Source organism: Sphingomonas radiodurans, assembly GCF_020866845.1.
In the GTDB taxonomy this organism is placed as follows: domain Bacteria; phylum Pseudomonadota; class Alphaproteobacteria; order Sphingomonadales; family Sphingomonadaceae; genus Sphingomonas; species Sphingomonas radiodurans.
Genome location: NZ_CP086594.1, coordinates 1,870,693 through 1,986,035 on the forward strand (window position 1 = coordinate 1,870,693; position 115,343 = coordinate 1,986,035).

72 protein-coding genes and 4 pseudogenes (2 of these 76 only partly in view) are annotated in these 115,343 nt (G+C 64.3%); 39 read left to right on the top strand and 37 right to left on the bottom strand.

Going from position 1 to position 115,343, the window contains the following annotated elements:
- The 4 genes from LLW23_RS08935 to LLW23_RS08950 all read left to right on the top strand — a co-directional run.
- A protein-coding gene (locus LLW23_RS08935) for an Ig-like domain-containing protein (protein WP_228944753.1) crosses the window boundary here: on the top strand, positions 1 to 36,523 show its 3' portion. Its footprint begins 1,235 nt before the window's first position; 36,523 of the gene's 37,758 nt are visible here — the last part of the coding sequence; its start codon lies beyond the left edge, outside the window; the stop codon is at positions 36,521 to 36,523.
- Between the two features lie 257 nt (positions 36,524 to 36,780).
- Positions 36,781 to 38,412: an efflux RND transporter periplasmic adaptor subunit gene (locus LLW23_RS08940; RefSeq protein WP_228944755.1), complete on the top strand. Its 1,632-nt coding sequence runs from the start codon at positions 36,781 to 36,783 to the stop codon at positions 38,410 to 38,412.
- A 58-nt stretch (positions 38,413 to 38,470) separates the two neighbouring features.
- Positions 38,471 to 40,600, top strand: coding sequence for a site-2 protease family protein (locus LLW23_RS08945; protein ID WP_228944757.1), 2,130 nt, complete (start codon positions 38,471 to 38,473; stop codon positions 40,598 to 40,600).
- Positions 40,593 to 42,623: a preprotein translocase subunit SecA gene (locus LLW23_RS08950; RefSeq protein WP_228944758.1), complete on the top strand. Its 2,031-nt coding sequence runs from the start codon at positions 40,593 to 40,595 to the stop codon at positions 42,621 to 42,623. Before LLW23_RS08945 ends, LLW23_RS08950 begins: the two co-directional genes overlap by 8 nt.
- A gap of 855 nt (positions 42,624 to 43,478) precedes the next feature.
- Here LLW23_RS08950 and LLW23_RS08955 read toward each other — a convergent pair.
- On the bottom strand, positions 43,479 to 43,688 hold the full coding sequence (locus tag LLW23_RS08955) for a hypothetical protein (RefSeq protein ID WP_228944760.1): 210 nt from the start codon (positions 43,686 to 43,688) through the stop codon (positions 43,479 to 43,481).
- A gap of 366 nt (positions 43,689 to 44,054) precedes the next feature.
- On the opposite strand from LLW23_RS08955, the gene LLW23_RS08960 reads away from it, so the two are divergent.
- The 3 genes from LLW23_RS08960 to LLW23_RS08970 all read left to right on the top strand — a co-directional run bounded on the left by LLW23_RS08960 (position 44,055) and on the right by LLW23_RS08970 (position 46,448).
- Positions 44,055 to 44,909 (top strand): alpha/beta hydrolase, encoded by an 855-nt coding sequence (locus LLW23_RS08960; protein ID WP_228944762.1) that lies wholly within the window; start codon positions 44,055 to 44,057, stop codon positions 44,907 to 44,909.
- Positions 44,910 to 45,393: 484 nt separating this feature from the next.
- Complete coding sequence (locus LLW23_RS08965; RefSeq protein ID WP_228944764.1) at positions 45,394 to 46,071, top strand: hypothetical protein; 678 nt, start codon at positions 45,394 to 45,396, stop codon at positions 46,069 to 46,071.
- The gene (locus LLW23_RS08970; protein WP_228944766.1) at positions 46,068 to 46,448 is read left to right on the top strand and encodes a diguanylate cyclase domain-containing protein; all 381 of its coding nucleotides are present in this window, start codon (positions 46,068 to 46,070) and stop codon (positions 46,446 to 46,448) included. Before LLW23_RS08965 ends, LLW23_RS08970 begins: the two co-directional genes overlap by 4 nt.
- A gap of 345 nt (positions 46,449 to 46,793) precedes the next feature.
- On the opposite strand, the gene LLW23_RS08975 is transcribed toward LLW23_RS08970, so the two are convergent.
- From LLW23_RS08975 to LLW23_RS08985, 3 genes are read right to left on the bottom strand one after another with little or no spacing between them, the layout of a single operon-like run.
- Complete coding sequence (locus LLW23_RS08975) at positions 46,794 to 47,897, bottom strand: acyl-CoA dehydrogenase family protein (protein ID WP_228944768.1); 1,104 nt, start codon at positions 47,895 to 47,897, stop codon at positions 46,794 to 46,796.
- Positions 47,898 to 47,939: 42 nt separating this feature from the next.
- Entirely contained in the window at positions 47,940 to 48,308 is a 369-nt protein-coding gene (locus tag LLW23_RS08980) for an EthD domain-containing protein (protein ID WP_228944770.1), read from the bottom strand.
- A 10-nt stretch (positions 48,309 to 48,318) separates the two neighbouring features.
- On the bottom strand, positions 48,319 to 49,521 hold the full coding sequence (locus tag LLW23_RS08985) for an acyl-CoA dehydrogenase family protein (protein ID WP_228944772.1): 1,203 nt from the start codon (positions 49,519 to 49,521) through the stop codon (positions 48,319 to 48,321).
- Between the two features lie 287 nt (positions 49,522 to 49,808).
- Between LLW23_RS08985 and LLW23_RS17725 the strand changes: the two genes are divergently transcribed.
- Both LLW23_RS17725 and LLW23_RS08995 read left to right on the top strand, forming a co-directional pair.
- Positions 49,809 to 50,189 (top strand): hypothetical protein, encoded by a 381-nt coding sequence (locus LLW23_RS17725; RefSeq protein ID WP_456299975.1) that lies wholly within the window; start codon positions 49,809 to 49,811, stop codon positions 50,187 to 50,189.
- Positions 50,190 to 50,237: 48 nt separating this feature from the next.
- On the top strand, positions 50,238 to 50,660 hold the full coding sequence (locus LLW23_RS08995; RefSeq protein WP_228944777.1) for a hypothetical protein: 423 nt from the start codon (positions 50,238 to 50,240) through the stop codon (positions 50,658 to 50,660).
- A 296-nt stretch (positions 50,661 to 50,956) separates the two neighbouring features.
- Here the strand turns inward: LLW23_RS08995 and LLW23_RS09000 are convergent, their stop codons facing one another.
- Positions 50,957 to 51,478, bottom strand: coding sequence for a Panacea domain-containing protein (locus LLW23_RS09000; protein WP_228944779.1), 522 nt, complete (start codon positions 51,476 to 51,478; stop codon positions 50,957 to 50,959).
- Between the two features lie 89 nt (positions 51,479 to 51,567).
- Positions 51,568 to 52,463 (bottom strand): annotated as a pseudogene (locus tag LLW23_RS09005) (IS1595 family transposase).
- Positions 52,464 to 52,567: 104 nt separating this feature from the next.
- On the opposite strand from LLW23_RS09005, the gene LLW23_RS09010 reads away from it, so the two are divergent.
- Together LLW23_RS09010 and LLW23_RS09015 are read left to right on the top strand one after the other, a co-directional pair.
- Positions 52,568 to 52,798 (top strand): DUF6471 domain-containing protein, encoded by a 231-nt coding sequence (locus tag LLW23_RS09010; protein WP_228944781.1) that lies wholly within the window; start codon positions 52,568 to 52,570, stop codon positions 52,796 to 52,798.
- A gap of 215 nt (positions 52,799 to 53,013) precedes the next feature.
- On the top strand, positions 53,014 to 53,736 hold the full coding sequence (locus LLW23_RS09015; protein WP_228944783.1) for a hypothetical protein: 723 nt from the start codon (positions 53,014 to 53,016) through the stop codon (positions 53,734 to 53,736).
- 100 nt (positions 53,737 to 53,836) lie between these two features.
- On the opposite strand, the gene LLW23_RS17665 is transcribed toward LLW23_RS09015, so the two are convergent.
- Positions 53,837 to 54,073 carry a GAF domain-containing protein gene (locus tag LLW23_RS17665; RefSeq protein ID WP_408641936.1) on the bottom strand — a complete coding sequence of 79 codons (237 nt, stop codon included), beginning with the start codon at positions 54,071 to 54,073 and terminating at the stop codon, positions 53,837 to 53,839.
- A complete protein-coding gene (locus LLW23_RS09020) occupies positions 54,073 to 54,456 on the bottom strand; it encodes a hypothetical protein (protein ID WP_228944785.1) in 384 nt (127 codons plus the stop codon). The genes LLW23_RS17665 and LLW23_RS09020 overlap by 1 nt, the downstream gene beginning before the upstream one ends.
- Before the next feature lie 323 nt (positions 54,457 to 54,779).
- Here LLW23_RS09020 and LLW23_RS09025 point away from each other — a divergent pair, with 323 nt between their 5' ends.
- The 4 genes from LLW23_RS09025 to LLW23_RS09040 all read left to right on the top strand — a co-directional run bounded on the left by LLW23_RS09025 (position 54,780) and on the right by LLW23_RS09040 (position 61,972).
- Positions 54,780 to 57,941, top strand: a complete 3,162-nt coding sequence (locus LLW23_RS09025; RefSeq protein WP_228944789.1) for a beta strand repeat-containing protein — start codon at positions 54,780 to 54,782, stop codon at positions 57,939 to 57,941.
- Between the two features lie 4 nt (positions 57,942 to 57,945).
- Entirely contained in the window at positions 57,946 to 59,589 is a 1,644-nt protein-coding gene (locus LLW23_RS09030) for a ShlB/FhaC/HecB family hemolysin secretion/activation protein (protein WP_228944791.1), read from the top strand.
- 343 nt (positions 59,590 to 59,932) lie between these two features.
- Positions 59,933 to 60,925 (top strand): ferritin-like domain-containing protein, encoded by a 993-nt coding sequence (locus LLW23_RS09035; RefSeq protein WP_228944793.1) that lies wholly within the window; start codon positions 59,933 to 59,935, stop codon positions 60,923 to 60,925.
- 12 nt (positions 60,926 to 60,937) lie between these two features.
- Positions 60,938 to 61,972 (top strand): ferritin-like domain-containing protein, encoded by a 1,035-nt coding sequence (locus LLW23_RS09040; RefSeq protein WP_228944795.1) that lies wholly within the window; start codon positions 60,938 to 60,940, stop codon positions 61,970 to 61,972.
- Positions 61,973 to 62,285: 313 nt separating this feature from the next.
- On the opposite strand, the gene LLW23_RS09045 is transcribed toward LLW23_RS09040, so the two are convergent.
- The 5 genes from LLW23_RS09045 to LLW23_RS09065 all read right to left on the bottom strand — a co-directional run bounded on the left by LLW23_RS09045 (position 62,286) and on the right by LLW23_RS09065 (position 65,194).
- Complete coding sequence (locus tag LLW23_RS09045; protein ID WP_228944797.1) at positions 62,286 to 62,516, bottom strand: hypothetical protein; 231 nt, start codon at positions 62,514 to 62,516, stop codon at positions 62,286 to 62,288.
- Between the two features lie 168 nt (positions 62,517 to 62,684).
- Complete coding sequence (locus tag LLW23_RS09050; RefSeq protein WP_228944799.1) at positions 62,685 to 63,599, bottom strand: hypothetical protein; 915 nt, start codon at positions 63,597 to 63,599, stop codon at positions 62,685 to 62,687.
- Positions 63,600 to 63,626: 27 nt separating this feature from the next.
- Positions 63,627 to 64,223, bottom strand: coding sequence for a TetR/AcrR family transcriptional regulator (locus LLW23_RS09055; protein WP_228944801.1), 597 nt, complete (start codon positions 64,221 to 64,223; stop codon positions 63,627 to 63,629).
- A 63-nt stretch (positions 64,224 to 64,286) separates the two neighbouring features.
- Positions 64,287 to 64,751 carry a DUF5991 domain-containing protein gene (locus tag LLW23_RS09060; RefSeq protein ID WP_228944803.1) on the bottom strand — a complete coding sequence of 155 codons (465 nt, stop codon included), beginning with the start codon at positions 64,749 to 64,751 and terminating at the stop codon, positions 64,287 to 64,289.
- Between the two features lie 47 nt (positions 64,752 to 64,798).
- Positions 64,799 to 65,194 (bottom strand): hypothetical protein, encoded by a 396-nt coding sequence (locus LLW23_RS09065; protein ID WP_228944805.1) that lies wholly within the window; start codon positions 65,192 to 65,194, stop codon positions 64,799 to 64,801.
- A gap of 185 nt (positions 65,195 to 65,379) precedes the next feature.
- Here LLW23_RS09065 and LLW23_RS09070 point away from each other — a divergent pair, with 185 nt between their 5' ends.
- Positions 65,380 to 67,005 (top strand): FAD-binding oxidoreductase, encoded by a 1,626-nt coding sequence (locus LLW23_RS09070; RefSeq protein WP_228944806.1) that lies wholly within the window; start codon positions 65,380 to 65,382, stop codon positions 67,003 to 67,005.
- On the opposite strand, the gene LLW23_RS09075 is transcribed toward LLW23_RS09070, so the two are convergent.
- Genes LLW23_RS09075 through LLW23_RS09085 form a run of 3 tightly spaced genes read right to left on the bottom strand, consistent with a single transcriptional unit; the run spans position 66,933 to position 68,720 of the window.
- Positions 66,933 to 67,253: a hypothetical protein gene (locus LLW23_RS09075; protein ID WP_228944808.1), complete on the bottom strand. Its 321-nt coding sequence runs from the start codon at positions 67,251 to 67,253 to the stop codon at positions 66,933 to 66,935. The genes LLW23_RS09070 and LLW23_RS09075 overlap by 73 nt on opposite strands.
- Entirely contained in the window at positions 67,243 to 68,304 is a 1,062-nt protein-coding gene (locus tag LLW23_RS09080; protein ID WP_228944810.1) for a hypothetical protein, read from the bottom strand. Before LLW23_RS09080 ends, LLW23_RS09075 begins: the two co-directional genes overlap by 11 nt.
- Positions 68,301 to 68,720, bottom strand: coding sequence for a DUF4383 domain-containing protein (locus LLW23_RS09085; RefSeq protein WP_228944816.1), 420 nt, complete (start codon positions 68,718 to 68,720; stop codon positions 68,301 to 68,303). The genes LLW23_RS09080 and LLW23_RS09085 overlap by 4 nt, the downstream gene beginning before the upstream one ends.
- A gap of 122 nt (positions 68,721 to 68,842) precedes the next feature.
- On the opposite strand from LLW23_RS09085, the gene LLW23_RS09090 reads away from it, so the two are divergent.
- From LLW23_RS09090 to LLW23_RS17680, 9 genes and pseudogenes are all read left to right on the top strand, one after another.
- Positions 68,843 to 69,592, top strand: coding sequence for a zinc ribbon domain-containing protein (locus tag LLW23_RS09090; protein ID WP_228944818.1), 750 nt, complete (start codon positions 68,843 to 68,845; stop codon positions 69,590 to 69,592).
- A 95-nt stretch (positions 69,593 to 69,687) separates the two neighbouring features.
- Positions 69,688 to 70,263 carry a hypothetical protein gene (locus LLW23_RS09095; protein WP_228944820.1) on the top strand — a complete coding sequence of 192 codons (576 nt, stop codon included), beginning with the start codon at positions 69,688 to 69,690 and terminating at the stop codon, positions 70,261 to 70,263.
- A 58-nt stretch (positions 70,264 to 70,321) separates the two neighbouring features.
- Positions 70,322 to 70,920 (top strand): annotated as a pseudogene (locus LLW23_RS09100) (IS6 family transposase); the annotation flags it as partial.
- Between the two features lie 202 nt (positions 70,921 to 71,122).
- Positions 71,123 to 72,868 carry a tetratricopeptide repeat-containing sulfotransferase family protein gene (locus LLW23_RS09105; RefSeq protein WP_228944821.1) on the top strand — a complete coding sequence of 582 codons (1,746 nt, stop codon included), beginning with the start codon at positions 71,123 to 71,125 and terminating at the stop codon, positions 72,866 to 72,868.
- 102 nt (positions 72,869 to 72,970) lie between these two features.
- Positions 72,971 to 73,246: pseudogene (locus tag LLW23_RS09110) on the top strand (IS6 family transposase); the annotation flags it as partial.
- Between the two features lie 81 nt (positions 73,247 to 73,327).
- Positions 73,328 to 74,445, top strand: a protein-coding gene (locus LLW23_RS09115; protein ID WP_408641937.1) for an IS3 family transposase whose coding sequence is annotated in 2 segments (ribosomal slippage) — positions 73,328 to 73,583 and positions 73,583 to 74,445 — 1,119 coding nt in all. Because the reading frame shifts where the segments join, the coding sequence is not laid out codon by codon here.
- Between the two features lie 70 nt (positions 74,446 to 74,515).
- A pseudogene (locus tag LLW23_RS17670) lies at positions 74,516 to 74,662 on the top strand (transposase); the annotation flags it as partial.
- A 96-nt stretch (positions 74,663 to 74,758) separates the two neighbouring features.
- Positions 74,759 to 75,067 (top strand): integrase catalytic domain-containing protein, encoded by a 309-nt coding sequence (locus LLW23_RS17675; protein WP_408641938.1) that lies wholly within the window; start codon positions 74,759 to 74,761, stop codon positions 75,065 to 75,067.
- The gene (locus LLW23_RS17680; RefSeq protein WP_408641939.1) at positions 75,039 to 75,302 is read left to right on the top strand and encodes an integrase core domain-containing protein; all 264 of its coding nucleotides are present in this window, start codon (positions 75,039 to 75,041) and stop codon (positions 75,300 to 75,302) included. The genes LLW23_RS17675 and LLW23_RS17680 overlap by 29 nt, the downstream gene beginning before the upstream one ends.
- Positions 75,303 to 75,549: 247 nt before the next feature.
- On the opposite strand, the gene LLW23_RS09125 is transcribed toward LLW23_RS17680, so the two are convergent.
- Complete coding sequence (locus LLW23_RS09125) at positions 75,550 to 76,791, bottom strand: M48 family metalloprotease (protein ID WP_228944828.1); 1,242 nt, start codon at positions 76,789 to 76,791, stop codon at positions 75,550 to 75,552.
- Between the two features lie 304 nt (positions 76,792 to 77,095).
- Here LLW23_RS09125 and LLW23_RS09130 point away from each other — a divergent pair, with 304 nt between their 5' ends.
- On the top strand, positions 77,096 to 79,174 hold the full coding sequence (locus LLW23_RS09130; protein ID WP_228944830.1) for an NHL repeat-containing protein: 2,079 nt from the start codon (positions 77,096 to 77,098) through the stop codon (positions 79,172 to 79,174).
- Positions 79,175 to 79,736: 562 nt separating this feature from the next.
- Here the strand turns inward: LLW23_RS09130 and LLW23_RS09135 are convergent.
- A complete protein-coding gene (locus LLW23_RS09135) occupies positions 79,737 to 80,546 on the bottom strand; it encodes a sulfite exporter TauE/SafE family protein (protein ID WP_228944832.1) in 810 nt (269 codons plus the stop codon).
- 423 nt (positions 80,547 to 80,969) lie between these two features.
- Here LLW23_RS09135 and LLW23_RS09140 point away from each other — a divergent pair, with 423 nt between their 5' ends.
- Positions 80,970 to 82,124 carry a pyridoxal phosphate-dependent aminotransferase gene (locus tag LLW23_RS09140; RefSeq protein ID WP_228944834.1) on the top strand — a complete coding sequence of 385 codons (1,155 nt, stop codon included), beginning with the start codon at positions 80,970 to 80,972 and terminating at the stop codon, positions 82,122 to 82,124.
- A 327-nt stretch (positions 82,125 to 82,451) separates the two neighbouring features.
- Here LLW23_RS09140 and LLW23_RS09145 read toward each other — a convergent pair whose 3' ends face one another.
- The 6 genes from LLW23_RS09145 to LLW23_RS09170 all read right to left on the bottom strand — a co-directional run bounded on the left by LLW23_RS09145 (position 82,452) and on the right by LLW23_RS09170 (position 89,799).
- Positions 82,452 to 83,201: a PP2C family protein-serine/threonine phosphatase gene (locus LLW23_RS09145; RefSeq protein WP_228944836.1), complete on the bottom strand. Its 750-nt coding sequence runs from the start codon at positions 83,199 to 83,201 to the stop codon at positions 82,452 to 82,454.
- On the bottom strand, positions 83,198 to 84,205 hold the full coding sequence (locus tag LLW23_RS09150) for a type VI secretion system-associated FHA domain protein (RefSeq protein WP_228944838.1): 1,008 nt from the start codon (positions 84,203 to 84,205) through the stop codon (positions 83,198 to 83,200). Before LLW23_RS09150 ends, LLW23_RS09145 begins: the two co-directional genes overlap by 4 nt.
- 16 nt (positions 84,206 to 84,221) lie before the next feature.
- The gene (locus LLW23_RS09155) at positions 84,222 to 85,892 is read right to left on the bottom strand and encodes a serine/threonine-protein kinase (RefSeq protein ID WP_228944840.1); all 1,671 of its coding nucleotides are present in this window, start codon (positions 85,890 to 85,892) and stop codon (positions 84,222 to 84,224) included.
- A 74-nt stretch (positions 85,893 to 85,966) separates the two neighbouring features.
- Entirely contained in the window at positions 85,967 to 86,695 is a 729-nt protein-coding gene (locus LLW23_RS09160; RefSeq protein WP_228944842.1) for a LysM peptidoglycan-binding domain-containing protein, read from the bottom strand.
- Positions 86,692 to 88,293, bottom strand: coding sequence for an EAL domain-containing protein (locus tag LLW23_RS09165; RefSeq protein WP_228944845.1), 1,602 nt, complete (start codon positions 88,291 to 88,293; stop codon positions 86,692 to 86,694). Before LLW23_RS09165 ends, LLW23_RS09160 begins: the two co-directional genes overlap by 4 nt.
- 279 nt (positions 88,294 to 88,572) lie before the next feature.
- Entirely contained in the window at positions 88,573 to 89,799 is a 1,227-nt protein-coding gene (locus LLW23_RS09170; protein ID WP_228944847.1) for a Gfo/Idh/MocA family protein, read from the bottom strand.
- Positions 89,800 to 90,027: 228 nt separating this feature from the next.
- Here LLW23_RS09170 and LLW23_RS09175 point away from each other — a divergent pair, with 228 nt between their 5' ends.
- Complete coding sequence (locus LLW23_RS09175) at positions 90,028 to 90,705, top strand: nitroreductase (RefSeq protein ID WP_228944849.1); 678 nt, start codon at positions 90,028 to 90,030, stop codon at positions 90,703 to 90,705.
- 101 nt (positions 90,706 to 90,806) lie between these two features.
- Here LLW23_RS09175 and LLW23_RS09180 read toward each other — a convergent pair whose 3' ends face one another.
- Both LLW23_RS09180 and LLW23_RS09185 read right to left on the bottom strand, forming a co-directional pair.
- The gene (locus tag LLW23_RS09180; RefSeq protein ID WP_228944851.1) at positions 90,807 to 91,808 is read right to left on the bottom strand and encodes an alpha/beta fold hydrolase; all 1,002 of its coding nucleotides are present in this window, start codon (positions 91,806 to 91,808) and stop codon (positions 90,807 to 90,809) included.
- Positions 91,805 to 92,887 (bottom strand): zinc-binding dehydrogenase, encoded by a 1,083-nt coding sequence (locus LLW23_RS09185; protein WP_228944852.1) that lies wholly within the window; start codon positions 92,885 to 92,887, stop codon positions 91,805 to 91,807. Before LLW23_RS09185 ends, LLW23_RS09180 begins: the two co-directional genes overlap by 4 nt.
- A gap of 164 nt (positions 92,888 to 93,051) precedes the next feature.
- On the opposite strand from LLW23_RS09185, the gene LLW23_RS09190 reads away from it, so the two are divergent.
- Together LLW23_RS09190 and LLW23_RS09195 are read left to right on the top strand one after the other, a co-directional pair.
- Positions 93,052 to 94,572, top strand: a complete 1,521-nt coding sequence (locus LLW23_RS09190) for an NAD(P)/FAD-dependent oxidoreductase (protein WP_228944854.1) — start codon at positions 93,052 to 93,054, stop codon at positions 94,570 to 94,572.
- Between the two features lie 47 nt (positions 94,573 to 94,619).
- Entirely contained in the window at positions 94,620 to 95,063 is a 444-nt protein-coding gene (locus LLW23_RS09195) for a hypothetical protein (protein ID WP_228944856.1), read from the top strand.
- On the opposite strand, the gene LLW23_RS09200 is transcribed toward LLW23_RS09195, so the two are convergent.
- Together LLW23_RS09200 and LLW23_RS09205 are read right to left on the bottom strand one after the other, a co-directional pair.
- Complete coding sequence (locus LLW23_RS09200; protein WP_228944858.1) at positions 95,064 to 95,900, bottom strand: SDR family oxidoreductase; 837 nt, start codon at positions 95,898 to 95,900, stop codon at positions 95,064 to 95,066.
- An 8-nt stretch (positions 95,901 to 95,908) separates the two neighbouring features.
- Positions 95,909 to 97,126, bottom strand: coding sequence for an LLM class flavin-dependent oxidoreductase (locus tag LLW23_RS09205; RefSeq protein ID WP_228944860.1), 1,218 nt, complete (start codon positions 97,124 to 97,126; stop codon positions 95,909 to 95,911).
- A gap of 157 nt (positions 97,127 to 97,283) precedes the next feature.
- Between LLW23_RS09205 and LLW23_RS09210 the strand changes: the two genes are divergently transcribed.
- Positions 97,284 to 97,952: a TetR/AcrR family transcriptional regulator gene (locus tag LLW23_RS09210; RefSeq protein WP_228944862.1), complete on the top strand. Its 669-nt coding sequence runs from the start codon at positions 97,284 to 97,286 to the stop codon at positions 97,950 to 97,952.
- 39 nt (positions 97,953 to 97,991) lie between these two features.
- On the opposite strand, the gene LLW23_RS09215 is transcribed toward LLW23_RS09210, so the two are convergent.
- The 5 genes from LLW23_RS09215 to LLW23_RS09235 all read right to left on the bottom strand — a co-directional run bounded on the left by LLW23_RS09215 (position 97,992) and on the right by LLW23_RS09235 (position 104,101).
- Positions 97,992 to 99,704, bottom strand: coding sequence for a class I adenylate-forming enzyme family protein (locus LLW23_RS09215; RefSeq protein WP_228944863.1), 1,713 nt, complete (start codon positions 99,702 to 99,704; stop codon positions 97,992 to 97,994).
- 195 nt (positions 99,705 to 99,899) lie between these two features.
- Entirely contained in the window at positions 99,900 to 101,306 is a 1,407-nt protein-coding gene (locus LLW23_RS09220; RefSeq protein ID WP_228944865.1) for an efflux transporter outer membrane subunit, read from the bottom strand.
- Positions 101,303 to 102,271, bottom strand: a complete 969-nt coding sequence (locus tag LLW23_RS09225) for an efflux RND transporter periplasmic adaptor subunit (RefSeq protein WP_228944867.1) — start codon at positions 102,269 to 102,271, stop codon at positions 101,303 to 101,305. The genes LLW23_RS09220 and LLW23_RS09225 overlap by 4 nt, the downstream gene beginning before the upstream one ends.
- 16 nt (positions 102,272 to 102,287) lie before the next feature.
- Complete coding sequence (locus tag LLW23_RS09230) at positions 102,288 to 102,989, bottom strand: ABC transporter ATP-binding protein (protein WP_228944869.1); 702 nt, start codon at positions 102,987 to 102,989, stop codon at positions 102,288 to 102,290.
- On the bottom strand, positions 102,986 to 104,101 hold the full coding sequence (locus tag LLW23_RS09235) for an ABC transporter permease (protein ID WP_228944871.1): 1,116 nt from the start codon (positions 104,099 to 104,101) through the stop codon (positions 102,986 to 102,988). Before LLW23_RS09235 ends, LLW23_RS09230 begins: the two co-directional genes overlap by 4 nt.
- Before the next feature lie 68 nt (positions 104,102 to 104,169).
- Between LLW23_RS09235 and LLW23_RS09240 the strand changes: the two genes are divergently transcribed.
- Positions 104,170 to 104,853 carry a TetR/AcrR family transcriptional regulator gene (locus tag LLW23_RS09240; RefSeq protein WP_228944873.1) on the top strand — a complete coding sequence of 228 codons (684 nt, stop codon included), beginning with the start codon at positions 104,170 to 104,172 and terminating at the stop codon, positions 104,851 to 104,853.
- Positions 104,854 to 105,033: 180 nt separating this feature from the next.
- Here the strand turns inward: LLW23_RS09240 and rpsU are convergent, their stop codons facing one another.
- From rpsU to bamA, 4 genes are all read right to left on the bottom strand, one after another.
- Positions 105,034 to 105,234, bottom strand: a complete 201-nt coding sequence (gene rpsU, locus LLW23_RS09245; protein ID WP_037535892.1) for a 30S ribosomal protein S21 — start codon at positions 105,232 to 105,234, stop codon at positions 105,034 to 105,036.
- Between the two features lie 96 nt (positions 105,235 to 105,330).
- On the bottom strand, positions 105,331 to 105,669 hold the full coding sequence (locus LLW23_RS09250) for a hypothetical protein (protein ID WP_228944875.1): 339 nt from the start codon (positions 105,667 to 105,669) through the stop codon (positions 105,331 to 105,333).
- A gap of 60 nt (positions 105,670 to 105,729) precedes the next feature.
- Positions 105,730 to 106,233, bottom strand: a complete 504-nt coding sequence (locus tag LLW23_RS09255) for a ferritin-like domain-containing protein (RefSeq protein WP_228944877.1) — start codon at positions 106,231 to 106,233, stop codon at positions 105,730 to 105,732.
- A gap of 211 nt (positions 106,234 to 106,444) precedes the next feature.
- A complete protein-coding gene (bamA, locus tag LLW23_RS09260; RefSeq protein WP_228948522.1) occupies positions 106,445 to 109,030 on the bottom strand; it encodes an outer membrane protein assembly factor BamA in 2,586 nt (861 codons plus the stop codon).
- Positions 109,031 to 109,322: 292 nt separating this feature from the next.
- Here bamA and LLW23_RS09265 point away from each other — a divergent pair, with 292 nt between their 5' ends.
- The 7 genes from LLW23_RS09265 to LLW23_RS09295 form a co-directional block, all read left to right on the top strand.
- Complete coding sequence (locus LLW23_RS09265; protein WP_228944879.1) at positions 109,323 to 112,148, top strand: monovalent cation/H+ antiporter subunit A; 2,826 nt, start codon at positions 109,323 to 109,325, stop codon at positions 112,146 to 112,148.
- Positions 112,145 to 112,513 (top strand): Na+/H+ antiporter subunit C, encoded by a 369-nt coding sequence (locus tag LLW23_RS09270; RefSeq protein ID WP_228944881.1) that lies wholly within the window; start codon positions 112,145 to 112,147, stop codon positions 112,511 to 112,513. The genes LLW23_RS09265 and LLW23_RS09270 overlap by 4 nt, the downstream gene beginning before the upstream one ends.
- On the top strand, positions 112,510 to 114,030 hold the full coding sequence (locus LLW23_RS09275; RefSeq protein WP_228944883.1) for a monovalent cation/H+ antiporter subunit D: 1,521 nt from the start codon (positions 112,510 to 112,512) through the stop codon (positions 114,028 to 114,030). The genes LLW23_RS09270 and LLW23_RS09275 overlap by 4 nt, the downstream gene beginning before the upstream one ends.
- Positions 114,027 to 114,518: a Na+/H+ antiporter subunit E gene (locus LLW23_RS09280; protein WP_228944885.1), complete on the top strand. Its 492-nt coding sequence runs from the start codon at positions 114,027 to 114,029 to the stop codon at positions 114,516 to 114,518. Before LLW23_RS09275 ends, LLW23_RS09280 begins: the two co-directional genes overlap by 4 nt.
- Complete coding sequence (locus tag LLW23_RS09285) at positions 114,515 to 114,784, top strand: K+/H+ antiporter subunit F (RefSeq protein WP_228944887.1); 270 nt, start codon at positions 114,515 to 114,517, stop codon at positions 114,782 to 114,784. Before LLW23_RS09280 ends, LLW23_RS09285 begins: the two co-directional genes overlap by 4 nt.
- A complete protein-coding gene (locus LLW23_RS09290) occupies positions 114,781 to 115,194 on the top strand; it encodes a Na+/H+ antiporter subunit G (protein ID WP_228944889.1) in 414 nt (137 codons plus the stop codon). Before LLW23_RS09285 ends, LLW23_RS09290 begins: the two co-directional genes overlap by 4 nt.
- Before the next feature lie 75 nt (positions 115,195 to 115,269).
- A protein-coding gene (locus LLW23_RS09295; RefSeq protein WP_228944890.1) for a DUF389 domain-containing protein crosses the window boundary here: on the top strand, positions 115,270 to 115,343 show its beginning. It continues 1,498 nt past the right edge of the window; the window shows 74 of its 1,572 coding nt (coding positions 1-74); it begins with the start codon at positions 115,270 to 115,272; its stop codon lies beyond the right edge, outside the window.

Here is a 115,343-nt window from a genome sequence, read left to right on the forward strand (position 1 = left end):
GCAGGCGGATCTGGCGGTCCCGGATTCCGCCGCCCTGCGCTCCGAGCAGATCACCGTGGAAGCATGGGTCAAGGGCGACGGAGAGGATTTCTACGAAGGGCTGGTGGGCAAGACCAGCAGTTCCAGTTGGAGCGATGGTTATGCCATCGTGCGCACGGGCAATACTGTCCGCTTCTTCATCAACCGATGGAATGGGAGCTTTGTCGAGGCGCCGCTCGATGGATCCGATTGGCACCATGTCGCGGGAACCTACGACGGCGCGGCGCTCAAGCTGTACATCGATGGCGCGCTGGTGGCCGAGCAGGCCTCTGCGCTTGCGATCAATCACAGTGCGGCGCCGCTCGCTATCGGCGCCACGCCCAGCGGCGTGTACCAAGCGAGTGGATCGATCGACGAGGTCCGCATCTGGAACGCGGCTCGCACCGCCCAGGAGATTGCCGCCAATTGGCTCGTGCCGCTGACCGGCGCCGAAGCGGGGCTGGTCGGCTATTTTCCCTTCGACGAGGAAAGCGGGCTGACCAGCCTCGATCTCTCTCCCTCGAGCGCGATCGCGACCCAGCGGGCGATCCGGGCGAGCGAGACGCAATTGTTCCGCTTCGATGGCGCGCAGGGCGAACGCATCCTGTTCGACCTGCTCAGCTATACCGGCGACCCGCTCTATGTGCGGGTCTACGATCCCGTTGGTCAGCAGATCGCCGGATCGACCTATCTGGGCGATTTCGAGCTGGCGTCGTTGCCCGCGACTGGCACCTATACGCTGGCGATCGAGGCGCGGGCGAGCAATCGGAACGCTGCGCAATTCAGCGCCGCGCTGCGCCGGGCGAGCGTGACGTCGGCGGCGCTGGAGATTGGCGCCACCGCGTCGGGCAGCATCCTGCCGGCCGAGACCAAAGCTTATAATTTCACCCTCCCCGGTGCGAGCCAGATGGTGTTCGATTCGCTCAGCGCCGCGTCGGGGCTGTCTTGGACCCTGAACGGCCCGCGCGGGGAGGAGGTCAGCGCAAGGTCGTTCTTATCTTCCGACAGCGTAGATGCCTACACGCTCGATGCGCTTGACCTGCCGGCGGGCGATTATGTCCTGCGGGTGGCGGGGCAGGGCAGTTCCGCCGGGGATTTCAGCTTCCGTCTGCTCGACCTCGCCGCTGCCGTGCCGGTGACGCTGGGGGTGGCGGCTAGCGGATCAATCGATCCCGGCAATTCGACAGATGTTTTCACCTTCAATGGCACTGCCGGAGACCGGATCAGCCTGGCTCGGCTCACCACGTCCGCCGAAACCCCGGCCTACGTCCGTGTGCTCGATCCGACCGGGCGGCAGATCTATGCACCCGATTTTTTCAACGGTGACGAACAATTCACGCTGCCGTCGACCGGCGCCTACACGATGCTGATCGAGGCGCGCTACTATACTGCCGCCGCTCAGGACTATACTTTCCAGCTTAATCTGCTGTCCAACACGCCCCCGGCGAGTACGGCGGAGGGATCATCGATCGCCCTCGGTGCGACGGTCAGCGGCACGCTGGAAGCGGCCGACGAGACCGATCTGTTTACCTTCAGCACGACCGGCCCGTCACGGCTCTACATGGACTCGCTGACCTACGATTCGGGCAAGAGCTGGACTCTGGTCGGCCCGCGCGGGGTGGAAGTGGGGCCGTGGACGCTGGCGAACACCGACAGCTACGAGCGCGGCGGCGATCTCTCGATCGATCTGCCGCTGGCGGGCGATTATCAGCTGCGCATCACCGGCACCGCCGGTGCCTACGGCTTCCGCATGCTCGATCTCTCGACCGCAACGCCGATTGCGCCGGCGCCGGCGCCGGCACAGGTGAGCGGGGCGCTGACCCCAGCCAATACCACGGCTGCGTACAGCTTCGCCGGAATCGCGGGCGAGCGGCTGATGCTGGACGTCGTGACTTCGGCCAACGGCTCATTCCGGCTGATTGACCCCTTCGGTCGGCCAGTGTCCGGGACGAGCGGCATCTCCGATCGCAGCTACGACCTGCCGGTGAGCGGCACCTATACGCTGCTGGTCGAAGGGCGCGTGTTCGACACCGCGAGCAGCGATGATTTTGTATTCGTCCTCAATCGCCCGGTCGATCCGGCCCCGGTCGATCTCACGCTCGGCGCCAGGATCGATGGCACGCTGGCGGCGGCGGGGGATCGGCAGCGTTATCGCTTTACCCTGACCGAAGAACGACTCCTGGTGATGGACGCCCTGCTCGAAAGCGCGATCGGCTGGACGCTGACGGGGCCAGAAGGCACGTTGACGAGCGCATTTTCGAACTCGGACAGCTTTGACCGCACCATCCTGCCCCCGGCTGCGCTGGCGCCGGGCGAATACGAGCTGACTGTGGGCGGCAGTGGCTTCGCAAGCGGAGCCTTCGCCTTCCGCCTGCTCGATCTGGCCGCCAGTGCAGTGCCGGTCGCCGGGATGGGCGAACTGTCGGGCGGAACCCCGGATCCGGGCAATGGCACGCGCGTCTATGGCTTCACGGCGGCAGCGGGCGAGACCTTCAGCCTCGATATCGTGACCGCCTCCCCGCGCGCGGCGCTGCGGGTTGTCGATCCATTCGGCCGCGATTTGACCAGGGCATTGGGCTTTTCCGATCGCACCTTCACCGCCGATGCGGCGGGCACTTATTACCTCCTCGTCGAAGGCCGCGTGGGGCACACCGGGACAGAACCCGAGCACAGCTTCCGGCTCGACCGCCCGGTCGATCCCGCGCCGGTGACGCTGGCCCTGAACACGCTGACCACCGCCACCGTCAGCCGCCCGACCGAGCAGACCAGGCTGACCTTCACGCTGACCGAGCCGACCGAGGTCTATCTCGATTCGCTCACCCCCAATACCCAGCTTAACTGGACGATCGCCGGGGTCGGCGGGGCAATCGCCTCGGCGAGCTTCTATTACAGCGATTCCTACGAGAATTACGGCGAGCGGGTGATCCAGCTCGATGCCGGCACCTATACCCTGACCGTGGCGGGCACTGGCTTCAATGTCGGCGCCGCCACCTTCCGCCTGCTCGACATCGGCGCGGCCACCCCGCTGGTCCTGCGCCAGCCGGTCAGCGGCACGATCAACCCGGTGCAGGAAACCGACAGCTATCGCTTCGAGGCGGCAGCGGGCGAGCGGTTCTTCCTCCAGACCTTGCAGAATACCGGCAGTGTCAGCCTGCGGATCATCGGGCCTGACGGGAAGCAGGTGCATGGCCCGGCCGGATTCGACAATTACGAATTCATCGCGAGCAGCGCCGGAACCTACACGATCCTGATCGAAGGCCGGGTGTGGGATACGGTGGCGGAGCGGCCCTATTCCTTCGCACTCTACGATGCCGACAGCCCGGCCAGCGCCCTATCGCTCACCGGCGCCACTGGCGGGCCGGTGCTGACCTCTGGGGTGGTCGGCAATGCGCTGCGAATGGGCGGGCATGAGGAAGTGCGGATCGACAATCCGGCGCTCGATATTCGCGACGACGTCACGGTCGAGATGTGGGTCAATCCCGAATACATGCCCGATGCCTGGGTGCCGCTCGTCTATAAGGGGATCAACGGACAGCGGACCTATTCGGTCTGGCTGAATTCCAACGGTTCGATCTACTTCGGCAGCGCGCGCGGCGGGGCGGAGGATTCACTGCAGACCGCCGGTGGTCTGATCAAGTTCGGCCAGTTCAACCATGTCGCGGCCGTCATGAGCCGCACGACCGGTCTGATGGAAATCTACATCAACGGGGTGCTGGCGACCTCGCGCGCGATCAGCACCGCGATCGGCAGCGGCAGCCCGGACACGCCACTCTATATCGGCGCCTCAGACGAGTATAACGAGAGTTTCCGACGGCTCGAAGGTGTCATCGACGAGGTGCGCATCTGGGATACGGCGCGCAGCGCGGCCGATATCCTGGCCGACATGAATGCGGGTTCGCCGTCGGACGCCAGCGGTCTGGTCGCGCGGCTGTCGTTCGACAATCTGGCGGGCGGCGCCACGACCGAGGCGGTTTCGGGCGCGTCGGTGCCGGTGCTGTGGGATCTGGCGACACTGGCGGGTGCGGTGCAGGGCCGCATCGATGTGCCGGGCGAACAGCGCGTCTACACTTTCACGCTGGCGCAGGCGACCCGGCTGGCGTTCGATTCGCTGCACGACAACAGCAATTTCACCGTGCGGATCGACGGGCCGGAGGGGCTTTCGATCACCCGCAATCTGCGCAATGGCGACAGCACCGAATTCGGCGCGACCAACCCGCTGATCACTACGCCCGCGGGGCAATATACGGTGACCGTCGACGGGACCGGGGCCAGCACCGGCATCTTCGCCTTCCGCCTGCTCGACCTCGCCGGGGCGACGGCGATCGCCACCGACGCGGCCGTATCCAGCACCATCAGTGGCTCGGGCGAGAATAGCGCCTACAAATTCGATGTCAGCGCGGGCGAAGAGCTCTTCATCGACGCGCAGGCCTTCGGCAGCTCGTCCGGCCGCGCGACCTTCCGCCTGTTCGACCCGCTCGGGCGGCAGGTGTTGGGACCGGTCGGCTTCGAGGACCACGCGTTCGGGCAGGTTGCGGTAGGCGGCACCTACACCCTGCTGGTAGAAGGCAAGAGCTGGACGAACTGGCCGATCGATTATCGCTTTGCCGTCTATACCGTGCCGCAGTCCGCCGCGATCCCGGTCTCACTCGACGGGCCGAATCCCGGCCAACCGCTGGTGGTGCCGGGGCAGAGCGGCAATGCGCTGGCGCTCCGCGGGGTGGATCATGTCGAGGTGGCGGACGATCCTGCCATCGCGCCCGCCCGCAACATGACGCTGGAGGGCTGGTTCAAGCTCGACCGCTTCACCAGCACCTGGACCTCGCTGGCGATCAAGGGCAACGATCGCACCGCCAATGCCGCCTATCTGCTGTCGGTCGGCAGCAGTGGCCAGTTGGTGGCGTTGGTGGGCGACAATGCGGGCGACCAGTCGGTCTCGACCGCCGCCGGTTTCTTCGCCACCGGCCAATGGGTCCATGTGGCGATGGTTGCCGACCGCGACGGCGGCACGCTCAAGATCCTCGTCAACGGGATCGAGCAGGCGTCGGGCGCAATCCGCAACTCGAGCAATGTCGATGTCGATGCCCCGCTGCAGATCGGGCGCTACAGCGAGATTGCCACCGATTACGGTTCCTATGAGGGCGCGGTCGATTCGTTCCGCATCTGGGATGTCGCCCGCGGTGCGGCGGATATCCTGGCCGGCATGGCCGACCCTGCGGCGGCGGGGACCGCGGGCCTGACCTATGCACTCGATTTCGAGAGCACGGCGTTGTCCGGCGGGGCGGTGCTGCGCAACCTCAATCCCGACGGGATCAGCGGCCGGATTGCAGTGCCGGGCGAGGTCAAGCGCTACAGCTTCACGCTGGACGAGCGCACGCTGGCGCTATTCGACGGCTTCACCAACAACGACCGGCTTACCTGGAGCTTGACCGGCCCCGAGGGCCAACTGATCCTGAACCGTCGGTTCGACATCTCGGATTCGCGCGATTTCGGTGCCAATCCGGTGATGCGGCTGGAGCCGGGCGATTATGAGCTGACCGTCGACGGTACTGGCGACGCCATCGGCTATTTCAATTTCCTCCTGCGCGATATCGCCGATGCGCAGCCGCTGGCGATGAACACGCTGATCGAGGGCGCCCTGCAACCCTCCAGCGCCAGCGCGCTCTATCGCTTTGCCGGCACTGCGGGCGAGCGCTTCGTGTTCGATGCCATCACCGCCGGCAACGACATAATCTGGCGCTTGATCGATCCGTTTGGCCGCGATGTCTTCTCGGGCAGTCTTGCCGATGTCGATGGGCTGGAACTGCTGCTGACCGGCACCTACACGCTCGCCATCGAGGGCCGCGTCAGCCACGCGTCGAACGCCAATTACGCTTTCCGCGTGTCGCCATTGTCGTTGCAAAGCGCGGCCTACACCGTCGGCCAGCGGTTCGACGCGAGCATTTCGGAGGCGGGCGAGAGCGACCGCTACACGTTCGAGCTGGCCGATCGCACCCGGCTGGTGTTCGACAGCTTCAGCGACGTCAGCCAGGTAAGCTGGACGCTGTCCGGGCCGGATGGCGAAGTGATCACCGCGCGCCAGTTTCACCTTTCCGACGGTATCGATTTCTCGGGCAATCCGGTGCTAGATCTTGCGGCCGGCGAGTGGGTGCTAACGGTCGATGCGACGGGCACATTCACCGGCGATTACGGCTTCCGGCTGCTCGATCTCGCCGATGCCGAGGAGCTGGTGCCGGAAGGAGTCTACAACCGTGTTCTCGGTCAGCTGGGGAAGGAAACCGACCTCTACCGCTTCGACGCGACCGAGGGGATGGTGTTCCGGTTCGATTCAACCACCAGCATTTCGGGCAACAACCGCTGGCGGCTGGTCGATCCCTTCGGGCAGGTGGTGTTCGGCCCCGATGCGGTAACCGACACGCTCTATTACGCCGCGCAACACGCGGGCACCTACACCCTGCTGGTCGAAGGGCGTGATTCCAACGCCGCCGACGTGCCCTACAGCTTCATCTTCGACGTGCCGGTCCAGCCGCTCGCTGCCGGGCAGTCCAGCCAGACCTTCGACAGCGCGGGCCTCCCCTATGTGCTGGTCAATGTCGCGGGCACCGCCGCGCAGGTGCTGGACGACGGGAGCGATGATTTCCTCCGCCTGACCGATACGCTTTCGACGAACAGCCGCAACAATATCTATTTTTCCGCCAATGGCACCGGCCGGCAGGATGCGATCGATTTCGAATTCGATTTTCGCATCCAGAACCGCCCCGGCCAGGCGGTCAATCCCGAAGGGATCACCTTCGGTCTGCTGCCCGTATCGCTGTTCGGCCTTGCCGGCCCCGCCAATGGCGCGGCCGATGCGATCAACACCGCTGGCGCGCTGACCTTCCAGCTCGATACGAATGACGCGGGCACCACCGATCCCGATGCCAACCATCTGCAGATGCACCTCAACGGGCTGAAGCTGCTCGACGGGATCAACCCCGGATTCGATCTGGCCAATGGCGATTGGGGAACGGCCCGGGTGCTGTTGGAACGCACCGGCGGCGGCACGTTCGTCACGGTGCAGATGACCGGCCCCGGCGGCAGCCCGTCGACCGTGATCGATCGGTATTTCCTCGGCGGATACGAGCTGGAAGCGCACCGCGCCTTCCTATCGGCCTTCAACAGCAGCACCGTCACCGGCAATCACGATATCGACAATGTCTCGGTGACGATGACGCCTGCAGCGGAGCCCGCAGCGCCGCTGGTGCCAGGCGAAGTGATCAATGGCACGATTGCGAGCACGGGCGCGATCAACCGCTACGCCTTCACCGTGACCGAGGGTACGCGCATTGCGGTGGATGCGCTGACCAACAACGGCAGCTTCTACTGGCGCCTGACCGGGCCGACGCAGGCCGGGGGGAATGTCGCCTTCACCGCCACCGACAGCTTTGAGGGCCGCAACCGCGATGGCGTGCTCGATCTTGCGTCGGGCACCTACGAATTCCTGGTCGGCGCGACCGGCACGGCGACCGGCAGCTACGCCATCCGCGCGCTCGACCTGGCCGATGCGAGCCCGATCGCGTTGGGGCAGCCGGTCGAGCTGGTGCAGGCACCGGGCAATTCGACCGCCATCTACAGCTTCGCCGGCACTGCCGGGCAGGCGGTCTATTTCAGCCATATCTCCGGCTCGACCACGCCCTATTGGCAATTGGTCGATCCGGCAGGTCGGTCCGTGTTCGGGGCCTCGCAGGTCGGCGACGGCCCGGTCGTTCTGCCGCTCGAGGGCACGTACACGCTGCTCATCGAAGGCCGCATCGACACCAGCTCGCCGCAGACGTTCAGCTTTGCCATTTACGATGTGGTCGAGCAAACCGCCGCGCTCAATCTCGGTCCGGCCATCACAGGTACGCTCGCAAATCCCGGCGAGCGCGACAGCTATGCCTTCACGCTGGAGAACGATGCCCAACTGCTGTTCGATGGGCTGACCAACGACAACCGCTTCGGCTGGACCCTTGCCGGACCCGCCGGAACCATCGCGAGCGGTGATCTCCAGCGGTCGGACGCGTTCAACCGTAGCAGCCTCACATCGATCTTCGCGCTGGCGGGTGACTATGTTCTCACCATCGCGGGCACCGCCGATACGACTGGCGATTACGGTTTCCGCCTGTTCGATCGCGCCGACGCGGAGCAACTGCAACTCGGCGTGCCGACTGCGGGATCGCTCGATCCGGGCAATGGCACGCGTATGTTCGCCTTCGACGTGATGGCGGGCGAGCGGTTCTTCTTCGATGCACAAAGCAGCACTGGAAGCGAAATCTGGCGCCTGCTCGATCCCGATGGGCGGCAGGTGTTCTGGACCAACGGCAACACCGACGAGGGGCCGCTGACGCTTGGCCGGACCGGCCGTTATACGCTTCTGCTTGAAGGTGCGATCGGCGATCTTGTGCCGAACACTTTCCAGTTCCAGGTCACCCGGATCGTCAACCTTTCCGGTAATCTAACGCTCGGCGAGACGTATCAGGGCAGTCTGACGCTGCCTCATCAGGCGACCGAACTGGCCTTCACGCTCGGCGAGGCCGGGTTGGTCTATGTCGATTCCATGACCAACGACAGCACGCTGTCATGGTCGATCATCGGGCCGAACGGTGAAATGGCCTCGCGCGTCTTCCACCAGACCGACGCATCGGCCGTGGAGGACAATCCGGTCGTGCCGTTGGCGGCCGGCAATTATGTGCTGCGGATCGTCAGCAGCAATGTTTCCCCGCGCGACTTCGCGATCCGCGTTAGTGATCTGACGCAGGGGCAGACGATCACCCCCGGCCTCCCGGTGACCGGCACGCTTAGCCCGGCAACCGAGACCGAGATCTATCGCTTTGCAGGCACGGCGGGGGAAAACTTCTTCTTCGACCGGCAGAGCCTGTCGGGTGGATCGATCAACTGGCGGCTGATCGGGCCGGGCGGGGCGCAATTGTTCCGCAATGGTTTCGTTGATGTCGAAGGCTACATCCTACCGGCAGACGGAATCTACACGCTTCTGGTGGAGGGGACGATCGGTTCCGGCACCGGGCAGGCCAATTTCGGCTTCGCGGTGATCGAAAACACCGTCGGCGAGCCGGTCGTGATCGATCCGGGCGCCAGTGACGCGCCCGATCTGGTTCCTGCAGAACTTGCGGTGCTCGCCGAGGACGGAATCTATTCGGGCGGCACCGTCACCTTTTCATGGAAGGTGCGCAACACCGGGACCGAGCCGACCACGGGCAGTTGGCAGGACCGGGTGATCGTGCGCAATCTCGATACCGGGCAGGTCATCGGCACCTTCCTGTTCGACGATGCCGGCACCGTCATCGCGCCCGGCGGGGAGCGCCAGCGGCAGGCCGAGATCACGCTGCCCTCGGGCAATGCCGGCGTCGGCAATCTGTCGTTCGAGCTTGCCCTAGATGTCGGCAACACGCTGGCCGAGGGCAATGCCACTGGTACGGCCGAGACCAACAATGCCGCCTCGATCACCGTCGTGTCGACCCTCGCGCCGTTTGTCGATCTGGTGGTGACCGGTCTTACCCCGATGCCTGCGCAGGGCTGGGCTCCGGGTGACACGATCACGCTCAACTGGACGCTGACCAATCAGGGCAACAGCGCCACTCCCACCGGTTTTGCGGAACGGGTGGAGGTGCGCAACACCACCGCCAATGCCACCTTTCTGCTCTCGACCCGCGAGATCGAGCAATCGCTCGGCGCCGGCGAAAGTCTGGCGCGTTCGGTGCAGGTCGTCGTGCCCGCCGGGATCGATGCCCATGGCAATTTCCGCTTCTCGGTGATCGCCGATGTGCTGGCCGAGATTGCGGAGGCCAACCAGTCCGTCACCGGCGAGACCAACAACACCACGCTGATCGACGTCGTATCCGCGCCCGACCTGACTTTCACGAACCTCGCCATCAGCGAGGCGGCGCCGAAGGCCGGCGACAATGTCACCATTACCTGGACCGAGACCAACGCCGGCAACGCCGCCACGCTGCAGGGCTTCACCAGCCGCATCTATATTCAGAACCTCGATACCGGTCAGCTTCTGTCCGACACCGTATTCACCTCGCCGGGCGTTCTGGGGGCGGGCGAAAGCCGAAACCAGAGCCTGGTCTTCGCTTTGCCGCAGGGCGCCGCCGCGGTGGGCCGCCTCCGGGTGATCATCTATGGTGATCGCGGCGAGCGAGGCGGCGCCGGCACCGTGCGCGAGGTCGCCTCGGGGATCAACGCCGAGGCCAATAACGACGCCTCGCTGATCCGCGACATCGCCGCGAGCATCTATCCCGATCTGCGCGCGTCTGGCGTGACGGTGTCTGATGGTGCGACCGGGGGCGGGGAGCTGACCATCGGCTGGACCGTCACCAATGCCGGATCGGTGGCGGCAGCGGCCGACGGCGGCTGGGTCGACCGGATCGTGCTCAGCGCGGATGAAATACTCGGCAATGGCGATGACATCGTGCTGGGAGACATTCCCCGCGCGACCCCGTTGGCAGCGGGCGCGTCCTATGCCGCCAGCGCCACCGTTGCCTTGCCGGGCAATGTCGGCGGAGCGGACTACCGGGTGTTCGTGATTGCCGACGGCGCGGGCGCTGTGATCGAGCCCGATACGCGGGTCGACAATGCGGCCGTTTCCAGTCCGTTCACCATCACCACCGACGCGCCCAACCTGATCGCGGAGGCAGTGTTCGGCCCGAGCGGCACCGTGTCCGGCGGCGAAACCTTCATCGTCAGTTGGCGGGTGCGCAACGACGGCACGGCCGCCGCGCCCGGCGGTCATGTCGATCGCATCGTGTTGTCAGCCGATGACGTGGTGGACGCCGACGATCTCGTGCTGGCCGAGATCACCCGCGAAGCGCCGCTCGCCGTGGGCGGCACCTATTCGGTTTCGGTGCCGATCAGCGTGCAGGATGGCCGCTCGGGCGCTTTCAAATTGATCCTGATGACGGACGCTGGCGGGGCGGTGTTCGAAAATCTCGCCGAGGCCGACAATACCGGCCTGTCCACCCCCATCACCTTCGCCTCCGCGCCTTCCGCCAATCTGGTGGTGGAAGACATCACGGTGCCCGAAGGCGCGGTGCCGGGTCAGAGCGTGCCGGTCACGTTTGCCATCCGCAACACGGGCACCCAGCCGGCGACGGCTCCGTGGACCGATCGCATCTATATCGACGACGACACGACAGTTTCCGGCGCCACCCTGCTGGCGAGTGTCGTACGGACATTCGATCTCGCACCGGGCGAAAGCTATCAGGTCGTGCAGACCGTCACGCTGCCGACCTCGATCGGCGACGACGGCTATCACATCATGGTTCGCGCCGACGCGCTGGGCCAGGTCTTCGAGGGCGGGGCCGAGGCCGATAACGACGGGGCGAGCCTCGAACTGGTGCTTTCGCATCCCGATCTGGTGCCCTCCATGCTGGCCCATGATGGCGGCGAGAGTGCGGAGTCCAACAGCCAGATCGAGGTGCGCTGGCAGATCGCCAACACGGGCACCGGCACCACGCTGGGCGGCTGGACCGATACGCTGTGGCTGAGCCGTGATGATGTGGTCGGCGCGGGCGATATCCGGCTGGGCGATCTGGTGGCCACCGGTCCACTCGCGCCGGGCGAGACTTATGCGGGTGTGCTCGCGGTCACCCTGCCGATCGATGCCCAGGGTGCCTATCGCCTGATCCTGCGCAGCGACAGCGGCGCGCAAGTGGCCGAGCTGAGCGCAGGCGAGGCCAACAACCAGATCGGCGCCGATCTGCAGGTTGGCCTCGCGCCCTATGCCGATCTGGTGGTTGGCGATGTCACCGCCCCAGCGCTGACGATCCAGGATCCGGCGCGGGTGACGGTCGGCTATACCGTCACCAACACCGGCACCGGGCGCGGCTTCAGCGACGAATGGGTCGACCGCATCATCCTCTCTCGCGACGACATCTTCGGCGATGCCGACGATATCGTGCTTGCCAGCTATACCCGCAGCGGTGGGCTCGATCAGGGCGCCAGCTATACGGCGAGCGAGGATCTGATCCTGCCACCCGGCCTGACCGGGCGCTTCACGCTCTATGTCGTCAGCGATGCCACCGGCACGGTGTTCGAAAACGGCAATGAGGTAAACCGCGGCGTGCTCGCCACGCCGTTCGACATTTCCCCCACCCCCTGGGCCGATCTTGTCGTGCCCGAGGTCACCGTGACCGGCGGCACGCAGTCGGGCGGCGAGGTGACCGTCACTTGGGAGGTCGCCAACCAGGGCAATGGCCTGACGAGCAGCGCCAGCTGGAACGACACCGTGTGGCTGGAGAAGGCCGACGGCACCGGTCGCGTCCGGCTGGGGCTGGTCAACCATCTCGGCTTCCTCGAGCCGGGTGACAGCTACGAACGCACCACCAGTTTCACCCTGCCACAGGGGATTTCCGGTGATTACCGGATCGTGGTCGAGGCACCGGGCAGCGCCACGCCGGGCGCCACGTCGGCGCCCTACGAATTCATCTACAGCAACAACAATGCCACCACGTCAGCCAGCTTCACGGTCGCGCTGGCGCCGTCGCCGGATCTTCGCGTCACCAGCATCACGGTGCCCGAAACCGGCCTCGAAGGCAGCGTGATCGATGTCAATTGGACCGTGATCAACGAGGGCGCCGCGACCGCCAATGGCAGCTGGGTCGACCGGGTCTATCTGCGCAAGGTCGGCGATGCGGGCAACGGCACGTTGATCGGTACCTATTCCTACACCGGGCCGCTGGCGGCCGGGCTCAGCTATTCGCGGCGCGAGGAAATGCGCCTGCCTGCCCAGACCAGCAGCGCGTATGAAGTGATCGTCGTCACCGACGCGTCCAATCAGGTCTATGAACACCAGGCCGACGCCAACAACACGCTCGTCGACGATCGGTCGATCCTCGTCTCGATCCTGCCGCGGCCGGATTTGCGGATCGGCGAGATCATTGCGCCCGAGCGGGTCACGGCTGGGGCCACCGCCTCGATCGAGTTCAGCGTCTTCAATCAGGGGCTGAAGGAAGCCAGCGGCACCTGGACCGACCGGGTCTATCTGTCGCTCGACGACCAGATCAGCAGCGACGACCTTCTCGTCTCCTCGCACCAGAACCAGTCGGCGCTCGGTTCGCTCGAGGATTATCGGACGATCTCGGACGTCTTCACCGTCCCCAAGCGCTTTCGCGGCACCGTCTATGTGTTGGTTCAGGCCGACAGCGGCAATGCCATCGACGAATGGCCCAACGACACCAATGCCAGCAATATTGCCGCGCAGGCGATCTATATCGATCCGATTCCCTTCGCCGATCTGGTGGTCGACAATGTCGTGGTCCCCGAGCAGGCGTTCGAGGGCAATACGATCGATGTCCGCTACACCGTCACCAATCGCGGCGCGGGCGAGACCGACAAGGGCACCTGGGCGGAGCAGATCTGGCTCACGCTGGACAAGAACCGCCCGCATCCGGGGCAGGGTGACCGGCTGTTGGCCACGCTGACCTACAACAACGGTATTCTGGTGGAAGATGCCGGATACGACCGGCTGGTGACGGTGACGCTGCCCACTGGGCTGACGTCCGGAACCTATTACATCACGCCCTGGGTCGATCCTTACGGCACGCTGCTCGAGGATTCGCTCGCCACCAATGTCAATCCGGACGATCCCAACGAGATCAATTCAAGCAATTACCGCTCGGATGCGATCGCCATCGTTGGAACGCCGGTGCAATCGACCACCCGCGCGATCGCGGTCGAGCAAGTCACGGCCGATCCGGTGGCGGTCGGCGGCGGTAATCTGACCGTCAACTGGACGGTGCGCGCGGGCGGCGATGCCACCGCGATCCGCTGGACCGACCGGGTCGTGCTGTCGGACACCCCGCTGCTGGAAAACTCTACGTACCGCTTCGAACTCGGCAGTTTCGCCAACCAGCGCCCGCTCGATCCCGGCCAGAGCTATACCGCCAGCCATACCTTCGCACTAAACCCTGCGGCCGCGGGGATGTATGTCATCGTCACCAGTGCGCTGCCCGGCGATCCCGTGCCGCTCGACAATGCCAATTTCGCCGCCACCAGCGTCACCAATGCGCCCGCCGATCTGCAGGTCACGTCGGTGGTGCCAGCCGCGCCCGGCATGCCCGCTTACTCGGGCGAATTGACCGCCGTCACCTATACGGTCGCCAACCTCGGCGCCGATGTCTGGAAGGGCACGCAATACTGGAAGGACGAGATCTGGATTTCGAAGGATCCGACCTTCATCCAGAGCCGGGCGCAACTGGCCGCCACGGTAATCCAGCCCAATGGTCCGCTGGCCAATGGCGACAGCTACACCAACACCGCCGAGTTCGCCCTGCCGCCGGGGATCGAGGGCGAATATTACATCTATGTCTTCACCAACGTTTATCAGCAGGCCAAGGTGCCCGCCGATATCATTCGTGCGGGTAGCAATGACGCGCTGCGCGACAGCACCTTCGCGAAGGCCGCGTTCGAGCTTCCGCAGGGCAATGTCGGGGTAGCCACCTTCCCGGTCGAATATCGCGAGCCTGATCTGCGGGTTACGGAGCTGATCCTGCCCGTCACTTTGCCCGAGACGATGGCTGCGGGCAGCACGATTGAGATCAGCTTCCGGGTGGAGAACGTGGGCAACCGTGCCACGCGCGAGGACGAGTGGATCGACCGGCTCTACCTCTCGCTCGACGCTTCGCTCGACGAGGGCGACTGGCTGATGAGCCGCGAGAGTTCGCCCGGCGTGATCGTGAAGGCGGAATCGGTGCACCGCGGCGTGCTCAATCCCGGCGATTCCTATCTCGCCACTGCAATCGTCACCCTGCCGTTCGAGCTGGTGGGCGAGTTCCACGTCATCGCCATGGCCGATTCCGGGCCGGGCGAATCCGGCTATCGCACAAGTTCGCTCTCGCCCCGGCTGCGGGGCGTGGCCGGCGATCCCGATGGCACAGTGCGGGAGTATGAGGGCGAGGGCAACAACACCACGTCGCAGCTGGTGAGACTGTCCCCCTATTCGCCGCCTGATCTGCAGGTGACCGAATTGAGGGTTCCCGAGCGGGTCACGCGCGGGCAGCGCTTCACCGTGGAATATACCGTCACCAACAGCGGCGGCGCCACGCCTGCGCTGCAGGCGCGATGGGACGATCTGATCTACCTGTCGCGCGATCCCTTCCTCGATCTCACCTCCGATCGCTTCCTCGGAACGGTGCAGCGCGTGGGCGGGCTGGCAGCCGATGGCAGCTATGACGTGTCTGCCGAATTTACCATGCCGACCAACCTTGGTACGGACGCCTATTACGTATTCGTGGTGACCGATCCGGCGCGCTACGATTCCACCGGCGCCGTGTTCGAGGCGGACGAGCGCAACAACACCGCCGTCAGCGCCGATCCGATCCTGGTCGAGCTGCCGCCACCGTCCGATATCGAAGTGAGCGAGATCGTCGTGCCGTCGGATGGTGAAGCCGGCGATCCGGTCACCATCAGCTGGACCGTGACCAACAACAGCGCAGTGGCCGCAACCGGCAGCTGGACCGATGCGGTCTATCTGTCGCGTAACGCGAGCTGGGATCTGGGTGACCAGTTGCTCGGCTATGGGGATTTCTCGGGCACGCTGAACCAGAACGGCAGCTACACCCGCTCGCTGACGACCACGCTGCCGGGCGCCGAGGGTGGCAATTACCGGGTGATCGTGCGCGCCGACGTGCGCAACCAGCTGTTTGAGGATACTGGCGAGGGCAACAATACCACCGCTTCGGCGGACACGATCGGCATTGCGGTCGATGCGCTGACGCTTGGCATTCCGCTGACGGTCGATCTCGAACCGGGGCAGGAGCGGCTCTACCGGATCGAGGTGCCTGCCGGGCAGACGCTGCGGCTGCGGATCGGCTCGAACGACGAGCGCAGCATCAACGAGGTGTTCGTGCGCCACGATGCGGTGCCGACCTCGGCGGCTTTCGACGCCACCTACACCGGCCCGCTGGCGCAGGAACTGACGGCGATCGTTCCCGATACCGAACCGGGCGTCTATTACGTGCTGGTGCGCGGCTATGCCGGTCCGGCCGCGGGCAGCGAAGTGACCATTACTGCCGATCTGTTGCCGCTGGTGGTTACCGATATCGACACCGATGTCGGCGGCGACGGGAAATATGTCACCACCACCATCAAGGGTGCGCAATTCCATCCCAATGCCATCCTCAAGCTGGCGCGGCCGGGGATTGCCGAATACGAGCCGGTCGCCTGGCGCGTAGTCGACGCGTCGACCATCATCGCCACCTTCGATTTCACCGATGCGCCGCACGGCCTGTACGACCTCAAGGTCATCAATCCCGATGGATCGCAGACGGTCGAACCCTATCGCTTCCTGATCGAGCGTGGGATCGAGCCTGAGGTGACCATCGGCGTTGGTGGCCCGCGGGTGATCCTGGCGGGCGATCAGGCGACCTATTCGGTAGCGCTCGAGAACCTATCCAACCTCGATGCCCCTTATACGTATTTCCAGGTCGGCGTGCCCGAGCTGAACTTCAATAAATATGTCTACGGCCTCAAATTCCTTGAATTCTACACCAATGTCCGGGGCACGCCCGAAGGCACGGCGGGCTCCGACAATGCCGGGGTGCCGTGGCTCAATCTGGAATCGATCATCAACACCAACGGCCAGTTGCTGACCTCGGGCTTCCTCTACGATCAGCCCGCGGCCGGCTTTGCCGGATTCAGTTTCAACCTGCTGACCTATCCCGGCCTGAAAGCGATGGCCGACCGCGCCTTCGAAACCTTCCGCGGCCAGATGCAGATCGTGTTCCCCGAACTCGATGAATTGCTCGCTGCCGGCGAAGGCAATCTCGATGCCTGGTGGGAAGCGGTAAAGGAGAATGTCGAGGAGAAAACGCCGGGGGCTGGCGGAATCCTCGAAGGACTGGATTTCGTCGGCCTCTACAACGCCAATACGGCAGTGCCGAGCGAGGACGAGATCCCGTTCATTCCCTATCGTTTCCATGTGATGGCCACGGCCACCACGATGACCCGCGCGGAATTCGTCGCGTTCCAGGCAAACGAGGCGCGCGCGCTGCGTCTGGCGATCCTCGAATCGGACGATTCCACGCCCGGCCTGCTGGCGCTCGCCGCCGACGAACAGGAATGGGTCGAGCTTTACCTCGCCGCGCTGGAAGAGGCGCAATTGCTGCGCCCCGATGGCGAGGTGCCGCCGGTCCGCACACAGGCGCATGTCGTGTCAAAGATGGCGGTGCTCGCCTCGGGCCTGCTGTTCGGACCGTCCGGCAGCGAAATCCGCTCGAACGGCGATCTGCCCGCGTTCTTCGAGCAATTGCGCACGCTCTATGGCCATCAGGATGGCCAGATGGCGGCGATCGAGTTCATGGATCCACGCCAGAGCCCGCGCTATATCGGTGAAGTGCCGATCGCGGCGCTGCCCGAGTTCGCCGATTACGACCTCGGCCTGTCGAACCCGACCCATTTCGAGGCGTTCCGCATCTTCGTGCCCTGGCTGTCGTTCGACCAGCGCGGCGCGGGGCTGCCAGCCGATTTCCAGATCAATGGCCCCGAACCGGTCGATGGCGATCCCTTCGCCTCGCTCGATTTCAGCAATGTTTTCAACACCGAGGGGCAGGTCGGCCGGCTCGCCTCGATCACTGGTCCGCAGACGCTCGACACATTGGGCTGGCTGCCGGGCGCAGCCGAACTGCCCTATTCGATTGGCTTCGAGAATGCCGAAGGGTCAAGCTCCTTCGTCAATGAAATCCGCATCACCACCCAGCTGGATCCCGATCTCGATCCGCGCAGCTTCACCTTCGGCGATATCAAGCTGGGCGATATCACCATCGACGTGCCCGATGGGCGCACCAGCTTCCAGGCCGAGGTCGATTTCACCGCGACGCGCGGCTTCGTGCTGCGGGTCAGCGCGGTGCTCGACCTGTTCCAGCAACCGGCCGCGGCCAGTTGGCTGATCCAGGCCATCGACCCGCTGACCGGCGAGGTGCTCGAGGATACCACGCGCGGCCTGCTCGCCTCCAACACCGCGCTCGGCAATGGCGCCGGCTTCGTCAATTACACCGTGAAGCCGCGCGATGTGATCGCCACTGGCGACCGCATCACCGCGTCCGCACGCGTGGAGATGACCGGCTTCGCACCCGAGGATACTACCGTCCTCAGCCAGGCGGTCGATGCCGAGGCGCCGGGCAGCACCATCACCGCCACGCGCCTTGCCGGCACGCAGGACTTCCAGATCGACTGGAAAGTGACCGATGACAACAATGGCTCGGGCGTTCGCCATGTCACGCTGTATGTCGCCGAGAACGGCGGCGATTTCCGCATCTGGCAGCGCATGCTGCCGCTCGTCAGCGGATCGCTGATCTTCGAGGGCGAGACCGGCAAGACCTATGAGTTCCTCGCGTTGGCGACCGATGTTGCCGGCAATCGCGAAGTGCCGCGGCCTGGCATCAACGCGGTCGACGATGGTTCCTCGGTCAATCTCGGCGGGCTGCCGCAAGTGCCCGGCACCACGCCGCCCAATTTCGGCCAGCCGCCGGTGCCGTCGCCCGAGCCGTCGACCAATGCGCTGTTCCTCGCCGCGCAGGCCAACGTCCCGGCCGCCGATCCGCTGACCGCGCCGAGCGAATTCGATACCGTGCTCAGCCCGTTCATCGCCCGCGCCTTCGCCACCGGCATCGGCCGCAGCGATGGCGGGATCGGGCCGATGGCGATCGTCGAAACGCCGGAGGGCGATATTCTCGTCTCGGGCGGCCCTAACAGGGGCAGCATCTGGCGGCTTAGCGCCAATGGCGGCGCGGTGGATGCGCCGCTCGCCACGCTCGACGTGCCGGTGTTCAATATGGTCTTCGACGGCGAAGGCCGGTTGTGGGCGACCACCGGCGGCGGCGCGCTGCTGCGGCTCGATCCCGTCACCGGCCAGATCCTCGAACGCCATGGCGACGGCATCACCATTGCGGTGGCCGTGCATCCGGAAACGGACGAAATATTCGTTTCGACCAACAATGGCATCTCGACGTTCAATCCCGATACCGGCCTGTTCGAGCAGTGGAGCCGCGACGAGGGGCTGCGCGTCGGCAGCCTGGCGTTCGACGAGGCAGGCAATCTGTGGGGGGTGACCTGGCCCGACCGGACGCAGGTGGTGCGCTTCACCGATCTGCGCCGGGCAGAGACGATCCTGCGGTTCGATTCGCCGGCGGACTCGATCAGTTTCGGCAAGGCGGGCACCGCGCTGCAGGATCTGCTCTTCGTTTCGCACACGTCGGGCGTCGTGGCGGACAACGGGGTGGCCACGCAGGGCAGCGAGTTGACCATGGTCGACCTGGCGACCCTCAAGCGCATTGCGGTCGCGACCAGCGGATCGCGCGGCGACGTGGTTCATGCGACGAGTGACGGACGGCTGCTTATCAGCCAGTCGAACCAGGTCGATCTCATCGCCCCGGCGACCGCGCCCATGGTCATCGCCACGAATCCGCCCGCCGGGACGCAGGTGGCCTTGCCCCAGCCATTCCTGTCGATCACCTTCGATCAGGACATGTTCGTGGGCTCTGCAACTGCGGCCGGGTCCGTGCTCAACCCGAGCTACTACCGGCTTGCCGGAGAAGCCGTTGGTACGCTCACTCCGCAATCGGTCACCTACGACGCCGCGACCCGCACTGCCTATGTCAGCTTCGGCGCGCTGCTGGCCGACAAATACACCCTGACCGCCGCAGCCGCGCTGACCAGCCAGTATGGCCAGCGGATGGGGGCCAATTACGCCTCGCAATTCGAAGCGTTCGACGATGTCAGCCTGCTGGTCGATGTGATCTTCACCAACACCAGGCTCGACCGCGCGACCGGGACGATCTCCTACGACGTGGTCGTCACCAACCGCACCGACGGGCCGATCGCGCTGCCCGTGCTGCTGACGATCGATCCCTTGGCGGGGTTCAGCAATATTCCGCTCAATGTCGCCGGGCAGACCGATGACGGGCGCTGGCTGATCGACCTGGCCGGGTCGTTGCCGCCAGGCGGGATTCTCGCGCAAGGCCAATCGACCACGGGCCGCACGGTGTCGATCATCACTGCCAATGGCCAGCGGCTGGCGTTCGTTTCGGGCATAATCGCGGGCACCGTGCCCAACACCGCGCCGGTTTTCACCAGCCCCTTGCCGACGGCTGCCGCGCAGATCGGCGCGACCTACAGCTTCCAGGTCGCCGCCACCGATGCCGAAGGGCAGGCCATATTTTTCGGCCTGCTGTCCGCGCCCGAGGGCATGACGATCGACAGCACCACCGGGCTGATCAGCTGGACCGTGCCTGCTGGCGCTCCGGCCAGTGTGTCGGTGGTGGTCGAGGCGTTCGACACGCGCGGCGCGGTCAGCCTGCAGCGGTTCACGCTGGCGGTGGCAAACGGCAATCGCGCGCCCGAATTCCTCGCCCCGCCGACCCGGATCGATGGGGCCGAGGGTGCTTCCTTCGCGTTCCAGCTGGTCGCCGTGGACGCCGATCGCGATCCTCTGACGATCTGGGCCGACGATCTGCCGGCCGGATCGAGCTTCGATCCCGCCACGCGCATTTTCACCTGGCACGCAGACTACAATTCCAGCGGTTCCTACCAGACGCGCTTCTTCGTGTCGGACGGCGCGTTGCTGGACGAGATCATCGTCGATATCCGCATCGCTGAGCGCAATCAGCCGCCCCAGGTGGTGCTGCCCGCCAATCGGGTCGCGCGCGAGGGCGAACCCATTCGCATCGCAATCGACGCGGTTGCGGCGAGCGACCGGCCGCTGACTTTTTCCAGCCCGGTCCTGCCCTTCGGCGCCACGCTCGACCCGTCGACCGGCGAGTTCCTGTGGATCCCGACTTATGTCCAGGAGGGAGTCTATGAGGTTCCCTTCGAGGTCAGCGATGGCGAGACCAGGGTCAGCTTTACCACGCGGATCGACGTGCTGGCCGCCAATGCCCCGCCGGTGTTCGACAATCTCGACGGCTGGCAGGTGCTCGAAGGGCAGTTGCTGGCCTTCTCGGCCTTCGCCTTCGATCCCGACAATCCCTATTACACTCCGGCTTTGCGCAATGCCGCGGGCGTGGTGGAAGTGTCCTCGGCGACGCCGCAGACGGTCTCGGTCGAATTTGTCGGCGAATTGCCGCCGGGCGCGATGTTCGATTCCGCTTCGATGCAATTGCGCTGGACGCCCGGCAGCAGTCAGGCGGGAACCTACGAATTCCGCTTCCGCGCCACCGATTATGGCGACCCGGCCAACGTGCTGGTGACCGAGATGGTCGTGCCGGTCACGGTGCTCAACCAGAACCGCCGACCTGTCGTGCAGGCGATCGAGAACGTCCAGATCGAGAGCGGGCAGGTAATCGAAATTCCGTTGCTTGCCACCGATGCCGACGGCAACCCGCTCGTCCTCAGCGTCCTCAACGAGAGCCCGTTCCGCGCGGTGCCCGACTTCATCACCCTGACCGACAACGGTGATGGCACTGGCGTCCTGCGCATTGCGCCGGGCAGCGGCTCGCGCGGCGATTACACCATCCTCGTCGCCGCGACCGACAATGGCGACGGTCTGGGCGAGCCCCTTAGCGGCGGATATCTGTTCAACATCAGCGTCAACAGCGCCAACGAAGCGCCGGTGATCTCTTTTCTGGGCGATGCAGTGGCAGTGGCGGGGCAGGTGTGGCAGGCCATTGTCGACGTCTCCGACATGGACCAGGATGCTTTGTCCTATGCGCTTTCGGGCCTGCCCGGGGCGACGATCACCGCCACGTCGGTCTATGGTCGCGCGCTGATCCAATGGACCCCGACCTTCGCGCAGATCGGCACTTTTTCCGCCCAGGTGACGGTGACCGACAGCGGCAGTGGGCTGGTCACTCCCGCCAGCGACAGCCGTGCTTTCAGCGTGGTGGTGCGCGCTGCGAACAGCGGACCGGTGATTGCCCCGCTGGGTGCGCAATCCGCCGTGGAAGGCGAGGAGCTGGCTTTTGCCGTGCGCGGGAGCGACGCGGACAACGACCGCCTGACATTCACCATGCAGGGTGCCCCCGACGGTGCGGTGCTCGATCCGGTGAGCGGCGCGTTCCGCTGGACGCCGCCGCTCAACGCCAGCCGCAGCTATCAGGTATTGTTCACCGCCAGCGATGGCCATTCGTCGAGCAGCGAAACGGTGACGATCACCGTCGCCAACACCAATCAGGCGCCGCAGATGGTGCCGCTCGGCTTGCAACTGGTGCGCGAAGGCGCTCCGATCGTGTTCCGCGTGGCCGCGGGCGACGCCGATGCCGATCCTGTCCAGCTTTCGGTGGTCAGCGGCTTGCCCGCCGGCGCGCTGTTCGTCGCCAGTCGCGGCGAATTCCAGTGGACCCCGACCTTCGACCAGGCAGGCGACCATGCGATCACCTTCCGCGCGGTCGATCCGTCCGGCGCGATCGACGAGATGATCGTGACCGTGCGTGTCGCCGACATCAACCGTGCGCCGGTGATCAGCGAGGGCTACCACGCCTTCATCATCGGCGAGGCCAAGAGCTTCGTCATCGACGCCATCGATCCCGATAGCGATGACGTGCTCGCGTTCTCGGCGCTGGGCCTGCCCGAAGGGGCGACCATCGATGCCGCGAGCGGCACATTCGCGTGGACTCCCGGACCGGGCCAAGCGGGCGAATATGTCGTCACGCTGCTGGTCGACGACGGAACCACGGTCACAAGGCGACCCATCCTGCTCCGCGCGCTCCTCGAACCGGTCGAGCCGGTGCTGCGGATCGAACTGACCCCCAGCTTCCCGGCCATTCCGGGCCAGTCTGTGCTGGTCCATGCGGTGGCCGACAGCCTGTCGGATATCACTTCGCTTCGCCTGTGGCTCGATGGTGAGGAACTGCTGCTCGACGCCAACGGCCGGGCCACGATCGTGGCGGGTGCTCCTAGAAAATACGCGCTGACGGCCGAAGCGCGCGATGCCGACGGCGGGGTCAAGATTGTCACCAGCCAGCTCAAGGTGCGCGATCCGTCCGACTCTTCGGCGCCGGTTGTGAGTTTCCTGTCGGGGCTCGAAGGGGCGCTGGTCGATGGCCCGCTGTCGATCGCGGGAGTGGTCGCAGACGCCAACCTCGACACGTGGACGCTCGAATTGATCGCCCGCGACGGGACGGCCACCGAGCTGGCGCGCGGCGAGACGCCGATAACCGGCACCTTGGCCGAAATCGATGCCCGCCGCCTGGCCGATGGCTTCTACAGCCTGCGGCTCACCGCGCGCGACATCTCCGGCCGCAGCAGCGTAACCTCGGCGGATATCGAAATTCGCTCGGGCGAGGACAAGCTTGGTCGTTACCTCGTCCGCGAAACCGACTCTGCCGGGACGATCGGCGGGGTGCCATTTTCGCTGCTGCGGCAATTCGACAGCCTGACCGGGGAATGGAGCTTCCCCGGCCTCGATCCAGATCTTGTGGCGAGCGTCGGCGACAACCGCGATGCCAGCGGCGCGCTGCCGGGCTTCAAGCTCGGCACGCGGGTCTATCTTTCCCTGCCGACGGGTGAGCGCGCGGTGTTCACCTTCGCCCCGGTGGCGGAGCAGATCGGGGGGATCACATTCTGGCGCCCGGCATGGCAGGCCGAGGGGGATCACGGGTTCACAATTGATTCAATCGACGTCCAGTTGCGCCGCACCGGTGCGTCTTTTCACGATGTCGCGACCGGGCTCGCCTACAACCCCGCCGCCTCGTTCTATGGCGACGAGGATTACACGCTGACCTGGCCCGATGGCACGATCCAGACGATCGACAGCGATCGCGGGACGGTGGCGCTCGACACACCGCAAGGCAGACTGCTGGTGGGGAACGGAGCGATCACCGCGCTCGGCGGAGCATCCTTGCAACTCCTCCGCGATGGCCAGGGCGATATCACGCGCGCCAGCACGGCGGACGGCCGGTCGGCGGTTTACAGCTACGACGCCGAGGGACGCCTGATCGCGGTTCGCGACATCGCCACGGGGGAAGGCACCCGCTACGGCTATTCGGCTGGACAGCTGTCGATCGAGATACCCTCGGGTGGCGACGGCACCCGGATCCTGTATGGCAGCGATGGCGGAATTTCGCTCCAGCCGGTTAAGGCCGATCTCGCCAGCGTCGCCAATTTCACCGGAGTCCCTTTCACCGGTGACCTCGGTGCCGGTGGCAGCGAGACCTACGCCTTCACGCTGCGCGAGAGCGAGATGACCGGCCCCGCCGGAGGCGCGGTGATCCTGCGACTGGCGACGAGCGGCAACGTCATGCCCGAGATCGCCGGGATCGAGGCGCTCGCGAGCGCGATGATCGGCGGGCAGCGGGTCACATTGTTCGCGGCGGTGGACCCCGGGTTGTTCCAGCTGACGCTGACGGGTTCGGGCAGCTACATCGCGGACCTGCGGATTGCTGGCGATATCGACGGCAACGGCAATGTGGACGGGGCGGACAGCCTCGCGCTGGAAACCGGGACGACCGGCGCCGATGTCAGCGGCGACGGGATCGTCGATGCGGCTGATCGCCAATTGGTGGCGGCCAATTTCGGCTTTATTGCCAATCTGGCGCCGGTGCTGGCAGCGCAACTTCCTGACATTTACACCCATGTCGATCTCGCCGCATGGCTGACCTTGTCCGATGTGGCGACCGATCCCGATGGCGATGTTCTATATTACCGGATCGTGTCGGTCGAAGGCGGCACCGCGCAGCTCAATTCGCGCGGCGCGCAGGTGCTGTTCACCCCACACGAGGGCTATGTGGGCGTGGCGAGCATCACGCTGACCGCCGATGACGGGTTCGGCACGTCGGCGCAGGCGGTTATCGATATCAACGTGTCCGATGCGGCGCTGCTGTCGATCAATTTCGTCGAACGGCAATACAATTTCGGCAATATCGGCGAGCAGGGTCTGGTGATGGCGATGGGCACCTTCGCCGATCAGGAGAATGTGTGGTTGCCGTTCTCCTATGTCGACGTGCTTGTTGCCGATCCCGCAGTCGCTCAGCTCGACGCCGAAGGCAGGCTGACCGCGATGGGCCGGGGGACCAGCTATATTACCGCAAGGCGCGGCAATATTGCGGCGGCGACCGTGGTGACGGTGGGGCCGCCCAGCGACTACATCGATTTCACCACCAGCGCCTATGGCATCGATGCCTATCCCGACGCGGTGACCATCCTGCCCGCAGGCCAAGCGCGCCAGATTGTCACCCGGCTCGATCCGACCGACGAATTCTATGCCGATGGCCCAGAAGCCGGGACGATCTACATCTCTGGCAATGACAGCGTGGTCACCGTCGATGCCAACGGGCTGATGCGCGGGGTTGGTGTCGGCGTCACCACCGTGACGGTGATCAACGCCTTCGGCGAGGACCGGATCGAGGTGCGGGTCGAGGCCGCAGTCAACGGCAATGCCGTGACCATCGGCGCCGATGGCGCGATCGTCGAGAACGACGAGGGGATCCAACTCGCATTCGGCCCCAGGCAGCTCGACGGCGATACCAATGTCCAGGTTACCAGCGTCGCCAAGGCCGATCTTGCCCTCGCACCGCCGAACGAGGCTTTTTTCGATTTCATTGCGGCGTTCAACCTCACTGTCGAGGGCGACGCGATCGAAGGTCCGCTGCAAATCGCCGCCCCGGTCCCGGCGGAGATCGGTGCGCCCGGCGACGAGGTGTATTTCTTCCAGCAGCAGACGATCGAGACCACGGCCGGCGTATTCATCGAAACATGGGTCATGATCGACAACGGCACGATCGACCAGAACGGCATCGCCCGCACCAGCTCGCCGCCGTTCCCCGGACTGAGCAAGAGCGGGCAGGTCATGATTGCCCGCGCTTCGCAGCCGATGCAGCAGGTGCGGATCGATGTGACCGGTCAGCTGACCTTCACCGCCATGACGATCACCGCGCTCGGCTTCTCGGTCACCGGCGGACTGGTCGGTACGGTCGTCAACACCGGGATCATCGCGACCATGCTCGCGCTGGCGGTGCCGGTCTTGGGCGAGGGCCTCTCGGCCATCCTTTATGCCAAGGCACGCAGCGGCCAGATCACCGAGGTCGACCTCAATTTCAACCCGTCGATCGGCGATCGCCTGATCCGCCAGACCGTGTCGATCCCGCCGGCCGATCCCAAGGTGGTGGGCAAGCCCACAATCTTCCGCGAGGAAGACAATGTTTCAAGCCCGTTCGACCCCGATCCTGATGCCGGGCCGGCGCAGGGCGCCAGCGTGCAACTGGTGCAGGGCGTGGATGGCATCACCGCCTATCTGACCTTGCAGGGCCGTGACTTCCTGGCCGAGACCGGCCTTGGCGCCAGCCCCGATGCGTTGCGCTTGGTGTTCAAGACCGGCAATTTCGAGGTGGTTCTGACCAAGGACGATTTTACCTTCATCGGCAGTCGCGAGTTCGGCCGCATCGTCCTGAAGGTGCCGAACACCATCCTGCTGGGCGCAGCGGACATCTTTGTCGAACGTCCGATAGAGGGCGAATACGAAAGCGAAATCTTCGATCCCACCTACCACCGCAGCCAGCCGGTGACGATCGACAACAATCGCGGCTATGCCTTCGCGGGAAGTCCCGTGGGGGTCCAGGTCATCGATATCGTGACCAAGGACGAGGCCCTGCTGGCCGAGGCTGCACAAGCAGCGGACCCGTCGGCCGTCGCCAATCTGGTGGAGCGGGTGCTGTTCACCATCCCGACCGCAGGTACGGTGCGCGATATCGTCGTCCGGCCCGACCTGGGTGCGGCCTATGTCGCCACCGATGCCGGGATCATGGTGATCGACACATTTACCTTGCAGCAATACGACGTCGACCCATCCACGCCCGAAATCGACATGATCTATACCGGCGGTGCGCGCGCGGTCGATTCAGACGGCGATGGCAGGCCCGACACGGTAGAATACGTCAACAACGCGGTCACCGCGCTCGCGCTCGATCCCGGCGGCCGCTATCTCTACGCCGCCACTCTGGGCAAGGTGAATGTGATCGACCTCGATCCCAATTCGCCCAATTATCTGAAAATCCTTGCCGCAGACGCGCTGACTTCGATCGATGTTTCCATCACGACGAGCGATGGTGCCAAATATGGTCACGTGACCGATATCGCGCTCAATGCCGATGGCACGCGTCTCTATGTCACGGTTCCTGTTTCGGAGATGTACGGCCCCAATGGCTGGGTGTGGCAGAATGGCGACGACCAGGGCCAGGTCATCGTCATCAATGTCGCGCAAGCGGATCGCCCGGCTGATGGCAGCGACGCCAATCCACGCAAGTGGCGCCAGGTGATCGCACGCCAGGACGCCGGAATCGAGCCGTTCGAGATCATCGCCGTACCGAACGATCCCGACCGCATGATCGTCGCCGCGCGCGGCTCGATGGGTCAGGGCGTGATCCCGCTCCAGGTTGCCGACAACAGCCCGCTCAATTTCCAGTTCGACCAAACCATCCGCCCTATCGCCACGCGGCTCAATGCCGAAGCGATCGGCGTGACTGATGATTACGCTATGATCGGCGGATTCAACTTCGGCACCGCGACCTATGGCACGGGCAATACGGCGGATCTCGACATCCGCCACGCCTCGGGTCTGGCAGTCGATCGTTCGGCCAGCTACCTGTTCGTCGCCGACTGGGGCCTGCCGGCCTATTACTGGTTCCGCAACACCGACGTTGGCGAGCAGATCGACGACTATCATCAGATCGGCTCCAAGATCATGGTGATCGCCGATCCATTCTCCGCGCTTCCCAGGATCCTCGGTTCGACCACCCCGATCCCGATGGCCTTCCTCGAGGATCTCGAACTCGATGTCACCGGCCAGAAGCTCTACGCCAATTATCGCGGCGCTGGAAACATCGTGGTCATCGATGCCGAGGAACTGATCGCGCGGGTCGATATCCCCTTCAACCGCGACCGCGGCAATGTCCGTTCGAGCAATTTCGTCGGGCAGCAATACGCGCTCGATACCAATGGTTATCAGTTCGAGGTCAACGGGTACTTCTCGGAACAGCATCCGTTGGAAGCACTATACCTGCCGGCGATCGACGTCGCTCGCCATGGCCACGGACTTGCCTTGCAGGACGTGCTGGCTCTCAAGCTGCTCGGTCCGGTGACGCAACAGGACGTGCACGGCGACGAGAACCTGCAGATCACCTTCCAGTGGGAAGTCGATACCGATCTGGCGCCGATCGACGAATACGAGACGCAGCTGTTCGTCAGCGCGCTGCGGCCCGGGGAGGGCCTGTGGCCGGACGATAAATGGCCCGATCGCAGCCTGGTTTTGGGCGAGGAAGATCCCGATCCCGCCGATCTGAAGGACTTCAACCCCAACCGCATCTTCACGTCCGAGCGGCTGAAACCCGGCAACTATTTCTATGACATCGTCGTGGAGGACGGCAAATATGTGATGACCAAGGGCTTCACCGCCCCCGAGCCCGGCAGCAACATCACGCAGGTCACCTTCGGGCGGCGGCTGTCCGAACTGCTGACCGCGGGGCAGGAATACCAATGGGGCGTGCGGATGTTCGTCGGCCACAGCGATCCCGACGACGACCTCGATCCCAATGATTATGTCGCGCATGGCAACGCCTCCTTCAAGGTTGCCCCGGTCAATCTCGTCGATACGCTCGGGGTCGCGTTCAACGGGGTGACCGTTATCACCCACGGCATGGAACTCGGCTTGTCGACGGGTGAGGACAACTTCGCCCAGCGCGATGCCGACGGTGAGTACACCTGGTTTGCCCAGATGGCCGATGCCATCGTCGAGGCGAGCGGTGGCGGCGTGGCGCTGTGGTACGACAAGAAAACCGGCGACTGGTACGATCCGATCAGCGGCAAACGCAACGCGGCGGCCTTGCAGCCCGGCAAGGCGGTGGCGCTGGTGGCCGACTGGCACAAGGAATCGGACATCACCGATTCGGGCTTTGCCGAAGCCGCCGCCGAAGCGCTGTTCGCCTCGATCGTCGCGCTCGACCGTGCGAGTGGCGGCGTCGGGCCCTCGGGCCAGGGCAACCTTCTGTCCACTCCGCTCCACTTCATCGGGCATGGGCGCGGCACGGTGGTCAATTCCGAGATCATTCAGCGGCTGGGCACGGTGTTCCCGAATGCGGGCAGCCCTTCGGCAAGCCATCCGCTGGCGGGCCATGGCGGCATCCAGATGACCACGCTCGACATCCACGATGGCAACCAGCCTTCGCTGGATATCGATGTCGTCGCGGTGGCGGATAAGCTGTTCCGCGCGGCGGAACTGGTTGCCAAGCTGTTCGGCAAGACCGCCTTCAAGGCGGTCCAACACTTCCACAAGATCGTGAATGCCGCCTTCAAGGTCGCCGATTATGCGGGCGTGAAGCTCAATCCCGCCAGCTTCAGCGAATTCTCCGATCCCGACGTCCAGATCTGGAACAACGTCACCTATTCGGACAATTATTACCAGCAGACCGCCAGCTACAAAATCGACGGAATTCCCGTGTTCGAAGGGGATTCGCTGTTCACCACGACGATCAACGGGCGCGCGCTGGGCGGCACCGTGGTTACGCTTCCGGGTGGAAGCAAGCCGGGCAATTCGCCCGAGATCGAATACCTGCTCGGCGCGGCCAACAAGCCCGTCACCGACGAAGCGGGCGCGATCACCAATGAGGAAATCGAACAAGCTTACTCACTGCTCAATATGGACGGGGTGAAGCTGGAGGAGATGGCGCTCGCCGGTTTTACCGGCGACGACATCGTCCGCGCGCTTGATCTGCTCACCTCGGTGGTGGGGCTGGGATCGATCGGGTTTGGCGGACCGCATGATCGCGTGTGGCAATGGTACACCGGCACGGTCGACACCAGCGAGACCGATATCGACGGCAATCCGATCTTCCGCCGCATCACCGATGAAGGTCGCGTCACCTTCGCCAAGGGCATTCTCCCGACGCAATTGCTGAACAACGTGCCCTGGTACGAGGTCGGCATCACCGACGACGATCCCGATGCCGAGGAGGGCAATCGCTCGATCTGGGAAGGCATCCACTATGGGTGGTATTATTCGCTGGTCGGCGGTGGCGGCAACGCGCGTCCGGGCGAGGGCACCGGGCAGGGCCGGGTGCCGGTCTATTACGACAACACCGAGACGCAGAAGAACGAGGAAGTCGTCCCGACGATCTTCAACGGCGAATTCGAGGCGGGGCTGAAGCAGAGCTTCTACACCGCCATTGACGGCAGCGATCGCGGTCGTTTCCCGCTGTCCTATGAAATTCCCGGCTGGTCTTTCCACGGCGGCGAGGGATACACTGTCGGCGGGTTCAACCTCGAAGTCGGCGCGGTGGATCTCTCCGTGCCAGCGCTTGATATCGGCGCGCTGTTCGTGATCGAAACCAATATTGGCCCGGAAGTGAAGTCGACTTGGGCCAATTTCTGGAAGGGCTACGGCCGCAAGGTCAGCAGTTCGCTGGTTGGCAAGCTGGTTACGGCGGCGGACCCGCCCCCCGTTCTCACGACGGCGCAGCAGGCCGATTTGAGCGCCGCCGAACTGATTCAATACAACACCATCCAACTGGCATACGAAAAGCTCAACGCCTTCCTCGTGGCTGCCGACGGGGCGCTGGCGGGCGTGCTCGACGACGGGTTCAAGCTGCTCGATTACATCACCCGCACACCGACCGAAGCGCTGCGCGATTTCCTCCATGAGGAAATCGGCAAGCGGATCGAGGGGCTGCTCGCCACGCTGTTCGGCGAGACCCAGGATTACGGCCTGCTGATGGGCTCGGAAGTCGCGCTGTTCGCGCTGGTCAACGGCATGCTTGACGCGGTCTTTCCGATCGATTCAGAGGTCACCACACCGGAAGAGCGGCAGGCCAACGGGGAAATCCGCGCCTTCGTCGAGCAAAGCCTCGAGAAGCTGTTCGATTTCGAGGATGGCGCGATCAACGTCACCAAGGTCACCCACAACCGCGTCTATCTCGACCCGGCCAAGCCTTTCCTGACTTACGAAACGTTGATCCCCTATCTCTCCGACGCCAGTGGCGGGCTCAACATCACCTTCACGCCGGCGGATATCTCCGGCGGCGCGCCGGTGACGGTGTTCGAGCCGCTCAAGCCGGGCTTCTTCAGCCGTCACGACAATGTGGTGACCATCCCCGAAGCCCTGCTCGGCAAGACCGTCACGATCAGCTTCGAACTGGTCGGCGGCTTCGAGAGGCTTTCGCCAGCGGTGATTGCCGCGCTCGGCGCCAACACGACGCTCGACGCGCGCAATGACGAAACCATTGTCGGCACCGTGCTGATCCTCGACGCGGTCAAGCTGTCGGCGGTGCCGCAGGGCATACCGCTGCTGCTCCAGGGAACCGTACCACTCGAACCTGCCGGCAGTTCGAGCGAGTTAACACAAGAGCGCCTGGCGGCCCTGCTCGACACCGCAAAGCAGGCATGGCTCGCCTCGACCTTTGTCGATGCGACGCCGGAAGTGTTCGCCGGTATCGAAATTCGCTTCGAGGATTTCGGCAGCAACGCGCTGGCCACCTTTGCCAACGGGGTCATCACCATCGACGACGATGCAGCCGGTGCCGGCTGGTTCGTCGATCTGACTCCGGGTGAGAATGAGGAATTCGCGGCTGGAGCGGCAACGCACCTCCTTGCGGCAGCCGATGGAGCGCAATCGGCGGGCCGGATCGACCTGCTGACCGTGATCATGCACGAACTCGGCCATGCCCTGGATCTGCCGCACATCCCGGCGCTCGACGGCAAGCAATTGATGAGCGAGATGCTTGTCATGTCCGAACGCCGCCTGATCGCAGCGCATGACATTCCTGCGCCAGAGCAGGAGCAGGACCAAAACGGCGGTGCTGGCGGCAATGCCTCGACAATCGCTGATGCGCCCACCATTGTGCTTCAGCCGGTTGAGGGGGGCGAGTTCGTCCAGACCCTCGCCATGGCATCGCCTCTGCAGCTCGGCATCGTGGCCACCAATCCGCTCACAAATGGCGATTTTTCCGCCGCGAGCGGCTGGAGCGGCACCGGCGCGGGCTCGGTTTCGGGCGGCGTCGGGGTGCTGGCGGAGCATTCGCAGCTGCTCAGCTCGCTGCGGGAGGGCTTCGCCATCCCCGCGGGCGCGCAGAGCATCAGCTTCCGCATCGAATCCGCCACGCTCGGCACCAGCGCCGACCTACCGCCCGACGCCTTCGAAGTGGCGCTGCTCGATCCGGTGACCGGGCTGTCGCTGCTCGGCGCGCTCGGCGGGCTCGACTTAAGCGACGCGATGCTCAACCTGCAGGCCGACGGTTCGCTCTACCTCGCCCCCGGCGTGGTGGTGCAGGGCAATCCGCTGACGGGACCGGCGATCGTAACCATCTCGCTTGCCGGAATGGACACCACCAATGGCGTGCTGCTCAGCTTCGACCTGATCGGGCAGGGCGCGCTCGACAGTCTGGTGACGGTCGACAATGTTACCTTCGGCGGCACCGTCAACACCCAGCCGGTGGCGCAGGACGATGCGGTTTCCTTGCCCGAAGACGGCTCGCTGGCGATTGACTTCCTCGCCAACGATGCCGATGTCGATGGGGATCCGCTCGCGGTGACGATCCTGACTGGCCCGGCCAACGGGACCTTGGTCGCTCCCGCCCAGCCGGGTGGCGGATGGACCTATGTGCCCAACGCCAATTATTTCGGGCCTGATAGCTTTACCTATTCGGTCACCGACAACATCAACCCGCCCGCCAACGCCACGGTCAGCATCACCGTCAATGCCGTGAACGATGCGCCCGCAATCGACCCGGTGGGCGATTTCAGCGCCGGGCTCGGCTCGGCGATCGCCCTTGCGGTCGCGGCAAGCGATATCGACGATGCTCCCGAGGATTTGACTTTCACCTTGGTCTCCGGTCCCGAGGGGGCGATCCTGTCTCCGGATGGCCAATTTACGTGGAATGCGGTTGGCGCCGGCGATCAGGCGGTCACCGTGCGCGTCACCGACGCCGCTGGAGCCTTTGTCGAAACCAGCTTCACGATCACCATGACGCCCGCGGAGAATGCGTCGCCGCTGATCGGCGCGGTCGGTTCGCAGGTGGTGGCCGAGGGTGAAACCCTCTCTGTGCAGCTGACCGCCAGCGATCCCGATCACGAGCCGGCTGCGCTGGTGTACAGCCTCGTCTCCGGCCCGGCCGGCGCCAGCATCTCGCCCGGTGGTTTGTTCAACTGGACCGCAACTGGCGACGCTGCCCAGCAGCAGGTGACGGTCCGTGTGACTGATCCGGAAGGAGCCTCTACCGAGACCAGCTTTGCCATTGCGGTAACCCTGATCCCCGGCAACACCGCCCCCGTGGCCACGCCGGTCGATGACCGCGCGGTGAAACCGGGCGGGATCGTCATCATCCCGCTGACGGCCAGCGACGCCGAGGACGAGCCGGGCGATCTGGTGTGGACGCTCGTTTCGGGGCCAGAAGGAGCGGCAGTCTCCCCGACCGGCGTGTTCAGCTGGACCGCAGACGCGGTGCCGGGCGACCAATTGGTTACGGCCCGGGTCACCGATAGCGCGGGGCTTTTCGCTGACGTCAGCTTCAGCATCACGGTCGATACGCGAGCGAACATCGCGCCAGTGTTCGGCCCGGTGACCAACCGCGCGGTCACAGCCGGTGACGCCGTAAGCGTGCAATTGTCCGCTACCGATAATGATCACCCGCAGGACGCGCTGGTCTTCAGGCTGGTCGCTGGTCCCGAAGGCGCCAGCGTCACCGCGGACGGGCTTTTCAGCTGGAATGCAAGCCGGCCAGGCGATCAAACGGTCATCGTCCGCGTCACGGACCCGGCGGGTGCTTTTGACGAGGCGCGCTTCACGATCGCCGTCACCGCCCAACCGAACACCGCCCCCGTGGCGATGGCGGTCGACGACCGCACCGTGAATCCGGGCGGCGTCATCATCATCCCGCTGACGGCCAGCGACGCCGAGGACGAGCCGGGCGATCTGGTATGGACGCTCGTTTCGGGACCGGAAGGCGCTACCGTCTCGCTGACCGGCCAGTTCAGCTGGACCGCCGGTGCGCCGGGCGATCAGGCGGTTACGGCCCGCGTCACCGATAGCGCGGGGCTTTTCGCTGACGTCAGCTTCACCATCACGGTCGATGCGCGGGCGAACGCGTCGCCAGTGTTTGGCCCGGTAACCGATCGTGCCGTGACGGCAGGTGACGCCGTAAGCGTGCAATTGTCCGCTACCGATAATGATCACCCGCAGGACGCGCTGGTCTTCAGCCTGGTCGCTGGTCCCGAAGGCGCCAGCGTCACCGCGGACGGGCTTTTCAGCTGGAATGCAAGCCGGCCAGGCGACCAAACGGTCATCGTCCGAGTCACGGACCCGGCGGGTGCATTTGACCAGGCGAGCTTCACGATCGCCGTCACCGCACGACCGAACACCGTCCCCGTGGCCACGCCGGTCGATGACCGCACCGTGAAGCCGGGCGGCCTCGTGATCGTTTCACTGACGGCCAGCGACGCCGAGGAAGATCCGGGAGATCTGATGTGGTCGCTCATTTCGGGACCGGAAGGCGCTACCGTCTCGCCGACTGGCGTGTTCAGCTGGACCGCCGGTGCGCCGGGCGAGCAAGCCGTGATCGTGCGTGTCACTGACCGGGCGGGTGCATTTGACGAGGTGAGCTTCATCATCGCCATCGCAGCGGTTCCCAATCAGAGCCCGGTGCTGGAGGCACTGCCTGCGTTGACGGTGGCGGAAGGGCAGACGGTTACGTTCAGTCTCGTCGCGACGGACCCGGATGGTCCGGCCGAGGCGCTCGTTTGGGATCTGGTGTCCGGTCCTGCCGGCGCGACACTCACCGCCGATGGCAGGTTGAACTGGTTCGCTGCCGATGGCGCGACTCAGGTCGAACTTGTCGTTCGGGTCCGCGATCAACGCGGCGGCTCGGCGACGGGGACGCTGACCGTCGATGTCACAGATGTCGCGCCGACCCTGACACTCGTCAGTTCGGAAACGGCTGGCGTGGGCCTTCTCTACCAGGTCGCGCTGGGCTCGAGCGATCCTGGCGCCGACACGCCGTTGGGATGGAGCATCGACTGGGGTGACGGTACGCCGCCGACCAGCCTTGCCGGCGATGCGAGCGGCGCGGGCCATGTTTATGCGACCGCCGGCACCTATTCGGTCGTCGCGGTCCTCAGAAATGACGACGGCAGCTTCACCGCCGCGCCGATTGCCGTGGCGGTGGCCGCAGCGCCGCTGCTGCAGGTTAGCGGCACGCAGTTCGTCGCGGGCGAGCTTGTCGTGACGTTCAGCGAACCGCTTGCTGGCCTCCCGCAGGGCGGCCGGCCCGTCACGCTGATTGGCCAGCTGAGCGGGCCAGTCGACATTTCGTTGCGAATCGATCAGGCGAGCGGCGCGCTGGTGATCAGCCGGGTCGATGGCCAGACGCTGCAATATGATTCCTATGTGCTGGTTCTCACCGACGACGCCTTCGTCGGCGGCGGTGGTGCACTCCTGGATGGCGATGCCGATGGTGTGGCGGGCGGCGACTATGCCGGCATCCAACGCAACGCCAATGCTTTAGCCGGCACGGCGGAACTGCCCGATTTCCTGCGCGCACCGGCTGAGAAGATTGATGTGCCGCAGGAAGACGAAGCCGGATTGCAGGTTCGCTTTTCCAGCGAAGGCGGCGTCAAGACGATGACCTTCACGGTCCAGTACGATCCCGCGCTGCTGCGGCTGGACGGGGTGAATGCCGGACCGGATCTGCCCGAAGACGCCAGATTGACCTGGGCGGTCGATCAGGCGGACGGTGGCAAGGGGCTTTTGAGGGTCACGATCGTCAGCGATACGCCGATCGCGGCCGGCAATCGCGTAATCGTCAGCCTCGACGCCACGGTGCCGGAAACCGCGCCTTATGGCGCGAGCGAGGTTCTGGTGGTGACGGTCGAGATGATCAACGCGGCAGATCCGCTCGCGACCCAGCGGGACGAAGGATTGCAGGTGGTTGGCATCTTCGGCGACGCCGATGGCGATCAGATGCTGACGGTGCTCGATCGGTATGAGATCACGCGGCTTGCAATCGGTCAGACTGACGAACTGGCGGCCTGGACGGGTCTGCCGCCGGAACTGATCGCCGACATCCGCGATTACCGGCCGTTCAACAATCCGCGCATTCCCTATTTCGTGCCGCTGGATGTGAAGCGATACCCTCCGCAGAAGTCGGAAGTTGCCGAAACGCCGGATCTGCCCAAACCCACCTATGGCTTCTTCAATGCGGTGGCCAAGTGGGCGGGCGACATCCGGGCGACCGACACGACGCCGCTGCCGCCCGAGGGCGTGCAGCCCGATGCGAGAAAGAACGCGCCGACAGAGGCTCCGTCGGTCCAGCAGCCGCCGGCCGAAGCACGCCATAGCGCGCCGCAGGCACTCCGCGTCGACATGGACGCATCGCCGCTGCCGCTTGGTGCGCGGGTCGAGCCCGGCAGTTCGGCGCTGGCCACGCTGCTTGGCGGTCAGGCCCCCCCATCCGCGGATCTGAGCCCGCTGTTGCTGGCGATGGCGCTGCCGGTTCTGGGCAAGGAGGCAGTCGAGCGGAAGACACGCAGTCGGCGCGAGAAGGAAGAGGAAGGCGCGGGCTGATGGAGGACAGCACGGCGCGGGTCGCCGATCCTCGCGGCGAACCGACCGACGACGCTGCTTCGCCCGATGCGGCCGAAGCCCAGCTTTGGACGGCCCTCGCCTCGGCGAGCGATGGGGCGAGCTTTTGCCGGGCGTGGCTGGATCTGCAATGCGCCCGCACGCCCGGAACGATCGCCGGGCTCGTTCTGCTGGAGGCGGGGCCGCGCGCTTACGCCCCCGCGGCAATCTGGCCCGCTGCGCCGGTCGATCTCGATCCGTTGCGCCAGGCGGGTGAAACCGCGCTGGCCAGCGGCCAGCCACAGATCATCCCGCCCGTCGCGAAGAACGGGCACACGTTGATCGCATATCCGGTCGCCTCGTCCGAGCAGATTCATGGTGTCATCGTCCTGGCACTTGCCGATTCCAGTTCGTCCGGCCTGCAACGGGCGTTGCGCGAACTCCACTGGGGCGTCGGCTGGATTCTCTCGCTGGTGTGGCAGCACAAGGCGGCGAGCGGCGGTGAAGCGGTGGCGACGGCGCCCCCCGCTGCGGTGGCGGCAATGGAATTGCTGGCTGCGGTGCAGGAGAAGGACAGCCTACAGGAAACATTGATGGCCTTTGCCAACGAGGTTGCGCGCGCCGTCCAGGCAGATCGTGTGGCGATAGGATTGGTCAGGCACAATTCGGTGAAGCTGGCGGCAATGTCGCACGGTGCCTGGTTTCGAAAGCGTTCCGATATCGTCGAACTGATCGAGGCCGCGATGGACGAGGCGCATGACCAGCATGCCCGCATCGTGTTGCCCCACGAAAAGGACGGTGGTGCGATTACGATCCAGCACGCGCGGCTTTCTGCCGCCAGCGCGAGCGGGGCCGTTGCCTCGATCCCGTTCGAGGATCGCGGTATTCCCTCTGGCGTGCTGACGATCGAGCGGGACAAGGACGGCCAGGCTTTCACCGCGGCTGAGCTTTTGCTGTGCGAAACCGCGGCTTCGCTCGTCGCACCCACGATATCCCTGAAGCAGCGCGAGGCCCGCCTCTTCAGTGGGCGTATCCGGAACAAGGCGATGGACGGCGCCCAGGCGCTGTTTGGTCCGCGTCGGCCCTTGGCCAAGGCTGTCGGGATCGCCGCGCTGTTGCTCGCCGTCGTGCTGCTCGTGCCGCTGGCGCAATTCCGGGTCAGTGCCGATGCGGCGCTCGAAGGCCGGGTTCAGCGTGCCGCCGCCGCACCCTTCGATGGCTTCATTGCGCGCTCCAGCGCCCGGGCGGGCGATACGGTGCAGGAGGGCGAGGTTCTGGCGACGCTGGATGATCGCGATCTCCGCCTCGATCATGCGCGCGCAGAGGCCGAAACGCAGCGACTTGGCCGCCAGTATCGCAAGGCACTGGCGGAGCACAATCGCGCGGAAATGAACATCTACGGCGCGCAATTGCGTCAGGCTGAATCAGAGCTTCGCCTGATGGCCTATAAGCTCGATCGGGTGAACATCGTCGCCCCCTTTTCGGGCGTGCTCGTCTCCGGGGATGTGAGCCAGTTGGTCGGCTCGCCCGTGGAAGAAGGGAAAGTCCTGTTTGAGGTTGCCCCGCTCGATGATTTCCGCGTCGTGCTGAACGTGCAGGAGGGGGATATCGCCTATCTGGAGTCAGGACAGAAAGGGCGCTTCGCGCCGGCCGGGCTGGCCGGGGAAACAGTCGCCTTCACCGTTACCAAGCTGACGAGCGTCACCGACAGTCGCGACGGCAACAATACGTTCCGGGTGGAGGCGGAACTCGATCCGACAGCGCGTGAGATGCTGCGGCCGGGTATGGAGGGCGTGGCAAAGGTGGATATCGATCGCCGCAGCCTGCTGGGGATATGGACGCGCCCCGTGATTGATTGGCTGCGCCTGTTTGCCTGGAAATGGCTGCCGTAGGCGCGCGCGAGCAATGGCAAATCCTTTCGAAAGCGCCAGCTGGTTCAACGTAGCGCACTTGAAGCCAAAGCTGCGCGCGCATCTGCGGGTGCGGCGCCACGTCTATCGTGGGCAGGTGTGGTATATCCTCGATGACGGTGCGACCGGCAGGGTCCATCGCTTTCCGCGGGGGGCCTATCTCCTGATCGGCCGACTGGACGGAACGCATACCGTCAACGGACTCTGGGAATGTCTGGTGGACGAGATCGGCGAGGACGCACCGACGCAGGACGATGTCATTCGTGCCCTCGGCATGCTGCACGGTTCAGACCTTCTCGCCAGCGATGCGACGCCCAACACGGCCGAGCTCTTCAAACGACAGAAGAAGCAGAAACGCCAAGTGTGGCTGCAGAATCTGAAAAGCCCGATGTCGCTGCGCTTTCCGTTGGTTGATCCCGACCGGTTCCTGACGCGGACCATGCCTTGGCTTCAGCCGTTGTTTGGCTGGTTCGGTTTGGTGTTGTGGTTGGTGCTGGTCATCTCGGCCCTGGTTCTGGCCGGCGCGAATTGGGACGAGCTGACGGGAAATTTGTGGGATCGCGCGCTCGCAGCAGACAATCTGTTCATCATGGCCTTCGTCTATCCGGCCGTGAAAATCGCCCATGAACTGGGTCACGGCTATGCCGCAAAGATGCGGGGCCGCGAAGTACGCGAGATGGGCGTGATGCTGCTGTTACTGTTTCCGGTGCCGTATGTCGATGCATCGGCGGCGGGAGCATTGGCAAGCAAATGGCAGCGGGCTCTTATCGGTGCAGCAGGGATGCTGACGGAACTGTTGCTCGCCGCCGTGGCGATGTTTCTCTGGGTCATGGTCGAACCGGGGGTTTTTCGGGCGATTCTGTTTAACGTGATGCTGGTGGCGGGAATTTCCACGATCCTCGTCAACGGCAATCCGTTGCTGAAATTCGACGGCTATTTCATCCTGTCGGATCTGATCGAGATCCCCAATCTTGCGCAGCGCTCGAACAAATACTGGGGCGACCTGATGTCCCGGCATGTGTTCAAGACGCCCGGGCAGGAGGAGTTTGCCGCGACCCGGGCGGAAAAGCGGTGGTTCATCGTCTATGCCCCTGCCGCATTCTTCGCACGCATGGCGATGATGCTTGGCATAGCTTTGCTCGTAGCGAAGAAGTTCTTCTTCATTGGCGTCGCCATCTCGATCTGGACTTTATGGACCTCCATCGCGCTGCCGGTGTGGAAGATGTACGCGCATGTCTTCACGAGCCCGCAATTGCAGCGCAACCGTCGTCGCGCAGTGCAATGGACCGTCGGCGCGACCGCCGCGCTGATGCTTGGTCTGTTCGTGATCCCCGCACCGCATCATGTCACCACACAGGGCATCGTCTGGTTACCCGAGGCGGCCCATGTGCGGGCCGGTGGTGATGGCGTTATCGACACCGTGTCCGCACGCGAGGGTCAGCAGGTTCGCGCCGGCGAATTGCTGGTCGAAACGGCAAATCCGATCCTCGATGAAGAAGTCGAAAAGCTGCGCTGGCGCGCGCGCGAACTCCAGGCGAAGGCCGATACCGAACTCAGGGCAGGGTTCGGTGACGCTGCGGGAGACCGGGTGCTGCGCGATGTCGGCCAGATCGAGGTGGCAGAGGCGATCAAGCGGCTTGCCGTGGAGCAGAACAGGCTTGGTGACCTGAGCATCGAAGCCGGCACATCGGGTCGCTTCGTCCTTGCCGCAGCGACCGCTGCGGATCTTCCGGGGCGTCATGTCAGAAAGGGCGAGCTGATCGGCTATGTCACGCCCGGTAGCGCTGACGTTGCCCGGATCGCGGTTCCGCAGGATGATTTCGAGCTGATCCGCGGTCGCCTCGACAGCTTGAAACTGAAGATCGCCGACCGTCCGGTGCAGACCTTTGACAGCGCCATCGTGCGTGCGGTGCCCGGCGGAACGTTCGACCTGCCAAGCCCGGCACTCGCCACGACCAACGGCGGACCGTTCGCGCTTGATCCGACGGCGCAGAATGGCCCGGTCTCGCTCACGCGGGTGTTCCTGTTCGATGTCGCCTTGCCGGCGACGGCCGAGACGGTGCCCTTCGGCACGCGCGTGCATGTTCGCTTCCAGCTCGATTGGGAGCCATTGGGGTGGCAGCTCTTCCGCCGCGTTCGCCAGCTGTTGCTATCGCAATTCGATGCTTGAATATCGCGCGATAAAGGCAGGTGCCGCTGACGTATGGCGCGAGGTCCGCGCCGACAAGCGCCCGGTGATCGCACCGTATCCCGAGCTTGGTCCCGCGAAGAAATGGAAATGGGATCGTCCGCTGGAAAAGTTGATCGGTCGGGTGCTCGTCGATGCGCCCGTTCTGGGAAGAGGACTGCTCGCACGCGCCGAGGCAATCCTCGAGCGCTTCGCCGATCTGACGGCGTTGGGCGAGGAGGCTTTCCTCGTTCGGTGCCGCGAGATGCGTGCGCGCCTGACGCGTCACGGCATGGTGCCCGACCTTGTCGACGAATGTTTCGCCCTGATCCGGGAGGCGACAGGGCGCCAGCTGGGCATGCGGCATTATGCGGTCCAGCTGATGGGTGGGCTGGTGATGGTGGAAGGCGGGGTGGCCGAAATGGCCACGGGCGAGGGCAAGACGATCACGGCCTTGCTGCCGGCCATCACTGCCGCATTGGCCGGGATGCCGACACATATATTCACCGTAAACGATTATCTCGCCACCCGTGATCTTGAGAAGCTTGATCCGGTGTATCGCCTGTTCGGCCTGTCCACCGGCCTGATCGTTCAGGACACGGAGCCGGAGGAACGGCGGCAGGCCTATCTTGCCGATGTCGTATACGGGACCAACAAGGAAATCGCCTTCGATTATCTGAAGGATCAGGCAACGCTGGCAAACGGTCGAGGCCTGGCGCGGCGCCGCGTCCGGCGTCTGTGCGGCCAGCCCTGTCCGCCCTTGACGATGCGCGGGTTGCATTTCGCGATCGTGGACGAAGCGGATTCGATCTTCATTGACGAGGCGCGTACCCCGCTGATCCTCTCTGCCACGCGCCCCGCAGGGGATGACGGCCTATACCTGTGCGCGCTCGAGCTTTCGAAACAGCTCGAAGTGAAGACGCACTTCTCCGTCAAGGAAGCTGAACGCGCGATCGACCTGACCGAACGGGGCAAGCGCGCGGTCGAGGCGCTGGCGGCTGGCCTGCCGCAGCGTCTCTGGCGTATACGCCAGGCACGCGAGCAACTGGCCGCGCAGGCGCTCTCCGCCAGGCTGCTGTTCCTTAAGGACCGCGACTATGTCGTCGTCGATGGCAAGGTGCAGATCGTCGACGAATCTACCGGGCGCACCATGCCGGACCGATCATGGGAAGGCGGACTGCACCAGATGGTCGAGGCCAAGGAAGAGGTGGAAGTCACTGGCAATCGCACCACGCTCGCCCGGATCACATACCAGCGCTTTTTCCGCCGGTATCGTCGGCTGTCCGGGATGAGCGGGACGGTGCGCGAGGTGGCTGGCGAGCTGTGGGCGGATTTCGGGCTGCGCGTGTACACGGTTCCGACCAATCGACCGTGCCAGCGGATCCATCGCGGCCACGTGCTGGTGCGCCACGCTGCCGAAAAATGGTCGCTGATTGCGCACACCGTGGCTGCGGTGCGCGACGCGGAGGGGATGCGTCCGGTTCTGGTCGGAACCCGTTCGGTGGCGGATTCGGATGCCGTCAGCGCAGAGCTGAATGCATGTGGCATCGCTCACCGCGTCCTGAACGCACGACAGGATCATGACGAGGCGGAGATTGTCGCGCGGGCAGGGCATTTGGGCGCCGTGACGGTGGCGACGAACATGGCCGGTCGGGGCACGGATATCGAAATCCCGGCCGACGTCAGGGCGGCAGGCGGCCTCCACGTCATCCTGACCGCCTTTCACGAAACGGCCCGGGTCGACCGCCAGCTTTATGGGCGCGCCGCGCGACAGGGCGACCCCGGATCATCGGAAGCGATCACCGCCCTCGACGATGAACTTTACCGCCACTTTGCCCCGCAGCTGGCGAAAACGGTCGCGTCCTTCAGCCGCGAATGGCCGGTCGTCGGCGGCGCCGCCAAATGGCTGCGCCGATGGGCGCAATCCGTCGCCGAACGTCGTCACGCTGCTAGCCGACGCCAGGCCGAACTCTCCGAAGAACGGTTGAAGGAAAGCCTGGCGTTAGCCGGGACCCTGTCAGACTAACGTGGTGCCCCTTTTAGATCTGAAATAGCGCGGCTAGATGAGCCGACGATCGAGAGCTAAGCCGCCGAGACCGTTTCTCCGGTTTGACTCGTCACCCGAGGCGATCTGGTCGGTGGGGCTTTGTCAGGCCAAATGCACCGCAATTTAAGCGAGATGGATTAGCGGCTGTGCATGCCTCGTCTAAGCGGCACCACCTTCTTTATGGCGCTTCAACAAGGGAAGCGGCGTCTGCTGAGGCCAGGGGGCTTTGGCTTGGGAACCCGCGTGGGTCCTCGCTGGGACGGCTTTCAATAGGAACGGCGGCCGGCTCCATGGCGGCTTTGACCCTCGCATTGATTATGCGTGAGCGCTTCCCGGCGGACTATTCGATCCGTCGTGCGTTGTTGATATCGCGTACTTTGCGCGCAAACCTGAGGAACTGAGATGCCGGATCAGATCGACACCGACATGGGCGACCAGAAGGATCGTCCAACTGACTAAACTATCGAGATGGGCGGCGAGAGCAGCGTCGATAATGACGATCCACACAAGGCTGAAAAGCTCACCAAGGCAGGTCGCGACAAAGATCCCGATGAGGGAAGCGACTAGCAGATCCAGGCGCCGTCGCCGTTAGAGGCTACTTTCGCGCTTTGCGGGCGGCATAACGGGCGTCGCGTGCTGCTTTCATTTCCTCCGGACTGGCAGGCTTGAGGCGAGCGGCCTTTAATGCTTCCGCCGTCGCCACTCGGGCAAGCTCAGCGGCCTTGGCGGCAATCTTTTCGGCCTTGCCGGCCGCGGCCGCAGCGGCCTTGGTGGCTCGCTCCTGCTTGCGCTTGAACCGGGCCAGCGCGTGTTGGATGTAGGTTGCGGCATTGGTTATTTGATCGCGATCTCGCCGCGTTCCGCTCGGTAAGTCTCACTTACGAACAGCTTGGCGGCCTTTTGCGTGGCAAACTTTTCGTCGAGCAGATCAGCCGAAACTAAGGGATATCCTTGCGAATTGTAGCGAGTAGTGCGGACGGTGACGCGGTAGTCGCCGTCTTCGTTCTTGACGACCAGATAGGGGCGGACGGCTTCTCGTGACATGCTCAGTTCCTTGCAGAAAAGGGTATTGGCACGCGAGATTGTGTCTCAAGCTACTGCCTTGAAGCGGCAGCGCGAACGGATGGCGCCCGTCCCCGTTCGCGTTTCCATGCACAGCCCTGCTCCCCAAAGTCAAAAAGGGTGTACGCATCTGTAGCGCCGCAGTGTCGGGATCGGGCTCCGACGTTAATATCGCGAGATCCTGAGGACCACCTCTCATACGATGATCCCGCTCCTATGCTATAAACGGGGCGATCGGACCCACCAGCTTTGCTCGGCAGTTACGACGGAGCCCTTGTTTGCCAACGAGTAAAACGACTGCAATGGTCGAATGCGTGTGTCCGGGGCCCGATTAGGACGTTGAACAGAATGCCAAACGCCATCTTCGCTCGCGTGGTGGTCGTCGCTAGCCTTTTGACCGCCGGCTGCTCGCCGCTTGGAATGTTCGACACCTTGGTGCCGAAGGACCGAGGTACCGCGAAGGTCGCATCGGCGGTAGCTTACGGCAGCGAGCCCCGGCAGATGCTGGACGTTTACGCGCCTCATTCCGATCAAATCGGCGGGCGACCTGTCATTGTGTTTTTCTACGGCGGCAGCTGGAATAGCGGAACGCGATCGGGCTATGCCTTTGTTGGACGAGCGCTAGCGGCACAGGGCTTCCTCGTTGTCATACCGGATTATCGGCTCGTTCCGGCGGTTCGCTACCCCGCATTCATCGAAGATGGAGCAGCGGCCGTGCGATGGGCCAAGGCGCATGTCGCAGACTTCGGCGGGGACCCAGCGCGGATCGTACTAATGGGCCATTCGGCGGGCGCTTATATCGCCGCGATGCTAGCGGTGGACGATCGTTGGCTGAAGGAGGATCGGAGGGCGGTCAGAGGGTTCGTCGGCCTTGCGGGGCCATATGACTTCGCACCGTTCGATGTCGAAGCCAGCCGCGCCGCGTTTGGTGCATGGCCCCGGCCCAACGAAACCCAGCCTGTGATATGGGCAGGTGCCGGCGATCCGCCCGCACTGCTGCTCGTCGGAGCCGATGACACTACCGTTCGCCCACGCAACAGCGAGGCGCTCGGCGCGAAATTGCGCGACGGTGGCGTTTCGGTGGATTTGCAATCCTACTCACAAACCGGTCACGTTGGCTTGCTGCTGGCCCTGGCGCGTCCATTCAGAGGCCGGCAGCCGGTGCTCAAGGACATTGTGAACTTTGTACGAAAGGTCGATTGAAGTGTACTAGCTCGACTACCAGCTCAGCCGACAATCAGCCGGATCGGGCAGCAGGACGGATACCTGGCGTTTATTGTGTAAGTATGAATAGCGCGGTCGACGACGGGAGCTGTGACCTTGGTCCGCGCATCGTGAGCAAACGAATGTCGCTCGTCTCACTGGGACGTTCGCAACCGCTCGGGTAGCATGCCGCAGATCGCCTCGAATATGAACATGAATGAACGGGAGGAGTTAAGCCGCCGGAAAGCGGTGCCGAATGTCCGTAATTGGGTCGTACTGTCTGGCTGTTGTTCGGCTTCTGCACCGAAGCGCACTGAGCAAACTTAATGAAATCTCAATGCGCAGACCTTAGGGTCGCAGCTTCATCAAGCCCACACAAGGACGGCACGTTGAGCCTTCTTCGACGGCTTTTTCCACCGGCGCCAGCGGCAATCGAGGTCGAACTGACATCGAAACTGCTGAGCGGTGGCGCGGGATAGGGCTGGTGGGTGCGATCGCCTGCGGAACAGGTGCGCAAGCGGCACTCAACCGCGATTTGGTACCGGCAGTTCTTCTCCTAATGACCGCCCTCGTGTCGGCGGCTCGCCTGATCGCGATGCAACGTATGCGACAAACCGGCGGCCCGCATCCGCGCGATCTGTTGTCAGCGCGTCGCCGGGAGCTTGGCTATGGCTTGGGTAGTTGCATCACCAGCCTTCTCCTAGGCATCACCAACCTGCACGTGTTGTCCTACCGCGATCCGGCGCTGACGCTGCTCGTCGTGTGCGGGCTGTGCTGCTACGTCTTCTCCCTGATTTTGCGGACGGCGATACGGCCGATTGTGTGCCTGCCGAGCATAATGCTGGCGCTGGTCCCGACAATTATTGGATTGATGTCATTCCTTGATCACGGGACGCGACTTGATCCTACCTTTACCTTGCTAGCGTTGGCCACAATCGCGATCGTTCTGTTCATGGCATCGGTGCAGCTGACTAGGCATCTATACCAAACAACGCTCGATCAGTTGGTGTCGCAGCGAGACCTGATGCAGTTTGCGCGTCGTGATCCGCTCACCGGGCTGAACAATCGTTTGGCTCTGCGCGAACATTTTGACACGTTGTTTCGGGGCCCAGTGCGACCAATGGCCCTGTCTATCTCGATCTTGACGGATTCAAGCCGGTGAATGACCTGCACGGTCATCAGCTTGGAGACGCCTTGTTGGGCCAGGTCGCCGCCCGATTATGCGCCTGCCTCGGCCCTGATGAGGCTGTGTTCCGAATTGGAGGCGACGAGTTTATCGTGATCCTTTCTAGGGTCCGGCACCAAAGCGAAGTGACAGAGATGGCGCGACGGTTAACGGCGTGCGTGTCCGAGCCCTTTGCCCTTGGCCCTGAGGCGGTACGGGTCGGTGCATCGATCGGCATTGTGCTTTCCGAGACATCTGTGGAGTTGGATGATCTAATGGCGCGTGCAGATGTTGCGCTTTATGAAGCGAAACGAAGCGGCCGGGGCATGTTCCGTTTTGCCCAGGATGCGTCTGCGCTGCGGCTGGCGAGCTAAGCGGTTCGCTGTCGCATCAGCAGGTCACGGATCTTGAAGGATCAGCACCGCCTGCTGCTCAACACTCGTCAGCACCGCAAGCCTCCTTGTCGGCCGGGTCACCGCTTTTAAGATCAAGTCTGAGCGAGCGGCGTTCGTATTCCCGCGCTTTATGCGCGCCGATTGAAGGCCGGCGGCGTAACATGGGCATGATGCCCATTGCCAGAAACCGTGGTCCCAATGCTCTGCCACTGCGGACGCATCCAACCTGAACTGCGGCAGCGAGAAAAATGCTGCAGAACATCTTCACGCCGAGGCTGTCGCCGCACCGGTAGCTCGCCGTTCGCAACGCGACGAATGGAGCCGCTACTCGACCAGCGCCATGTAACGCGCGAGATGATCATCGCTTGTGCCGAGCAGACCCTCTATCACCGTAGCACGCTTGAAATAGTGCCCAACCGCTAGCTCCTCCGTCATGCCCATGCCGCCGTGCAATTGCACGCCGCTTTGCCCAACGAAGCGACAAGCCTCGCCAACCAGGACTTTGGCACTGGACACGGTCATCGCCCGTTCGCTGGCTGGCGCACCCAGTTTCATCGTCGCCAAGTAAGTGGCAGACGTCGCCATCTCGATCTTCATGAACATCTCGACCATTCGGTGCTGCAACGCCTGGAAGCCGGCGACAGATTGGCCGAACTGGCGGCGCGCGCGCGTGTAGGCGATCGTGTTGTCGAGGATACGGCGCATGACGCCTAGCGCTTCAGCGCACAGTGCGGCGATGGTCGCGTCGAGGGCCGCATCGATCGCATGCAATGCCCCGCCCTCGCTACCAATGAGATCCCGCGCCCCAACACGGACGCCGGCGAGCCGCAGGTCGGCAGCTCTGCGCCCGTCGATCGTGCGATATGGATGAAGTGTTGCGCCCGCGGTGTCGGGCGCAATCGCAAATAACGATGTGCCAGTCGGCGTCGCCGCACTCACCAGCAGCGTCGTCGCCCAAGGTGCCGCCCCCACCATCGATTTTACGCCGCTTATCCGCCAGCCATCGCCGTCGGACTCAACGCGGGTTGCGCTGGGCCGCCAGCAGAGACGCGTCCCGGGCTCGCTACCGGCGAAGGCGACGATCTGCGTGCCTGCCGCTATTCCCTCCAGCAGTTCGCGCGCCCGTTCGCCGTCGCTCGCCTGTAGTAGAGCGCCAGCGGTCACTACCGTTTCCAGGAAGGGCTCACCCACCAACGCGGCGCCGAGTTCCTGCATGACAACGAGGATATCGAACGGATCGGGCGCTCCGTCTGCTCCAGTGAGGCTCAGCAGACCCAGCAGATCGGCGAAGTCGCGCCATAGCGGCTCGTTTCGCCCGGAGGCTGATGCCACCACTGCCTGACGCGTCGCAAAATCGTGACGGTCGCGGAGATAGCCCGCAACGGACGCGCGCAACTGCTCCTGCTCGGGCGTGAAGGTAAAATCCAAACCGCAACCTCTCCTTTTACGCCTCTGACACTTCGCTCCGGGTCAGATGACGTGATGTTCGCGTACCCAGAACAACGGCGAATTGGGCAAGTCGATGAACTTGCGCTCGTCTTCGAGCAATCGCCGGCCGGCGTCTCGCCCCTCCTTGGTGCCACCAGCCACTGTCACGTCTTCGATCGTGTCCCAATGCAGTTCGGCGACGCCGTCGTACGGCGCCACGATCGCGCCGCGTACGTCGGGTGCCGCCGCAAGCCGCGGATCGTCAAAGCTGTGGCTCTGGACGTATTGGCGGATGCGCAGCAAAGGCGCGACTTGCGCCACGAGCGGTGCGTGATGATCGCGCCAATAGGCCTGGAACGCCTCGCGGCTCATGTCAGGGCGTCGGCGCAGGCAGAAGACAAGCTTGATCATGCCAATACCCTCACGACAGCGCTGCATTTGCCCGGTCGAGCGCGCGCCAGACGATGTTCTTCTGGATCTCGGTCGCGCCGCCATAAATCGTCTGCGCACGCTCGAAGAGGTATGAGGCAGTACGCGGCACCGCGAACGGCGCCACGTCCGGGATTGTCGATCGCCAGTCGGCCTGCGTTCGATCGGCCACCGCCGCGCGATCGCCACCGGCCAGTTCGACCCACAATTCGGTGATTTCCTGCGCCAGCTCGGTGCAGGCGATCTTCAGCGCGGAGACGGCCGCCGGTGCCGCCTTGCCGCACAATACGCGCAAGACTGACACCTCGACTGCGGAAAGACGCATTTCCGCTAGCGCAACGCGCCGGGCGAAAAGCGGCTCGTCAGCCATCGTCGCCATGAACGCGCCTGGTATTGTTGCTGCCACTCGGCGGAGCTCGGCCAAGTCGGCGCGTTTGCGGCCGATATGCGCATAGGACACACGCTCGGCGGCGAGCAGCACATTGGCATAATGCCATCCTTTGCCCGGCTCACCGATCATGTTCGCCGCGGGCACGCGCACTTGGTCGAACTCGACGCGGTTCAACTCGTGTGAGCCGTCGATCGAGATGATTGGATGGACGGTGATGCCCGGCGTACGCATGTCGGCACAGATCATCGAAATGCCGTCCTGCTTGCGCTCGCACTTCTCCGTTCGCACCAGGCAGAAGATATAGTCCGCCCAATGCGCACCCGAGGTCCAGATCTTTGCGCCGTCGAGAATATAGTCGTCACCGTCGCGTACCGCGCTCATCCGTAGTGAGGCGAGGTCCGATCCGGACTCAGGTTCTGAATATCCTTGCGCCCACATCGCGCGTGAACTCAGGATGTCGGGTAGCCAGTGCGCCTGCTGCTCGGGTGTGCCGAAGGCGCAGATGATCGGGCCGATGTAGACCACAGCCATAGGGATGATCGACGGCGCGCCGGCTAGCTCTAGCTCTTGTTCAAACAAGTAGCGCTGCACCGGCGTCCAGCCCGTGCCGCCATGCTCGGCCGGCCATCCAACGCCGAGCCAGCCCTTGGCGTTGAGCGCCTGCTGCGAACGGACATGGTCGTCGCGTGTCAGCTTTTGCCCATCTCGCAGCAGCGCAAGGACGTCCTTGGGGTAATCCTCTGCGAAGAAGCGGCGAACGTCGGCGGCGAATGCCTCCTCGGCGGGGGAGAGCGACATATCCATGCAGAAGGGTCACCCAGCGATAGCCTCGACGTCAACCATCATCTTTTTGAACGACCCTGTCTGTCGTCAGGACGATATCCCCACACTTTAGACAGGCCGGAGGCATGCTTGAGTTTGAGCCTCTCGGCGGCCGTTTCGTGCTGCACGGATTTTCCGGTAAGCTTTCCTTGCTCAGACAGGTGTAGCACCCGCGCTGTTGGTTCTCGATCGGGTCGACCATTTTGGCGAGCAGCCTTAAGCGATTGCGGCTGGCGCAATCCTAGCTGATCACGTGCAAACAGCGCCCGATGGTCCGTTCGGCATTCCGGAAAGTCGCGACCTTAGCTCGCCGCACCGCGAGAAGCTGCTCAGGCCGGCGCAACACCATCTGCGTTGACAAGATCCGGCGCAACGAGGGTCCCGCGCAGCCGAACGCGCTTCTCGACAAGATCAACTGGCGTGCGATGAAGTTCGAGCAGGTATCTGCCGCCCATATCCCGGCGAAGGTAGAAAGCGCCACCATCCCGGATCAGCGTGCCGACCCCATCGACCGGCATTCCAATCTGCTGCATGTTCTGAACTCCCTCTCAATCCCGCAAGTGCAAGTAGGTTTAGCATGGCAGGTGGTTTGCTCGCATCATGAGCAAACGATCAGGGCGGCATTATGTAGCAAATGCACCAGCATGTAGATAGATGTAATCTCCTGTGATGCGGTATGCAACCGTATGACAAACTACATGGTAGAGGGGCTTGCGAAGAAGCAGGCCGAGCTGGCGGGCGAGATCGAGCGCACGCACGAACGGCTCCGCTCGCTGGCAGCGGACCCAGAGCATATCGACGCGATGCTCCGCATCATCGCGCCAGAGATGGCGGTGGAAGCCATCAAGTCCAAGGTGGTCCGCCCGCCCGCCGACTGGTCCAAGCGTGGCGAGATGACGCGCATGGTGTTGTCGATCCTCCGCACCGCACGCGCGCCTATGACGACGCGAGAGATAGCGGAGCGGATGGTTGTGGAGCGCGGCTTACAAGCTGACACGGCGACGCTGAACAGCATGGCAAGGCGTGTGGCTTGTGCGCTTAGGACGCAGCGGGAAAAGGGTGTGGCGCGCTCGCAGGAGGGCGAGGCGGGGTTCTGGCAGCTATGGGAAGTGGTGCGTTAATCTGCTTTTTTGGTAGCCCGTTCCCAACTGCGACGCCTACCGTTATGAGTAGAGTGTTTTTTAGCGCCGCGATTACATCGTTAGTTTGCGTATTTTCTGGCGCGGTAAATAGTAGGAGCATAAGCAACGCGAGAATGACAAAGCTCAATATCATTGCAATCGCTTGAGTAGTGTTGTCAGTTCCAAACTTCACTATTCCAAGATTCAGACGAAAGACGCGTCCATCGGCACGGTCCGGCCCCGTGTGATCGGGCAAACCGAGCTGTGTCGCGCGATCGGGGTCTGTCGGCGTGTTCTCAGGCGGTGGGATTCGCAGGTTGTGCCCCCAACTTAGCCTTGAACACGTCGCGAATAAGCGTGTTAGAGATCATAGGCTTGCCACTGGTCCCCAATGCTTGTGCTACAAGCGTCCAAGGTTCGCCAGGAGCGTGCGTTGAATTGGAAAGCTGTATGCCGGTGTAAGCCTTCATCGTGTCCCAGACGGATTTTAGGAATTCACGTGTTTCTGGATCGTCCACGCCGTCAGGCGCGCCCGAGATAGGACCGCCCGGCCGATCCCACCGCACTTCAGTTAGATAGTTGCAGACGCGATTACGCCCGGCATCCTTTGTCTGCATATAGACATCGCGGATCACCGGCCCCCAAGGCCAAGCCTCAAAGTCATTTTCAAAAAGCGGACCGCGATCATAAGCTAGATGCCACGCATGAGTGTAGAAAAGAAGCTTTTGGAGCTTCATCTGATCAAAGGCAAACTGCGGCTCAGCCTGAGCAAATTTCAGGAACTGGTTAGCCGCCGCGATGGCTGTGGTAGCTGGCATTGTACTGTTCCCGTCGTGGGAACGAATCTAGTACGTTCCGTAGAGGGATGCAATGCTCACCCCCGCTGCCAGTACCCTGCCCAGCGGCGTTATACCGGCGACACCATCGTAGCACGCGTAATCATCGCGGCCTGTGCGCCGTTATCGACGCGGCGGTAATCTTCGCGCCATGAAGCCTCGCCAGCGTAGGCGTTGAGATACGGCCCGGCGATGTGGTGGTGCGTACCGACTTCCATGCGGCGAAGGCGCGAGAAGTAGCTTTCCGCCTGATTGGTGCAGGCGCCCTTGTCCATGAACTGAACCGAGTGATTGACGCGCTTCGTATCCCAGCCCGCGTGCAGCGCATCCCAGCCGGTGCCTTCGTCGGCGTGGATCGTTGCGAGCGTGCCAACGTGATCGCGCACGAACGGGACGGCATCGCCTTCGTTGCGAACTACGAACGGAAGTGACTTCCCGCCGCGCTCACGCATGATGACGACGCACTGGCGCTTGCCGTTCTGATTGAGGCGAAGGCGGCGATCCTTGCGGTCAGCCTTCTCGTTCTCGGGCTTCACGTAACCGCCAAAGTACGCGCCATCGATCTCGACAACGCCGTCAAGCTCGCGGTCGCGAAGCTGAAGCGCCATCGCCTCACGCAGCTTGTGAGACAGCACGAAGGCAGTCTTGTACTGCACGTCCAGATCGCGGCTCACTTGAAGCGCCGACACGCCCTTAGCGCCGTTCACGAAGATCACGATCGCGGCGAGTAGGTCGGTGTAGGACAGCTTGCGGCTGGCGAAGATCGTGCCGCTGGTGACGCTGAACTGGTGGTGACAAGCGACGCACTTGAAGCGACGGCGCGACGTGATGTTGTACGTCTCGACGCAGCCGCAACAGGGGCAGACCGCCTCGCCGTCAAGCACTCGTAAGCGGCATCCTCACCCATCCGAAACACGGCCGTGAGGCTCAACGTGCGGGCTTTGGCGGAGAGAAGGAAGTGCTGCATGTCATCGTATCCAGTGCTTATGCACTACATATGATGGCAATACGTATCGTTGTCAACGGCATTTGCATTGCGTATGATGGCATAACGCATCATAGGAGCGACAAGTGAAATCCGCGAAAGACTGGGAAGATCAGGCGAAGTCGCTGCTGAAGGCGGAGCTGAAGCGCCGCAACGTCACCTATGCCCAGCTTGTCGGGAAGCTCGCTGACATAGGCGTGATGGACTCGGAGCCGAACATCAGGAACAAGCTGGCGCGGGGTAAATTTACAGCGGTGTTCTTGTTGCAATGCCTAGAGGCTATCGGTGCATCATCCTTGCGGCTGTCGGATGGCTAGTCTTATGTGGCGCTCAACCACCAGCCAAGCAGGCTGCAGGCTCCCAAAGCACTGAGCAACCCGGCCCAGCGGCGCAATCTCCCGCGACGCCAACGCCAACCCCTTCCGCTAGCCAAACCCCCAAATTCACGCCCTATCCAGGCTATGATCCCGACCCCTGCTATAGCGCCAGTGACAAGGATGCCGCCGATTTGTGCGCCCAGTGGCGCGCCGCCTTGGCTGCTGAGAAAGCAGCGCATGAGGCTCGGCGAGCCACTACTTGGTCGGTTTTCGCAACGTTCTTGAGCTTTGCTGGATTGTGCGGACTGATTTGGACTATCTGGCAAACCCAAGGCTCCCTCGGCGAAGCTAGGCGAGGCAACCGCATCACGTTGCTCGTTGAGAAGCGCGCGCGGCGTGAATCTCATAAAGCGGGCGGAGACACGCAAGAGGCCCTTAGGATCGCCGCGCTTAACGCCCACGCCGCAATCGAGCATGTGCGTGTCGCCGAGCAAACATCTAAGGCGCGACTCCGGCCCTATGTTTATGCCACAGAGTTCCAGTTCGATAAGAATCCGCCCGACCCCAACGTTGTCAGGATATGGGTGACCATCAGGAATTTCGGGTCTACGCCAGCACGAGAGTGTCGATTCCAAATTGGGGCCTGTTACGGACCCTATCCGCTGGCTGAGCAACTGCCGGATATCCCAGCTTTCGACAGGCCGGGAATGGAAATGGCTCCAACTCAGGAAGTCTATCACCCTGCTCTGGCGGTTGAGTTTTACAAATACGCGCCGATGGTGGTTGCTGAAGACAAAGCGCTGATCGTCTTTGGCACTATAGCCTACAAAGATGGGTTTGGAGCCGAATACACGACCAACTTCTGCCAGTATTGCACCGGACCCTGGCTCAACGAACAAATCATGGAAGCCCACCCTTACGGGAACAGCTCCACCTAGCGCCAGTGCCGGGTAGCTCCACGCAACACAAATGATCGCAAGCGCAATCGAGCGTGACGCAAATGTCATGTTCTTGGTGCGTTTGCTACATAATGCCGGATCAGCGCACGGCCTGCATACGCTCCGCAACGCCTTTTAGCAGTTCCTTATCACCTCTGGCCCACTGCCGGACGTTAGTATCCGCAACGAGAAGCACTGCGGCGAGACGTCCATTCCGCAAGAGCGGCGCGCCAAGCGCGGAGCGGATGCCCAAAGCGCCGTAGGCCGCCTTTGCCTGTACGCTGAACTGCTCGGAGCTAGTCAGGTCCGGCATGTCGAGCATTGCATCTGAAGACATCAGATCGAGGAAGTCACGCTCATCCAGTCAGTGTCGAATACGCGCTCCTCCGGGCCATCCTCGCCGTGCAACGGGACGGCAAAGGTCGTGAGCCGTGTGGCGCGTCCGGCGCGCGCTTCTTCCAGCAGCGGCGAAATCACCGCTTCGTACACATCTGGCCAACCTTCCGCCACCGGGCGGCCGAGCAACGAAGGATGACGCTTCCTTGCAATGGCAATGTAGGCGTCGTTGTAGAGCTGGACGTGCTGCGGCCCCCATAAGACTGTCGCAGGGCCGGGCATGGCCAGCATGATGTCGACGGTAGTGCGCAGAACGTGTGGCCAGAGCTCAAGCGGCCCAAGTGGCGTTTGCGCCCATTCGTGGGCACGGATGCGCGCGGCCATCTCGCCTGCTCCGAAGGGCCACATCGTCAAGGACAAACGGTTTTCCATTTTACGCCTGTCGCCACCATGGCATTGAATGCAAGGGAAGCCAAAAGCTAACGCATTGAATCAACGTTAGTTACCCAACGAAAACTTCACGACGAAAACGGGCCAGTGTTTGTGCTCCGCCCACTCTCGTTCGAGGCAGACGCGAAATGTGCCCATAAAGCTGCGGACTGCCACTGCCCGATAAAACGCATCAAGCGCTTGACTGTATCAATTGAGGCGATGGGTGACGCCGCAAGCGAGTATGCCAATCAAAATACAGGAGAAAAGCGATGGGCATGATGTCAGCAAAGCATGCCAAGCTTCGTAGGCAGCGCGTTGTCGCCATCCTGGGGTGCAGCTTTTCGCTCTTCGCGGCGCAGCAAGGATCGGCGCAATCCACGCCAGTTTTGCCAACAGGCGAGCGGGTCGTGGCGGGCGACATTGCCGTCATGCGCAACGCCGGCGGAACGATGACGGTCAGCCAGACTGCGCCCGCGGCGATCGTCGCCTGGAACGACTTTTCGATCGGTAAGGGCGGCGCTGTCCATTTCGACAACGGCGGCGGCGCGACCCTCAACCGCGTCGATGGCACGGCAGTGTCGCGGCTCGACGGGTCGCTCAGTGCATCAGGCTCGCTTTATCTCATCAACCCGCAGGGTATCGTCGTCGGGCGTAGCGGAGTGGTCGACGTCGGCGGCAGCTTCGTCGCTTCGACGCTTGATGTAGATGACTCGGAATTCCTTGCCCGGGGCGATCGTACGTTCACCGGGCCGTCGCGCGGGGCCGTCGTGAATCTCGGGCGCGTCGGCGCACTCGGCGGCGACGTTGCGTTCATCGCGACGCAAGTGCGCAACGACGGTAGCGTCAGCGCACCGGGCGGATCGGCTGAGCTCCTTGCAGGGTCGAGCGTACTGCTGTTCGATGTCGAGTACGATCGGGGTCGCTTCGCCGTGCTCGCGGGCGGCCTCGGGGATTCGGTGACGAACAGTGGAACGATCCGGGCCATCAGCGCCGCGCTGCGCGCCGAGGGTGGATCGGTCTACGCCCTCGCCGGTAACACCAGCGGCATCACGCGCGCTGACGCTGTGCAGATCGTCGGTGATCAAATCATCCTGGCGGCGGGCGAAGGCGGCACCGTCAACGTCGGCGCCACCACGCTTTCCGCAACCGGCGTCGAGAACATCGGCTACGTCGAAGTGACGGGCAGCACGATCAACGTAGCGCAGGGCGCAACGCTCGACGTTTCGGGCGCCTACATCGGCGGGCAGATCTACGTCACCGCCGGCGATCGGCTGAACTTCGCCGGCACCGGCTTGTCGCGAGGCGGGATACAGGGTGGGGACGTAGTGCTGAGCGCGCCTCAGCTCGACTTCATTGGCACGGCCGACACGACCGGCGGCGAATATACCGGCAATCTGTACCTGTTCCTGCCCAGCGTCGTCATCGACGGCCGTAAGGCGTCAGCGATCAGCCGAAGCGTGCGCACGAGCAATGTTTCGCTCGTCACGGCGGCAGACTTCTTCGGCGGTACGTACGAGGATGGCGACATCACGATCGCGGCGCCGTTCAGCCTGTCGGGAAACAACCGCCTGACGCTGGCGGCGCAGGATGCCCTGCGCTTCGACGCGAACGTCACGGTGGGAGGCAACGCTTCGATCGACCTGACGGCGGGAGGCGGCGACGGCGGCATGAACATCGCGTTCGCGCCCAATCGCAGCCTCACCTTCGCCGCCCCGACGGCGGCGTCAACACCAGCGCTGCTGGTGAACGACGAACCATACAAGCTGATCTACAACCTCGCCGATCTTCGCGCGATCGGCAGCGACCACACCGCCTCCTACGCGCTCGCGCGTTCAATCAGCGCGAGCAGCGCCGTGCTGTCGGGGCCGGTTGCCGGCGGGCAAGGCGAGGAGGCGTTCGCCGGCGACTTCGATGGGCTTGGCCACAGCATCACCGGGCTGCGCATCGAAGCGCCGGATACTTATGCGGTCGGCTTGTTCGGCAACGTGAACGGATCAATCCGCAACCTTGCGCTCGTCGGCGGATCGGTCGTCGGCGGATCGTTGGTTGGCGCGGTCGCAGCAGCGATCAGTGACGGTTCGATTGCGCGCACCACGAGCTCGGCCTCGGTCATGGCACGTAGCACGTCGCCGTCAGGCACGATTGGCGGGCTCGTCGGATCGGTCTACCTCGGTTCAGTCGTCGACAGCAGCGCGACGGGGAACGTCTATGCACCGGGCTCCAGCGACGTGGGCGGGCTGGTCGGGAGCATCTACGGCACGTCCGTCATCCGCTCGTTTGCGACCGGCAACGTTACGGGTGCGCAACTCACCGGGGGGCTGGTCGGCAGCGTCAGCCGCGCGTCGATCGCGGCGTCCTACGCGACCGGTCGCGTGATCGGGACGATCGATGTCGGCGGCCTCGTCGGCGCTGCCGCTTATGCTGGCGGAGTTTACGATTCGCGCGCGAGCGGCCGCGTGTCGGGTATCGAGAACGTTGGCGGGCTGGTCGGGCGTCAGCTCGACGCCGGCGTGACGAATTCGTCGGCGAGCGGCGCCGTATCGGCCAGCGCCTATAACGGCGGTGGGCTGGTCGGGGTCAGCTACGATGGCGGTGTGTTTTCATCGACGGCAAGCGGCCGGGTAACCGGCGGCGACAGCCTTGGCGGGCTGATCGGATCGATGAATGCCACGACCGTCCAGGACGTCGCTGCTTCGGGAAGCGTCACCGCATCGGGCAGCGGCGTCGGCGGGCTGGTCGGCCGCGCATCGTCGAGCACGATCGAGCGCGCCGTGGCCAGCGGCGCCGTGCAGGGCTTCGAGGCGGTCGGCGGATTGGTCGGCGCGGCGCCGGGTCTGACGGTCGATGCGTCATCGGCAAGCGGGGCGGTGCGTGGCACCACCTCGGTAGGGGGGCTGATCGGCGCGGCGGGGTCGCGCTACGGCAGCTACAGCGATAGCTTCGCGACTGGCGCGGTGAGCGGCCAGACAAACGTCGGCGGACTGATCGGCAGCGCTGACAATGTCGGGATCAGCGGCTCCTTCGCGTCCGGCACCGTCACCGGCAACTCGCGCAGCCTGAACATCGGCGGCTTGGTCGGCTCGCTGTTCGCGTCGGGCGTCGTCGACAGCTTTGCCGAAGGACGAGTCACCGGCGCGGGCAACGTCGGCGGCCTTGTCGGTACCTCATTCGCGACGACGATGCGCGGCGTCGTGGCGCGCGGCACGGTCAACGGCACGCTCGGTAGCGGTGAGAATGTCGGTGGGCTGATCGGGCGAAGCGAGATCGACGACATTCTCGATGCCAATGCGCTGAACAGCGTCCGCGGCCGTACCAATGTTGGGGGGCTGATCGGCTCGCGGAGTGGCGGCACGCTTGGCGATGTTTCCGCGACCGGCCCTGTCAGCGGCACGAGCAACGTCGGGCCGCTGATCGGACAGGACGATCCGACTCCCTGAAGCGATGCGCGCCGCAAAGCGGGCGCTCGCCGCGCTGCTCATTTGCCTCGCCGCGCCGACGGCAGCGCAGGTGGTGGAGCGCCATCTTCCCCCCGCTCCGGTGACGAGCGCACCGCGGCTGGCTGAGCCGGCACTACCTGCTGAAGCCGACGATCGGCCGCTCGGCCCGCGACTGACGGGAATCATCTTGCTCGGCCCGAAGGCGCCAGCGGCATCGGGAACCGGCATCCGGGTGGTCGGCGTCGCACCACCGCGGCAGGTGGCGCTCGTTCGAACATTGGCCACGCTCCTTGGCCGGCCAGTGTCGCGCAAGCTGTTGGCGGATGCGATTGCGATTGTCACGCGCGGCTATCGGCGCGCCGAGCGGCCATTCGTATCCGTCACGACACCACCGCAGAACCTGACGGCCGGCGTACTCCAACTCCGCGTCGTCGAATTCGCCGCCGGCAAGCTCGTCGCGCAAGCCCGGACCGAGGCTACCGCGGCCGTGGCAGCATCGCATGTCCGCTTTCTGCCGGGCGAGCGAATCGATGCGCGGCGGCTGCGCCAGGATCTCGGCTGGATCGATCGTTATCCGTTTCGCCGAGTCGGCGCCTTGTTCAGCCCCGGCATTGAGCCGGGCACGACTGACCTGACCCTGAACGTCGTCTCGACCCGCCCGTGGCAGGCGTTTACCGGCATCGCTAGTTCGGATGCGCCATCGAGCGGGAACATGCGCGTGCTCGCCGGGATCGTCCTCGGCGACCTGTTCGGGTCGGGCAGTCTTCTATCCGTGCAAGGAACGACCTCCGGGTTCGACCACCCACGCTATTGGAGTGTCGCCGGACGAATGACGATGCCGCTCGGCGCACGTCGTGAAGTGTCCGTGTTGGTTGGTCACGTCAGAGGGCGAGCGGCGCTTGCCCCCTTCGCCTCGACGTCGGAAACGACCGAGGCGGCACTCGGCGTGCGGTTCGCACTGCCGCCGGCATTGCTCGGCGACGCGCATCTCGGCATCGAAGCGGGCCGCCAGCGCGTCGGCGCGCAATTTGGCGGCTTGCCGGTTTACGATGTCGAAGCGACGACGTTCGCCGCGACGGCGGGATATCGCGTCGTACTGCCGATCTCGTCGGGCGTGCTGTCGGCCGATATCGCGGTTCATGCCAGCCCCGGCGGCATCGGCCGAGCCAATGAGGCTGATCGGCTGTTCTTCGGCCGTGCGCGCGCCGGCTCGGCGACCTATGCCTATCTCACCGCCGACATAGCGATCGAGCGGACAGTAGCGGCGATCCTCAATTGGCGCGGGCGAGCGCTCGTGCAGGCAAGCGCGGCCACACTGCCGGGCCTGGACCAGATCGGGATCGGGGGATCGGCCTATGCGCGTGGCTATACGCTCGATGATGGCGGGTACGACAGCGCGATTGTCGTGCGGAATTCGCTTGGACCGCGGCAATGGAAGATTGCCGCTTATGCGTTCACGGATTGGAGTTACGCGCGGGACCGGGCGGCGCGTCGCACAGTGGCGATCGGTTCGGCCGGCTTAGGTTTCGACCAGGCGATCGGTAGCCGTATCCGCTTCGTTGCGGAAGCGGCACTCCCGTTGCTCAACGGTCCGCGCACGATGGCAATGCACCCACGTCTCGTCGTTCGTGCGGACCTTACATTCTGACTGGGTCACATATGACAGGTCTGGTGAACGTCTTGATCAATGAACGCATCAGACGTGTCGTCTCTTGTGCATAAGCGGTTCGAAGTGATGAAATCGCGCGCGTGGACCTCAGTGCTGTTCCGGAGCTCGATAGAGAACTGAGTGGGTGACGAGCCTCGTCGCGACGTTCCCGACGCCTTCTTCCGTTTCGAAGTCAGTCATTGATAGATGATCGATACGCTGCACACGCGATTGAAGCAGCGGGTTCAGCGTGGATCTTTTCCTACGCCCCCTTCGTATGCACGTGTGGCTGCGATCCTGCGATCGGTTAGCCGTGAACCTCAGTGCCTTAGGAGAGGGTCGGATGCCGGCGAGCGAAACACTCCAGGAGGCGCTGGATGTGCGCGGTCACCGACGAAAAGAACGTCGAGATTTTTTCAAGAGTGCCTTGGGCGCAGTGGCTGTCGGCGTCGGTGCCGTGTCGCTTCCTCGGGAGGCGGAAGCCCAGACCGCTTTAACCGACGTCGATATTCTGAACTTCGCGCTTAACCTCGAGTACCTCGAGGCTCAATTCTACGCGCACGCGGTCAGCGGCATGGGTCTGCCGGGGGACCAGCTAGCCGGTACGCAGACGCAAGGCATGGTGACGGGTGCCCGCAGGGCGAATCTCACCGACCCCCAGGTAATCCAGTATGTCCGCGAGATCGCCGCCGACGAAGCAGCGCACGTTGCCTCGCTACGTAGGGCGCTTGGCACTGCTGCAGTGGCACAACCTACAATCGACCTGTCGCCGACCGTGTTCACCGCAGCGGCGGTAGCGGCGGAAATCGATCTCGGTGCATCGGGCGGCGTGTTCGACCCTTACGCGAGCGACGATAACTTTTTGCTTGCCGCCTACATCTTCGAAGACGTCGGCGTCACCGCCTACAAGGGCGCCTCGCCGTTGCTTAGCAATGTTGACTTCGTAGATGCCGCCGCTGGCTTGCTGGCGGCAGAGGCATTCCATGCCGGCATCATCCGCAGCGCGTTATACCGCCGCGGAGTCGATGTTCCGGATTTGCGCGAGAGCGCCGACAAAATCTCCGACGCGCGCGACGATCTAGACGGCACCGAGGAAACGGACGGGCCACCGCAACGCACCGACTCCGCTGATCAGGGCATATCGCCGATCACCTCGATCTACGGCACTGCGTCGAACTTCGTGCCCACAAACGGCCGAGGCATCGTGTTCAGCCGAAGTTCCGAGCAGGTTCACAACATCGTCTATCTGACGCGCAGCCAGGTCACCGCCGGCGGCTTTTTTCCGGCCGGCACCAACAACGCCAACCCAGCACTGCGCCGCTCCGGCGCGAACTGAAGGAGCCGCGGAATGGGCGATCAAATCGAATTCCTGGAGCTGGTGGAACGAGCCGAGCAGCAGCGCCTGGCACGTCGCCGCTTCGTCCGGCTTTGCGGTGGTGTAGCCGCCATGACGGGCGGGTTGTCGCTATCGTCTGCCTGCGGCGAAGATGACGGGGACGGTGCCACCCCGCCGCCGTCGCCAACACCCAACCCGACGACCGGCGTCAGCGAAGTGGACATCCTGAACTTCGCGTTGCAGCTCGAGTATCTCGAAGGCGCTTATTACGCGTATGCCGTGTCAGGACGGGGCATCGACTCCAACCTGTTGACCGGCACCGGCACACAGGGCCCGGTGGTCACTGGCAGCGGTCCTGGAGCGGCACGTGGTGTCGACTTCACCGATCAGGTGGTAAGGGAATACGCTCGCGAGATCGCTGCGGATGAGGTCGGGCACATCTCCTACCTGCGGCAGACGCTCGGCTCATCGACAGTGGCACAGCCGACGATCAATCTATCCGGCAGCGCCAGCGTCGATGTCGGAGGGACGACCGCCGTCGGCGCCTTCACTGCTGCTGCACGTGCTGCAGGCGTCATCGGCGCAAACGACATCTTCGATCCGTTCGCAAACGACGAGAACTTCCTCATTGGTGCGTACCTGCTGACCGATGTGGGCGTGACGGCCTACCGTGGTTCCGCCCGGCTAATCACCAACAAGTCCTACCTCGAGGCAACGGCGGGCATCATGGCCACCGAATGTTATCATGACGGTGTGATCCGCGCGGAGCTGTGGCGGCGTGGCTTGACCATGCCCAGCATCTACACGCGCATTTCCCGGATCTCGGACGCCCGCGACGGCTTGGATGGTCCGGGCGAAACCGATCAGGACATCGGCACGGCATCGGCCGCTAATCTGGTGCCTACCGATGCAAATGGCTGGGTGCTGGGGCGCACCGCGCCGCAAGTGCTCAATATTATCTATCAGAGCCGCGCGGCGGTAACGAGCGGCGGCTTCTTCCCACAGGGCGTAAATGGGACAATTCGGCAGAGCGCTGCCAACGCTTAGTGGCGAAGCATAACAGGTCAGCGTCGCGATTGCGCCGATGAAACCGGTGGCCGTAGTTCAACCGCCGATATCCGGCGTTTCAGCAATGTACGACCGCAGACGCTCTAAGGCCACCCTTTGCACGATTTCACCGTCAAGCTGTGACGCTTGTCTGTCCGGCTAACGTATCAGCTGCCGGCCGCGGTCGGAAAGGCTGCGGCACGTGATCGACCAGCGTGTTGCGACCATTTCGGCAATGCTGTGCTCCCAGTCGTACCGAGCCTCCCCTTGAAGATGATAGCCACCGCGCGGCGTCAGCGGAATGACGAGGCGTTCAAATCGCTCTCCAACCCGCCGTGAAGTGCTGACCGACGCGCAGCAGCTTGCCCTTCGTCGTGAGTTCCTGGCTGAGCTTCAGCGGAACCTTCGTGCCAACCCTCAGAACGTTGTAGGCGGTGGCTGGTGCCAAGGTGGCGATCTGTGCAGGCGCGGGAACTGCGACTTGCCCGTGAGCGGCGGCGGCAGCGCAAAGCTCCCACGCGAGCGCGCTGGTTCGCACGATCATGAAATGCTCCCCCCCCATCGATTCGGCGCCCCCGCACCTGCCATTGCGAGGAAGTGATTGAGTTTGTTGGGTCTCGTCAAGTCGTCCGTTGACCTTCACCGGCACTCGCCCATTCGATAGCGGCGCCGGTAACAATCCCGTTGTGCAGCAACCACGAGTGTAAGCGCCTCACCAATCGGACGGGATCCAGTTGAATTCGTTGAGCGCCGATGCGCCAGTACGTCGCTTGCACAGCCGGTCGAGGGCCGAGACGACCAGGCAGCTGAGCGTGATGCCGAGCAGAAACGCACCGGCGAAGATCCAGCCGTCGGGCTCCTCGGCCGGTTGACCCGCAATATCGAGGACGATCACGATCGTGCCGAATAATGTGGCAACGCCCATTGCCAGCTCGACGAGGAAGAACAGGATGAGCCCGCAGCCGTTGACCGGCTTGGCCCGCGCCAGCCGTTCGCGTTGCAGTTGCTCCTCGCGCGCATGTGCGGCGAGGGCGCGGGCACGTTGCGCGGCATCGAGCCGGCGATAGCTGCGGCGGCGACGGAGGATGCCGAACCCGCCGACGAGGATCGCGAAGACCCCGACGACGCTACGATCGGCGATCGTCCCGGCCGAACCGGTAAGCCACCACAAGATCGCGATGACGATCGCAGCGAGCGCGGCGCCGTAGCCGAAGCTTTTCTCGAAATCGGGATCGCGCGGCGGCTGGACGGCGGGGCGCCCGCGCAAGGCGCGCGCCGGTGCGCGCGTGGCATGTTCGTGCGAGATCAGTAGCAGGATCGCGGCGAGCGCGGCGACGACCCCTGTCGATCCCGCCACCGCGAGACGCCCGGCATCGGCGAGCAACCGCGATGCAACGAGCCACGCGGCGGCGGCGCACATGGCGAAGGCGAGCAGATGATATAGGAACGCGTAGGTGCCGGCGCGGACGAAGCCGTCGCGTTCGTCCACGGTCACGTGGATCGCGGGGCCGGTGCCGTCTTCGCGATAGAAATAGCCATCATCGGTGCGCTCGAATTGCGGCGCGACGCCGGCTGCAATGGCGATCGGCCTGATGCGTTGGCGGCGGGGTAGCGCGGTGCCGGGCATGTCATTCCCTTCGCTGCTTGGACGTGATCAAGATTGGCCGCGATAAGCGGCGAGGCTTTCGCGAACGCGGGCGAGCGCCACCATTTCGGCATCGTGCTGGCCCATCGCTGCCCACGATCCAGTGATCGCGAAACTGCAATGGCCGTGGACGGTCGCGACGAGCGACCGCGCGAAAGTGCCGAGCGCGGCATCGACCGGGCGGTGGAGCGCGGTGGCGATCTCGCCTGCCACAATGTGCATCAGTCGACCGCGCATCGCATGTTCGGCCTCGGTGATCGTCTCGGAAGCTGGTCGGTGATCGTAGATCGCCGACCAGCGCCGTGGATGATCACGCGCGAAGCGGAAATACGCCTCGACGAGGGCCGCGATGCGATCTTCGTCGGCGGTGGCGAGGCTGCGTTCGAGCTCATCGGCCCAGGCGCCGAACGCGCGAGTATTGATCGCGGTGACGAGCCGATCGACGCTGCCAAACACATTATGGATCGTTCCGATCGAATAGCCGATCCGCTTGGCCACCTCGCGCGCCGAGAAATTGGCAAAGCCAACCTCCGCCATCAGCGTTTCGCCGGCGGTAAGGATCAGTTCGCGCAATTCCTCGCGGCTGTGATCGGATCGTCTGCCCATGATGCCTGTCTGTCGAAAAGGAACCGGCGGCGCACGCCGATGGTGCGCCGCCGGTGAAAAGGATCAGCCGCGGCGGAAGAAGCGGCCGCCGCTGGGGGTGTTGTCACCCGAGGGGGTGAGCGCCTGGAGCTGCGTGACTAGCCCGCCGCCGGCGGTGCGGATCAGCGTGAACATCGGCGTGCCGAGCGGCGCGCGACCGGGATCGCTGGGGCGCAGCTTGAACATCTTGATGATCAGCTTCTCGCCTTCCGGGGTCGCGGTGCATTTGAATTGCTCGTAACGCTGATAGCCTTCGATCCGGACGGTGCAGCCGGTATCGCGAACCGCGGGCTGCAGGCTCAGGCGATAGGTGGTGAAGACTGCGACGCTGTCGGCGCGCGATTCGCCGCCGACCCGGCCAAGTGGTTCCTCCCAGACATAACTGCCATACCATGTGGGGAGCGGTGCGGCGCTTGCGGCGACGGGAAGCATCGCGGCGGTGGCGGTGAGGCCAAGGGCAACAGCGGACTTTAGGGTGTTGAACATCATTTCTCTCCTACTGGCGGGGGGTAGAACGTTTCGAAAGCGGTTCGGCTTCACCGTCGCCCGGCGAGCGACATGCGGCCGGTGAGCGGGGTGATCGCGTAATCGGTGCCACCGCGGGGCGAGGGCCACATCGCGATCTGGAAGCGCTGGCGCGCGCCACAGGCGTTGAGGCTCCATTGTTCGAAGTGGCCGCCACGCGCGACCGCGGGCATGCTCGGTTGCACCGGCGTGTAGCTGCGCGGCAGCACCGTCATATGGACTGAAAACACGAACGAGCAGCCGCCGGTCGCCTTGGAGAAGCTGGAGATATCGCGCAGGACATCGGCCGCGAGTTGCGGACTGGCGAGCGTCCGGCCGGTCGGGGTGAGCGTGTAGGCAGTGGCGGGCTGGCTGGCCATCGTGGCCATCGCGAGGATCGCACCGGCGATTACATGCTTGGGCTTCATGGTCTTACTCCTTGTCGCGTCCCCGATGATGGGGACCGTCACGGCGTTTCCCTGCCGCCCGATCAATTAAGCAGTGTTCAGTTTAACTGAAAATGAACAGCGTTCATTTAATTTCGGGTTGCCTGTCAAAGGCGTGGCGGTACGCTTATCTTATGAGCCAAACGGGATCTTCGCGCCGTAGGCGCGTGTTGCTGACCGGAGTGTCGGTGCTGGCGCTGGGGATCGCTGGGAGCGTGGCGTATGTCGCGCCGCTCGCGGCGGATCCGGTGGGAGCAAAGGATTGCGGGCTCGCCGTGCCATTGCCGCCGGGCGGACGCGGGCCGGGCGTATCGGGCGGGCCGCAGCGGATCCCCGCCCCGGCCTGGGCGCAGCGCGGCGGTGACGTCAACGATGCGAGCTGCCTCAGCCGCACGCCGGTGGCTGGCGTGGTGCGGCCGCGCTCGGAACGCGAGATCGCAGGTGCGCTGGCCTATGCGCGGGCGAACGGGCTGCCGTTGTCGGCGGCGGGGGTGAAGCATTCGATGGGCGGGCAGGCGTTCGCGCGAGGCGGCATGGTGCTTGACATGCGCGCGATGAACGCGGTGCGGCTCGACCGAGCAGCGCGCACAGTGACGGTAGGCGCGGGCGCAACGTGGCACGAGATCCAGCAGGCGATCCACCCCGAGTTCGCAGTGAAGGCGATGCAATCGACCGACATCTTCTCGGTCGGCGGATCGATCTCGGTCAACGCACACGGGATGGATCATCAGGCCGGCGCGGTGATGGCGTCGCTGCGCTCGATCCGGCTGATGCTCGCCGACGGCCAGGTGGTGACGGCGTCGCGCGACGAGAATGCCGAGCTGTTCCGGCATGTCGTGGGTGGGTACGGGCTGTTCGGGATCATCCTCAGCGCCACGCTCGATGTGGTGCCCAACGACATTTATCGCTCCGAACGGGCGCTGATCGATTATCGCGCCTTCCCCGACACCTTCGCGAAAATCGCCGCGGATCCCGCGATCGGGCTGTCCTACGTCCATCTGTCGACCGCGCCCAAATCGCTGCTGCAGGAGGCGCTGGTTTATACCTATCGCCGGATGCCCGAGGATCAGGGGCTGGCGCGCGCGCCGCTCGGCGACGTGGCGGCGACCAAGATCCGCCGGCTGACGGTCAATCTCGCCAAGAAGAACGATACGTTCAAGGCGCTGAAATGGTGGAGCGAAAAGGAACTCGAGCACCGGCTGGAGAGCTGCACCGTGACGCGCGCGCAAGCGATGGGCGACGGCGAGGCGTGTCTCGTCGCGCGCAACGATCCGATGCACGACAGCGTGGCGTATCTGTTCAACAACCTGCCCGGCGAGACCGACATTCTGCATGAGTATTTCGTGCCGCGCGACAAGATCGTGCCGTTCATCGACGGGATGCGGACGGTGTTCCGCGCGCAGCGTGCCAATCTCGTCAACGCCTCGATCCGCGCGGTAGGGACCGAGGACAATGCGCTGAGCTATGCCCCGCAGCCGGCGTTTTCGGTGGTGCTGTACCTGAACCAGCCGACGACCGAGGTAGGCAGCGCGGCGATGGCGAAGCTGACGAGTTCGCTGATCGATTTGTGCTCGGCGCAAGGCGGCCGGTTCTTCTTGCCCTACCAGCTACATTACACGCCGGCACAGCTGGCGCGCGCCTATCCCGAAATTGGCAATTTCTTTGCGGCGAAGCGCGCCTGGGATCCCGAAGGGCGCTTCACCAACAACTGGTATGCGAGCTACGCCCCTGCCTTCGCGATGCAGCCTGCAGCGATCCGCCCCTCGATCACCGCGGGCGCGCCGGCGGCGTAGAGCCGGCGCGCGAACCCGGCCTGCGGCGAGCGCGCAAGAACCGCGCCGCGCCGCGCCTCGACGATGCTGCCGCCCGCCGCCCGGATCGCGCGGACCGCGGCGCCGGTATCACCGAGCACCGCGACCTGCCGGCCCGGTGCGCCGACGAACGGCAGCGCGAGCATGATCAGCGCCCAAGCGGCGAGGATCAGCGCGACCTGGGCGCCGGCGCGGACGATGGCGCGCGGGGCGCGCGCATTAATAATCATAGACGTGTTCGAGCTGAGCGCCGCGCGCCCGAGCCGTGGCGATCCAGCGTGTCAGGTTGCCGACGGGCAGCGTCACGCCGTAGCGCCACCAGCCGGGGCGGTCGCCGAGCGGCATGGCAAGCGTCGCAGCGGGCGGGCGGAGCGCTTCGGGTGCGCGGATGGTCAGGAAGATCGTGTGGTTGCCCGCGATGTCGTCGATCGCGATGCCGCGCGCTCCGAGCTTCGTGATCAGATCGGTGAATTGCGCATAGCGCGGCGCCTCGACCAGCGTCGCGCCGCCGGGCAGCTGGCGCAGCGGCTTCAGCCGCGGATCGATCGTGCGGAGCGTCGCGGCGCGCGCACGCACCACCATCCGCAGCGTCAGCGCGTCCGGCGCAAGCGAGGCGCCTGTCGCGGCGCCGAGTGCCTTGGCGTAGATCGCCTTCACGCCATATTCGGCGCTGAGCGCGACGCGGCGTTCGGGGCGGCGCACCAGCGACCAATCACCCTGCGTCGCCCATAACCCCCCAAGCGCCTCGCCGAAGCCGAAGCGATACCACGGGATTTCGTGCATGAACCCGGCGTAGCGCTGCTGGATGCGCGCGGCGTAGCGGTCCTCGGGGCTCGCCCAGCCGCCGAGCGTTTCGGATATGCGGCCGACGATATTTTCCCAGGCCGCCTTGATCGCCATCTCCGCGGTGAAGCTGATCCCGATCGTGTAGATCATCAGCTTGGCCTCCCCGGTGCCGGGGCGTTCCGCCGCAATGCGGTTGATCGCGCAATAGCTGCGCCAAAAGCCCGCAACGTCAGCGCCATAGTCATACGCGCTCGGCGGTCGTCCAGCAGCGAGATGGCGGCCAAGGCTTTCCGCTGAATAGACGATATGCCATTCAGGGTAGGTCAGCCAGGTGCGCGCCTCGGGCCGACGCAGCGCGGACGGAACCACGCTGGCGACTGGGGCGGGGGGCGTCGCGGCGGCGCGGCAGCCGGTTTCGATCGCGGCGATCGGCAGGAGGATTGTCGTGGCGGCGATCCCACCCACGCCAAGCAATAGCCGCCAGCGACGCTTCATGCGAAGCCCGGCCGCGGGCGCGCGGCGAGCCGGTACCCAACCCAGATTGCCACGCCGCCGATCACAAGGTGTGGAAGATTGGCGAAAAAGCGGATCAACAGCGATAAATCCTGCGGCCCGTAGAGGAAGATCCCGCCGTCCAGATAGCCGCTTCCGGTGGTCAGTCCGAGTACGCCATCAAGGAAGTAGAGCGGCCCGAACAGCCGGAAATAGCTGCGTGCCGCGCTATACGACCAATAGGCCGCAACGCCAGCCCAGACCCCCGAGGCAAGATGCAGGCTATCGTCGTACAGATCGAGCTTGAACAGTCCGAACAGATTGCCGTCGGTATCCTCGAAGCCGGGCACATAGCCAATTGCTACGACCAGGATGAACAAGGCGAAATACCCCCAGCCGAATGCCCGTACCCGATCCATCTGCCTCTCCTGCCATGATGCCTCAACCTACGGAATTCTCGGGCGATAGGAAGATGTTGCAATCGAACCGGATGGGGAACGATCAGGCGCACTGGTGCGTCGTGCCACGACAGGAGAGCAAAATGGCATTCTGCACCGATTGTGGCACGCAACTTCCCGCCGGGGCGCGTTTCTGCCCAAGCTGCGGCGCGACCGCCGCCTCCGGCGACACGGTCGCCGCACCCGTGAACGAGACATCGCGACCGCCGCTGCCAGGCGATATCCCGCCTGAGGCGGTAACCACCCCTCCCTCAGGCACGTCTTGTGCGCCACCTGTCCAGTCAGCCGGCAGCGGCGGCAGTGGTCTCGCTTGGATCGTGCCGTTGTTGATCGTGATCGCCGCGCTGGCGATCGGCTACACGATGTTGGCGCCGGGCCGCGATGGCCCCCAATCGGCTACTCAGGTTGCCGGCGGTGAGAAAGGCGCTGAGGAGACCGATGCGAACCCGTTTGAGTCCAGGCCAGCCGACCAGCCTAGCACGACGCGCTCCGTCGATCGGGCCGCCGCGGACGCCGAGCGGCTCTCGAGCGGTAGCGCGACATCGGCGGCAGCGCTTGACTCCGCCTTTTTTCGCGACCCAGCAGGCGCCGCATCGATCTATCGCGGCCCAGTCCGCGTCTCCGGCGTGATTGCGTCAATGGTGCAGCCGGGGCCGACCCCGGCGCTATCAATGGAGGGGCGCACGCGGTTCAACTACATGATCGTGAACTTCCCGGTCGGCTATCGTGAACGGCTGGCGCCGCTGGCTAAGGGACAGTTCATTCAGGTGGCCTGCGAGGAAGTGCGGTCGCTAGCTGGCACAACGATCCTCGACGGCTGCGCGCTGAATTGATTCGTTCAGCGAGGCAGACAACGCTTCAGCCGAAACAACTCTCGACTACTTCGTCCGCGTGAAATGCGACGGGGACGCTGCTTGGGATATGGAAGATGCTCGAACTCCTTGGCTTTCCCATGGCTATTCAATTCAAGCCTGGCGAGCGGGCCGAATGGGTGTACCGCAAGGATCAGGTCGGCCCCGCGCTGCCTACAACACGAGAGGAGCGCGACCGCTACGTACGGCGATTTGGGTGGGTTATGGTCACCGGTCCGTTTTTATTTTTCATCGTTATTGCAGCGGGTGCTTGGATTTCTGAGAAGTTCTTCTCAGATGCGAGTAATGCACTACAGGTCGCGATAAGTACGATCGGCGCTGTGGCCGCGTTCGCTCTCAACTATTTCTATCTGCGTTACTACGGCCACGCTCCAGCACGTGATTTTCTTGGCAGAACGCCTGTCGCGCCGCCGCTGGCCATGCGGGTGGCTCACCGTCGTGTTCTGGAGCGAATGACTAACGCCCGACTAGTTCAGAGCGTTGCCATCTTAACGGGCATTTTGGGTCTTTCTGCATTTCAACCGCGCATATCTCCCGCGGATCGACCAATAGCGCTCGTGTTCTGCCTTGGCCTACCACCGCTTATTGGGTTCGGATTTTGGCTATGGCGACGTCACATCGCCAACAATTGATCTGGTCCTGTTAGACGAAATGCACCGGCTGGTAAGATGGGCTGGATAGGGTATTCGCATGCCCCACCCGTGCAAGCCTGCCAGCCCGTTGCGCTACTTCAACTCGAGGTGATCCGGCTGGTAGTGATGATGTACGTGCGTTTCCCGCTGTCGCTGCGAAACGTCCAGGACCTGCTGTTCGAGCGCGGGATCGATATCTGCCACAAGACGGTCCGGATGTGGTGGAACAAGTTCGGACCGATGTTTGCCGGCGACATACGCCGCCACCGGGTGTCGCGGATGCGAGTCTTCCGCGACTGGCGTTGGCACCTCGACGAGTTGTACGTGAAGCTCAACGGCGAGATGGTATACCTCTGGCGAGCGGTCGATCAGGAAGGCGAAGTCCTCAAGAGCTACATTACAAAAACGCGTGATAAGGAGGCAGCGCTCACCTTTATGAAGAAGGCGCTCAAGCGCCACGGATAGCCCGACGCGATCACGACGGATGGTCTGCGCTCCTACCGTGCGGCGATGAAGGAGCTTGGAAACACCGACAAGCAGGAGGTCGGACGTTGGGCCAACAACAGGGTTGAAAACAGCCATCTGTCGTTCCGACGACGAGAACGGGCGATGCTCCGGTTTAGGCAAATGAAGACGCTACAGAAGTTCGCTTCAGTTCGGCGCTGCAAAGGATCGCGGGCAAAGCTCAGCAGTTCCGCGGCGCCGTGCAGAGACATATTAGGAGAACTGGCGCGCTATCGCTTGACGTCGCGACTCGATCAGATCTGCTAAACCGATGCCTTCCAAGGAACCGCCTGTGCCATCTCCACGACCAGACGCAGGTTCCGGCCTTCCCGTTCAGCTTTCCGACATTGCTGCCATGATCGCGTGCGACCCTGCTGCCGCGGTGACCGAAGCCAGAGCTGCAATCCGCGACTTGCCGGACTTGGTACAAGCTTATCGCTTGCTTGCTTCGGCGTTGCGCGCCGTCGGCGATGTTTCCGACGCTGAGCAACAGGAGATGCGGGCGGTCGATGTCGCGCTTCGCAATCCAGCTGTCGTGCGCGCTCGACGTGAGTTTGCCTCCGGCCGGACCGAAACGGCGGCACAAGAGATCGGGTTCCATTTACGCACAGATCCCGAGAACCCCGGCGCACTGCACCTTCTCGGTCAAATCGCCGAACATTCTCATGCGCTGCGCGAGGCGGAGGGTCTGTTCCGTCGCGCAGTAGCGCTCGCCCCTATTTATTACGACGCGCGACTTAGCCTCGCCAGCCTGCTCAACAAGACCCGGCAGACCGACGAGGCTCTGAGCGCGATCGATGCAGTGCTGGCGCGCGAACCCGCCCATCTCAAGGCGCTGTCGCTTAAGGCCACGATGCTGGTTCAGCACCGCCGTGCCGAAGCCGCAGGCGCTGCGTTTTCTACGTTGCTGATTCACCATCCGCACGCTTGGCGAGGATGGATGAACCACGGCCACTTTCTGAAAGCATCCGGCCGCATCGACCAGGCGGTTGCCGCGTACCGTCGGGCGATCACGATTGCACCGGAACACGGCATCCTGTGGTGGGCGCTCGCGAACCTGAAGCCGGTGCCGCTCGACGCGGCGGACATCGTCAAGATCGACGCTGCGCTTGCAACGAGCAAAGACCCTGCCGATCGCGTGCATCTGCACTTCGCGCTCGGCAACGGATTGGATGCGCTTGGCGACCATGCCACCGCCATCGAACAGTTGCGCGCGGGAAACGCGCTCCGCCATTCGCTGGCGCCGCACGACGCTGATCGGTTCTCGGCTCTAATCCGAAAATCGGAGGATCTCTTCACAGCCAAGTTCCTAGAGGAACGCGCGCGGTTCGGCGCGCCAGCTGCCGATCCGATCTTCATCGTGGGTATGCCGCGGTCCGGCTCGACATTGATCGAACAAATTCTGGCAAGTCATCCCTCTGTCGAGGGTACTGAGGAGCTTCGTGATCTGAACGAAGCAGTCAAATCGATCATGGTCGGCCGTCGTGCCGACAGCTATCTTGACCTTCTGCCCTCGCTCTCCGCAGGATCGTGGCGTGCCGTTGGCGAGCGCTATCTTAACTCAACTGCGAGGTATCGCCGAACGGACCGGCCATTCTTTACTGATAAGATGCCGAGCAACTGGATTTATACCGGATTGATCCTTCTTGCCTTGCCGAACGCCCGGATCATCGATGTGCGACGTCATCCCATGGCGTGCGGGTTCGCCAACTTCGCACAGCATTACAATTGGGGAAACAGCTTCGCCTACGACCTGTGCGGGATCGGCAGTTTCTACTCCGATTATGTGCGGTTGATGACCCATTTCGATCGGATGGCGCCAGGCCGAGTACATCGCGTACACCACGAGGCGATAGTCAAGGACCTTGAAGGGGAAGTGCGGCGGCTGCTGGACTATCTCGCATTGCCGTTCGATGCAGCCTGTCTGCGGTTCTTTGAAACCGAACGTGCTGTGCATACTCCTAGTACCACGCAGGTCCGTCGCCCAATTGACGGTAGCGGTCTCCGCCGATGGGAGGCCTATAAGGATTGGCTCGGCCCGCTTGAGCAAGCTCTCGAGCCTTTGTTGCAATACTATCCAGCGACACCGCACGACGGGTAGATTTCGACCAAGGAGCGCTCGCCGCTCGCAACGCCGCCTTATGTCAGTCTGGCGCTGTCAGGTTAACGTGACACACCAGCACGGCGTGGAATACGAGCAGCCATGAGCCGACGATCGAGAGCCAAGCCGCCGAGCCCGTTCCGCCGCTTCAACTCCTCACCGGAGGTCCTCCGGCTGGTGGTGATGATGTGCGTGCGGTTTCCGCTTTCGCTGCGGAACGTGGAGGACCTACTGTTCGAGCGCGGGATCGACATAAGTCACGAGACGGTGCGGCACTGGTGGAACAGGTTCGGCCCGATGTTCGCCGGCGACATTCGCCGGCAGCGGGTGTCGCGGATGCGTGGCTTTCGGCAGTGGCGCTGGCACCTTGACGAGATGTGACCTGCTGCCCGTTTCCTGGACCGTTTTGAGCTGGAAAATTCCAGTTATGATCGGAGGGCCAGAGAAGCGGAGCGAGTGATGAAAAGGTCGAAGTTTTCGGAGGCGCAGATCGCCTTCGTGTTGAAGCAGGCCGAAGACGGCACGACCGTCGGCGAGGTGTGTCGGAAGACCGGGATCAGCGAGGCGACGTTCTATGCCTGGCGCAAGAAGTATGCGGGGTTGATGCCGTCCGAGATGCGGCGGTTGCGCCAGCTTGAAGAGGAAAATGCCAAGCTGAAGCGGCTGGTCGCTGATCTCAGCCTCGACAAGGCGATGTTGCAGGATGTCGTCTCGCGAAAGCTCTGAGGCCTGACCGGCGTCGGCAGCTCGTCGACGATGTTCGAAGCACCTGGCAAGTCAGCATCAGGCGGGCGTGCGGCGTGCTTCGGGCGGAACGATCGAGCTACCACTATCGTGGGCGCCGCGCCGATCAGGCCGATCTGAAGAAGCGGATGAGGGAGATCGCCGAGACGCGGGTGCGTTATGGTTATCGCCGCATCCATGTGCTGCTCCGGCGGGAGGGCTGGGACGTGAACGCGAAGCGGATCTATCGGCTTTACAAAGAGATGGGGCTACAGCTGCGGCATAAGCCACCGAAGCGCCGGGTGAAGGCGAAGCTGAGAGAAGGCCGCTGCGCGGCGTCTTGTTCGAATGAAGTGTGGGCCATGGACTTCGTCCATGACCAACTCGCCACGGGATCGAAGCTGCGCATCTTGACCGTGGTCGACACCTTCAGCCGGTTCTCGCCGGCGGTTGTTCCGCGGTTCGGCTTCCGGGCTCCCGACGTGGTGGAAGTGCTCGAACGGGTATGCAGCGAGGTGGGCTTCCCAGCGTCGATCCGTGTCGATCAAGGCAGCGAGTTCATCTCGCGTGACCTCGACCTGTGGGCGTATACGCGCGGCGTCACGCTCGACTTCAGTCGGCCCGGCAAGCCGACCGACAATGCGTTCATCGAGTCCTTCAACGGCAAATTCCGGGCGGAATGCCTGAACCAGCACTGGTTCATGAGCCTCGACGATGCCGTCCGAAAATGCGAGACTTGGCGCAGAGACTACAATGAGGTGCGACCGCATAGCGCCATCGGCAACAAACCGCCGATATCGCTAGTGAACCGGTCAGCGGCACATGGCCCGCCGCTGCCGGCAGAAGCTGGATGACAGCCAGCGAAGTGGTCCAAGAACGGGTAGCAGCTCAAACATCGGTCCGTCTCTGGTTGCCGCTGGATGAAAGACGGGGGTCACGTCAGTATGCCGCAAGGCCGAGATCAGCAATGTGACATTCTATGCGTGGCGCAAGAAGTACGCTGGGCTGACGCCACCGGAGATGCGGCGGCTGCGCCAGTTCGAAAATGAGAACGCCAAGCTCAGCTCGTTGACGATGCCAAGAGCGCCTGGTCGGTCAGCATCGGACGGGCGGAGGAGCCGCAAAAGCTCCAACGATGCGAAGCATCGATGAACAGCGGTGGAGGGGATGGACTTCGTCCATGACCAACTCGCCGTGGGGTCGAAGCTGCGCATCCTGACGGTGATCGACACGTGCAGCCGGTTCTCGCCAGCGGTGGTGCCGCGATTCAACTTCCTGGCACCAGACGTGATCGAGGTGCTGGAACGCGTGCGCGGCGAGGTTGGCTACGCGGCCTCGATCCGGTTGGATCAGGCCAGTGAGTTTGTCTCCAGAGACCTCGACTTATGGGCGGAGCAGCTAAGGCTCCGGCGACGCGCAGCGTCGCTGGACGGCTGCGGAGGGGTACATGAAGGGCGCCACGCTGGACTTCTCTAGGCCCGGCACGCCAACCGACAACGCGTTCATCGAGCCGCCCAGCGGCAAGTTCCGGGCGGAATGCCTGAACCAGCATTGCTTCATGAGCCTCGACGATGCGGTCGGGTCACGCGAGACTTGGCGTAGATACTATAACGAGGTGAGGCCACATCACGCGATCGGCAATAAGCCGCCGATAACGCCGGTGAACCGGTCAGCGGCACATGGCCCGTCGCTGTCTGCAGGCGCTGGATGACGGTCGGCCAAGTCATCCAAGACCGGGAGCAAGTCAGTCTGTAAAGGCGCAATAGCACACAGCTCCCAATCGTGAACTTTGCGCCAACGGTCAGATCGCCGCGTCCGAAACACGCCGCAAATTCCAAGATGTACAAGTGGTAGGTTGTGAGGAGCGGAAAAGCGGCCGCCAATGTCTGGGAGTGGGTCTGAACGGCAGGAGGTAGCAAAGAAGCCTTCGTACCGGAGGCTCACCAATACGTTTCATGTTACTGCAGATCAGGCTCGCCTAGGTGGTGCGCCTTCCACTGCATGCTCATGAGGATGCGTGTCCGTCCGGACGGATGGTCGAAGAATACGATCTCTTCGAGCCGGCTCGGTTCCAGCTTGCGATACTCGCCTAGTCTCAGTGCAACTCGCGCCCAGCCATCTGGTGCGCGCGACGTGTTGATGCCGAAATAGTCGGCTTGTGTTTCATGGAAGCGGATCAGGCTGTTCGTCACCGGCGTCAGCAAGACGGCGAGTAGGCTGGCGACGATCGTCGCAGGCACGAGCATCGCAGGGTCATCGCGCCCACTGATGTGCCAACGGCTCCCGTAACGTCCCACCAGCCACGGGGTGGCGTGATCAAGCACGAGGAGAAACAGCCCGGCGATAAGGGTGAAACCGATCAGCAGCGAGGCAGTGTGACCGAGAACGTAGTGACCGAGCTCGTGCCCCATCACTGCGCGCACCTCCGGCGGAGACGTGCGGTTCAGCAGATTGTCATTGAGCGCGACCCGGACGGTGGGGCCGACACCTGCCACGTTGGCGGAGATACGCTTGGTCTGGCGCGACGCGTCGACCACCAGCACGTTGGACGTCGGCACGCCATTGGCTTGCGCCATTTGCAGGATCTGAGCGCGCAGCGGCGATGCCGGCATTGGGGTGTAGCGATTGAACAGCGGCTCGATGAACACCGGGCCAAGTAACAGCCCGACGAGCAGGAAAAAGCCGCTGGCGAGGGTGCCCCACGCCCACCAACTGCGCGTCAGTTTTCGGTAGAGGGTCAGGAGCCCCAACAGCGCCAACCCACCGAGGATTGTGCCGATCGCCGTCCCGATCAGCCACTCGCCGAGCCATGCCGGAAGCGTTTGGTTGGACATCCCGTACTGATGCTCGCGCAGCCAGCCGACGTAGATTGACCAGGGCAGCGTTACCACGCCGGTCAGGGCCAAATACAGACACGCGAAAATGAAAGCGCGACCGGCCTTGCGGCCCTTTGTCCAGGCGGTAGCCCTTTCAGAGAGGCGCGAAACCACCCCGGCCTGCAATAAGCCCCAGGCAACACCCACGCTCACCAGAGCGTTCCACAGGATTAGCCAGTAGCCGCCTTCGAAATAGGCGTCGGAGCGCGCCCGGGCGACGCTGCTGATGGTGGCAAGATAGGCATTGGTTGCCTCTACAGGATCGAATGCCTGCGGGGCAGGCGCCGCCTGCACGATCGCCGACAGGATCGTTGAAACTATCATTGCCGCCACCCCCGTGAAGCCTCGAGGTTAGTTGTTAGCGACGACGAGTGCCAGCACCCTGTTTGCCGCGCGTGTTCGCCAGAATGTATCACCTATTTGGAAAGAACGGCCTGGCTTATGATGCGCTGGTCGAATGGAATGCATCGCCGCTGCGCCCGCCGGGCCAAGGTAAGTCGTACAAGCGGCGTTTTCGGTGGGATGCGCCGTGCGGACGCGGCGGCTTGCTACCGCCTACACGCTAACCGATCGACGTTTGTGAGCTGGCATTGCGTTTGGCCGGTCGATTGCGGCTAAGGCCGCTTCAATGGTCAGGAAAGCCGCGCGCGCAGCCCCTATTGTCGTACTCTTCTTCCTCGTTCTGGCCGGCGGGGGATATTGGTTGCTGTCGATTCTCGGCTGGCTCCGTCCGGCGCCGACGATCTTCGGCTGGCAGGCGGCGCTCACCGCCGTGGCCGGCGACGGTGTGCGGGGCGAGGCGGATGGCGTGGGAGCAGCGGCGCGTTTCGGCGATCCGTTCGCGGTGGCGATGGATGCGGACGGCAATCTCTATGTCGCCGACGCAGGCGAGCGCGGCCATGTCCGCCGGATCGATGCCGATGGGGTCGTTACGACGCTGCCCGGATCGTTCGACACGCCTTCCGGCATCGCAATCGACGGACACGGCAATGTCATCGTCGCGGAGACGGGGCGGCATGCGATCCGGATGATCAGTCCAGAAGGTGCGGTCACGACGCGCGCCGGCACTGGTGCTCCCGGTTATCGTGACGGCGCGGCGGCGGGCGCGCAGTTCAACGGCCCGATCGGCGTGGCAGTCGACGACGCGGGCAATATCTATGTCACCGACAGCTACAACGACCGCATCCGCCTGATCACTGCTGACGGGACCGTGCGTACCGTCGCCGGGCAGGATCGGCCCGGCTTTGCCGATGGGCAGGGCGCGAATGCCGCGTTCGACACGCCGACCGGGATCGCGCTGGACCGCGACGGCGCGATCCTCGTCGCAGATACCGGAAACGACGCCGTTCGGAAGCTCAGCCCGGATGGCCGCGTCTCGACCATCGCGCGCACCGATCCCGAAGATGGCGGTGGCTTGCTCAAGGGCGCGATCGGGCTAGCGCCGACATGGGACGGCTTTCTCTACATCGCCTCCTACCAGCGCGGCCGGATCGTGCAGATGTCACCGCAGGGCGCGCTGGGTGTTCTGGCCGGGCAGGGGGCAGCGGCTCCCGGCAATGCCGAGCTGCCTCTGCTCGGCCCGTCTGGAATCGCGGTCGATCGCAAGGGCGCTCTTTATGTCGCGGACGCCTCGGCGTTCGCGATCCGCAAGCTCAGCCTTCGCACCGCCGACATGGCCCCCGAATCCGCGGGACTTAAGGCGCAGGTGCTCGACCTCGTCCGAACCCGACCGTTTCCCTGGCCGTTCGCCCCGCAATTTGGATCGCACGAGGTGGTCGGCGTCTTGGGCGAGGTGCGTGGGGATTATCAGGGGGAAAGCCGCCATCACCTCCACGCCGGGCTGGATATCAGCGAGCCGATGGGCACCACGGTCCTAGCATCGGCCGCGGAGACCGTGCGCGATCCGTTGCCGAACACGCGCGAGGTCGGCAGCCTGAACGAGGCGCTGCGGATCGATCAGCTGACCTATGTGCACATGCGCGTCGGCCGTACGCTCGATGACGAGCCGTTGGACCCGGCTCGCTTCCAACTGATCCGCGATGCCGGGGGGCGCGTCGTCCGGGTGAGGATCAGGCGCGGTACGCGATTTGCAGTCGGCGACCGGATCGGGACGATCAACCGCATGGCGCATGTCCACCTTGAACTCGGTCCGCCACGCGGCAAGGTAAACGCGCTAGCGCTCCGGTTCCCCGGCTTGTCCGACCATGTCGCACCGCGGATCGACGACGTGCATCTCCTCGATGTGGCGGAACGGCGACTGGTCGAAAAGGTCGACGGTCGCCTGCTCGTTTCCGCAAATGGCGGGCCGCTCGATATCGTGGTCGAAGCCTGGGATCAGGTCGACGACAACGCCCCCCGCCGTCGTCTCGGCCTCTACAAGGCAGGCTTTCAGATCATTAAGGCAGACGGCACGCCGGTTTGTGGCTTCGAACGGCCGCGGATCACGCTGGAATTCGACCGGATGCCGCTGGCGCCCGACGCCGCGAAGATCATCTACGCGCCTGCCAGCGGCGACTCCGTCCACAGCGATCAGCGCACGCGAATGCTCTATGTCGTCAGCAACTGGGGGCGTCATGGCCAAACGCAGAAGAGGGGCTGGAATCCGGCCGGCCTGACGGCGGGCGACTATGTCATCCGTATTTTTGCTGCCGATCGGATGGGTAATGTAGCGAAGGCCGGGCGCGATCGGCCGATCACCATCCGGTGACGTCGGCGGTCGATGGTTGCGCTGATCAGGGATATCGCCGCTGTAACTTATCGGCCCAAGGTGAAGGGCGTCGACGGTGATCGTCTCTTGCTTTAGATGAATGAACAACAGGGACTGGGAAGTGACGAGCGGTCGCCAGACGAGCGCATTTCACTCATTGCTACGCAGGCTGTATCTAGAGATTGGCAGACTTCAAAAAACTTAAACGACATTGCGCGAAACGGCATTTGGCCTCAGCCCGGTCTTCAGATCCTCGACCGTCGCACGCTTGTGCCACTTCGCCACAGTCTTCGGATTATCCCGAGCTCCCGGCTCAGCGTTGCGAGCGACGCTTGGGATCGCTTTATTGCTGCTCGGACTGCGTACGTGCTCGTGGCGTTCCCGTGACGTACCTTCCCTGCACGGCTTCCTTCCTTCCAATCAAAGAACTGCACCATCGAACCGTGGACCGAGCACCTAGTCTCCTGCCCGAAAGATCCACCTGTATCGGGCGGAGAGCGGTTCGCACTGGCCTGCAGCACCTACCAGCGTGGTAACTGGAGAATTGTCCGACTGGCTATACTCACAATGCATTGCGCAGCATGAGCGTGCCGATCACCAGCAGATAGACGCCAAATGCTCGCTTCAACAGGTCGGCGGGCAGACTGTGCGCGGCGGCGACGCCAAGCGGCGCCGTCAGCATGGACATCGAGGCGACAGCTGCCGTCGCGGGCAGATTCACATAACCAAGCGATCCCCACGGCAGGCCGGGTGCATGGAGCCCGATGATGGCGAAGCCGATCGCGCTTGGCACCGCGATCAACGTTCCGATCCCCGATGCGGTGGCGATGGCACGATGGATGGTGCGACCACATAGCGTCATCACCATGATCGCAATCGTTCCCCCGCCGATCCCCAGCAGCGCGGAGAATGTGCCCAGGCCCCCGGCAATGCTCGCGCGCAGCGGCCCGGTCGGCAGCGTCTGGCTGACCACGCGGTTGCCAAGCGTCGGCACGAGAAAGTTCACCGACATCAGCAGCACGCCCGATGCGAAGATTGCGATCAGCGCGCGCCCGTTGATCCGATCGGCGAGCATCACGCCCAGGACGGCGCCGCCGACGATCCACGGTGCCCAGCCGCGCAGCATCTCGAAATCGACCGCGCCGCGCTTCGCGTGCGATCGCAGCGACCGTACTGACGTCATGATGATGGTCGCGGCCGACGTGCCGATCGCGACATGCGCATATTCGGATGGCATCCCGCCAAGCAGCGGCAGCACGACGAGCAGCGCGGGCACGACAACGAATCCGCCGCCGATGCCGAAGACGCCGGCGGCAAAACCAGCGAGCAGACCGGCGACGAGCAGGCCGATGAGTGGCGCGGCGACGCTCATCCGGCGCCGGTTCCACGCGGCTTTGCGCTTGCGCAGCACAAGGCTGCGAGATGACTAGACGTCGTTCCCTCATTCATATCCGATGTCAGGCGAAGCAAAGAGGGTGGTCCTTCCCTGGACGGCCTCTCCCGCGAGCGAGCCTGCTGAAATGATCTCACATTTTCCAGCCGAGTCTAGCGGAATCGGGCGCGGCTTCGATTCACTTGATCATCCGTTTGTTCGCAAGAGACTGATGTCACACGGATCGGCATGGTCGATCACCTGGCGCACACTATCGTCTTGCTTGTAGCCTCGGATTGCGCGACGTTCCACGCAGTGGTTCTGAATAATGCCCGGCGATTCAAGCACGGGTCAGGCAGAGCTTTCGGCTGGAGAGCGATCGAAATTCCGCTGGTGATTTGACTCTTCGGATGGGGACACGAAATGTTGGACCGGGAACTGACCGAGCAATTGCTGGATCGTGGCTATTCGCGGCGGGGTCTCGGGCGGATCGCTGCCTTGATTGGTGGGGGAACGGCGATCTCGTCGATCCTCGGCTCGGCCGCTTCGGCGCAGAGCCAGGCGGCGCGGGGGGTGGCCGGCGCGGTTCAGATCGGCGCGAACGAATGCTGGAGCGGTCCCTTTCCGATCGCCGCGCAAGCCGCATCCGAGATCATCGCGAAGGGCAACCGCTATGATCCGGCGGACGAACGCGGCAAGCTGATCCGAACGGTCGCCGCGGTCGAAAGGATGCCCGAGGATCGCGTGGCCACCTGGCCGGGGTCCGGCGATCCCCTGGTGCGCTCGGTCATCACATTCTGCTCACCGAAAAAGGGCCTGGTCACCGCCGACCCGACGTTCGAATCGGTCTGGCGCGCCGCATCATGGCTGGAAGCGCCGGTCAGCAAGGTGCCGCTGGCCCCTGGCGCTGGCACGAGCACGCGCGCGATGCTGGCAGCAAACCCCGATGCCGGGCTCTACTACATCTGCTCTCCGAACAACCCGACTGGTACCGTCACGCCGTTGGCGGAGATCGATTGGCTGGTCGCCAACAAGCCGGCGGATTCGGTCGTGCTGATCGACGAGGCCTATCTTCACTTCTCCGAGTCGCCGTCGGCGGCGCACCTGGCCGCCACGCGCAACGACGTCATCGTGATGCGTACCTTCTCGAAGCTATTCGGGATGGCCGGAATGCGCCTCGGCTTGACGTTTGCAGCGCCCGATCTGCACAAGCGAATGATGCGCTACGACGGGTTCCAGGTAACCGGGACGTTGCCGATGACTGCGGTGGCATGCGGGAACGCCTCCTACACTCAGGCGGACTTGATCACGGCGCGGCGCAACGAAATGATCGCTGTGCGCGAGACGACGATCGCGCAACTCAAGGCGCGCGGCCTGACGGTCCATCCGAATTCGCAGGCCAACATGTTCATGGTCGATTGGAAAACCAGGCAAGCCAAGGACGTCCAGGCGGCGCTGCTCGCGCAAAAGGTGCAGATCGGTCGCAGCTGGCCGATCTGGCCAACCGTCTCGCGCGTTACCGTCGGATCCGCCAGCGAGATGAACACCTTCGTAACGGCGGTGGCGACGGTCGTTTGAGGCTGAGTGGGTTCATTTAGACCAAACGTGCCTTTACCCTTAATCCGATCGGTAGATTTTGCCGCACGAATGTTGAAGATATTGGGGCCTGTGTTGGGGTCGATCTGCACCGCTGCCGTCATGCCTCATCCTCCTGGAGCGCAACATGCGCGCTAGCGCTGCGACGTCTTTCTATAACAAGCTCAGGACCGCTTCGCATCGTCAGGCAATGGGATCATCCCAAACCCGCAAAGCGGGTTGCAGTAGTGACTACCGGGCGCGCCAAGACTACCACATCGTAGAAAAGCAGCGGGTGATAGACTGATCGCACCTTCCGAAAGGTGAACGTCAATATTCAACGATCGACTGCGGTTCGATCAATACGAGCGAGATGTTATCGGCACCGTCTCTCTGTAGCGCCTTTGCGACGAGGTCATCGGCCAGCGCCTGGAGGTCATTGTCAAGCAGATCGGCTTCCGCCAGCGATCGCGACAGGCCGTCCGAACACAGCAGGAACCTGTCACCTTCCTCGAACTCGACGAGGCGGCACTCGATCTCGCACCTGGAGTCGACGCCCAGGGCCCTGGTAATTACGTTTGCTTGCGGATGATGCGCCGCGGCTTCGAGGGTAAACAGCCCAGCATCGACCAGATCCTGCACGAGACTGTGATCGCGGGTGAGAAGCTGCACGGCGCGATCGCGAATCCGGTAACAACGGCTGTCACCAGCCCAGGCGAGATGAATTGTCGTGCCGAATATGCTGAGTGCCACGACAGTTGCGCCTGCGTGCTCGCCACGTTGCGAATTGCGCGCACAGATCATTCGGTTGGCGCCGGCCAGCGCGGCGAGGACGGCGTCGGGCGTATCGGGCGGCCCGGACGTGTGGAACCGCCGCAGCGCATCGATCACCGACTGCGCGGCGAGGTCGCCGCCGCGATGCCCGCCCATGCCGTCGGAGACGGCCCACAGACCGCCGTCCGGCCAGTCGAACACGCGGTCTTCGTTGATCCGCCGAACCAGACCGACGTGGCTGCGCGCCGTCGATCGCATGACGTTGGTACGCGCGCGAAGATCCGTCGGCCGCTCGATCGCGATCAACGCGCCAGATCCTGCGCGACCGCGGCGTCCGCCCGATCATAGGCCGCCACGAACGCACGATCGAGCGATCCGCACTCGCCCTTGTCGAGCTGCTGCGACAGGTCGCCATGCCGCACCGCGACTTCCTCGACTAAGACGGAGGCGCGACCCTTGAGCAACGATGCGCGCGGTGCTGCCGCATCGTCGAGCGCTTTCGGATCGAAGGTCGCGATCGCCGCACGCAAGCTGCCGTGCAGGCCGGCGAACGTCGCGATCAGGTGGCGCTTGATATCACGAAACGATGCCTGCAGCGCGGCGGGCCCCGACAGGAAGCTGCCTGACCCGGCCAGCAGCAAGTCAATCGCCAGCCGCTGGGTCGGCGCCCATTTGAACGGGTTGTTGTTGGCACCGCTGATCGTGGTGCGCGACAGGTCATACAGCTTCCGCGCACGGTCGCGTTCCGCCATCAGGTCGCCGATGCCCAATACCATCTGGCGATACACGGCTCCGGCCCGTCGCATGATTTCGGCCGGATCTTCGCTGGCGAGCAGTGAAGCATCGAGCCCGGCACCGTCGCAGAACGCCTCAAGCAGCGAGCCGCCTTCGGCCGGCACGAAATCGCTAGCGTCGCTCCAGTCGTCCGGCACCGCAGCGGATCTCCCGAGCGGCGGGGTAAGCACTAAAGTACACGCCAGATCCGCCGGCTCGTCGCCATGCGGCGCGTGGCTGGCTCGCAGCTTGAAGCGGCCGAACCGGAGCGTCGCCGGCAACGAGATCGGCACATCGATGGCATCCGGAAAGCGTGCGCCGCTCGCATCGTCGAACACGCCGTTGGTGCCGAGTGCGCGGACGCTCAGGCCATCGCCGACGACCGCCAGTTCGCAATGCGCGCGCGACAATTCGACGTCGGGATCGGCAATCGACCAGTCCGCCGCGCTGTCGCGGCCGATGCGCAGCACGCCGTCGCGCAACAGGCGCGCGTCGATCGGTTGCACCGCATTCGCGCGGTCGAAAAGTTGCAGCATGTACATGCTCGTACCCCTATGCCGCGCGTTTTGCGGGGCGCGCGAACCGTGTTTCGGCCATCGCTGCACCGTCCTCGGGTCGATGGCTGATCCTGCCTTCGATCGCGCTGGCCGCGCGGTTGAATGCGTCGAACGCCGCACCGAATTCGTCGCCGCGACGGTGCGAAATGCGCAGTTCGAACCCCGTTTGCGCGGCTTCGTCGAGCGCGTTGCGCAGCCGGCTGAGTGGCCGGGCGACCATCGCGCCGCCGAGATAGCCGATGACCAGCACGACCAGCATCACGACCGCGGACAGGATCAGCATCGACGCCCACGCCACGTCCAGCGCGGCATCGAGCGCGTCACGCTTCATGACGAGATCGACCGTCCCGAAATTCGCGCCGGCATAGGCGATCGGTTGAACGAAGCGCAGGCCCGGCCCCTGCCCGGCGTCCGGTGCGGCACTTGCCTGCAGCGCGCCGCTGCGCAGGACGGCTTCGCCACCGCGCGGCCGATAGCGGGTGCCGACCAGCGCCGCGTTCGATGCCGCGCGGACGACCCCGTTTGAGTCCGCAACGACGAGGTCGCGGATCCCTGAATCACGCCCTGCGCTCACCGCAAAGGCCTGCAACGCCGACCAGTCCTGCTGATCAGCCGGCAGGCCGGCATTGTCGGCAGCCAGAACCGCCGCATTGTTGGTCAGGAACGTCGCGGTCGACCTGCCCGCGACGATGGCCATGCGCTCGAGCGCTTTGCGTTCATGCGACAGGCCGAAGGTGATGCACGCCGACAGCGTCAGCGCGGTAACGACCGCAAGCGTCGCCGGCAGCTTGAAGCGCAACGGGATGCCCCGGCGTCCGACCGGCGCTTCGGTCCGCGCCGCTATCTCGCGCGCGAGTGCCGCTTCGAGAACGTAGCCGTCGGCGAACCGCTGCTCGGGCTTCTTGGCGAGAAGCTTGTCGACGACGAAGCGAAAGCCCGGCGGGCAATCCGCGGCCGAACGGTCGATTGGCTCGACTTTCTCCTGCGCGATCTGGATTGCCAGCGTAGCGAGCGCGGTGCCGGGAAAGGCGACCTTGCCTGTCACCATTTCATACAGCACCACGCCGAGCGAGAAGAGGTCGGAGCGATGATCGACCGGCAGCCCGAGCGCCTGTTCGGGGCTCATGTAGCGCGGCGTCCCGATCAACTGGCCAGCCTGCGTCCGCGCGAGGTGCTGGTTGGCGGCGGCGGCGTCGATCTCGCCGATCCGCGCGACGCCGAAGTCGAGCAGCTTTGCGGTCTTGCCGTCGGCCGATAGCAGGATGTTCGACGGCTTCACGTCGCGATGGACGACGCCACACCCATGCGCATAGCCGAGTGCGCCGGCAAGTTGGCGGCCGATCTCCAGCACGCGTTCATAGGGCAGCCGCCCGCGCTGCAGCAGCACGTCGAGCGGCTCGCCGTCGACGAGCTCCATCGCAATATAGGCGACGCCCTGTGCTTCGCCGACGTCGTAGATCGTCGCGATATTCGCATGGCTGAGCGCGCCGGCCGCGCGCGCCTCGCGCAGGAAACGTGCACCGAGCTCGGGATCGCGCGCGAATTCGGGCTTCAGCACCTTGATCGCAACCGTCCGGCCGATGTCGGGATCATAAGCGCGATAGACTTCGGCCATGGCGCCTTCGCCAAGCAGCGAATCGACCCGATAGCGGCCCAACATCGTCATCGTCACAGCCTCACGCACCAAGCACTCCGCCAATCACATAGGGAAGATCGCTTAAGCATTTGCTGCGCATCGCTTTACTTGCGCGCGCGCACCGTCGCGGCGATGCGTTCGGCGCGGGCGCGATCACGCGCGATCAGCGGGTTGCCGGGATCCGCCGCCGCGGCCCGGCGCAGCAAGGCGACCGCGCGAGCGACATTGCCCTGATTGAGCGCCGCGAGTCCGGCCGTCCTGAACTGGCGCGCAGCGGCGGGATTGGCGGCGGGCGCCGCCGGCTTGGATGGCGCCGGCTTCGCGGCTGGGGGCGCCGGGGTGCTGGCCGACGGTTGTGGGCGAGCAGGCGTCGGGGGCGGCCGGCGGACTGGCTCGATGCGTGGCGGCGTGCCAGGAATGCGCAGCGGCTGCCCCGGCGTCAGCGCGTACGGCGCGGACAGGCCGTTGTAGCGAGCCAGCTGATAGGCCTTCAGGCGATTGCCGAGCAGCTTCTGCGCCACCCCCGAAATCGTGTCGCCGGCGCGAACGACGTACGGATAGCTCTGTGGGCCAAGCAGATCCTTGGGATCGCGCTCGATCGAATCACGCAACAGCAGGGCCTGCGCGTTCATCGGATCGCGCTTGAGCACCAACTTGATCCGTTTGCGCGCAGCGCCATCGTCCCCGCGCAACAACAATTCGTTGATCTGGTCGATCTCGCCCGCGGCGGCGGCGCTCGGCGGCGGCGCGGACGCCACGCGCGCAGGGCCGCCCGAACACGCCGCAGCCAGCAACGACAATGCGACTGGTGCGACGCGCTTGATACTCGTCATGCCGTCAATCTCTCCATGATCTGTGCTGCGCCGGTGCTTGGCGCCAGCAGCGCAGCGAGCGCGGCACGGTCTCGCACGAGCGCGCTGAACGCATCGCCGGCCATCGGCCGGCCGAAATAATAGCCCTGGAAATGGTGACAGCCGTGACGGCGGAGCCATTCATATTCGGCGTGTCGCTCGACGCCTTCGGCCAGCACGCGAATGCCCAGGCCGCGGCCGAGCGCGATGATGCTCTGGCAGATCGCCTGGCTGTCGCTGCGGCGATCGACGTCAGTCACGAACTCGCGGTCGATCTTGATCTTGTCGAACGCGAGCGTGCGCAACGAGCTGAACCCCGAATAGCCGGTGCCGAAATCGTCGACCGCCAGCTTGATCCCCATCGCGCGCAGCTGCAGGAAGATGCCGCGGCAATGTTCGGCGTTGCTGGTCGCCACGCTCTCGGTCAGCTCGATCTCGAGCTGGCTGGCGCTGACGCCGTGGCTTTGCAGCGTGCGCTGGACGAGCAGCGGCAGATCGTCGCCTTCGAGTTGCAGGCTCGACACGTTGACTGCGACGCGCAAGCGCCCCAGCCCGGTCGCCGCCCAGCCGCGCGCTTCGCGCAGCGCGGTATTCAGCGCCCAGGTGCCGATCTCGCCCGCCAGCCCCATCGCTTCGATCACCGGGAAGAACTGCCCCGGCGGCACGAGCCCGCGGGTCGGATGATCCCAGCGGATCAGCGCCTCTGCGCCGTTGATACAGCCCTGCGATGCGTCGATCAGCGGCTGGTAGTTCAGGCGCAGTTCGCGACGATCGATCGCCTGGCGAAGATCCTGTTCGAGCGCGAACCGGTCGCGCGCGTATTCTGCCTGGTCGATTGCGGGCTGAGCCGTGGCGGCTGCATTGGCCGGCAACGACAGCGAGGCGAGCGCGCGGGTGATGAATGTGGCTGGAGACATCCCCGCGTCGGCATCATGCGCCGCCAGCCGAAAGGCGACTTGCGGAATGATCTTCGTGTCGCCGTCGACGACGACTTCGCCCAGCGCATAGCTGATCGCATCGAGTTCCGCCCACGCATCGACGTCGGTTACTTCGCGACCGAACCAGACACCGATATGCCCGCGATCGATCTGCGCGAGATAGCGGTCACTCGGGATCATGGTGCGCAGCCGCGCGCTGCACTGCGCGAAGACCCGGTCGGCAAGCGTCGGATCGAACGCAGACAAGCGATCGAAATCGGTGAAAGCAATTATACCCAGCAGGCCCTGCCCGTCGGCCGTAATGCGCTCGACCAGCCCCTCGCGCACCGGCAATCCGCTGACCGGATGAACCTCGGCGATCCGATGCCGGAGCGACTGCAACTGTTGTTCCAGCCCCGCAACGCTGACCTCCGGATCAGCCTCGCCGCCACGCCGCGTCTCGCCAGGCCGCGGTAACGCGACGCGAACGATCCGCTGAAGCTGGCTGATCCAGACAACACTTGCGAAGGAAATGAGGATGAGAGCAACCGAGGCTGACTGGCTGCCAGCAAAACCGGCAATAACAAGAACGCCCAACAGCATCACCCATGGCGCTGCCCGCGCGGTCAGGAAGATGCGAATCGGGGATGCGCCGCGGTCCATTCCGAATGACTAACTGGGCAATCGATACTGCGACGTTAAGCTCGACCCGGCTTAGAAGTGCATGCCTTTGACTAACCTGCATTAATCTAGACAAGGGCGTAGCCGCCACTTGGATGGTCGACCTTCGTCGACCATCGCTATGTCGATGGTGCGAGCTGAGAGATCTGCGTCGTGCCGGTCGTCGCGGCAAATACCGCGCCTGAGACCAGCGTTCGCGCCCCGCAGCAGGCGGATGATCATCGCCCTAATCCTGAATAGATTGTCGACCCCGCTTGGTTTTCAGCCTCTCATCCTACCGTCCGGCGCGAGGCGCACCGTTCGTCCCGTCTCTGCGGACGCGTAGATTGCTTCGATCAGCCGCAGGTCGCGCAGACCCATTTCGCCCGGCGTTCTGATCGGAATATTGTCCCGAACGGCATCAGCAAAATGATCGAGTTGACGGGCAAACTGAACGCTCGGGTCGCCTGACGTAAGTTCGCGTTCGTCGCGCCCCTCAAGTCGCATCTTCTGCCCGGCGTAACTGGTCGCCGGGTCCATGATCAGCGCGCCGGCCGTACCGCGCACCTGAGCGAAGTTGGTGCTCGCGGAATCATAGGACGTCACCAATTGCGCGACAGCGCCCGACGGAAATCGCCACTGCGAAGACACATGCGCGAAGATTTCTGTGAAGCGGGGATCGTTGGGCGGCCGGAAGGCAGTAGCGCTGATACTCTCCGGCATCTCACCCTTCAGATAAAGGGCGGACTGCAGCCCGTAGATTCCGTAATCCTCCAACGAACCGCCGCCCGCCAGCGCGCGGTTTGTCCGCCAATTCTCGCTCGGGCTGGTCGGGGCCATACGATAGGACTGCTCGGTCCGCACGAGCCGGATATCACCGATCGCCCGTTGTCCCATGAGCTTCATGGCTTCCAGATTATAGGGTTCGAAGTGCGACCGATAAGCGATCATCAGCTTTCGGTTGGCGCGGCGGCCCGCAGCGATCATCCGCGCGCAATCGGCACTGCTGAGGGCCATCGGCTTTTCGCACAACACGTGCTTACCCGCAGCAAAGGCGCGGATCACCCATTCGGCATGAAGGCCAGTCGGCAGGACGATGTATATCGCATCGACGCGATCATCGGACGCAATCTTGCCGAATGTGTCGTAAGAATAGCGCGCGTCCGGGGGAATGCCGTAGGCGTCTCCCACGCGGCGCAACTTGTCGCGGCTTCCGGAGACGATCGCGGCGATATGCGTCCGCTCCGTCTGGGCAAAGCGCGGCATCATCTGATTGAGTGCATAGCCGCCAAGGCCGACGACCGCGATTCCGACGCTGTCCGCACGCTTGCGGACCGGTAGAGTGGAAGGAAGCTTCACGCCATCCGGCATGAGTTGGCCTGTAGGGCGCACCCCGCCAGAAGCCTGCGCAAGCGCTGCAGCCGGCGCTGCTATGGCTGCGAGCGATACGGCTGCCGCTGTGCCACCAGCGTCGATGAACCGACGCCGCGTCATTTCGATGCCATCCATTACGATCTCCTTTTGGACGCGCTATGCATCCTTATGCCATCGCGGCCGGGCCTGACCCACTTGCCTCGACGGTAAGGCCCTTCGAGCAGGAACGTTCCATTTTTTGCCTGCGTGCGGAAGTCGTCGGAATGCGAAGGGTTGGAGTGCAAACTAACGGCGCGAGTGCGAAGCTAACTGGTCGACTTCCTCTCCCTCTTGCAGGAGGGGAGCGACAAGGAGAGGAAGCAAATGACCTATGACGATGTCGTGAACGGACGCCGCAGCATTCGCGGCTTTACGGCCGAGCCGGTTCCCCGTGCGCTGATCGAGGAAGTGATCGCGCTCGCCAGCCGCGCGCCTTCGTCGCTCAATACGCAGCCGTGGAACTTCACCGTCGTGACCGGCGAACCGCTCGACCGCATTCGCGAGGAGAATGCCCGCCGCACGCTCGCCGGCGTGCCCGAATCGCGCGAGTTTCGTACCGGCGAGCAATATGGCGGCGCGCATCGCGAGCGGCAGATCGAGATCGCCAAGCAGCTGTTCGGCGCGATGGACATTGCGCGCGACGACAAGGAGAAGCGGCAGGATTGGGTGCTGCGCGGTTTCCGCCAGTTCGGCGCGCCCGTCTCGATCGTTGTCACCTACGATCGCGTGCTGCTGGGCAGTGACATCGCGCCGTTCGATTGCGGCGCGGTGGTCAATGCGCTGGTCAACGCCGCGTGGTCGCGCGGGCTGGGATGCGTGATCAACAGCCAAGGGATCATGCAATCGCCGGTCGTGCGCGAAAATGCGCGCATCCCCGACGATCAGGTGATCCAGACGTGCGTCGCGATGGGCTGGCCCGACGAGAGCTTCCCGGCGAATGCGGTGGTGTCGCGGCGCAAGCCGGTGAGCGAAGCCGCGACGTTCGTTGGGTTCGGGGACTAACCTGCTCCCCTCCCGCTTGCGGGAGGGGTCAGGGGAGGGCCTGTCTCGCCGCGCAAACGGCGGTTCCGTTCGACAGCCACTGCCACAGCAGAGAGGGTGGCTCAGGGGAACTTCTTCTCCACCCAGCCCAGGATCGCGCGGTTCACGTCGTCGGGATATTCCTGCTGCGTCCAATGCCCTGATTTCTCGACCAGCACGCGTTCGAGATCGGGGACATAGGTCTCCATGCCGTCCGCCATCGCCGGGCTCAGCACGACATCGTTCTCCGCCATCACCATCAGCGATGGCACGTTCACCTTCTCGACCAGATCGGCCGATGCCTCCCAGTTGCGGGTAAAGTTGCGATACCAGTTGATCCCGCCGGTGAAGCCCGTGGCCGCAAAGGTCTGTGCGAAGGCCGCGATCTCGTCGTCGCTCAGGAACTGCTGCGTGTCGGTTGCCGCGTCGTACAGCTTCAGCCCCTCGCCCAGCGCGAGCGTGCGCATCTCGGGCGGTAGCTGTTCGTATTCTTTCAGCGTCATTTGCGGCTTGCGCATGAAATAGCGCATCGACCGCTCGGGATCGGCGCCGAGCGCCGCATCGGCCTCGCCGGGTTTCTGGAACCACACGATGTACATGTCGTCGCCATAAACATGCCGCATCGCACCGATCGGATCGGTCTGCCCACGCGGCAGGAACGGCGTGTTGACGCCGATCACCCCCGCGCAGCGCTCGGGATGGCGGAGCGCGAACTGCCACACGACCATCCCGCCCCAATCATGCCCGCACGGGATCGCCTGTTCGATGCCGAGCGCATCCATCAGCCCCGCGATATCGCCGGTCAGGTGTTCGAGATCGTAATCCTCGATCGCCTCGGGCCGGCTGGTGAGGCCGTAGCCGCGCTGGTCGGGCGCTATCGCCCAGCGCCCCGCCACCTCGAATGCCGCCAGCTGGTGCCGCCACGAAAAGGCGAGCTCGGGGAAGCCGTGGCAGAAGATCACCGGCACGCCCTGCCCGCGCGGACCGGCCTCGTAATACGCCATGCGGATGCCGTTGACGTCGGCGAACTGCACCGGCGGCATCGCCTTGGCGAGCGCATCGGGCGCGGTGAGCATGTCGCTCATGCCGCCAGCCCCGGTACGACGACGACCTTGCACTGCCGTTCCGGATCGGCGAGCGCCTTGAACGCATCGGCGACGCCATCGAGCCCCACCTCGTCGGTCACTGCGGGCAGCACGTCGATCGTGCCATCGGCGATCATGCCGAGCGTCGCGGCGAATTCAGCCGCCGAATAGCCGAGCACGAAGCGGAAATCGATCTGCTTGCTGATGCACAGGAACGGCTCGATCGTGTCGGTTTCCATGCACACGCCGACGACGATCACTTGCGTGCCGACCGGCACCGATTCGATGATGTTGCCGATCACGCCCGGCACGCCGACGCATTCGAAGACGATCGCGCGCTTGCCCGTCTGCCCGGTCATCATCGCCGCCATCCGCTCGCTCGACGTGCGCGGTACGCCTAGATCGCTCCAGCGCGTATGCGGTGATTCCTTGGCGGGATCGACGATGATGTCGGCGCCCATCTTCTCCGCGACGGCGCGGCGCGCGGGCGAGAAGTCCGACGCGATCACCGGCCCCAGCCCGCGCGATTTGAGCGCCGCGATCACCGCCAGCCCGACCGGGCCGCAGCCGATGACGAGGTTCACCGTGTCGGCGCCCGCCGCGGACATCGCAACGGCATGTTCGCCGACCGCGAACGGCTCGGTCATCGCCGCTTGCACGTCGGAAAGGCCGTTGGGCACTTCGAGCAGCAGCGCTTCGCTCAGGACCATCCGTTCGCTGTAACCGCCCGGATAGACGTTCGAGAAACCGATCGCTTCATAGCCATCGGGCTTCATCGCGATCGGCATCGACACGACATGCGTGCCGACCTTGAACGTCTTCTGCGCGCCGGGGCCGTGATCGAGGATCTCGGCGGAGAATTCGTGGCCGAACACGATGTCGCGCGCGGGATCGGTCTTGGGCTTCTCGCCCGTCCGCGCGCCCAGTTCGAGCATCGTTTCGAACGAGTGGACCGCGTGAAGATCCGATCCGCAGATGCCGCAGGCCAGCGTCTTCACCAGCACCTCACCCGGGCCAGGCACCGGTTCGGCGATGTCGTCGCATATCAATTGCTTGTTGCGTCTCACCACTGCGCGCATCGTGCGTATCCTCTCCGGGCGTCCGGCATGGGTCGCCGGATCATGCCTGTATCGTGGCCCGCGTATGACGGGGACGCAAGAGCCAAAACCATAACGCGTTCGTGTTTCTTGCGCAGCGGCCTCGATTGCCCTATCTCATGATCATTGGATCCCAGGAGGAATCGATGGTCGCCAGCACCGCCACACCCGCGCCGCAAGAACAGGTCGTTGTCGTCGGCGCTGGCATCGCCGGGCTGTGCACAGCACTGCGCCTGAGCGGCGGCACGCGGCAGCTCACCTTGCTCGAGCGCGACACCGCACCCCCCGAGGGCGGCCCCGACGTGGCGTTCGACGAATGGCAGCGCCGCGGCGTTGGGCAGTTGCGTCAGAGCCACGCCTTCCTCGCCCGCCTGCGCAACATCATCCGCGACGAGCATCCCGAACTGCTAGCCGATCTGTACGCCGCCGGCTGCCGCGACATCGTCTTCGCCGACATGCTGCCCACCGCGCTGCGCGATCGCTATGTTCCCGAGCCGGGTGACGCGGACCTGACAATCCTGACGAGCCGCCGCACGACGCTGGAGCTGGTGATCCGGCGCTATGTCGAGCGGCTGCCCGGCGTCACAATCCGCAGCGGGGTGAAGGTGCGCGAGCTGATCCGGCGGCAGGACGCAAGCGGCTTATTCGTCGTCACCGGCGTGCTCGCCGATACCGCGGCGGGGCGCGAGGAGATCACGGCCGATGTGGTGGTCGATGCTGGCGGCAAGGCGGCGAACCTGATCGAACAGCTCATCAAGGCGGGCGCGCCGATCACCGAAGCGGCGGAGTCGGCGGGGGTGCTGTATTTCACGCGCCACTATCGCCTGCACGACGGGCAGGAGGAGCCGCCGCGTGGCGAAATCGCCCCCTCGGGCGACCTTGGCTATCTCAAGTTCGGGGTCTTCCCGGCGGACAATCAGCGCTTTTCGATCACCTTGTGCGTGCCCGAAATCGAGCACGGCCTGCGCCGCGCGGTGATGGATGGCGCGATGTTCCAGCGCATCTGCATGGAAATGCCCGGCATGGCACCTTGGGTCGATCCCGCACGCGCGGCGCCGGTCGGCAAGGTGATCGGCATGGGCGATCTGCACAGCCGCTGGCGCAGCCTAATGCGCGACGGACGGCCCGCGGTGCTCGGCTATTTCGCGATCGGCGATGCGCTCGTGCGCACCAACCCACTGTACGGCCGCGGCTGTTCGCTCGCGGCGGTGAGCGCCGGCGTGCTGCGTCGCGCACTCGATGCCAGCCGCGATCCGAGAGCGCGCGTCGCGGCATACGATGCCGGCATCCTGGCCGAGGTGAAGCCATATTACGACCTGATGCTGAAGCAGGATCGCTCGGCGATCCGCCGCGCCCGCGCGACGCTGACGCCCGACCACCGCCCGCGGTTGAAGGCGCGCGTCGCCAAGAGCTTCCTCGACGACGGCATCACCATCGCCGCGCGCTCCGATGTGCGCCTGATGCGCGCCGCGATGCGCGGCTTTCACATGCTCGAACATCCCGAGGCCTGGCTGAAGCGCCCGCAGAACCTGAGCCGCGTGCTTGGGTATTGGGCACGCGGTCGCCGGCTGAACGCGGCCGCTTATGCGCCGAAGCCGGGGCCGGACCGCCCGGAGCTGATGGCGAAGCTTGGCCTCGACCCTCGCGCGGACATGCTCGCGTCGTAGAACGAAGACGATTGCGCCGCGACGGGTGATTGCGGCACGGTCGAGCGATGCAGCTCACGTTCACCAAGCGCGCCGGCAAGTATGACGATCTTCTGATCGAGCGCGATGGCCATGCGCCCGAAACGATCGCTTGTCCCAAACAGGGCATCATCCCGCACGACATGGTTCACTTTGCGGTCGAGAGCGCGCTTGGACACCGCGGCTTCCTCTCGCATGTCGCTGATGGCGCTGCACCGGCCTTCGGCCTGACGGGCGGCGCGACGGAAGAAGCGGTCGAGCGGCTGGTCGAGACCTTTCAGGCCGAATTGTGGGGCGGCCGGGTCGATCCTGCCGCGCTCATCGCAACCTACGAACATGCCTGCGGCGCACGCGGCCACGCCATCGCGCCGATCACGCCCGACGACGTGGCCGCGATCCGCGCGCGGCTGGACACGCTCGGGCGTGACTGGGCGCAGGTGCCGGTTGGTGGAGCTTTGGCGCTACGCTTCTAACTATCCGGCGGTGCCGCCCACCGGCACCGGCGTCACCGCGGCGATCTTCGCATCCACGGTCGCAAACAGCGTCCCCGCCGCGAGTTCGTCGCGCGTGCGTTCAGGCTCCAGCGTGGCCATATGATCGAGCGCGACCAGCTCGCGCGGCACGTACCAGTGTAGTTTGTCCGAGTGATAAGCTTCCCATACCGTTTCTGCGACTTCGCGCGGCGGGATGGCGCGGAAGATGCCCGATTTGGGCGCGCGCGCCGCTACCCCCTCGGGCAGGATCGGCGTGTCGATTAGGGCCGGCAGCACGTCGGCCACGCGCACGCCATGGGGTTTGAGCTCGATTGCGAGTGCCTCGGTCAGCCCCTTCACCGCATGTTTGGTGGCTGAATAGACCGCGATCATCGGCATGCCATACGTGGCAGACGACGAGGACGTGGTGAAGCACAACGACCCCGGCGTCGCCTTCAGCAGCGGGATCGCGAGGTGAATGCCCGTCAGCACGCCGACGAAATTCACCTGCACGACCGACAGCACATCATCCCACGGCTGATCCGCGAACGGACCGCCGCGCCCGATGCCGGCATTGTTGAACAGCAGATCGAGCGTGCCACCCGTCGCGGCGGCGAACGCATCGAGCGCGGCGCGATAATCCTCGCGATCGGTCACGTCGAGCCGGCGGATCAGGCAATTCGCCGCGCCAAGCTCGCCTTCGAGCCGTTCGAGCCCGATCTGGTTGACGTCGAACGCGCCGACAAACCAGCCTTCGTTCGCGAACAGCCGCGCGGTTTCCAGCCCCATGCCCGATGCCGCGCCGGTGATGAAGATCGCCTTGCGACCGTTCGCCATGCCGCCGCTCATTCCGCAGCCTCGGTTTGCTTGTCGAGCCCCATCGCCGCGAGGATCTCGGGCCGGATATTCTCGGTCCCCTTGCTCTGGATATGCTGCGCGAGTCGCGCGCCGACCGCCGCCTGCGCCTCGCCGATGAAGCGCGGACGGTTCGCCGCGGCCCAGTCGATCGAGGCGTGGCGGTTGGCGTTCACGCCGTTCACCTCGGGGATCACGTAGCGCGCGATCAGCTCGTACGACTTCTTCTTGTTGTCCCACTCGGCCCAATTGTGATCCATCATCAGGAATGCGCCGAACCCGCCCGATTGCTCGCGCAGCCGCTCGATCTGCTTTACCGCATCCTCGGGCGTGCCAACCACCGCCATGCCCGAATTGACGAGCGCATCGACTGGGTCCGAGCCATCGCTGGGCGCCAGCGGGAGCGCAGCGACTTCGCGGAAATAATACAGCCACTGGTCCAGCCCGAAGCGGACCTGCGCGCGTGCTTCCTCACGCGTCGCGGCGACATGCATCGGCCCGACGAGCCGCCACTGATTGCGATCGACCGTCGTGCCACTATCCGCCGCTTGCTGCTCGGCGATCGCCCAGTTGGAGGCGAGCGCGTTGAACCCGCCGCTTTGCGTCGCGCCGATCGACAGCAGGCCGAGCCCGTGCCGTCCCGCCGCGGTCGCGCCCGATGGCGATACCTGGCTGGCAACGCTGAACTCTACCGATGGCCGGCTGTACGGCAGCATCTGCAGCCGCGCCTCGTTCAGCTCGAACCAGTCGGTCTTCTTCGTTACTTGCTCGCCGCGCAGCAGCGGCACGAGCACGTCGAGTGCCTCGTCCATCCGGTCGCGCTGCTTCGCTACTGGAATACCCATCATGAACGCATCCGACGGCAGTGCGCCCGGCCCGACGCCGAACATGACGCGTCCGCGGGTGATATGATCGAGCTGGTTGATGCGATCCGCCAGTATCAGCGGATGATGGTACGGAAGCGACGACACGCCGGTGCCGAGCCGGATATTGCGCGTACGCTCGGCGACGGTGGCGATGAACAATTCGGGGCTGGCGATCAGCTCGAAGCCGGCGGAATGGTGCTCGCCGATCCAAGCCTCGTCATAGCCGAGCTTGTCCATGTGGACGACCAGATCGAGATCACGCTCGAGCGCCAGCGTCGGATTTTCGTTGAGCGGATGAAATGGCGCAATGAACGCCCCGAACCTGATCTTCTGCGCGGCCATCGCCTCTCTCCTCAATTCTGTTTCGCGTGAAGCTACGCTCTCCCGGCGGCGCGACGCAACGAAATTCTGCAAACACGTTATGGTTTTGTAGAGCGTGCCCAGCATTGCAGCGAATGTCATCGATCCGTAGGAATGGTGCGATGTACGAGTATATCCGATGAGCCGGCGCGAGGACGCCAAGGCCGAGCGCCGCCGGCGTATCGTCGCTGCCGCGCGCGATCTGATCAAGGAGACGGGGGACGCCGGCCTCTCGATGCGCGCGATCGCGGCGCGCGCGGGCGTCTCGCTGACGACGCCGTACAATCTATTCGGATCGAAGCGCGCGATCGTGATCGCCTTGCTCGACGACGTACGCGAGTTCCACGAGCGTTTCTCGCAATTGCACCGCGTCGGCGCGGTCGATCGCATCTTCCAGGCGGTGTCGATCACGCTCGCCTATCTTGCCGACGATCCCGATTTCTACCGCACCTTGTGGACCGAGGCTTTACGCTTCGACAGCAAGGAATTGCGCGGCGAACTGCAGTCGCCGCAGCGCTACGGCTTCTGGTGGGCGTTGCTCAACGAGGCGCGTACCGAAGGCGCGTTGCTGCCCGAGATCGAACTCGATCCGCTGCTCCGCGCGCTTGACGCCGTATTCGTCGCGGGGATGCTAGCGTGGGTGCTCGGCGCGATCGAGGTGAACGAGCTGGAGGCGCACGTCGGCTATGGCTACGCCCTGGCACTGCGCGGCGCCGCCAGCGAGGGCCATGCGGCGCGGATCGAGAAGCGGCTGATCGGATTCCAGCGCGAACTGATGCGGCAGCGGGCGAAGCCGGTCGCGGCGTAGCGCAACCTCGAGCGAGCAGGTCACCCCCAACGGCTTCAGTCAAGGCATGGCAAGGCTCGGTACCAGGCGATCGCGCAGCTCACGTTTGACGAACTTGCCGCTTGCGTTGCGCGGCAGCGGCTCCTCTGACAACCACATGTGGCGCGGCACCTTGTGCTTGGCCATGATTCCCAGGCAATGTGCGCGCAGATCGTCGAGGTCGAGGCGTTCGCCGGGCTTCGGCACGACGACCGCACCTACTTCCTCACCAAGCCGCTCGTCAGGAACACCGAAGACGCAGCATTCCGCCACCGCGTTATGACGATAAAGACCGGCCTCGACCTCGGCACAATAAACGTTCTCGCCGCCGCGGATCACCATGTCCTTCTTGCGATCGACGACGAAGATGAATCCGTTATCGTCGATACGCGCGATATCGCCGGTATGTAGCCAGCCATCGGTGATCGCGGCGGCGGTCGCGTCGGGCCGGTTGATATACCCCTTGATGACGGCGGCGCCCTTGACCCACAATTCACCGATAGCGCCGGCCGGGACGGTGTTGCCGTCGTCATCGACGCATTTGACCTCGAAGCTTGGCATCGCCGGCCCCGCGCTGTCTGGCTTGTCGACGAAGAAATCGCCGCTGACCGACGTGATGATGCCGCACGTCTCGGTCATGCCGTAGCCGGTGCTCGGGCGGGCGGTGCTCACCTCGTCATCGATCTTGTGGACGAGATCGGGCGGCACCTGCGCGCCCCCGCCGGCGAGTGAGACTAGGCTCGAGGTGTCGGTCGTCGCGAACGCGGGGTGATTGATGAGCTCGCGCGCCATGGTCGGGACGCCACTCATCGCGCTGACTTTCTCGCGAGCGATCAACCGAAGCGCCTCGCCCGCATCCCAGCGGTACATCAGCACCAGCGTGCCACCAGCGGCGGTTGCGGCATATGTTCCGCAGTTATTGGCGGTCACGTGGAATAGCGGCGTGGTCAGCAGCGTCACGGGCGGGGCAGGTGGCTCAGCGGGCGGAGCGACCCCCGTCGCGCGTTCCAAAGCCAGCGCGGTGGAGGCACCAGCGTACATCATGTTGAACAGGTTGGTCAGGCAACCGCGATGGGTCAGCTGCGCGCCCTTGGGGAACCCGGTTGTTCCCGAGGTATAGAAGATGCAGGCATCGTCATCGGAATCGATCGATACGTCTGGCAGCGCGCCGTCGCACGCTACGACCTGCGCCCAAGGGGTGACTTCGGGCGAGCCGGCCAGGTCGGCATCAGAAAGCCGCACACCGACAAGTTGTAAACCCGAGGAGATATCATCCCGCTCACGCATCCGCGCGAGGCGTTCGGCATCAAGGAACATCACCTTGGGCGTGGAATCGGCAAGCGCATAGGCCATCTCTTCGCTGGTCCACCATGCGTTCATGCCGACCGCAGCGACGCCGATCGAGACGCACGCCCAGTATGCCAGCAGCCACTCGGGATAGTTGCGCATGGCGATTGCCACCCGATCACCGGGCCGCACCCCGTGTGCCCAAAGCCAGGCGGCGACGGAATTTACCTGCGCATGCGCTTCGCTATAGGTCAGCCTCTCGTCATGATAGACGAGGTACGGGCGATCGGCGAACTGCGTTGTCGACAGCCAGAGGTCGCGCACCGAATTCGGCGCATTTGCGAAGGTTCGCACGCGGCGCCCCAGCACATCGGCCTCGACGATCTCGAAGGTGCCGCCCGGTCCGGTCAGCTCGCGACGTGCTTGCGAAAGCTCCTGATAATGCACCTTCTGCAATCTCCTGGTTGCGGCGGGGGGAATCTTTTCCCTCACGGTCTCCAGAGCAACTGGTGGCGAGTGGTTCGATCGAGTCAACTCGTTTGATCGCGAGACGCCTTCAGATCAGATCTACAAGGATCGAGATCACCACGGGAAATCGGCTAGCGAGGCATCGGCGCGATCAACCTTACGAAGCCTAGTCGTCTATTGCGCAGCAGGTTCGCCACCAGCGGCGCGATACAGCGCCACGCGCGAGCGCGCCGCGTCGGCTCGGCCTTCGACGGCGTTTGTGCGCGAGTTGAGGCTGGTCCGTTCGGCATCGATCACGGTGAGGAAGGAATCCAGCCCACGTCGATAGCGCTCCCGTGCCAAGGTGACGGCGTCGGCGTCGATAGCTGATTGTCGCTCGAGTGCCGCGGCACGGCGATCAGCGGCACTAATGGCGCCAAGGGCGGCTTCGGTTTCGCCCAATGCGGCAAACAGCTGTCGCCGATAGTCGGCGAATGCTTCGCGTGCCTCGGCCTGACTCTGGTCGATGCGCGCGCCGACGCGTCCGAAATCCAGCAACGGTCCGGCAATCCCCGCACCCAGCGAACCCGTTAGTGAACGATCATCGAAAAGGTTGCTCAAGCCGAGCGTGAACAGTCCCAACGCCGATGTGATCGAGAGCCGAGGATAGCGCTCGGCCGCGGCCGCCGCGATTTCCTGGTCGGCCGCGGCGAGACGGCGTTCGGCGGCGGCGACGTCGGGGCGGGCGCGCAGCAGGACCGAGGGCACCGCCAGTGCCGGTACCGAGCCCAGCGCAGGGCCGGCGGGCAGTCGCAACGTCGACAGCACTTGCTGCGCTGGCAAAGCGGTGAGCGTGACGAGCTGGCCGATTACTGCGGCGCGCTGGGAGAGAATCGGCTCAAGCCGGGCCGTGGCATCCGCCTCAAGCGATTGCGCACGGACGAGATCGAAGCCGGGGGCGATGCCGGCGCGGGCGCGGATGCGCGTCACTACTACCAGATCGGTGGCATTCGCGATGTCGCGCCGGGCCACGGTCTCGCGCGTATCGAGGGCGCGCGCATCGATCACGGCGCGGGCAATGTCGGCCTGGAGCGCCAGGCGCACGCCCGCCGCATCGGCGTTCGCGGCGTCGAGCCGCGCCGCCGCCGCGCGCCGGCTCGCGCGCAGTCGGCCGAACAGGTCAGCATCCCAGCTGCCGTTAAGCGCGATATTGTAGGTCGTCCGGTTGGGATCGATAACGATCCCGGGCGGCAGCGCACCGCCGAACTGCTGCTGATTGATCCGTTCGCGCGCGGCCGTGCCGGACGCGCTGATGTTAGGCAGTTGCTCGGCGCGCGCGATGCGCGTGCCGGCGCGTGCGGCGTCGATCCGCGCGACAGCGGCCTCCAGCGTCGGCGCAGAGGCCAGCGCCTGCCGTTCAAGCTCCGCATAGGCAGCGTCGGCGCGCGGTAGCAGCGCGGCAATACTGCCGGCCTCGACGCGTTCGCGGTCAAGCAGCGCGAAAGCCGGCGGCAGTGTCGCTTCGGCTAGCGCTGGCGGCGGCGCGCGTTCGACGGTCGCGCAGCCGGCGAGCAGCAGCGCCAGGAAGAGCGCGCGGATCATCGCGCGGCTCGCGCCGGGATGAAGCCGTCAACCTGCTGCCCGATGAAGAAGCGGTTCGAACTCGCGGGCAGAGCGTAGATCAGCTGCAGCACGCGAATATCGACGCGCTCGGTCGAAGCGTTGGTCAGCGAACGCTTGGGCACGATCAGCGGCTCGGCGCGAACGAAGCGCGCGCGGATCCGCTGCCCGGCCGCGCCTTTAGGGCTGACGATCGCCGGCTGGCCAATCGCGACGCGCCAAATCTCGTTCTCGTCGACATCGATGCGAACGTGCAGCGGATCGGTGACGCCCATCGTCATCAGCGGTTCCTGGTTACCGTTTCCCTGCTGACCGGCGGGTGCATACTCGCCTTCGCGCGTACGCAGCTGAAGCACCGTCGCGGCGCGCGGTGCGCGGACGAGATGACGGGCAAGCGCGACGCGGGCACTTTCAAGCTGCGCTTCCGCCTCGCGGACCTGCGCTCGCGCAACGGCGACCTGCGCAGCGGCATCCTCGACCGAGCCCTGCCGCGCGATCACTTCCTGCCGACTGACCGCGCGCGGGTCGCCCGCCTCGGCATAGAGCGCGAACTGCCGCCGGGCGACCGACAGTGTCGTACTGGCGGCCGCGGCGTTCTGCCGCAGCCGCTGGAGCCGCGCGCCAGCCTCGTCGACCGCGGCGCGAGCCTCGCGGCTGTCGACGGAGAACAGCGGTGCGTTGGCCGGGACACTGTCGCCCGCCGCGACAAAGACGCGATCGACCACGCCAGGCACCTGCGCGCCGATCTCGATCAACTCGCTCGCCGGCTCGACCACGCCGGCGCCGGCTACCGTGGCGCCAATGCCGGCGGGGGCGTTCGGCGGGGTGCGCGCCGGTTGGGCGATGGCGCGGTTGGGCTGGGTGCGGAGCACCAGCACTGCTGCGACGATGATCGCAATCACCGCCAGGATCGGCAGGATCTGTCGTGAAAAGTTCAGGCGCGCCATCGAATCGATCCGGTCCTTAATGATCCTGGGGCATCTCGCGCCCGTCGTGAGTGATACGCCCGTCCTCCATCGCGAGGATGCGGTCGGCGAGGTCGAAGATCCGGTTGTCGTGCGTGACGATGATCACCGCGCGCTCGGCCGCGAGCGCGACTTCGCGCAACAGGTCCATCACTCGCCGGCCGGATCGCGCATCGAGCGCGGCGGTCGGCTCGTCGCAAACGACGAGGCGCGGCTCGTGAACCAGAGCGCGGGCGATCGCCACGCGCTGTTGCTGGCCGCCGGAGAGTTGGCGGGGCAGTTTGTCAGCCTGATCACCGATGTTAAGCCGCTCCAGCAACGCCCGCCCGCGCTCGACCGCGTCCTTGCGCCGCATCCCTGAGGCGATCAGCGGCACGGCGGCATTCTCCGCCGCGGTCAGCGTCGGCAGCAGGTTATATTGCTGGAAGATGAAACCGATCGTGTTCAGCCGAAACTCGACGAGACGGGTATCGGTCAACGTGTAGATGTCGGTACCAAACACTTCGACGCGGCCGGCGGTGGGATAAAGGATGCCGGCGACGATCGAGATCAGGGTCGTCTTCCCCGAACCCGATTCACCGACGAGATAGGTGAGTTCGCCCGACCGTACCGAAACGTCGATGCCGTGGAGCACGCGCACGCTGGTGTCGCCGACCGGAAACTCCTTGGTGACCCCGGCGATGTTGATCGCCGCGCTCACCGGAAGACCTCGGCCGGTTCGGTCTTGAGCACCGTGCGCAACGCGACGAGACCAGTGAGCAGGATCATGACGATCACGACTGCGGCAGTGATCATCGGGATCTGCCAGGGCGTGTAGAAGCCCTTGAATGCATCGCTGCTGTTGGCACCTACAACGATGAACAGAACGGCGAGGATGATGCCCAGGCCATAGCCGATCAGGCCGACCATGGCGGACTGCGCCGCTACCATCAGCCGGAGCTTCCCGTTAGTGACCCCGATCGCCTTCAGCGCGCCGAACTGCTTGATATTGTCGCGGATGAAGAGGCTGAAAGTCAGGCCGACGATAGCCACGCCGACGATGAAGCCGAGCGCCACGGTGATACCGAAGTTGATCGGGATTCCGGTATTGTCGATGATGTACTGGACGCCGTCGCCCGCGAACTCCTCCCTGGTTCGGGCGCGCAAGCCGGTGGCTCGCTCGATCGCTTGCGCGACTTGCTTTGGATCAGTGCCGGGGGCTGCTCGGGCGAGGACGAAGGATAGCCGGTTGCGCGAGCCCGGCACGAAGGCGAGTGCGTTCGAGTAACGGGTGTAGAGAATGACGGTCGAAGTAAAGCTGGGGTCGGCATCGACCACTCCGCGGACGACCGCGCGCTGGTCGTTGAGTTCCAGCCGAGTACCGACCGCGCCGCCATCCGGAAATAGCTTGCGTGACCCGACATCGTCGATGAACACCGCGTCGGGTTCCGCGAGAGCATTTGAACTGCCCTGCAACATCGTGCGTGGAAGGCCGATCAACGTCGCATCGTCGAGGCCGATGACGCTCACCGGCTCAAGCTCCCCCGCGGGGGTGCGCACCGTCGCGCCGGAACGAATGATCGGCGCTGCCCACGCGACCCCCGGCACGCCGCGGACGCGATCGAGCGCCGTCGCGGGCATCGGCAGCGTGACGTCCGCGGTCCGGCCGGAGCGATCCATCACCCAAATGTCGGCGGTCACAACCTCATTGACCGGCGCCGCGCCGCGGAGCAGCAGGTTGACGAAGATTGTCAGCTGCTGCGTGATGAGCAAGGTCGAGAAGGCGACACCAAAGAGGAGTCCCAGGAACTTGACCCGGTCCCCCGTCAACATTCGGATCGCGATCCAGCTCATGCGTTCACGGGCCCCGGCTATGCCGATTCGCGCGGCATGCATTTATAGTGTACGCACACGTTCATGAACGCAAGCGTACAGTTTTGATGCTGAGTAAGGACTTACCCGCACGGGTCCGCAATCGATCTGGTGGGCGCTCGCCCGATCCGGCCAAGGACGAGGCGATTCTCGAGGGCGCCCGAAGGTGCTTCTTCGAAGACGGTTTCAGCAGCACGACCATGGAAAACGTCGCGGCGCGCGCCGGCGTGTCGAAGGTGACCGTATACAAACGCTTTGAAGACAAGGAGGCGCTCTTCGAGGCGGTGGTGCGCCGCGAGATGGCGAAGATGGAACAGGCTTTCGAGAGTTGGCCGTTCGAGGACGGATCGCTGGTCGAGCGGCTCAACGCCTATGGATCGATCCTGCTACGCTTCCTGTTCTCGACTGAGCATATGCTGCTCGACCGGATGCTGGCGCATGACCTCAAGCATTCGCCGGCAATGGCGCGCCGGTTTTTCGACGTCGGGCCAGGAGCTTGCCGTTTGCGACTGGCCGGGATGCTTGGGGAAGCACATGCCAGCGGTGAAATTGTGATCGACGACCCGCTGCTTGCCGCGGCAGACTTGTTCGCGCTGTGGAAGGGGTTCATCGACAAGGAGCTTGAGTTCAAGGTGCTGCAACCGGTCAGCGGCGAGACCATCGACGCACGGGTACGGCGCGGAACGCGGCTGTTCATGAAAGCGGTCAGGTAACGCCTGATGATGCCAATCATACGGCGAGCGGTATTGAGGCCCCGCTTACGACGCGGAGATGCCCGAAAGCGATCTACGAGCGCCCAAGTCAACGATAACTTGGGTCACCCCGACCGCGATGGTACGGGGCGACCCGAAATTCGGATAACGCTTTCTAGCTACCCGAGCGGTAGCTGCGAATCACCGATCGCGTTCGGCTCGCTTGCGATCTGCCTTGCGCGCGCGGCTAACCGCGGCTGCGTGCTCGCGAGCGCGCTTCTCCGAGGGCTTCTCATAGTGCCGGCGAAGCTTCATCTCGCGGTAAACGCCTTCGCGCTGCAGCTTCTTCTTGAGCGCACGAAGCGCTTGATCGACATTGTTGTCACGAACGATAATTTGCATGTTTCTCGGCTTCCGACGGTCTGGCAGCGGGCATAAAGCGCGCGCATTAGCCTAGGAGCGCGCGCTTACCAAGCTGCTTTTACAATTTAACGATCATCACGCATGTGAGCTGTTGTCGAGAGGCTGATCGTCCTCCTCCACATCGTCGGCGTGGAACTCGGCAAATGCCGCGCGGACCTCGCTGGCCGAATCGGCGTCGGCGAGGGCGACGGAGACTGCGATCGCGCCGTTCAACGGTGCGTCATCGCGACTTTCGGGCGTTGGCTCATCCGAGCGCGTGTCCGAGCCGGCCTGCTCCTCGCCGACGCTGTTCTCGTTGCCGGCGGCGGATACGGCGATGGCGGCGCGATCGAGGTCGAACTGCTGGACCAGCCGCTCGATCGTCATTTCGGCTTCGCGTCGGGTGTCAAAGGTAGCGCTGAGTGTGACGGTCATCGTCTTCTCCAGATGAGGGGAGCAATGCCCGCCCGGTGTTTCCCAGGCGGGCAAGCTGCATCAGGCGTCTTCGGCCTGGAGGTTGACCGAGGTCTCCGCGAGCTTGGTCATATATTCGTCGCCGCCGTAGATTTCCTTGGTGGCGCTGTTCAGCTTCTTGCTGTCGTCCTTCAAGCCCAGCGCTTCGGCATACGCCGCTGCGGTGCCAAAGCCGGCGATGCCGTAATGCGTCATCCGCTGATATTGCGCGATGATCAGGACATCGAGCAGCGGGCCCTTCTTCGGTCCCTCTTCCAGCACGTGCTTGGTGGCTTCGGCGGCCAAGCCCTCCATGCCCTTGCAATGCTCCTTCGACACTTTCTCTTCGTGGCTGGCGATCAGCTCTTTCAGCACGTCAGTGTGCTTGGCGATCCCGTCTTGCGACTTCGTCAGCATCTCCTTGAGCGCCGGATCACTGGCCTTTGCGGTGATCTTCTTAACGACCTTCTGCATCTGGTCGTTGGCCGACCACAGATCCTTCAGCTCGTCGGTGTAGATTTCCTTGAGGTCCTCGGGGGTCGACATGCGCGTTCCTTCGATTTGATGCGCCACTTCGCGCCGCTGCCGGGTGCCAGTCGGCGGTGATGGTCGTTGAAGGAACGTGCGTCGCTGCAATCTGGGTCCGTCGAGCATGAAATGTTTGAATGTTCTGAAGCGCTTCGGCCGAACTGTCAGTCTGCGTGGATAGCCCCGCGTGCGATCAGACCGGCTTCTTTGTCGGCAGCGTCACCATCGCCTAGAACTGACCGCCAACGGAGAAGGTGATCAGCTTCGTATCGTCGCCGGGTTGAGAAAGCAGCGCTTTCGCGAGGTCGATCCGCAGCGGACCGAATGGCGAGGTCCAATTCACACCGATGCCGACGGAGAGCCGCGGCGACGCGCTGTTGCCCTGATAGATCTCCTTATAGGCGCTGAGCGAGTAGTTATACGGCGTCCCGGTGTTGGTCGTCGTCGCGTTCCCGTCCGCGTCGAGATAGAGCAGCGCCCCGTCATCGTTCGTATATTGCCGCAGCGGGGCGGTGCAGGCCGATCCGGCCGCGTTGGCAGCCGCGCATGTGTCGGTCAGTCTGGGTGACGTGCCGCCGAATACCGCGCCGACATCCATGTAGATCGATGGCCGAAGCCCCAGTTCGCGCGCGCCGGTGCCGAGCGGAAGCTCGAGTTCCAGGCGGGAGCGATAATAGGTCGTGCCGCCCAACGCGTCTTGCGTGATGTTGGCCGAGTCGGTCGACAGCGTCGCGGGGGTCACGCTCGTGTCGTAGATCGTGCGTGTGACCCGCGGCCCGACACCCCGAATGTCAAAGCCGCGCATTTGCGGGTCACCGAGATAGAAGCGGTCGGTGAGCTGCACGTCCTGCCCGATCCCGAAGATGTGGCCGCCCTCGAGCTGCGCACTCAGGACAAATCCCGACCCGACGTTCCAGTATTTCGAAGCCTCCGCGCGCGTGCGCAGATAGCGCACGTCACCGCCGAGGCCGGCGAAGTCCTGGCTGAACGTCAATCTGTTCCCGGATGTTGGACGGATACGACTGTTCAGGCTGTCGTAGATTAACGAGTAGCCGATCGAAGACGTCCAGCGGTTTCCCACCGCATCGCAAAGATACTGCCCCGCCAAGGCGGAATCACATGCGCCGTTGGTATAATAGGTCGCCTCGTCGAGCGAGACCTGTTCGTAGCTGAGTGTGTACCGGCTGGCGAACTGCCAAAATTCGGTCAGCGGAATCCCTGCTCTGAGCTGCAACCCCGTCGATACCTGTTCATAGGTCGTGTTGTTGTTGTCGGACGAGCTGAAGGATCGGTAGTCCCGTCGAAACACGTCGACCCCGACCGCGATGTTCCGGTCGAACAGGTACGGCTCGGTGAAGCCCAATTCGACCGATTTGGAGGAGGCCGAGTAGTTGCCGCTTAGCCGCAGTTCCTGGCCCTTGCCGCGGAAATTGCGTTGCGTGATGCTGGCTTGAAGCAGCGCATTTTCCTGGCTCGAATACCCAGCCGACAGCTGCAGCTCGCCCGTCGCCCGTTCCTCGACGTTCGCGCCCAGCACGACGCGATCGGGCGTCGAGCCCGGCGTCTGCTTGATCTCGAACTTCTCCTGGAAGTACCCAAGGCTGTTGATGCGGTCCTGCGAGCGCTTCACCTGGAAGCTGTTGAACGCATCGCCTTCGGCCAGCCGGATCTCGCGCCGGATCACCTTGTCCTGCGTCTGCGTGTTGCCCGTGATGTCGACCCGCTCGATGTACGACCGCTTCGCCTCGGCGATGTGGAAGTTGATCGACATCGTCAGCGCTTCCTTGTCGCGCTGGATCTCGGGTTCGATCTGGGTGAAGGCATAGCCGAACAGGCCGGTCGTCTGGCTCAGGCTGTCGATCGTGTCCTCGATCAACTTGGCATTGTACCAATCGCCCTTCTTCGGCACGAGCGTCTTAGCCAGCGCCTTGTCGTCGAAGTCGCGGATGTCGCTGTCGACCGTGACGTCGCCGAACTTATAGCGCGCGCCTTCCTCCACCACGTACGTGATGATGAAGTCTTCCTTGTCCGGCGTCAGCTCGGCGACCGCGCTCGTCACGCGAAAATCGGCATAGCCCTCGGTCAGGTAGAATTGCCGCAGCTTCTGCTGGTCGTACGCCAGCCGATCCTGATCGTAGGTCGTGTTCGACGACAGCAGCCGGAACAGGCGTGCCTGCTTGGTCGCCATCTGCTCGCGCAACTTGTCGTCGTCGAACACCTCGTTGCCGATGATGTTGATCTGGCGGACCTTGGATTTCGGCCCTTCGCTGATCTCGAACACCACGTCGACGCGGTTCTGATCGAGCGCGACCATCTTGGGCGCGACGCTGGCGCCGAACCGGCCCTGGCGGCGATACAGTTCGACGATCCGCGCCACATCCTGCCGCACCGCCGTCCGCGTGAACACCTGGCGCGGCTTGAGCCTGATTTCCTTCGTGATCTTGTCTTCCTTCAGGCGCTTGTTGCCCTCCAGGATCACGCGGTTGATGATCGGGTTCTCGCGCACCCGCAGCACGATGTCGCCGCTCTCGGCGCCGGATACGGTGACGTCGGCGAACAGGTCGCTCGCGTACAGATCCTTGATCGCCTGATCGAGCGTCTCGTTGGTATACGTCTGGCCGATTCGCAGCTTGGTGTAGCTGAGCGCGGTTTCCGCCTCGATGCGCTGCGATCCCTCGACGCGCAGTGACTTGATCTGCCGCTCCACCGCAGGCGCGACCGGCGCGCGTTCGGTGCCGGGACCAGGCGGCGCTAGCCTATTCTGTGCCGCCGCGACCACCGGCGTTACGGCCAGGATCGTGCAGCCGAGCGACATCGCCGCGAACCGCGGACGAGCAAACGAAGTGTTCAAAACAATTACCAATGTCACCCCGGGCAGCCGTCGGCTCCCGGTGCGTGCGCGCAGGAATCTCGTGCGCCCGCCTCTTGGAGCGTTGTGAGAAACCCACATGTCCCGCAGATTTCGATATGTTGCGAAGATTGTCAGAACCGCTGTTTTGCAGGCTTGCCACCAGCCTGTGCCGCGTCGGCGGCCCGCTTTCGGTCGACCGAGGCAACGCATCCTGCCATGAGCCCTCGTCGGACTTGGCCTCCAGGAACCTTACCGGATGATCCTCGCTGTCCTGACGATGCTGCCCTTTGCGGCGGCGCTGCTGCTGGCGCTGTGTCGCGACAGGGGTCGGCGCGTGCATGTTGCGATTGCCGCGGGCGCGAGCGCGGGCGGGTTGGCCTTGCTGCTGAGTGCAGCACCGACAGTGCTCGCCGGGACGCCGATCACCGCGCAGACCGCGTGGGTGCCGGCGCTCGGGCTCGATCTCAGCCTGTGGCTCGATCCGCTCGGGCTGCTGTTTGCCGGGTTGATCCTGGGCATCGGGCTGTTGGTCGTGATCTACGCGCAAGGGTATCTTGCGAAGGACGAAGCGACGGGGCGTTTTCTGTCGTTTCTGATGCTGTTCCAGGGCGCGATGGTCGGCATTGCCTTGTCGAACAACGTGCTGCTGATGCTCGTCTTCTGGGAGATGACCAGCCTGTCGTCGTTCCTGCTGATCGGCTTCTGGCGCGAACGCGCCGACGCCCGGCAGGGCGCGCGCATGGCGCTGGCGGTGACCGGCGGCGGCGGGCTGGCGCTGATCGGCGGCATGGTACTGCTGGGGCAGGCGGCTGGCTCGTACGAACTGGCGACCATCCTCGAGCGGGGCGACGTGGTCCGCGCGTCGCCGATGTTTCCGGCGATGCTCGTGCTGGTGCTGCTCGGCGCGTTCACCAAATCGGCGCAATTCCCGTTCCACTTCTGGCTGCCGCACGCGATGGCCGCGCCGACGCCGGTGAGCGCTTACCTCCATTCGGCGACGATGGTGAAGGCGGGCGTTTTCCTGCTGGCGCGGCTGTGGCCGGTGTTCGCGGGAAGCGAGGAATGGTTCTACCTCGTCACTGCCACTGGCCTTGTCACGATGATCTTCGGGGCGGGCGTCGCGCTGTTCCGTGATGATCTGAAGGCGATCCTTGCCTATTCGACGATCAGCCAGCTGGGGCTGATGGTGATGCTGCTCGGTTTCGGCACCGCCGCCGCCGCGGCGGCGGCTGTGTTCCACATCCTCAATCATGCGGCGTTCAAGGCCGCCTTGTTCATGAACGCCGGGATCGTCGATCACGAGACGGGAACGCGCGACATCCGGCGACTGGGCGGGCTGGCCGCGTTGATGCCAATCACTGCCACGCTGGGGACGCTGGCAGCGGCGGCGATGGCGGGGTTGCCGCCACTGGGCGGGTTCATTTCCAAGGAGATGATGCTCGAGGAAAGCGTTCACACCGCCTTTGCCGGGCAGGATTTGCTGGTGCCGCTGCTGGCGACGCTCGCCGCGATGCTGTCCGCCGCCTATTCGCTGCGATATGCGGTGAAGCTGTTCTTCGGCGCGAGACTTACCGGAGAAGTCGCAGCCCCACACGATCCCGGCATGGCGATGGTTGGGCCATCGATCGTGCTGGTCGGCGTCGCGCTTGCGCTGGGATTGCTGCCGATGACGCTCGCCGGCCCGCTCGTCGCGGCTGCCACGGCCGCGGTTACGGGCAGCGCTGCGCCGACGCTAAGCCTTGCGCTGTGGCACGGCATCAATCCAGCGCTGATGATGAGCATCGCCGCGGTGGCGGTGGGGGCGCTGCTGGTGTGGCGGTACGATGGCGTCGCAGCGGTGTTCGCGGGCAAGGCTACGCTCGACGCCAGGCGGATGTTCGACACGGCAATGGAAGCGATCGTGGCGACCACGCGATGGGCGTCGCTTGCCGTGCATGCCGCATCGCTCCAACGCTATCTGTTCGTGCTGTTCGCCGTCGCGGTGGCGCTGGGCATCGAGGCGGCATGGACGCGCGGCGGGTTGCGGGCGGGCGGCCGGCCGACGCAGCCCGCCTCACCGGTCGCGATCGTCGCTTGGTTCGCGCTGGTTGCGGCGACACTGACCGTCGTCGTGACGCAGCGGCAACGCTTCCTCGCGCTGGTGTTCATCAGCGTCATTGGCCTCGTTATTGCGCTGGCGTTCGTCCATTTGTCCGCGCCCGATCTCGCGCTGACGCAGATCGCGGTCGAGGTGGTGACGATCCTGCTGCTGCTGCTGGCGTTGCACCTGATGCCCAAGCTGCCGCAGCGCTTGTCGAGCCTGCCGCGCCGCACGCGCGACGGCGCGCTCGGGATCGCCGCGGGGCTGGGCACGGGATGGGCGGCCTGGGCGATCATGACGCGCGAGGTGCTCGATTCGGTTTCCGCCTATCACTGGGCCAACAGTTATTCAGGCGGTGGCGGCACGAATGTCGTGAACGTCACGCTGGTCGATTTCCGCGCCTTCGACACGATGGGCGAGATCATCGTGCTGGGCATCGCGGGGCTGGCGATCTTCGCGCTGCTCGAGCCCGCCGCGCGCGGTGTTGCGGGTCGCCGGCTGCGCGAATGGCGCGAGGACATGCCGCATTCGCCCGAGCGACACCCGATGATGTTCGTGATGGCAACGCGCCTGCTGCTGCCGCTGGCACTGCTCGTCGGCATCTACATCTTCCTGCGCGGACATAACCAGCCGGGCGGCGGATTCATCGCCGCACTCGTCTTCGCCATCGCGATCCTGCTGCAATATCTGGCGTCCGGCTTCGACTGGACCGACGAGCGGCGAAAGATCGGCGAGCATCCGCTGATCGCTTATGGCGTGCTGACCGCCGTCGCGACCGGGCTCGGGTCGCTTGTGTTCGGGGCATCGTTTCTGTCGAGCAGCTTCGGCTATTTCACGCTGCCGCTGATCGGCACGTTCGAGCTGGCGACCGCGATGTTCTTCGACCTGGGCGTGGTCTTCGTCGTACTGGGCGCGGTGATGATGGCATTGGCGCAGCTCAGCCACGTCGCACAGCGTGCCGCGAAGTCCGGCGAGCGAAACGAGGCGGAGGGCGCGCGATGAGCCTCGAGTTCCTGATCGCCAGCGCGATCGCCGTGCTGACCGCGGGCGGGGTCTATCTCGCGCTGCGTGGCCGCACGTTCCAGGTGGTGCTCGGGCTGACGTTGCTGTCCTATGCGGTGAACCTGTTCCTGTTCGCCGTCGGGCGATTGATCGTCGATCGGCCGCCGCTCTACGCCAAGGACGTGGTCGCTCACGCCGATCCGCTGCCGCAAGCGCTGGCGTTGACGGCGATCGTCATCACCTTCGGCATGACGGCATTGGTGGTGATCCTGTCGCTGCGCAGCTTCCTCGAAACCGGGTCCGACCAGGTGGACGGCGTGGTAGATGCGCCCAGCGACCAGCTACGCGACGAGCCGGCGCCATGACCGCGCTCGATCACCTAGTCATCGCGCCGATCGTGATACCGGCGATCGCAGCGCCGCTCGCGCTGCTGGTGATGCGGCGACGGCGGCGGGTCGGCGTCGCCATTTCGCTGGCAGGTTGCATGGCGATGCTTGTCGCCGCGCTCGCGCTGTTCGGCATCGCGCAGGACGATGCGATTCGCGTCTATGCGCTGGGTGGCTGGGTCGCCCCGTATGGCATCGTGCTGGTGCACGATCGCCTGTCGGCGATGATGCTGGTGCTGGCGGCGGCGCTGGCGATGATCGTCATGGTCCATGCCATCATCACGGCGGTGGATCGCAAGGGGTGGCATTTCCATCCGATGTTCCATTTCCAGCTACTCGGCCTGAACGGCGCGTTCCTGACGGGCGATCTGTTCAACCTATTCGTGTTCTTCGAGGTGCTGCTAATCGCCTCGTACGGATTGATGCTGCACGGCCAGGGCGCGGCGCGGCTGAAGGCCGGGGTCGGCTACGTCATCGTCAATATCGTCGGATCGGCGCTGTTCCTGATCGCGCTCGGGCTGCTGTACGGTCTGACCGGCACACTCAACATGGCGGATCTCGCACGGCGGGTCGCGGCACTCGGCGCGGCGGATCAGGGGCTGGTGCGCATGGCCGGGTTGCTGCTGCTGACGGTGTTCGCGCTGAAGGCTGCGGTGGCGCCGTTGCATCTGTGGCTGCCGCGCACCTATGCCGCGACCACGCCAGTCGTGGCGGCATTGTTTGCGATCATGACGAAGGTGGGCGTCTATGCGATGCTGCGCACCGTGCCGCTGATCTTCAACGATGGCGCAGGCGCCGCGGCGTGGGTGCCCGATCCGTGGCTGATGCCTGCCGCGGTGCTGACCGCGACCATCGGCTTCCTCGGCGTGCTGGGCGCGCGCGCGATGCGGGAACAAGCGGCGTTTGCGCTGCTCGGATCGACCGGCACGCTGCTGCTGGCGATATCGTGCTGGACGCAGGCGACGACTGCTGCTGGCCTGTTCTACCTCGTCCATTCGACGCTGGCGGGGGCGGCGCTGTTCCTGGTGGCGGACGTCACGCTGCGTCGCCGCGGGCAATATGGCGATGCGGTGGTCGCCAGCCCGCGCTTCGCCGAGCAGCAAGCGACCGCGCTGCTGTTTCTCGGCGCGACCGTGGCAACCGTCGGCCTGCCGCCGCTGTCGGGCTTCGTCGGCAAGCTGTTCGTGCTTCAGACGGTTGCCACGACCGCGGCATGGCCGCTGATCTGGGCGACCGTGCTGGGGACGACGCTGTTCGGCGTGATCGGCTTTGCGCGCAGTGGCAGCGCGGTCTTCTGGAAGGATGCGCCCGAGGGCGATGCCGTGGTCTGCCCGGACAGGTCGCGCGCGGAGCTGATCGCCCCATGCGCACTGCTGGCGGCGCTTGCGTTGCTGACGCTCGGGGCCGGTTGGGCAACCGCACAGGCACAGGCGACGGCGGCGCAATTGTTCGCGCCTCAGCGTTATCTGAGCGCAGTGCTGGAAGAGGGGCGATGATACGGTGGTTGTTGCCGCATCCCGCGCTGTCGGCGATGCTGCTCGTCGTATGGCTGTTGATGGCCAATACCATCACCGTCGGCGGGTTCGTGGTCGGCACGATCCTGGGCGTGATCCTGCCCAAGTTCACCCAGCCGTTCTGGCCCGATCGTCCGCGGATCCGCTTCGGGCGTGCGCTGATTGCGTATCTTGCGGTGGTGCTGTTCGATGTTCTCGTGGCGAACTTCCAGGTTGCTTGGCTGATCCTGTTCCGACGCAACCGGGATTTGCGATCGCGCTGGCTCGTCATCCCGATCGAGCTGACCACGCCCGAGGCGGTGACGATGCTGGCGGGAACGATCAGCCTGACGCCCGGGACGGTATCGTCCGACGTGTCGGCGGACGGACGCTATCTGCTCGTCCATGCGCTCGATGTGACTGACGAAGCCGCCGAGATCGCGCGTATCAAGGCGCGCTACGAGGCGCGGCTTCAGCAGGTTTTCATATGATCGAACTGTCGCTCCAGATCGCGTCGGTCGAGGTTGCGCTGGCGTTGCTGTTCAATGGCTGGCGACTGCTGAAGGGGCCGGCGCTGGGCGATCGCATCGTCGCGCTCGACACGATGGTGATCAACGTGATCGCGCTGATCGTGCTGATCGGGATGTTGAGCGGCGGCGACACCTATTTCGAGGCCGCGCTGCTGCTGGCGATGGTCGGGTTCGTCAGCACGATCGCGTATTGCAAGTTCATCCTGCGCGGGGACATCGTCGAATGAGCGCGCTCGTCGATGCTCTCATCGCTGGCCTCGTGCTGCTTGGCGCCGGCTTCGTCCTGATCGGCAGCTGGGGGCTGGTGCGGCTGCCCTCGACGATGGAGCGGTTGCACGGCCCGACGAAGGCGACGACGCTGGGGCTGGGCGCGCTGTTGCTCGCGTCGGTGGTGTATTTCCAGGCGCGGCTCGGCATCTGGACCGCGCATGAGCTGCTGATCTCGCTGTTCCTGTTCATCACCGCGCCGATCTCGGCGAACATGATCGCCAAGGTGCACCTGCACCGGGTGCATACCGGCGCGATCAAGGAGCCGACCAGCATCGCGGGGGCACCGCCGAGTCCCCCTGAGGGGGGCGATTGGGCGACGTTCGAGGAACCACAGAAGGACACGCCCTCTTCCACCGCGAGTACCTGATGCCATCGCGTCGCGCGCTGCGATCGTCCCCCGGGGGGTGACATACCGGTGTTGGTTGAGTCATAGCCCGGTCGGATGACTGACGCCCCCGCTGTCACCCAAGCGCGGCAACGCCTCGATCACCTTGCGCTATACCGCTGGTGGCGCCG

Excerpts from the sequence above, each read along its gene's own strand:
- LLW23_RS08950 (WP_228944758.1), top strand. The coding sequence starts at position 40,593 with ATGCTTGAATATCGCGCGATAAAGGCAGGTGCCGCTGACGTATGGCGC.
- LLW23_RS08955 (WP_228944760.1), bottom strand. The coding sequence starts at position 43,688 with ATGTCACGAGAAGCCGTCCGCCCCTATCTGGTCGTCAAGAACGAAGAC.
- LLW23_RS08960 (WP_228944762.1), top strand. The coding sequence starts at position 44,055 with ATGCCAAACGCCATCTTCGCTCGCGTGGTGGTCGTCGCTAGCCTTTTG.
- LLW23_RS08980 (WP_228944770.1), bottom strand. The coding sequence starts at position 48,308 with ATGATCAAGCTTGTCTTCTGCCTGCGCCGACGCCCTGACATGAGCCGC.
- LLW23_RS08985 (WP_228944772.1), bottom strand. The coding sequence starts at position 49,521 with ATGGATATGTCGCTCTCCCCCGCCGAGGAGGCATTCGCCGCCGACGTT.
- LLW23_RS17725 (WP_456299975.1), top strand. The coding sequence starts at position 49,809 with ATGGTCCGTTCGGCATTCCGGAAAGTCGCGACCTTAGCTCGCCGCACC.
- LLW23_RS08995 (WP_228944777.1), top strand. The coding sequence starts at position 50,238 with ATGGTAGAGGGGCTTGCGAAGAAGCAGGCCGAGCTGGCGGGCGAGATC.
- LLW23_RS09000 (WP_228944779.1), bottom strand. The coding sequence starts at position 51,478 with ATGCCAGCTACCACAGCCATCGCGGCGGCTAACCAGTTCCTGAAATTT.
- LLW23_RS17665 (WP_408641936.1), bottom strand. The coding sequence starts at position 54,073 with ATGTCTTCAGATGCAATGCTCGACATGCCGGACCTGACTAGCTCCGAG.
- LLW23_RS09020 (WP_228944785.1), bottom strand. The coding sequence starts at position 54,456 with ATGGCCGCGCGCATCCGTGCCCACGAATGGGCGCAAACGCCACTTGGG.
- LLW23_RS09025 (WP_228944789.1), top strand. The coding sequence starts at position 54,780 with ATGATGTCAGCAAAGCATGCCAAGCTTCGTAGGCAGCGCGTTGTCGCC.
- LLW23_RS09030 (WP_228944791.1), top strand. The coding sequence starts at position 57,946 with ATGCGCGCCGCAAAGCGGGCGCTCGCCGCGCTGCTCATTTGCCTCGCC.
- LLW23_RS09035 (WP_228944793.1), top strand. The coding sequence starts at position 59,933 with ATGCCGGCGAGCGAAACACTCCAGGAGGCGCTGGATGTGCGCGGTCAC.
- LLW23_RS09040 (WP_228944795.1), top strand. The coding sequence starts at position 60,938 with ATGGGCGATCAAATCGAATTCCTGGAGCTGGTGGAACGAGCCGAGCAG.
- LLW23_RS09045 (WP_228944797.1), bottom strand. The coding sequence starts at position 62,516 with ATGATCGTGCGAACCAGCGCGCTCGCGTGGGAGCTTTGCGCTGCCGCC.
- LLW23_RS09050 (WP_228944799.1), bottom strand. The coding sequence starts at position 63,599 with ATGCCCGGCACCGCGCTACCCCGCCGCCAACGCATCAGGCCGATCGCC.
- LLW23_RS09055 (WP_228944801.1), bottom strand. The coding sequence starts at position 64,223 with ATGGGCAGACGATCCGATCACAGCCGCGAGGAATTGCGCGAACTGATC.
- LLW23_RS09060 (WP_228944803.1), bottom strand. The coding sequence starts at position 64,751 with ATGATGTTCAACACCCTAAAGTCCGCTGTTGCCCTTGGCCTCACCGCC.
- LLW23_RS09065 (WP_228944805.1), bottom strand. The coding sequence starts at position 65,194 with ATGAAGCCCAAGCATGTAATCGCCGGTGCGATCCTCGCGATGGCCACG.
- LLW23_RS09075 (WP_228944808.1), bottom strand. The coding sequence starts at position 67,253 with ATGATTATTAATGCGCGCGCCCCGCGCGCCATCGTCCGCGCCGGCGCC.
- LLW23_RS09080 (WP_228944810.1), bottom strand. The coding sequence starts at position 68,304 with ATGAAGCGTCGCTGGCGGCTATTGCTTGGCGTGGGTGGGATCGCCGCC.
- LLW23_RS09085 (WP_228944816.1), bottom strand. The coding sequence starts at position 68,720 with ATGGATCGGGTACGGGCATTCGGCTGGGGGTATTTCGCCTTGTTCATC.
- LLW23_RS09090 (WP_228944818.1), top strand. The coding sequence starts at position 68,843 with ATGGCATTCTGCACCGATTGTGGCACGCAACTTCCCGCCGGGGCGCGT.
- LLW23_RS09095 (WP_228944820.1), top strand. The coding sequence starts at position 69,688 with ATGCTCGAACTCCTTGGCTTTCCCATGGCTATTCAATTCAAGCCTGGC.
- LLW23_RS09105 (WP_228944821.1), top strand. The coding sequence starts at position 71,123 with ATGATCGCGTGCGACCCTGCTGCCGCGGTGACCGAAGCCAGAGCTGCA.
- LLW23_RS17675 (WP_408641938.1), top strand. The coding sequence starts at position 74,759 with ATGGACTTCGTCCATGACCAACTCGCCGTGGGGTCGAAGCTGCGCATC.
- LLW23_RS17680 (WP_408641939.1), top strand. The coding sequence starts at position 75,039 with ATGAAGGGCGCCACGCTGGACTTCTCTAGGCCCGGCACGCCAACCGAC.
- LLW23_RS09125 (WP_228944828.1), bottom strand. The coding sequence starts at position 76,791 with ATGATAGTTTCAACGATCCTGTCGGCGATCGTGCAGGCGGCGCCTGCC.
- LLW23_RS09130 (WP_228944830.1), top strand. The coding sequence starts at position 77,096 with ATGGTCAGGAAAGCCGCGCGCGCAGCCCCTATTGTCGTACTCTTCTTC.
- LLW23_RS09135 (WP_228944832.1), bottom strand. The coding sequence starts at position 80,546 with ATGAGCGTCGCCGCGCCACTCATCGGCCTGCTCGTCGCCGGTCTGCTC.
- LLW23_RS09140 (WP_228944834.1), top strand. The coding sequence starts at position 80,970 with ATGTTGGACCGGGAACTGACCGAGCAATTGCTGGATCGTGGCTATTCG.
- LLW23_RS09150 (WP_228944838.1), bottom strand. The coding sequence starts at position 84,205 with ATGCTGCAACTTTTCGACCGCGCGAATGCGGTGCAACCGATCGACGCG.
- LLW23_RS09155 (WP_228944840.1), bottom strand. The coding sequence starts at position 85,892 with ATGACGATGTTGGGCCGCTATCGGGTCGATTCGCTGCTTGGCGAAGGC.
- LLW23_RS09160 (WP_228944842.1), bottom strand. The coding sequence starts at position 86,695 with ATGACGAGTATCAAGCGCGTCGCACCAGTCGCATTGTCGTTGCTGGCT.
- LLW23_RS09165 (WP_228944845.1), bottom strand. The coding sequence starts at position 88,293 with ATGGACCGCGGCGCATCCCCGATTCGCATCTTCCTGACCGCGCGGGCA.
- LLW23_RS09170 (WP_228944847.1), bottom strand. The coding sequence starts at position 89,799 with ATGGATGGCATCGAAATGACGCGGCGTCGGTTCATCGACGCTGGTGGC.
- LLW23_RS09175 (WP_228944849.1), top strand. The coding sequence starts at position 90,028 with ATGACCTATGACGATGTCGTGAACGGACGCCGCAGCATTCGCGGCTTT.
- LLW23_RS09180 (WP_228944851.1), bottom strand. The coding sequence starts at position 91,808 with ATGAGCGACATGCTCACCGCGCCCGATGCGCTCGCCAAGGCGATGCCG.
- LLW23_RS09185 (WP_228944852.1), bottom strand. The coding sequence starts at position 92,887 with ATGCGCGCAGTGGTGAGACGCAACAAGCAATTGATATGCGACGACATC.
- LLW23_RS09190 (WP_228944854.1), top strand. The coding sequence starts at position 93,052 with ATGGTCGCCAGCACCGCCACACCCGCGCCGCAAGAACAGGTCGTTGTC.
- LLW23_RS09195 (WP_228944856.1), top strand. The coding sequence starts at position 94,620 with ATGCAGCTCACGTTCACCAAGCGCGCCGGCAAGTATGACGATCTTCTG.
- LLW23_RS09200 (WP_228944858.1), bottom strand. The coding sequence starts at position 95,900 with ATGGCGAACGGTCGCAAGGCGATCTTCATCACCGGCGCGGCATCGGGC.
- LLW23_RS09205 (WP_228944860.1), bottom strand. The coding sequence starts at position 97,126 with ATGGCCGCGCAGAAGATCAGGTTCGGGGCGTTCATTGCGCCATTTCAT.
- LLW23_RS09210 (WP_228944862.1), top strand. The coding sequence starts at position 97,284 with ATGAGCCGGCGCGAGGACGCCAAGGCCGAGCGCCGCCGGCGTATCGTC.
- LLW23_RS09220 (WP_228944865.1), bottom strand. The coding sequence starts at position 101,306 with ATGATCCGCGCGCTCTTCCTGGCGCTGCTGCTCGCCGGCTGCGCGACC.
- LLW23_RS09225 (WP_228944867.1), bottom strand. The coding sequence starts at position 102,271 with ATGGCGCGCCTGAACTTTTCACGACAGATCCTGCCGATCCTGGCGGTG.
- LLW23_RS09235 (WP_228944871.1), bottom strand. The coding sequence starts at position 104,101 with ATGTTGACGGGGGACCGGGTCAAGTTCCTGGGACTCCTCTTTGGTGTC.
- rpsU (WP_037535892.1), bottom strand. The coding sequence starts at position 105,234 with ATGCAAATTATCGTTCGTGACAACAATGTCGATCAAGCGCTTCGTGCG.
- LLW23_RS09250 (WP_228944875.1), bottom strand. The coding sequence starts at position 105,669 with ATGACCGTCACACTCAGCGCTACCTTTGACACCCGACGCGAAGCCGAA.
- LLW23_RS09255 (WP_228944877.1), bottom strand. The coding sequence starts at position 106,233 with ATGTCGACCCCCGAGGACCTCAAGGAAATCTACACCGACGAGCTGAAG.
- bamA (WP_228948522.1), bottom strand. The coding sequence starts at position 109,030 with ATGTCGCTCGGCTGCACGATCCTGGCCGTAACGCCGGTGGTCGCGGCG.
- LLW23_RS09265 (WP_228944879.1), top strand. The coding sequence starts at position 109,323 with ATGATCCTCGCTGTCCTGACGATGCTGCCCTTTGCGGCGGCGCTGCTG.
- LLW23_RS09270 (WP_228944881.1), top strand. The coding sequence starts at position 112,145 with ATGAGCCTCGAGTTCCTGATCGCCAGCGCGATCGCCGTGCTGACCGCG.
- LLW23_RS09275 (WP_228944883.1), top strand. The coding sequence starts at position 112,510 with ATGACCGCGCTCGATCACCTAGTCATCGCGCCGATCGTGATACCGGCG.
- LLW23_RS09280 (WP_228944885.1), top strand. The coding sequence starts at position 114,027 with ATGATACGGTGGTTGTTGCCGCATCCCGCGCTGTCGGCGATGCTGCTC.
- LLW23_RS09285 (WP_228944887.1), top strand. The coding sequence starts at position 114,515 with ATGATCGAACTGTCGCTCCAGATCGCGTCGGTCGAGGTTGCGCTGGCG.
- LLW23_RS09290 (WP_228944889.1), top strand. The coding sequence starts at position 114,781 with ATGAGCGCGCTCGTCGATGCTCTCATCGCTGGCCTCGTGCTGCTTGGC.